The sequence below is a fragment of the Mesorhizobium sp. BR1-1-13 genome (assembly GCF_020165515.1).
Classification (GTDB): Bacteria; Pseudomonadota; Alphaproteobacteria; order Rhizobiales; family Rhizobiaceae; genus Mesorhizobium.
Map to the genome: position 1 here is coordinate 168,885 of NZ_JAIUIH010000005.1, position 115,343 is coordinate 284,227.

Below are 115,343 nucleotides of genomic sequence, written 5' to 3' on the forward strand. Positions count from 1 at the left end.
ACCATCGCCGAACACGGCGACGGGAAGCCTTCCGCTGCCCCTCAAAGCGAGCGCCGCCCCGATTGCCATTCCTGGACCAGAGCCCAGGCCGGCACCACCGTCTATGCCCAGATAGTCGAGTGGATGCTCTATCTCCCACAGATGCCCTGCCCAGGACAGAGGACCGCGGATCAGGCAAACATCGTTGCCGTGCACGGCTTCGGCGAGCGCGGCGGCCAACAAGGGAATATCGACATGGGTCCCAATCTTGATCTGCTTGGGCATCTCCGGTAACGGCACGGCATATGTCCGCGCTGGCCAGGATGCCGCGGGGGCGACATTCAGGCGGGTCACCGCGTCAAGGATGAGGGAAGCCGTCGCATCGGCCTCGGTCAGGATGAGGATGTCGGCGGGCGGGAGGCCTTGATAGTCCATGCTCCAGCCATTGTGCACGTACTGATCGCCGGAAACCTGGATTACGGTGGCCGAGACCGCATCGCGCTGCCATGCGGATTTCAAGGTCCCTGCCAGATCGATCCAGTCGAGACTGAGAATGACGTCCGCCTCACGTAACAATGCGGCATTGGCGGGGCTCAAAAACGTGCCGGCCGGCGCACCATGCAGCCGATGTGTCGTCGGGAACGCAGCCGGCACCTTGATATCCGTCACAACGATGGCGCCTAATGCTTCCGCCAGTTGGACACGTTTGTCCCAAGCCGTCTCATCGCGGCCGACACGACCGGCAAGGATCACCGGGCGCTTGGCTTTGAGGAGGCGTTGCGCGACATCGTTGACCACCTCGACATTCGGCCCGCCAGACATCGCGGGCCCGAACCGTTTGACGTCGGGAATCGTTGGACGCTCGTCAAGCCGCAGCTCTTGCAGACCTGCATCGAGGCAGATGTAGGTTGGCCCCTTTGGATAGGTGCTCGTCATCTGAAAGGCGCGTAAAAAAGATTCGACCGCGGCCTGCGCCGAGGCCGGCTGGTCGTCCCATTTTGTGTAGGGCCGCACCAACGCGGCCTGGTCTTGCGCGGTGTGTATCCAGTCGATCCAGGGCCGCCTCTTTGCCGCGTCAACCGGGCCGGTGGCACCGACGAGCAGAAGTGGCGCCCGATCGCACCAAGCGTTGAAAACGGCCATTGTCGCATGCATCAGCCCCACATTGCTGTGCACGATCGCGGCCATTGGTTTTTCTGTAACCTTGGCCCAACCATGCGCGATTGCGACCGCGTGTTCCTCGTGCAGGCACAGCAGCATCTGTGGGTTTTCATTGCCGAGGTGGTTGACCAGACTGTCGTGCAAGCCACGAAAACTGGCGCCCGGGTTGAGCGCCACAAACGGGATGTCCAGGGCGCGCAGCATATCGGCGGCAACGTCGCTCCCCCACTCTCCGGTCGAAGCCGATGGCAAGGGCCGTTCCACGTCGAAAGGCCCGGCCGGTTCGTTGCGCGGCATCTCGCTTCGGGTGTTCGTTACATGATTGACCAATTTGCACCTCTTGGGCCGGCATGCGGCCATCTTGACGCGTCAATGCGAAGCCGCAGCTTGCAGCCTTCAGGCCGACAGTTTGACGTTGATGTTCTTGACTTGAGTACAGGCAACCATTTCTTCGAACGCCTCTTCCTTGCCGAAGCCCGATTGCTTGTAGCCGCCAAACGGAACGCCGACGTAATGGGTGCTGCTGTCATTGATCCAGAGGTAGCCCGCTTGAATCCGCGCCGCCATCCGATGCCCGCGCGCCAGATCCTGGGTGAAGATTGATGCCGTCAGCCCTTGCTCGACCGCGTTCGTACGGGCAATGACGTCATCCTCATCCGACCAACGCAAAATGCTGAGAACCGGCCCAAAGATTTCTTCCCGGGCGATCGTCATAGTGTCGGTGACGTCGGCAAAAATCGTCGGCTCGACAAAATAGCCGTCGCCAAGACCGGGGCCGACCGCTCGCTTCCCGCCGGTCAGTAGTCTGGCGCCTTCGTCCTTGCCGATCTCGATATACCGCATCGTCTTCTCGAATTGGCCACGGCTCGAAAGGCATCCCATCTCGGTTTCAGGATCGGTAGGAAGACCGAGTTTGATGCGCGACACGATCTGCGTCACCAGAGGCAGCACCGCGTCATGGATCGCATCATGGAGAAAGACGCGGCTTGTCGAACCGCACGACTGTCCCCCGACGGAGAAGAAGTTCATGCCTTTGACGACCGCTTTCGCGACCAGTTCAGGGTTTGCGTCCTCGCAGGCAATAAGCGCATTCTTCCCACCGAGTTCGAGGCTGAGGGCTTTCAAAGTACTGCTTGCGGCCTTCATGACAGCGCGGCCGGCGCCGATGCTTCCAATCAGGCCGATCTTGGCGACCTTCGGATTTTCCGTCAGCGCCACGCCGGCTTCCAGGCCGCCGGTCACCACATTGAAGACGCCTGGCGGAAAGACATCGCTCCAGATTTCGGCAAGGCGCAGCGTCGACAGCGGCGTCGTGTCGGCGGGCTTGACCACCAGCGTGTTCCCAGATGCCAAGGGGGCACCGGTTTTGCTGGCGGTGAAAAACAGCGGATGATTGAATGCACCCAGCCTTGCCACCACGCCGAGAGGCTCGCGCACGGTATAGTTCAGCACATCAGGCTGCAGCGGAATGGTGTGCCCCTTCAATTCCGAGGCCAGACCGGCAAAGTATTCCAGGTAGTCCGCACTCAACTCGACATCCACGATCATGGGCTTGATTGGATTGCCGCTGTCGAGCGCGTCGATATAGGCCAACTCCTCGGCATGGGCTCGCAGGACTGACGCCGCCTTGCGCACGAGCTTGGCGCGTTCACTGATCGGTGTATCCCGCCATGATGGAAACGCCGCGGCGGCAGCCTCGATTGCGTCATCGACGTCTTCGCGGGTTGCGTTTGCAACCACTCCAAGGTTCTCGCCGGTTGAAGGACTGGAAACCGTGATCGTTCCCTTTCCTCGAGCCTCATGCCAAGCACCTCCATAGAAAAGAGCGCGCTTGGCAGGTAATGGAAATTTGTGATTCGAGGGCATTTCTAAGGCTCCAATCGGTTCTTCAACAGTAGAGAATCTCGTCGGTATGCAACGAAATCCACTGTCTTACTTAGAAAATTCGACATGGATTAAACTGGAGTTGTTTCACTTCTTATATATTTTTCTCATCCATCAACTGAGACCCTAAAGGGTGTGACAGCCAACGGTTGTTCCTAGGCTCAGCCAGGAAAGCGGGATAGGATAAAATTGCGAAGAAGCAGCCGACGGGTCGTCCATGCAGGCTAATTGGGGAAGCGCTCCAGCACCTTGCGCGTCGACACGGCTTCGCTAGCGATCCATCTGCGAAAGGCCCGAACCTTGCGCAGCCGGGCGCGTTCGCGAGGGACCAGGAGATAGTATCCGGTCTCATCGACAAGGCGGCCGCCGACCGGCGCAATCAGTCGCCCACGCTCGAGTTCGTCCACCACAAAGGCGGCCTGGCCCAGCGCTATGCCGAAGCCTTTCTCGGCAGCCTCGTAGGTGAGGGATGCATTCTCCAGAACGATCTGTCGGTCAGCCGAGCGATCGACATCTGCGCCAACCATTTTGAACCAGCGCGGCCAGTCAAGCGGCCTCAGGACCGACTTCAGCAACACCTGCCCGACGATATCGGCCGATGCGTTAATGCGCGAGCGGCGGGCGAATTCCTCGGTGCAGACTGGGATCAGAATCTCGCTGAACAGCAACTCGCAATCCACCAGGTCCGAATGCGACAGACCGTATTGAAGGGCGACGTCGAAGACGTCCCGGTCGGGATCGAAAGCTTCATGGGACGTTGTAATCTGCACCGAGAATGCGGGGTAGGTCTCATGGAAGCGCTGCAGGCGGGGCATGAGCCAGCGGATCGCACAGGTCGGTGGCACCTTCACCTTCAGGACGGCGTCATCCACCACCGACATGCAGCTGGCAGTTGCCCTTGCTATGGCAGCCAGCGCGAGATGAATTTCGTGGCTGTATCGCTCCCCGTCCGGCGTTAGCGTGACCCGCTTGTGATGACGTGCGAAGAGCTTGAGGCCGAGTGTGTCCTCCAGATGCATCACATGACGGCTGATGGCGCCCTGCGTCACATACAATTCTTCACCTGCCTTCTTGAATGACAGATGCCGGGCAGCAGCCTCAAACGCTCTCAATGCATTGAGAGGCGGGAGATACATGGCGCTCATCCTCTTGAATGACTTTTCCTCATTCAACGCGCAGCAATTTTGCATTGTCAATAGCGAGGCGGTCGCCCTCAATCGCCACAACAAGGTGCACCGCGCATCCTTTCGGAAGCGCGGAGCGGAGGAGACGATTTTGGATCTGGACTTTCGAGGCGCCGAAGACGCGCTGTCGCATGGCGAGCTCACCCCCGCCTGCTTGCCCTGTTGCGAGCCGAGCCTGTCAAAGGCCGTCCGTGCCGCAATCGGGCACCTGACCCAGCATTACGCGCAACCCGTGACGCTTGAGGACCTTTCGTCCGTGACCAAGCTGAACGCCTACCAACTCATCCGAGCGTTCCGTCGTGAACTAGGCACAACCCCCCACGCCTGGCTGATAGGCCACAGGGTCAAAATCGGCACGGCGCTTCTGCATGCAGGTGAGAGCATTGCGACGGTTGCGTCAGAGGTCGGCTTTGTGGATCAGACGCATTTCACCCGCCACTTCAAACGCGTTCACGGAGAAACCCCGGCACGGTTCCTGGTTGCTCGCGGTTGCCGCAAGTCCGACCCGGCAAGCAATGGTCGGGCTCTTCGTCACGCCACCGAATTCGAGATGGCAAGACCATGACCGGCGCCTGTTCAGAAACGAAAACGCCAATCCTTTCCCCCGGCAGGGGGGACATCGCGACGGGTACGCCCGGCGCGCGACTGCGCAGGGCACATGCAGCCGGCAAGCCGATGGTGAGCCCCCTGGCGCATGATGCATTGTCCGCCAGGCTCATTGAACGGGCGGGCTTCCAGGCATTCAACATCGGCGGATCATCTTTGCTCGCGGCCAACTACGCGCTGCCGGATCTCGGCCTGGCCGGACTGGGGGAAATGGCGGCAGCGATGGGACCCGTCATCGCCGCGGCCGAAATTCCGGCGCTGGTTGACGCCGATGATGGTTATGGCGACGCAAAGGCCGTTGTGCGCACGGTTCGCGCGATCGAGCACATGGGGGCCGGCGGATTTCTGATTGAGGATCAGGATCGCATTGTCAAGCAACCAGAGGCGAACGCCGCACGAAGTGTCGCGACGGTGGAGGCCTTCATCGCGAAGCTTAAGGCAGCGCTCGACACGCGCCTGGATCCGGATTTGGTTGTGATTGCCCGTACGGATGCACTGGGAGCGCACGGCCTAGCCGAGGCAATCCACCGCGGCGAGAAAAGCCTTGAGGCAGGGGCGGATGGCGTCTTCGTCGCCGGCCTTAAGACGCTCGACGAGTACCGGCAAGTCGGCGCGGCATTTCGGGGCGGCTGGAATGCGGTTGCTGTCTTCGAAAGCCCGGATATGCCTGCCCTCACGCCCCAGGCTTTCTTCGACCTCGGATTTTCTCAGGTGGTCTACCCTGCTGCCCTCATCCAAAGGGTGGTGCGGACGATTGAACTGACCCTTCAAAAAATGCTTGGACTGGCAAGAGGCGACAGGCAGGCGCTTGCCGACACGCTTGAAGAGCTGTCGCCGCAGGGGTTTCGAGCGGCGGTTGACCTCGCGGGATGGCAAGCAATCGAAGCCCGTTACGCGGAAGGCGGAGAGCGGCAGACAGGCTGACATTTTGAGACTAAGCCACACAACGAGTCTATTGAATGGGAGGAACTTATGACTTTTCTGACATCGAAGATCACCCGCAGATCGGCAATGGCCTACGGGCTCGCCGGAACTGCCATGTTGGCAGCGCCAGGTCTTGTGCGTCGTGCACAGGCAGCGGAATTCACCTACAAATTTGGCCACGGCTTCCCACTGACGCACCCCTTTCATATTTTCCTGAAATCGGCCGCCGACAAGATCCGCGAGAGTTCGGGCGGCCGTTTCGAACTGCAGATCTTCGGCAACAATCAGCTTGGCGGCGATACGCAAATGCTCTCGCAAGTGCGCGCCAACGCAATCCAGTTTTTCGAGGGCGGCGGGATCATCTTGTCGATCCTGGTGCCCGAGGCTTCGCTCAGCGGGATGGGTTTTGCATTCTCCGATTACGACAAGGTGTGGGCCGCCCTCGACGGCGATGTCGGCGCCTATATCAGGAGCGGGTTCGAGAAGCTTGAACTGCACCCTTTCGAGAAGATGTGGGACAATGGCTTTCGTCAGATCAGCACGAGCACAGGACCGATCAATTCACCCGATGATCTGCAGGGCCTGAAACTGCGTGTTCCGCCGGGGCAACTCTACACCTCCCTGTTCCAGTCACTTGGAGCAGCGCCAACAAGCATCAATCTCGCCGAAACATATTCCGCGCTTCAGACCAAGATCGTGTCCGGGCAGGAGAATCCGCTGGTGGTGTTCAACACGGCGAAATATTTCGAAGTGCAGAAGTTCCTCTCGCTCACCTCGCATGTGTGGGACGGCGTGTGGCTCTTTGCAAATGGCAAGGCCTGGGCTGCGCTGCCGCAGGACCTGCACAAAATCGTTGCCGATGGTTTGAACGAGGCTGGTGTCGAACAGCGCGCCAAGATCGCCGCCACCAACAAATCCCTGGAGACGGACCTTGTCGCCAAGGGCATCACCTTCAACAAGCCCGACCCTGCCCCTTTCCGGGACAAATTACGGGCGGCTGGCTTCTACAAGGACTGGGCAACGCGATATACGCCGGAAGGTTGGGCGGCGCTCGAAAAATACGTCGGCAAGCTGACCTGAGGAATCGAGGGTGACCGTGGCTCATTCGTCCCTGCCAGTCACGACGCAGGGAACTCGTGGCAGGCCCTGGCTGCGTTGCCTTGAAGGCGTCGCCGCCGCCCTCGTCATTCTCGACATCGCCGTGCTGTTTGCCGGCGTTGTCGCGCGCTATGTGTTCGATCGGCCGCTCATCTGGTCGGACGAGCTTGCCGCCGCGCTTTTCCTCTGGCTGGGCATGCTGGGCGCCGTGCTGGCACTCAGCCGTGATGAGCATATGCGGCTTTCGGTCTTTCTGCAGCATTTCAAACCAGGAATGCGGCGCGTCGTCGACGCCATCGCATCATTGATGGTGGTGATCTTCGTTGTGGAGATCGTGGGCCCAGCCTACAACTATGTAGTTGACCAGTGGATGATCATCACGCCTGGTCTGAACATTCCCGACAGCTACCGCGTCGCGTCGATCTTGGCCGGTGCGGTACTGCTGAGCATCGTTGCGCTCCAGTCGCTTTTTAGGAAATCAAAGTGGCGTGATATTGCGATCGCCGTTGCCATCGTGGCCGTCATCAGCGCCCTGCTGGTGGTGATCTCACCGTCTCTTGTCGCGATCGGCAATTGGAACCTGCCCATCTTTTTTGCGGTCATCGTAGGCGCTCTCGTCGTCATTGGCGTTCCGATCGCATTCGCATTCGGGGTGACCACACTTTCCTACATCGTGCTGACAACCGACGTGCCGCTCTTCATCCTCGTCAACCAGATGGACCACGGCATGTCGAGCCTGATCCTGCTGGCGATACCCCTGTTTATCTTTCTTGGCCTTCTCGTCGACGTCACCGGCATGGCTGCCGCACTCGTCAATTTCCTGGCAACGCTGGTCGGACATTTCCGTGGTGGTTTGTCATATGTCCTGCTCGGAGCAATGTATCTGGTCTCCGGGATTTCGGGGGCAAAGGCGGCTGACATGGCGGCCATTGCGCCAGTGCTGCTGCCGGAAATGAAAAAGCGCGGCTACGAGCAAGGCGAGACGGTGGCGTTGCTCGCGTCATCATCGGCAATGTCAGAAACCATCCCGCCCAGCCTGATCCTGATTACGATCGGATCGGTAACGGGTGTCTCGATAGCCGCACTCTTTATTGGCGGCCTGCTGCCAGCTGCCGTCGGCGCAATCGCGCTTGGTATTGCTGCCTATTTTCGCACTCGGGGTAATGACAGGGGACAGACGGAACGCGCCAAAGCCGCCGTGATCCTAAAGGCTTTCCTCGTTGCCTTGCCGGCACTGGTGCTGCCCCTCGTCATACGCTTCTCGGTCGTGGAGGGCGTGGCAACCGCGACGGAGGTTTCCACCGTCGGCGTAGTCTATGTATTGATCGTCGGGCCGATCTTCTACAATCGGCTGAAGTGGTGGCAATTGTATCCTCTCCTGGTGGAGACGGCCGCACTTTCAGGGGCGATCCTGTTGATCATCGGGACCGCTACCGGAATGGGATGGGCCCTAACCCAGTCCGGTTTTGCCAGTGTTCTGGTCGATGTCATGTCCAGCCTTCCCGGCGGGAAGTTCACCTTCATGGCGCTATCAATTGTCCTGTTCGCCGTACTGGGCAGCCTTCTCGAGGGTATCCCGGCGGTCGTGCTCTTCGGGCCGCTGTTGTTTCCCGTCGCCGCGGCGGTCGGCATAGACGAGGTCCACTATGCCATGGTCGTTATCCTGGCCATGGGGCTCGGACTGTTCTCGCCGCCCTTCGGGATTGGATTCTATATCTCGTGCGCCATCGGCAAGATCCAGCCGGAAGAAGCAATGGGGCGGGTTTGGCCCTATCTCGGGACTCTGTTGCTGGCACTCATCCTGATTGCCGCCGTGCCCTGGATATCGACGGTCTTCCTTTAGCTTGGTTCGCCACATCCGCGACGCTCCGAAACTGGATCAGAAAGAAATGCAGGATCAACCCAACCGCACGGACGGTCGTGCGTCGACGGTCTTTGACAAGATCTGGGGCGCCCATCGCATCGCTACCGTTGAAGACGGCCGCGATCTGATTTTTGTCGATCGCCACATTCTGCAGGAGACGACAAGTGCCCAGGCTTTTGAAGGCTTGCGCCGGGCGGGTCGTAGCGTCCGCTATCCAGGCCTGACAATCGCCACGCAGGATCATATCGTTTCGACCAAGCCCGGCCGCACGGATCACAGCTACGCTGAGGGTGTCGAACTCCTTGATCTGATGCGCGTGAACTCCTCTGCAAACGGAATTCGACATTTTGGCGTCGAGGACAAGCGGCAAGGGATTGTCCATGTGATCGGCCCTGAACTCGGCCTGGCCTTACCCGGTTGCGTGCTGGCGTGCGGAGACAGCCACACATCGACTGTCGGCGGTCTGGGGGCGATCGGCATCGGCGTCGGGACAAGTGAAGTCGAGCATGTTCTCGCAACGCAGTCCCTGGTGCTCGAGCGTCCGCGCAACATGCGGATAAACTTCGACGGAACGATCGGTAGAGGTGTCACGGCAAAGGATCTTATCCTTGCCGTGATCGGAAAATTTGGCATCGCCGCTGGGCGGCGCAGTGCCGTTGAATATGCCGGCGACGCAATTCGCAAGCTTTCGGTGGAGGCGCGCCTTACGCTGTGCAACATGTCCATAGAGTTTGGCGCACGATTAGGGCTGGTCGCTCCCGACGACAAGACGTTCGCTTATGTGGAGAACAAGGAGTTCGCCCCAAAAGGGAAGATGTTCGAGCGCGCAGTGACGGCGTGGCAAAAGCTCTCGACTGACGCGGGCGCATTCTTCGACCGGGAGCTCACTGTCGATTGCGCCAGGATTGCACCACAGGTAACGTGGGGCACCACGCCGCAGGACGTCGCAGGGGTTGACGAACGCCTTCCCTATCCTTCGAGTTTTGCAGATGCGCAGCGCCAAGAACTTGTTGCGGCATCTTTGCGCTATATGGGCCTCGTACCAGGCATGCCGCTTGAGGGCATTCCCGTCGACATTGCCTTTATCGGATCTTGCACCAATGCCCGGATTGAGGACCTGGAGGAAGCTGCTTCCTTCGCCAGAGGCAAGCGTGTAGCCGCTAGCGTGCGAGCATTGGTTGTACCCGGATCGACAGCTGTCAAGGCCGAGGCCGAACGACGCGGCCTTGACAAGGTTTTTCTCGATGCAGGGTTTGAGTGGCGTTCAGCGGGCTGTTCCATGTGCGTCAGCATCAACGACGATATCGTCCCGCCAGGCTCGCGTTGCATCGCCACCTCAAACCGGAATTTCGAGAACAGGCAGGGCCCCAGCAGCAGGACGCACCTTGCCAGCCCGGCAATGGTCGCGGCCGCTGCCGTCTCAGGCCACATTGCTGATATCCGGAAGGAATAGGAGCCAATGCGCGAAGCGGTTTCAAGGGTCGATGGTGTAATGGCCATCATGCGGGAGTCAAACATCAACACCGATGCGATCATTCCATCAAAGTGGCTGAGATCGGCCAATCCGGATTTCGGCCAAGGCTTGTTTGGCAACCTTCGCTATGACGAGGATGGACGGGAACGGCCCGAATTCATTCTGAACAGGCCAGGCTATCGGAACGCGTCAATTCTTTTGTGCGGGGAGAATTTCGGATGTGGGTCATCGCGCGAGGCGGCGGTCTGGGCGCTCGTGCAATTTGGAATACGCTGCGTGTTGGCGCCCAGCTTTGCCGACATCTTTTATGAAAATGCGTTTCGCAACGGATTGATACCTGGACTGATCGACCACTCAACCCTGGAGGAACTGGCCGGCGCTGACCCTGTTGCCGCTCAGGCGACGTTTCATGTAGACCTCGGTGAGCTCGAGATTGCCGCATCCGATGGCACCCGTCATCCTTTCCGAATACCACCCTTGCGTGCTCGCGCATTGATGATGGGCTACGACGAAATCGACATGACCATGCGACACGCCCCAGAGATCGAGACGTATCTCAGGAGAAGCAAACACGAAAACAACTGGCTCTTCCCAGACAGTCTCGGTCTGGACGTTGCCATAGCCTCTGTGGATCCGCCCGAAGCCTGAACGATCCGTCGACTCGTTCGAAATTGATGGGGATGGAAATGGACCTTGGTCTGCAAGACAAGATTGCCTTGGTCTCGGGCGGCTCGAAAGGCATCGGGTTCGCTTGCGCAAAGCTGCTTGCGGCAGAGGGCGCCAAGGTCGTCATATGCTCACGGTCACAGGCCAACCTGGACGCAGCACTGCCGAACCTCCCGGGCGCCACAGCCATTGCTGCCGATCTTCGCTCTGGCGGGGAGGCGCGCCGGATAGCCGACAAAGTCTGGGACGAAGTCGGGCCGATCGACATCCTTGTGAACAGCGCTGGCGCCGCCAAGCGAACACCGCCGCAGGACCTCGACGCTCAGGCGTGGCGAACAGCGATGGATGACAAATATTTCCCCTACATGAATCTCATCGATCCCACCCTGAAAAAGATGGCGGCGAGACGGACAGGCGTCATCATCAATATCATCGGTGCCGGCGGCAAGGTCGCGTCTCCAACCCATCTGCCCGGCGGAGCCGCAAATGCGGCTCTCATGCTGGCAACAGTGGGCCTTGCAAATGCCTATGCGGCGCAAGGTGTACGCATAGTCGGCCTGAACCCTGGACTGACGCAAACGGAACGGGTCGACGAAGGCATGAAGGCAGTTGCGGTGAGCCAAGCGATCGATGAGGCTGAAGCGCTGCGACGCGCCACGGACGCCATCCCAATCGGCCGCCTTGCCGCCCCCGTCGAAGTGGCCTCGGTTGTGGGCTTCCTCTGCTCCTCGAAAGCCAGCTACGTCACCGGAGTGGTCATCAACATGGATGGCGCGGCGATACCGATGGTCGTATGAATTTCGTTACCGCAATGTTTGGTTGGACCAAGGTTGATATCTCGGCGCCCGTCTGGAACCGCAGAGAGGCCGTTACGCCCCAATAATGATCTGGACCGGCTTGATGCAAACGCAATGCAATCGGACGGCCGCTATTGGGCGGTAATGAAGACACTCTGATGGTCCGGAATGGGGCGCGAAGCGGTCGTTGACAATGCGGCTTGCCTCGCGAGAACGGGCCAACGACAACGACGCCGCGTAAATCATCCAAGCTCATGGATCGCGACGTTGGGGATGACGGCCCTGGCGATGTCGCATAGGTGTTGGTGATGGGTGAGATAGATCACCTGGCCGACGCTGGCCATCTCGCCGAACAACCGGAAAACTTCCTCCGACCGGAGATGATCGAACGTTTCCATGATGTCGTCGGCGATGAACGGAACAGCCGGCCTGAGCTTGGCAAACTCGTAATATCCGGCGAGGCGTAGAGCCAGGTAGAGTTGGAAGCGCGCGCCTTTCGAAAGAGCGTCTGCGACCTTCGATTGGCCATCCCGCTGTGTCGCGATGAGGACCTCGCCGCCCCTTACCGGCTGGGTCGTCAAGCCTGTGTACTGGCCCCGCGTGATCAGTGCGAAGGCGTCGGAGGCCTCGCTCATCATTCCGGAGCGGTGACGTTCGCGATAGACGCGAAGCGCGCTCGACGCCGACATCACCCCAAGCTTCAATTCGATGTAGCGGACGGCCTTTTCCTCGATTTCGAGAAGGACGGTGCGACGATCGGCATCGATTCGCGCCACTGCGCTGTCGCCGCCGATCGCATCGAGCTTGTCGGTCGCCCGGGTTCGCCGGACGAGTTGCTGTTGCAGTGATTCATCGAGGTCGGCGAGGCGCCGCTCGACCTCGGCCTTTTCAATTGCGAGCCCATCGAGATCGAGGCCCTCCAGCAACGACTGCGCCTGGATGAAGTCGCCGAGGGCGAGCTCGCTCGTCAATCGTTCTTGAAGCTCGGCCACGGCACTCTGCAGGCCGTCTCGCTCGCGAAGCTGTTCATCGCGCTCCACGACCTCCGGCAGAGTTTTCACCCCAAAAGCATCGAGCACTTCCTGTTTTGTGGTCTCGTGTGCCGCGGCCTCAGTATTCAGTGCCTCTCGAACGTCCTGTAATTTTTGAACGTCAAGGAGGAGATTTGCCCTCGCCTCACGGGCACGCTCGCCTTGCTCCAGACGTTCTGTCAGCCTGACGCTCACCTGTTCTGGCGCGTCGTCGCTTGCACGCTCGCCGGCCTGCGCACCAAGGCGGGCCACCTCTTCAACAAATGCAGTCCTATCCGCCTCCATCTTGCGGATGCGGATACGCATGGCCTCACGATCTTGCAGTGCCTTGGACAGCTCCGACAACTGATCGAGCACGCTGCCAAGCCCAGCCCCGGCAATGCCTTCTTCGAGCCAGGTGCCCTTTAGCGTTTCCTTGACCTCGGCCTGCCATGCACCCTCTCGCCGCTCGGCAATTTCAACAGCGAGCCGTCTGGCGGCCAGCTCCTCTTCTTTCGCGACGACGCTCCTCAGCGCTTCCGCGCGTTCCGCGTCGACCTTCGCCTGCCTATCCAGAAAGCGGTCGGCGGCGACCACCATTGCCCCCAGGGCCTCACCGACTTCCGGCTGAATTCCTACGCTTTGAAGCGCCGAGGGCAATCCGAGTTGGACCCGCTCTCCTTCGGCTGTTGCGCGTTCGACCTTTGCGCGTGCGAGCAGGATGTCACCCCAAGCGCCAAGCGCGTCAGCACGCGCTGAAAGGCGCTCCTCCAGGAGTCCGATCAAGAGGTCGAGCGACTTCGCCTGGCAATCCTCAAGCAACGCGCTTGCAATTTGCTTGATTTCAGCTGACGCCATTTCCGCGCGCTTTTCCACCTCGGCGAGTTGGCAGCGTACGCGCTCTATGGCGGCTTCGGTCTCGGCCGCCTTTTGCTTGATTGCGCGCAGATCCGCCAGCTCGCCCGCATGGGCCAACCGAGCCGCGCCGACATCATCGTCCTTGGCCAATGCAGCGGCAAACACGTCTGCGGTTTCAGCCTTGAGGTCCGACCGGTGATTTCGCCACGCCTCATCTCTTTCACGTCGCATGACTGCCGCTTTGTCATCGTCGGCGAGATCGACCGAGGCGCGGACAGCAGCCAGGCGTGACGAAGCAGATACCCGGCTTTGTTCATGTTCAGCCAAGCGCTCGGCGAAGACTGCCTTGTCCCTTTGAAGGTCCGCGGCCAGTGTTTTCCACGCAGCCATCTGCATTGGTCGCGGAACCGATGTCTTCGAAAGTGCGTCCGCATCTCCCGACCACGGCTGGAGGCGCCGCATCGCATCCGCCAGCCTTGCTTGCCGCTCGTCCTCCAAGGCGCGCGCCTCTCTTATCTCCCGTGTGTGACTGCTGGCCCTCGCCTCGGACACGGCTGCCATCAGCCTGGCTCTTGCGGGCTCGGGCACCGCCCTCTCCTCGCCAACGCGACCTCGTGCAGCGTTGAGCCCGTCGAGCGCGGCAGCGGCTTCGTCGCGGGCCATCCGCAAGCTCGTCGTGATGCCAGAGCGTTGCTCAACCATGTTGCGAAGCGTGCCGACCACAAAGGCCGGCAGGATGAGCCGGGACGGGTCCTGTTCGGCCGACCTTCCAAGCGCGGCGAGACAGGTCGCCATCACCTGGTCAAGCATCTGGACTTCCATTTTGCGGGTCGGCAGATCCATGCCCGCGGCCACATAGCGCGCCTTGCGTTCGGCGAGACCTCGCAGCTGTTCGGAGATCGCCAGCACAGCCTCGTCGACATCGATTGCGTCGATCTTTGCCTTCGCCCGATCGATCTCATCGGCATTCGCCTGGAGACGGGTTCTCAGCCGCGCGTCCTGATCGATCAATTCTGTGACGCTGCCACTCCAGGTCCTGGGAGGAGACGGGATGTCAGGCAGCTCAGCTAGTCTGCTCGCCTTGCGTTTGATTTCGACCAGGAGCGGAGCGGCGCGCACATATCGGTCGATTGTAGCCAGACGCGCCGACAACACTGAGCGTTCAGCGAGGCTGCGATCATACTTGTCCTGGGCTTCCCCCCGTTCCGCCTCGAGCGCCTCGAATGTCGAGGCCAGGGTGTCGATCGTCTCCTTGTGTGACTTGAGTTCGGCGAACCGCTTCTTCAGCAGCGCGATTTCGGTGGTCTGGGCCTGTTTCCGGTGAAGCCCATCTGCCTCCGTCTCCAGTGCGGCCAAGACATCGCTCGCATGACCAAGCCCGGCGCTGGCGGTGAAAAGGAGCTTGCCGAGATCACCACGCGATTCAAGGATGGCCTTGCCCCCTGCTTCCAGGGTCTCGTCATCCAGTGAGAACATGCTGCTGTAGGCTTCGCGGGACAAGCCGGCGAGGTGAGCCGAAATGGCAATCTCGCTCAGCGGCTGGCCTTCGGTGTCATGCAATGAGTTGCTGCGGCTTTTGGTTCGGGAAACTTTTAGCCCCCGCCCCTCGAATTCGAGCACCCCGCCGATGCGCATGGAGCTGTATTCGTGCAGGAAATTGTAGCGGCTGCGCTCCTCGATGCCGAATAGCAGATCAAGATATGCGGACAGCGCCGTCGATTTGCCAGCCTCGTTCAAACCGAACACGATATGAAGATCAGGGCCGGATAGCGGCTTCTCTCCAAAGTCGATCGCCTTATCGGTGAACTTCCCGTAGCGCGTGAGATCGAGGCGCCGCAATCTCATCGCGTCGCACCTGCCTTGAGCCTCGCGGCGACCAGGTCGACACTTCCGGCAAGCACATCGTCGAGAAACCGGTCAAGCGCCGCTTCGTCCTTGCCGGCGAAGCCACGCGCATCGGGCGGCAGGTCCGCGATCGTCTTCAACACGAATTCCCGCGCTTCGGACCGAAATGACGCTGACACCGCATTGGCGCGCATCGACTGCGCGAGCTCCAGGGTGGGATCTGCGACGCTTTCCAGATCTCCGACGCCAGGAGCAGAAAGAGCAAGGTCCACTTTCTCCACCCAGCTATTGCCTACCTGCTCCGCTGCCTGCTCGGCCTCTGCGACAGCCAAGTCCCTGTCGCGGATCAGTGACCATGAAAGCGTGGAAGTACCGATCAGGCCAAGACGGGCAACAAGGTAGCGGGATCTGGTACCCTCCCGGGTTTGCTGCAGCCCTTCTCGGATGCGGGCGATGGTCTCGCTCCATTCCGACACCCCAGTTAAATCGACGCTCACCCGCTCGAACTGCGCCACACTGGTGAGCCTCTCCTCGATCTCGACGGAGCGATCGTCGCGAATGGTGACCAGCGTGACCGATTTCTCACCCGCCTCATTGATGTCCCTCCCCTGAGGGATCCCTGGCATCACAAGCGTACTTGCACCGGAATACACTTGGCGAACGTGAATGTGGCCAAGCGCCCAATAGTCAAAGCCGTGGCCGTGCAGATCGACTACACTGCAAGGGGCATAGACGTCATGGCCTGGGGAGCCGGCCAGGCTCGTATGCATGATGCCGATGTTCGCAGCTCCCTCCTGCGGGCCGGCATATTTGGGCAGCAGGCTTTCGGGCGCCTTGGGGCTGGCGAAGCTCAGCCCATGGAACGCGACGTCTATGCCAGAGCCAGGCTGGATTACGGATTGGGCGCGGCCGCCAAAAGTGGTCACCGTGTCCGGCAGTACGAGCTGCTTCGTAATTCGCGACATGGCGTCGTGGTTGCCGCGGATCATGTAGACCCTGACGCCGGCCTGGTGCAGGCGCGTCATCTGCGAGGCCAGAAAGCGCGCCGTCTTCATCGAGGTCTGGTCGCCATCGTAAAGATCGCCGGCAACAACGAGAGCGTCGACACGCTCCTCCAGGCACAGATCCACGATCGCGGTGAATGCCTGGCGGCTGGCATCCCCGACGAGCTCGGCAAGCTCGGGACTGCGCAGCGCAAGTGAGCGCAAAGGGGAATCGAGATGGATGTCGGCCGTATGAACAAATCGAAATGCCATTGCAGGCGCTCTCCCGGCTGGAACCGAAGCTCAGGCCAATTCTGTTGAAGTCCAGTTCGCCCAAACCACAGCGACCAGGTCAAAGCCTCGGTAGCAAAACCCGACAGCGTTGGGCAACGGAGGGGATCCAGATATGATGGCCCATGATCCTCGGCAAGGCGGGAAGGACAAATCGAAGTCCTCGGAGAAACGGCGGATGATGCCAAATAATTCGAGCGCGGCGTTCCCGCCCTGCAGACCGTGCTGCCTTGCGGCGTTTTATTTGACAGTGCCCATTCGCCATGATGCACATCGTCGAGACTGAAAACCGCGGCACATTTAACATTCAGACGCGCAAAATAGCAGACGCTATCCCAAAGACCTCCGAGACCCGATCGGATGCGCCGGATCGAATGCTCTCAAGGCGACGGCGTGCTGAGGTGAGTCTTGATCATGCGAGTTCGCTGAATAGTGGCACGGTCGGAGCATGCGCGTCGATTGCCTTCACGACGGTAGCGGCGAGAGGAAGATGCGTTTTCTCAGTCTCCCAGACTTGCCGAAATCGTTGGACGGTTTCCGTGGCGGTGTCGACGACAAGCTTTTCCGACAGAAGTGCCTTGGCCGCCAGGTGCCGAAGCTCATCGGTATCGAGCTTGGTCATCTTCTTCGTCCGAGAGTAATTAAGCGCAGCGGTGTCCTCGCCCTTCATATAGGGAACGGTCGACACCAGGTCGTAGGCCGGCGAGAGCGCGGCCGAGCGCCGGTCCGGATAGATCAGCGACCAGTTTTTGAGGTGCATGTCGCCATTGCCGATCAACGCGCTGAACACGAGGCGGCGAATGAACTCGGCCGCGCCAACATCGCCCGCCTCGGTTCCGATCACGCGCGCGATGTTGGCGTAACTTGCACGCTTGTACTTGTCGTCCGGGAAGACCCCGAACACCTGCGCGAAATCTTCGGTGTGGACAGGACCGTCACTAGTTCGGTCGAAGCGGCTGACAGCAAGCGCCTGCCCTCTTAATTCTCCCACTCCTTCGGGAATGCCGGCGATTGCAGTGAGATCGACCAGGTTGATGAAGGGCACATCCATGCCGATCATCCCGGCGATCGTCATCATCGAAAACTCGTTTTCCGGGACGCCGGTGAACTGCTGGGACGGGAGCTTCACGATCCACGATCCGCCGACGCCCTCGGCGGGAATGGTCAGGCCGCCGCCCTTCCCCGCGTTCTGAAACGCGGAGAACTTGAGCTGCACACCGGCGAGCGAGAAGCGCAGCGCATTGGGTTTGGCGTTCTTCGGAAGATCCTCGTCGTCACCAGGAGGAAGGCCGTCACCGATCGCAGGATGGATCGAGAGTGCTCCGGGCAGGTCGAGCCCCAGCACCCAGAGCAGGAAGAATTCGCGCTGCTGATTGACCCCGGCCCGCTCGGCGAGATAGCGACGCAAGCCGCCCTCCGGCAACAGGTTCGAGAAGAATGGTGGCACGACCCCTTGTGTCGGGCGGATCCTGGTGATGAGGCCACCCAGGTCGTCCTTGAACGACAGGCTGAGGGTCGGCCGATCCGGGTTGTCGACGTAGTCTTCGTTGAACGCAAATATCGTCCGATCGCCCTGCAGGTGGGTTAGCGTGCCAATAGGCTCGTCGTAGAGCCGTACATCCAGAACCGAGACATCAGGCATCCGCATCTCCATCGTCCAGCGAATAGGCAGGTCGCGGCTCCGAGGGGACGGGATGGGCGATCGAGTTGCGAAGGCGCTGCAGGTTCTGTGCGATGTCGTGCAAGATGGGTCCTGCTTGGGCGCTGGCCTGATAGCGCTGGAGGCGGGCGATCAGCTCGCGCACGAGCTGCATCTCTTGATCGCCGAGATTTACCCTCCGCAGAAACCGAAGCGTATCCTCGATGCGATCGAGGTCGGCTGAGCTGCCGTAAAGGTGCTTCATTTTCTTGACCAGGCGCTCGGCACGGGCAAAACGCTTGTCGTTTGGCTGACCGGCATGGATATGCATGTCCGGCGTCGCTTGGGCCTTGACCAGGCCGAGCACCGCCGACACGAGCTTCTTCGGCACGAGCATGACCTCGAGATCGAGCGCTCGTGTCAGGTCTATGAAGCTGGAAAGCCCCGGCTCCATCTTGCCCCTCTCGATTTGCGAGATATGGCTCTGCGTCAGCCCGGCCCGCTCGCTGAGCGCGCGCTGGCTCACACCGGAAGCCTCGCGGACCTCGCGTGCTTGCGCGATCAGGTTTTCGCTCTGGTAGGCCATGATGTTGAATCCGGATCAAAAAGGCCCAAGTGATCAGGATATTATATCTAGCGCGCTGCGCGTCTCTGTCAACTGAACGATACAACATAATGATCATATCGCCCTTCTGATATATAATAGTGTATAGTCGAAGCGACTTGCACTTGCCTGGCCGGCAACAAATTCCGTGCGCCTTCAACACTTTCGAGACGTCAACGCTGTCTCACGGGCGAAAATCTCCATCCGATCCGGCGTCAGCCGCGCCGCGCAGCGGCCAAAGCAAATGAGGGCGTACAAAGCGCAGACGATGAAATGTCCACCGGACCCACATTGTCATTTCATCGTCGAGCCGGTTCGTGACGCCGAGCCCGGTTCAACAGGGCGGCCTAAGGAGCGTCAGCATAGCGCCGCCGCAGGCGGGACGCGGGGCAGACCGCCCCCGGCGAGGCGTGCCACATGGCCTGATGATATCAACGGGCAGTTGGTCACGTCTGGCTGTCGGGAGTCGAGCATGAAGAGACCCGATGGGGGCCAGCGGCAGGCTTGTACGAACGACATGCGACGCGTTGCGGCCGAGACCATACATTCGACAATGGGAGGGCTTGAACGCCCTACAAACGTGTTAGCGCTGCCCACTTGCTATGCACTGAAATATGAATATGTCGTGCCTAGGAGAACATTGGGAGATTTGTCGTGACCCACGCACGGCTCGCGCAATCGAAAGAGCTCTCAGGTTTCATCTGTAGCTTGCAGGAACCTCGCACGCCCCATATTTCCCCGAAGCGCCTATCGCAGGCGCTGGGGGTAAAATTGACCAACCTGGCGCGATTGACCGGTGTTCACCGCAACACGCTCCGTAATCCGTCATCGGAGCGACTGCAGTGTCGGATGCGCGAGGTGGTGAAGGTGATTTCGGCGGCAACGGAATGCACCGTCACCGTAGATAAGGCGATCTACTGGTACCGCAACGAACTTATCGCCGACTATGGCCATCGCACGGCGGCGGAGCTTGTCGCGGACGGCCAGGTCGAAGCAGTTCTGGCCTTCATTCGGGACCTTGAGAATGGGGCGCGCGGATGAAGTCGCCCAAGCCGGGAAGGACGGGATCGCCCATTGCAAAGACTTTGCGCGTTGCAATGGCCTTCACACAGGGCAACAAATCATCGGTCTTCACACAGGGGCAACAAATCATCACAATACAAGAATGACATTTGCTTTGCTTCGCCTCATCCGACGAGCCATTATGGGGATTCGTAGATATTTCCCGGCTATGCATATGTAGTGGACGGTCGACCTTTGTTTATGAAATCCAGCATCGATCATCTCCCACCGCCAAAGCAGCGTGAGCTCACCAGGATTGTCGAGCTCCTTCTTGAGGAGCTCGAAGACGCGCTAAAAGGCGGAACGGCCGATTTCAAGAAGCGCGGCCGCATCCTAAAGATCATCCTCTTCGGGTCCTATGCCCGCGGTGACTGGGTCGACGAGCCGCATACGAAAAAGGGTTACCGCTCCGATTTCGATCTCCTGATTGTCGTCAACAATCGAAAGCTGACCGATTTCTCCGGCTACTGGCAGGCAGCGGCCGACCGGTTGATGCGTGAGATTGATACCCCGGTGAGTTTCATCGTGCACTCACGCCGCGAGGTGAACACCGCACTGCGCGAAGGGCAGTATTTCTTTGTCGATATCCGTCGTGACGGGATTGTCCTTTACGAGCTCGACGAAGAGCCTCTCGCCAATCCCGTGCCTTCAGGCCCCGCGGAGGCTTTTCGGTTGGCAGGGGACTATGTTGCGGAGCGTCTTCCTCAGGCTAGAACGTTTGCTGAGGGTGCGGAATTCTTCGCTACCAAGGGAAGGCTTAAGGAAAGCGCGTTCCTCCTTCATCAGTCGATCGAGCAAGCCTATTCGGCATTGTTGCTGGTGCTGACGAATTACAGCCCCGCCTCTCACAACATAAAATTCCTGCGCAGCCTCGCCGAGGATCAGGTCCAGGAGCTGGCCGAAGCATGGCCTCGTGAGCAACAGCGCTTCGTTGCGTGGTTCAACATCCTCAATGAGGCTTATGTGAAAGCGCGCTATTCGCGGCACTTCGAGATCACGGATGAAGCACTTCAATGGCTATCAGAACGCGTCTCGAATCTGATCGATAGGATTGAAGCAATCTGCCGATCCCGACTTGAGAAATTGAGAAGCGAAGCGGGTGCCGTGGCCCAGCGCGCCAGTTGAGAGCAAGGTAGCGTTCTTCCATACCGCCTTTTATGTGACTTTTCGGGCACAGACCAGGAACATTTCGCCGTTTTCCATTCGTTGCCTAAGGCCAGTTTCGCGCTGAAAAGCCAAAATGCGGGAGTTCAAAAGTGGCGGCAACGGGGCCGGAAGGGGATTGTCCGTTTTTGGAGTGGCCGGGACTGGAAGCGGACGGATGCCTCCAGCATTCCATCAGCATCTTTAAGCCATCGCGATGAGCAAGCCACGCGGCGGATCGTCAGTGGTAGTAGATACCGCCGTCGACGTTGAGCGACTGGCCGGTGACGAAAGCCGACAGGTCCGAGGCGAAGAACAGCACCGGTCCCACGACGTCCTCCGGCGCACCGAGACGCTTCAGCGCCGCGACATCTTCCCAATGGCGGATCGCCGCTTCGCTGCCGAGATTGTTCTTGCCCATCTCGGTCAGGATGATGCCGGGGCAGATGGCGTTAACGGTGACGCCGTCCATGCCGACCTCCTGCGCCAGCACGCGGGTGAGCGTGATCACGACCGATTTCGTCGCCGCGTAGTGACCTTGCGTCGGCACGCCCTGGCGGCCGGCGATCGAGGCGATGTTGATCACCCTGCCCGATTTCCTGGCGCGCATATGCGGCAGCACGGCTTGGCACATCATCAGCACACCCTTGGCGTTGATGTCGAAATGCGCGTCCCAATTGGCTTCGTCCAAATCCTGGAGCAGGCTTGGCTTCAGGATGCCGGCATTGTTGACCAGCACATCGACGCTGCCGGCCGCTGCAAGCAGCGCCCGCGCCGTCGCCTCGATCTCGCGCTTCTTGCTGACATCCATCGTGTATACATAAGCCTTGCGGCCGGCCGCCTCGATCTCGGCCTTGGTTACGGCAAGCTCCGCGGCCTGCGACGGCAGATCGGTGATGGCGACGTCGAAGCCCGCCTCGGCGAGCCCCTTGGCGAGCGCCCTGCCGATACCGCGGCTGGCGCCGGTGACGAGAGCGGTCTTGCCCTTGGCCTCAGGAAGAATGGTCATGCTGCTTGCACCGTTGATGTCTTGACCGGGAGCGAATTCATCGCCGCGATTGTGTCGTCGAATGAAACGAGTTTGCCGTCGGAGCCAAGGCCCATCGCCACCTTGGCGGCGACCGCCGTCGCGAAGCGCGCCGACTGCTTGAGATCCCAGCCCTTGACGATGCCGACGATGAGGCCGGCGGTGAAGGAATCGCCGCAGCCCGTGGTGTCGAAGACTTCGACGTCGAAGGCCGGCAGATGGAAGTCCTCGTCATGCTCTGGCGAGACATGAACACCATCGGCGCCAAGCGTGAGAATGCAGTTCTTCACGCCCCTGGCCTTGAAGAAGGCGGCGACGCGCGCTGGGTCGCGGTCGTGCGCCATCTCGCCGGCCTCGTCGATGCTCGGCACGAAATAGTCGATATAGGGCAGGCACGGTTCGACCAGCTTCCACGTCTCGGGCGTCGCCTGGATAAGGTCGAAGGTGGTGGTGCGGCCAAGCGTCTTGGCACGCTTCAACAGCTTGACCGTCGGCTCGCCATCAAAACGCTTCAACAGGCCGGTGCCGCCGACATGGACGACAGTTGCATCCAAGGCCGCGTCGAGATCTGCATCGGCGACCTCGAACAAAGTGGCCGTCCCCGGCACATGCAATGCAGGACGCTCACCATTGGGCCGCACCGGCAGCATGGTGGATGAGGTCTGGACGCTGCCGTCGCGGCGCACGAGGCCGCACTCGAGGCCATATTTCTTAAGTTTGGCGAGGAACCAGTCGCCCATGTCGTCGGTGCCGAGCGTGGTGACGGCCCGCGTTTTCAGCCCGAGGATGGCGCAGTCCATGCCGGTCGCGCCGGCCGTGCCGGCGATAGTCATGCGGATCTCCTCGATATAGTCGGCACGGCCGCCTTCGGGGATACGCGAAACCGGCCGTCCCAGGATATCGAGGACATAGAAGCCGATCGAACTGACGTCGAATTGTGGCATGGTTGGCTGACCTTTCGAACTCAATGGGTGGTCGAACTCAATGGGTGGCGCGGCGCAGGCCGAAGCTCGCGGCCAGCACCAGGAAGACCAGCACGCCGATGCCGACCTGCTGCCAGTAGAAATTCCAGCCAACGAGCAGTAGCCCGTTCTTGACGATCGCAAGCAGCAGGACACCGAGCAGCGTGCCGATCACCGAGGGCTTGCGCTCGCGGCTGAGCGTCGTCCCGATGAAGGTGGCGCCGATGGCGTCGAGGAGGAAGGCGTTGCCGGACAGCGGCACGTAAGACTTGACCGTCGCCGACAGCAAGATGCCGGTGACACCGGCAAGCAGCGCGCACAGCACATGCACCATCGACAATTCGCGCGGCACGCGGATACCGGAATACCAGGCGACGCCCGGCTGCGCGCCCATCGCCTGCACATAGCGGCCGAAGACAGAGCGGAGCAGCAGGACGTGGACCGCGATGGCCGAGACGATCAGCACGATCACCGGTGTCGGCACGCCGAACAGGGCGGTGCGGGCGATGGCGTTGAACTGGTCGGCGGCATAGCCGCTGGTGAGGTAGATCGGCTGGCCGCCGTTGGTGGCGAGCTGCTGCGTGCTCTGGCCGATGAACAGCACGCCAAGCGTCGCCAGGAACGGGCTGATGTTGAGCCTGGTGATCAGGATCGCATTCAGCACACCGACGATCAATGCGGCGCCTAGTCCGCCGGCGACGCCGATCACGCCGCTGTAGCCGGCGGCCAGAAGCATCACGAAGACCATACTTGCCATGTCGACGGACACGCCGACCGACAGGTCGATGCCGCCCGACGAGATGACGATGGTCAGCCCAAGCGCCACGATCGCCAGCATGACGACGTTGTTGACCAGCACATTGAAGAGATTGGCTGGCGTCAGGAAGGTCGGGCTCGCCATCGCGAAGAAGATGACGATGGCCGCGAAGGCAATGAGCACGCTGTATTTGGCGAGGAAGGCGCGCAGGCTCATCTTGGGACTGTCGTTGGCTGAGACGCTCATCGTGAACCCTCCGAGCCGCGGGCAAAGGATGTGATGGCCACCACCAGCAGGATCAGCGCGCCCTGCACGCCGTTGACCCAGTAGCTGGAGACGTTGAGCAACTGGAAGCCGTTGGCGAGCAGGCCGATGAACAGCACGCTGAGCAGCGTGCCGCCCATGGTTGGAACGAAGCGGCGGGAAAAGACGGTGCCGAGCAGCGCCGCCGCCAGCACCGACAAAAGCAGTTCGCCGGAACCGGGCGTGCTGGCCGAGAGCCGCGAAACGGTGAGGACGCTTGCCACCGCCGCGCAGAAGCCGCTCAGCACATAGGTGAAGGACACGTAGAAGGGCACGCTGAGACCGGCCGCGCGCGCTGCTTCCGGATGGCCGCCGACCGCGTAGAGCCTGAGCCCAAACGAGGTGTAGTGAAAGATGGCGATGACGAGGGCGGAGAACAGGATCAGCGCCCAGGCTAGCGCCGAGATGCCAAGAAAGGCCCCGGAGACCAGGAAGCCGAGCAGCGGGGAGGATGCGCCGACGACCGTGTTCTGGGTAAGCGTGAGTTCCATGCCGGCGGCGACGTTGAGCACGGCAAGCGTCGCCAGCAGCGGCAGGATGCCGAGACCGACCACGGCAAGGGCGTTCAGCGCGCCGACCGCCATGCCGACAGCAATGGCCGCCAGGACCGGAAGGACGTCGCCATAGCCCATCGACAGCAGCGTGGCGTAGACGGCGGCGCACAGCCCCATATTGGCGGCGATCGACAGGTCGATGCCGCCTTCGGTGACATCAGAGCCGCCGCCGATGATGACGGAAGTCATGCCATAGGCGAGTACACCCAGGATCGCCGACTGCTCGACGACGTTGATCAGGTTGAAGGTCGATGTGAAGCCCGGCGCGAAGACGACGAAATAGGCCATGATCGCGGCGAAGGCGGCAATCGCGCCGAGCCGCACGACGAGGGTGGCGAAGCGCCTGCCAGCACTTTTGCCGGTGGCGCGGGTTTCGTCGGACACGCCGGCCTCGGTGTGGAGAGTTGTCGCGCTCATGCCGCCACCCCGTCGGTGTTCGAGCGGGCCCCTGATGAGGCTGCGAGCAGCGCATCGCTGTTCATCGACGGGCCGGAGAAGGTGCCGGCAAGTCGGCCGCGATAGACGACCAGCACGCGGTCGCAGACGCCGACCAGTTCGAGCAGATCGGACGACAGAAGCAGGATCGCCGCGCCCTCGCTCGCCAGCCGATTCAACAGATTGTAGATCTCGACCTTGGCACCGACATCGACGGCCACCGTCGGCTCGTCCAGCACATAGACGCGCGACTGGCAGCTCAGCCATTTGGCGATCGCCACCTTTTGCTGGTTGCCGCCGGAGAGCTCGCGCACCAGCGCGTCGCGATGCGGCGTCTTGATCGACAGCTCCTTGATCAGGCCATCGACCGCCTGGTTCTCGCTGTTGCGGCTGACCAGACCGCTTCTGGAATAGCGGCGCAGGCTCGCCAGCGAAATGTTTTCGCGCACCGACAGGCCGAGCGCCACGCCGTGCGCGCGACGATCCTCCGGCAGCATGGCGATGCCGTCACGCACTGCCTTGACCGGCGTCGACAGCGACAGCTGCTTGCCCTCGAGCTTGACTTGGCCGCCATCGGCGGTCTTGAGGCCGAACAGACACTGCACGATTTCCTTGGCGCCGGATCCGAGCAGGCCGGTGAGGCCGACGATCTCGCCGGCGCGAACGTTGAAGCCGATGTTTTCGAAGCTGCCGCCGAGCCGCAGATTGGCGAGTTCGAGCACCGGCGCGCCCAACGTGACCGAACGCTTGGGAAACATCTCGCCGACATCGCGGGCGATCATCATCGATATGATCTCGTCGATCGATGTCTCATGCGGGTCGACCGTACCGACATCGGTGCCGTTGCGCATCACGGTGACACGGTCGCAGAGCTTCTCGATCTCCTGCATGTAGTGGGAGATGAAGACCACGGCGATGCCGTCGTCGCGCAGCCGGCGCAGCACGTCGAACAGGCTGTCCACCTCGCGCTTGACAAGCGCCGCCGTCGGCTCGTCCAGCACCAGCACCGATGCTTTCTGCGCCAGCGCCCGGGTGATCTGCACGACCTTCTGCTGCGCCGTGGTCAGGTCTTTCACAAGAGTTCCGGCCGGCAGCTCCATGCCGAAGAAGCGCTTCAACAGCTCCGCGGCCCGGCGCTCCATGGCGCGGCGGCTGACGAACGGGCCGAGGCCGATTTCGTGGCCGAGGAAGACAGCTTCGCCGACGGTCGCGGTCGGCACCAGCAGCCTGTCCTGATGGATGAAATGCACGCCGAGCTTTTCGACCGATGCCGGCGAAAGCGAGTGAACGGCTTCGCCATTGATGACGATGCTGCCGCTGTCAGGCCGGATGATCCCGGCCAGCACCTTGATGATCGTCGATTTGCCGGCGCCGTTCTGGCCGACAAGGCCGAGGATGGAGCCGCGGGCGATCTCGAGGTTCGCGTTCTCCAGTGCACGCACCGGACCGAACCGCTTCGATATATCGCTCATTGATACAGCAATTTCACGCTTTGCTGCCTGCATGGCCGTCAATCCTGGTTGATGGTGGCGGGCAGCCGCAAAGGCGTGGCTGCCCGTCGTTTCGCTCAGCCTATTTAACGCCAGCCTTCTCGGCCGCGTCGAGGAACGGTTTTCCCTTTTCGGCGGCGTTTTCCTTGTTGATCAGCACCGACGGAACGAAGGTAAAGGGCGGCACCCTCTGGCCGGCCAGGTACTTGGCGGCGTTGTCGACCGAAGTCTTGCCGATCTCATAGGGCTGCTGCGCCGCCACAGCACCTGCGGACGACTTCGGATCCATCACCATCTTGATGACTTCCGGGCTGCCGTCGATGCCGTAGGTCTTGACCTCGTTGCGACCAGCAGCCTCGACCGCCTGCGTGGCGCCGATCTGCGGCACGTCCCAGCAGGCCCAGACCGCGCCGATCGAGCCCTTTTCGGGCGACTTGGTCAGCATGTCGGTGACGTTGGAATAGGCGCTCTGCACCGTGTTCGGGATGACGTCGCGCAGTTCCGGCTCGACGATCTTCACATCCGGGAACGAAGTCAGCACATATTTCAGCTGGTCGTAGCGGATCTTGCAGACCGGCACGCTGTAGAAGCCGTTGAAGACCAGCACATTGCCCTTGCCGCCCATGTCGGCGACCATCTGCAGCGCGATTTCGGCGCCGATATTGTAGTTGTTGGAGGTGGTGTTGTTGATGGCATGCGGTGTCGCGGTGTCGACCGTGAACAACGGGATGCCGGCGTCGCGGATCTTCTGCAGCCATGGGTTCAGCACTTCGAGATTGCCGAGCTGCTCGATGATGGCATCGGGCTTCTGGGCGATCAGCGTCTGCAACTGCGCGATCTGCTGCTGGTCCTTGCGGCCAGCGTCGAGCGCGATGACTTCGCCGCCCAGTTCCTTCACACGGTCCTGGATGCCGCGGAACGCCATCAGGTCCCAATAGTGATCGGTGCCGATGGCGGAGACGCCGATGCGTTTGCCCTTCAGCGACAATTCCTCGGCACTCGCGCTCGATATGGCGGCCAGGCTGCAAGCCGCCGCCAATCCCACAGCGAGCGCCTTGACGAGGCCTTTCATGGATCCGGTCATTTCATTCCTCCCTTGTTGATCGCTTCGGGCCTTCCCGAAGGATTCTGCCAGATGACGCCGCTCAGGCAGCAGCCTCCTTGTCGCGCAGGCCATAGCTGGCCATGCGCTTGATGACGTTTTCGATCTCCTCCTCGGACAGGATCGGCGGCTCGCCGATCTGCAGGGCGCCGTGATACTGGCGCGCCAGCGTTTCCACCTCGACCGCCAGCCACATCGCCTGGCTGAGGCTGGAACCGACCGCGATCATGCCGTGCTGTGCGAGCAGGCAGGCCTTGCGGTCGCGCAGCGCCTCCACCGCATGCGCCGAGAGCTCTGCCGTTCCGAAGGTGGCGTAAGGAGCGCAGCGAATGTCGCTGCCGCCGGCGACCGCGACCATGTAGTGGATCGCCGGTATCTTCCTGCCCATGATGGCGATGGTGGTGCAGTAGGTCGGGTGCGCGTGGACGACCGCGTTGACCTCGGGCCGCGCCTTCATGATATCGAGATGGAAACGCCATTCGCTCGACGGCGGCAGGCGCCCGTCAACCTCGCCGTCCCAGGCCATGAAGACGATGTCCTCGGGCACCAGCGTCTCGTAAGGCGTGCTGGTCGGCGAGATCAGCATGCCTTCGCCATGGCGCCGGCTGACATTGCCTGACGTGCCCTGGTTGATGCCCAGCGCGTTCATCTCCAGGCAGGCGCCGATGATTGCCTGGCGTGCCTCTAGGTCCGAAACGGTCATGCGATATTCCAATCCTTGCTCGGCCTCACCAGGCCGTGTAGCCGCCATCGATCGACAGGATCGCGCCGGTGACGTAGCTCGACGCGGGCGAAGCGAGAAACAGGATCGCCGAGGCGATCTCGTGCGGCTCGCCCAACCGGCCCATCGGCGTCATGTCGATCCAGGTGTTGAAGAGTTCCGGGCGCTCGCGCATTTTCAGCGTCATCTCGGTGCCGACATAGCCCGGCGCCAGGGCGTTGACGCGAACGCCCGATTTCGCCCACTCGACCGCAAGCGCCTTGGTCATCATGTGCACGGCGCCCTTGCTCACCATGTAGGACGGCGCGGTCTGCGGACGGTTGATGATCAGGCCGGACATCGAGCCGAGATTGACGATCGAGCCCTTCTTGCGGGCGACCATGGAACGGCCGAAGGCGCGCGAGGCCCAGTAGACGCCATTGACGTTGACATCCATCACCTGGCGCCATTCCTCGTCTGATGTGTCGAGCGCGGTGTTGAGGCGGGCGATGCCGGCGCTGTTGACCAGTATGTCGACGTGGCCGAAATCATCGACAATCCGGGCGGCCATCGCCTCGACTGCGCGCGGATCGGTGACGTCGAGCACGCGGCCATTGACGCTCGCGACACCGGCCGCCCTAAGCACCCCGGTGGCCGCGTCCAGACCTTGCGCATCCATGTCGAGAAGGACGACGCGCGCGCCGCAGCTGCCGAGCGCCTTGGCGGCCTCCAGGCCGATGCCGCTGGCGCCGCCGGTGATGACGGCAACCTCGCTCGTCAGGTCGAATTGCGACCGGTAATCCACGCAAACCCTCCATCGGACCAGGCTTGCACGCGGGCAAAATCTTCCCCTCGCCGCCAAGGCGGCGTCGCAATCCGATCGATCCTGATAATGCCTCCAGGGTCAGGCTCCTCCCGACCCATGACAAGGACGTTACAGAAGCTTCTCGGGTCCGTCAATCTGGTTATAACCAGAAAACGGATTCTTTTTCACGGATGTGATTCAGGTGCGATCGACACCGTTCACCGTCGCCGACGGCTGCTCGACCGCCATGTGGATGCGGGCGACGGAGGAGTTGTAGAAGGCCTCGTAATATTCGAGTGCCGCGCCATCCGCGTCATAGGCGATCGACTCGATCTCGATCAGCGGGGTGTTGGCGGCAACGCCCATCTGCTCGGCCTCTTCCTTGGTGGGCAATGCCGCGCGCAACCAGCGGTCGGCGCGCTTCACCGTCAGGCCGAACACAGCGCGGATGGTGCCGAAAATCGACTGGTTTTCCGACAGGATGTTTTCAAGACCGGGCACCCGGTGCCCCGGCAGGCTGATGCGCGTCATGGTGATCGGCGCGCCGTCGGTCATGTAGACGCGACTGATGCGGACCACGCTGCCATTGGCGGGAATGCCGAAGACGCTGGATTCCTTCTCGTTCGGCGGGCAGCGGTAGATTTCGAGCGTACGCGTCGAGACCTTGTGGCCTTTCGCCGTCAGGTCGTCGAACACGCCGAGATTGGCGGTCATGAAGTCGACATGCTCGCGCGGTGCGGCGACGAACATGCCCTTGCGCGGCATCTTGATGATGCGGCCTTCGCTGGACAGCGAGCCGATCGCGGCGCGCACGACCGGACGCGAGACGCCGAAGAAGTCGCACAGCGCCTGCTCGGAAGGGATGCGCGAATTGGCCGCCAGCAGGCCGGTGTTGATGGCTTCCTCGACCTGGTTGCGCAATTGCACCCACAGCGGTGCCGCCTCGTCGCGGTTGAGCTCGACCTTGGAGCCGATAGAGCGGAACGCCTCGGCGGCTCCGGCATCTTCCTGGTCGTAGCGAGGACGCCCACGTATTCTGGTCGTTTGTTCCATTCGGTCCCGCCGCAAAATCGTTTGCCGCGACTCAAGGAGCGGCAGCGTCCTCCCTAACGGAGGCCGCCAGCCATATTCACGCTCTCCGGCAAGTTTCGCAACCACAGCATGGCCACGGCTCCGAGAAGCGGGCCCGGAACCAGCAGCAGGAAGGCCCAGCGCCAGCCGCCGATGAGGTCGGCGAAGCGCGGTGTCAGCCAGATGGCCAGCACCGTCAGCGCGAAACCGGCGCCGAGTTGCACCGACAGCGCCGTGCCGACGAAACGCCGGTCAGCGAGTTCGGTGACGGCGGCGGAAAACTGCGCGGAATCTCCGATCACCGAAATGCCCCAGACGATGGCCACGAGCATGAACAGCCAGAGCGGCCCGGTGAACACTAAGCCCATCAGAACCGCACAGCCGCCCGACACGATCATCATGCCGGCGGTGGTCAAAGTGCGGCCGATACGGTCCGAGAGGTAGCCGCCGAGCAGGCAGCCGAGAATGCCGGACGTGACGACGACGAAGGTTGCGAGCGAAGCGGTAGCGGCCGTTCCGATCGCCTGCGCTTCAAAAGCGGCGCGCGTGTAAGCAAGCAGCCAGGCCCACATGGCGTAGAGTTCCCACATGTGGCCGAGATAGCCGAGATTGGCGAGCAGCAGCGGCTTTTCGCGAAACACCTGGCCGATGCGCGAGGGCTCGAACACCGCCCTGCCGAAGGGATAGGGGCCTTCCCTGGCAAACAGCAAAAACAGCAGTGCGCCGGTCGCCGTCGCCAGGCTGGCGGCGGCGACCACCAGTCGCCAGTCGAGTGCGCTCAAGGCGGCGCGGAAGAGATGCGGCAGTGCCGAGCCGATGGTCAGCGCGCCAATGACCGCGCCGAGCGCCAGCCCCCTGTCACGCGTGAACCAGGTGGCGACCAGCTTCAGCGCCGGCGGATAGACGCCGGCAAGCGCTGCGCCGGTGACGATGCGCGCGACGATGGCGCCGCCCGCATCGGGATGAACCAGCAGGCTTGCGTTGGCGAGCGCGGCAACAAGTGCGGCCGCCGCCATGAGGCGGCTGAGCCGTACCAGGTCGGGAAGGTTGACCAGGCTCGCCGCCAGCGCACCGAGCACGAAGCCGACCTGCACGCCGTTGGTGAGCCAGGCTTCGGCGTCGGAGCCGAGCGCCAGCTCCTGCTTCAGCTCGGGCAGGATGGCGGTCGCCGAAAACCAGGTGGTCAACGACAGAACGACCGCCAGGCAAAGTAGCGACAGCACGCGCCAGCGTTCGCTGTCGGCGCCTTGCCGGCTGTCGTTCACCGCGCTCATCCGGCTTGCAGCGGGACGGTGAACACCGTGGCGGTGCCGGTGAGGCAAATCTCGCCCTGAGCGTTGCGCACGCTGGTCTCGATCTTGCAGATCGGCTTGTCAGGGCGCACTTCCTTGACCTCGACGCGTCCGGTGATTTCCTCATCAACGCCGACGGCCTTCACAAACTTCCAGGCAACTTCGAGAAAGACGGTTCCAGGCCCGGGAAGATCCTCGGCGACCAAGGCATTGAGGATGCCTGAGGTGACGCCGCCTTGGACGATCAGCTTGCCGAACACCGATTTCTCGGCCAGCGCGCGGTCATAGTGCAGCGGATTGCGATCGCCAGTGATGGCGGTGAAAGCTTCGATGTCGCTCATTTGCGTGCGGCGCGTGCGTTCGGCGAAGGCGCCGACCTGCGGGCGGCCCTTCACCACACCAACCCAACCGTCTTTCGTCTCGGTGCTCATTGCGGCTTCTCCTCTGTTTCGCTTTCGATTTGCTTGAAGGCCGGCAGGACCCGACCGCCGATCGCCGTCGGCGCAAGCAACAGCGCGTCCCCTACCCTGGGCGGTCGTGCGCCAGGCAGGATGAAGCTCAGCAAGGTCGGTCCCTCGGCCAGTTCGACCAGGCCGACCACGTAAGGTGCTGCCGGCAGCCAGCCGGGATGGCCGGGCTTGTGCACCTCGGAGAAGGATTTGAGCCGGCCCGTGCCTGAAGCGTCCTGCCAGACGAGACGCTTGCTCCAGCAATGCGGGCAGATCGGGCGCGGATAGAAGACCGCCTTGCCGCAGTCCTCGCAGCGCTGGATATTCAACCGCCCTTCGGAGGCCGTATCCCAGAATGGCCGGGTTAACGTGGTGATGGTCGGAGCGGGGGGGTTCAATGTGTTGAGATCGACGGACATCAGGCGGCTCCCAGCACGAGCGCGGTCGCCTCGCTCATCGTCGCGCCATTGCCGGTAACCAGTGCAAGCTCGGCCTTGCCGATCTGGCGTTCGCCCGCCTCGCCGCGCAATTGACGGACCGCCTCGACGACATGCGTCATGCCGCCGGCAAGATCCGGTTGACCAAAGCCGAGCTGACCGCCATGGGTGTTGAGCGGCTTGTCGCCATGATGAGAAAGGTCGTGGTCGCGCAGCCACGCGCCGAACTGGCCGGGCGCGCAGAGGCCGGCGTCCTCGATCGTCGTTGCGACCATGATAGTGTAGCAGTCGTAGAGCGACAGGAGGTTCATCTCATCGGCCTTGGTGCCGGACTGCGCGAAGGCCCTCGCCATGGCGCTCTTCAGCGGACCGGAGGTGAGGCTGGGCGCCTGGCTGACCGCGCGATGCGTGACTTTCTCGCCGGCGCCGAGCAGTTGCACCGGCCTTTGTGGCAGCGCGCGCGCGCGTTCGGCCGAGGTGACCACCACCGCTTCACCACCAGCGACCGGCATGACGATCTCATAGAGATGCAGCGGCGAAGCGATCATCGGCGAAGCAAGCACAACTTCAACATCGGCCGGCTTGCCGAAGAAGATCGCGTCGGGGTTGAGCTGTGCATTGGCCCGTGCCGCAGCAGCGATCATGGCGAAATCCCGAGCGGTCGAACCGTATTCCGCCATATGCGCCTGCATCAACAGCGCATAGGAAATGTTGGCGCCCGAGGCGCCGAACGGCACGTCGAACTCGCGGATCGGATTGCGGTTGGGCGAACGCGGTGCCGCCTCCTCGCGATTGTTGGCAAGCACGCACAGCACCGCCTCGCACATGCCGGTCGCGATTGCGGCCGCGGCGCGCCAGACCATGCCTGCCCCCGAAGCGCCGCCGAGGTCGACGACATTGGCCATGGTCGGCGCCAGACCGAGATATTCGGCGATCGTTGCCGGAACATGCTGCGGCGTTTCGCCAACCTGCGGCCCGACCAGCAGCCCGTCGATCGCAGCCGGCTCCAGCGCGGCGTCGAACACCGCCAGGCGCGCGACCTCGGCGATCATTTCCAGCGTCGTCACGCTGCTGGTCAGGCGCTGCGGCTTCAATTCGCCGATGCCGACGATCGCTCCCTTGGCCTGGCTCATGCCGCTCTGCTCCTGTCGAGCGCGCGGTATTCGTCGAGGCATGCGGGATTGGCGAGCGAAGCCATATTTCTAACCGGCTTGCCCTCAAGCGTCGTTCGCGCCGCGCCCTCAACCCGCTTTCCGTTGAGCGTGTAGGGCACGGCCTCCACGGCATGGATGCGATGCGGCACGTGACGGGGCGATGCGCCCTCGCGGATGACACGGCGGATCCGAGCGGCAAGCTCGGACGTGAGACCAAAACCGTCGTTCAGCTTGACGCAGAGCACGATCTCTTCGTCGCCCTCGACCGGTGCGCCGAATACCACGCAATCCTCGATCTCGGCGAAGGTCTCGCAGGCGGCGTAGATCTCGGCCGTGCCGATACGCACACCGCCGGGCTTCAGCGTCGTGTCCGAGCGGCCATGGATGATCCCCGAGCCATGAGCTGTCATCTCGGCGACATCACCATGTGTCCAGATTTCCCAGCGCGCCGCAAAGTAAGTATCGTGGTAGCGCGCGTCGCCCCCCTTACCCCAAAAGGTCAGTGGCATGGAGGGGAACGGTTCGGTGCAGACCAGATCGCCTTGCCGGCCGATGATCGGCGCGTTGCGCTCGTCCATGACAGCCACCGCGAGGCCCAGCCCCTTGACGGTCAGCTCGCCACGGCGAACAGCGTGGATCGGCGACCCGAGCAGGAAACAGCCGATGATCTCGGTACCGCCCGAGATCGAGGCAAAGATCATGTCCGACTTCACCTGCGCGTAGACCCAGTCGAACTGGCCGGGAGACACCGGCGCGCCGGCCGAGAGCAGGGAGCGCAGCGAGGACAGGTCGTGCAGCCGTCCCGGTGCGTAGCCTTCGGCGGCCAGCGTCGCCAGATATTTCGGGCTTGTGCCGAAATGGGTGACGCGTGCGCGCTCCGCCATTTTCCACAGCAGGCTGGGGTCGAGACCATCAGCGGTCTTCAGGATCGGCGCGCCGTCAAAGAGCACAACAGCCGCACGGCAGGCGAGGCCCGAGATCAGCCAGTGGTACATCATCCAGGCGGTGTTGGTGTACCAGCTCATCACGTCGCCGGGGCGAACGTCGCCATGCAGCAGATGCTCCTTCAAATGCTGGAGCAGCACGCCGCCGGTGCGATGGACGATCGCCTTCGGCGCACCCGTGGTGCCTGAAGTGTAGAGCACATAGGCCGGATGATCGAAGGGCACGCGTTCGAAGGCCAGCGGAGCGTCTGCGCCGAAATCCTCGAAAGCGACAGCCGCTGGCATGGCGGGTTTATCGTCGCCGGTCAGCACCAGCTTGGTTATCGTCGGCATCGCCGCGACGATCTCAGTCAACCGATCGGAGATGTCGTGCTTCTTGCCCGCATAACGGTAGCGCGGAGTTGCGAACAACACCTTGACGCCGATCTGGCCGAGGCGGTCGACGATCGCCGCGGCGCCGAAATCGGGCGAGCAGGACGACCAGACGGCGCCGATCGAGAGCGTCGCCAGAAGCGCCACGAGACCTTCCACCCGGTTGGGCACGATACCGCCGACGCTGTCGCCCCTGACCACGCCGGCCGCGCGCAGGCCTTGTGCGGTGCTGGCGACGAGGAGGCGCAATTCGCCAAGGCTGAAGGTGCGCAAATGGCCGCTCTCGTCGGCCTCGATGACGGCGACCCGATCTTCGTCGCCGCGCAGCAGGTTTTCCGCGAGATTGAGCAATGCGTTGGGGAAGAACCGGCTCTGCGTCATCGGCGCCTGATCGTCGCGCAGGAAAGATCGCGCGCCGGGATCGCCGATCACGCCGGCAAAATCCCACACCGCACGCCAGAACGCGCCGGGATCACTGACCGACCAGCGATGCAGCGTCTCGTAGTCGCGCGGATCGAAGCCGTTGGCCAGGCAAAAGCGCGCAAGGTTAGACGATTCGAACGCGGCTGGCGCCGGCGCCCAAAGCACGGATGACATGAATTTCCTCCCGGAATGCAGGCCGGCGCGGAGCCGTCATCTTGTCTGCAAGTCACATTCAGATTATTGGTTATAACCAGAATGTCAAGCGGCGAACACGCCCTCTGTGCCGCACCAATGGAGGACAGGAAATTGCAGGATGCAGTGTACATCGTCGCCGCCAAACGCACGCCGATCGGCAAGCTCAACGGCGCCCTCGCCGGCCTTTCCGCGGCGGAACTGGGTGGGCGGCTCATTCAGGCGATGCTGGCCGAAACCGGGCTTGCACCTGAAGCCGTCAGCGAGGTGATCATGGGCCAGGTGCTGACCGGCGGCGCCGGGCAGAACCCGGCAAGACAGGCATCGCTCAGGGCCGGCCTGCCGGTCAGCGTACCCGCCATGACGATCAACAAGGTATGCGGCGCCGGCCAGAAATCGATCCATCTTGCCGCGCAGGCCATTCGCTGCGGCGACGCCGATTGCATCATCGCCGGCGGCCAGGACTCGATGACGTCTGCGCCGCATTTCATTCCAGGCATTCGCGGCGGCGTGCGGATGGGCGACCAGATAGTCAAGGATTCGATGATCACCGACGGGCTGTGGGACGCCTTCCATCAGATCCATATGGGCGTCACGGTCGAGTCTCTGGCGCAACGCTACCAGATCACGCGCGATGAGCAGGACCGTTTCGCGCTACGCTCGCAGGAGAATGCCGATGCCGCTATCCGCTCAGCAAGGTTCGACGACGAGGTTCTATCCGTCTCGATCAAGACCAGGCAAGGCGATGTCGTCATCGAGCGTGACGAGCATCCAAACCCCGCGACCACCCTCGAAGGACTAGCCCGGCTGAAGCCGGTGTTCGATCCGGCGGGGACAATCACAGCCGGCAACTCTTCCGGTCTCAATGACGGCGCGGCGGCGGTACTTGTGATATCGGAAGCGCGGATGAACGAGCTCGGGCTAAAGCCCCTCGCCCGCATCGCGTCCTATGCTTCGGCGGGGGTCGAGCCGATGGACATGGGGCTGGGGCCTGTCGCTGCCTCACGCCTTGCGCTTGAAAAGGCCGGCTGGCAGCCGTTCGACCTCGAGGTCATGGAGATCAACGAAGCCTTTGCCGCGCAGGCCATCGCGGTCAACCGCGAGATGGGCTGGAACGAGGAGATCATCAACATCAGCGGCGGCGCCATCGCGCTCGGCCATCCGCTGGCCGGATCCGGCTGCCGCATCGTGGTGACGCTGCTCCACGAGATGACGAGGCGCAACGCCCGCAAAGGCCTGGCCTCACTCTGCATCGGCGGCGGCCAGGGCGTGGCGATCTGTCTGGAGCGGTGAGCGGAGGCTCTGATCTGTTGGCGTCCGAGGGCTTTGCACAACGGGCTTGGCCACGCCAGCTCTAGTCTAAAGTTTCAAGATTCGACGAACGGCAGCTTTGAATCAACGGCAAAGCTCAACTCTACGCCCGACTTCGAGCGCAAAGCTGCCGTCGCGTCGTGGAAAACCTAGCGTTTCCAAATGTAGGGAACACGGTAACGCTTTAGCGATTCGACCCCTCCGACAACCTAATATCGCCTCAGGCGGCTCTGAGATCGCGAGGAAAATCGCTGGGGGGAAGTTTTGGTCGGAGAGGGGGTTCGAGTCCACGTTGTGGGCCCTCTCAAAAGAATGCAGCAGAATCAATTACTTAGATCGGTCTTTTGGTGGGCTCGGAGGGTGTCCTCAAACTGTTGATTTGATTTGCGTTTTCGTGGGCACAAGGCAGACATACTTCCCGTATCGTTCCGTATGGTTCCGCAGCCGTCGTCGGACGAAATCGCTATCTATGCCACCTTCACGCTAGATGCCGCACATCGGCACTGGGTAGGTCTCCACTGGGCCGATTGCCGACAGGCCGCTTTGGGCTGGGACACACGAGGGCGGACATTCAGGCCGTCGCGAACATCGTCGTGACCTGACCCATCTTGGACGTTAAGTCTGAGGCGCCTCGCTTGCGCGCTTATATCGATGCTGGGAATTCGATGCAGACACGAGGTTTCAAACTAGCATGTAAGCGCGCCCATCGATCATCGCTCGCTGACGGCACGGCGAACACAACCGAGGTGTTTCCATGGCCCGCGTCAAAGGTAAACGCTGGTTTATGTTTGACGGCAGAAATCCGACGGACAAGGACAACGGAAATTCGACGGGCTCGAACCTCGGCCCTTCGGAGGCAGAGGTCACAAGTCCGAATCTTGTCGGGTGCGCCAATAATTCAACAGATCATAAATTAAGAACGACAATCCGATCAGATTGATCTATTTTCGTTGCAGGCATGTTTCTGGCGTAACGGAGCGACGCTCGTGGCATCAATTCGCAAGCACGGAAGCAAGTACCATTCCGTGATCTATTTTTTACTTCTCGGTCGTTTTCGCGCCTGTGCCGGTGCGACCAGTCCCATACCGACCACCGGATTCTCTTTAGCGTAATCTTCAAGCTTCTTGGCAGTACTCAAAGACGCAGGCTGGTATTTGAACTCGCTCCGGGATGAATCTTTCGACCAGTAAGTTCGAAGCTTTGTGATCGCTTCGGAAAGGTTAGGCGACTTTCGTATGGCGTCATTCAGACCAGCTATCGCCGATTCTGAATCATATGCCCAAAAGGTCCTGTAATGATATCGGTGTCCAATTGACCAATACGTTCCCAAGTACCTCGCACCCTCAACCTTCTCCACGTTTTGCCGAATAAAAGCCTCGTTGTCTTCAAGGAATTGATGGAATGTCGGTACATCCTGGTAGGGGATGCCAAATGTCCACTCAATTAGAATACAACCCAGGGCATACGAGATTTCCGGCTCGCACGGTGTCAACGGCAGAACCCCATGCGTGCGAACTTCGGCGACGAGTGGCTGAACCGCCGGTGGCGGTGCAATGCCTTGCCGACGTACCAAACGCTTGACCTGTTCGATAGTCGGATTGCGTGCCACTAGCCAGTCCTCCTGATCGCTGAATGGTTTCTTCTGCGGCACATTCAAGCCGGTTCGACAAGCTCTATGAGGCCCTGCTGAATGAGATCCTCAATGCCCCGCCGCAGTTCAAGCCGTGCCACTTCGCGCGAGCGCGAAGGTTCAATTGTAGCAAAATAGCGACGTTCCAGCGACCTCCAATTTCGCCCGTCGCACAATTCCATTATAAGCCACGCAGACGCATTGAGGGTGTATAGCCTCGGGTTATCTGGCGTGAACACGATGCATACGCCCATCTCATCGACGGGGCGAATCCGCAGGTTTGCGACCTTTCGAAAGGAGACGCGACGGTAAGACACGTAAGTCGACTCCGTCATTCATTGTCGAGCAGAACGGATCAGGTGCCGCCCAACGACCATGAAAGGCATAGGCGGCCGAGCGGCAACCTCCGCGCGTTCCTTCAGTGGTGTCGCAGTCCGGGCACGACTTTTCGACCACACCGGAGCGCAGCTCTCGGTATAGGGAATGCTGCCAAGTGTCGAGGAACGGCACTTCCCGAATGTTGCCGTAATCGACGTACTCGCGCAGATAAGCGCAACCAATTGATCGGCCGAATGGATCTACCGCAGCAGCCTGCCAGCAGCAATTCCGGTCATTGGGATGCCACGACTTCATCACGGTAAGCTCAGGTGGTGGTGCAAGCGAGTTGAGCACAGCCATCTGCTCTTGCAGGGACATCGCCAACTCATCCCAGCGGGACTTAGCTCGTCCCAGAGGATAGAGGCGCAGAATTCCTGCGCGGGGAACGCCGAGCTCGTGTGCAAGCTCCAAATACTCTTGCAGTTCGTGCATATTTCTCCGGTTCAGGATCGTGAGCACATCAGTATCGATGCCAGCCTTGAGCAGGTAGCGAACCGCTTCGCAGGCTTTCTGGAAGCTCCCGCTAACTCCGGTGAAATAATCGTGCGTCTCGGCTCTCGCTCCCATCAGGTCAATGAGCACACGTCCTATGCCAATCTGCTTTAGGCGATGCGCCATCTCGCGATTGATGAGGGTTCCGTTGCTCCGCAACATGGTCATCATGCGGCGAGCGCAGTGTGCCAAAATTTGAAGAAAATCTTCCCGGAAAAGCGGTTCCCCACCTTCGAAATAAACGGAAATAAAATTATTGTTGACCAAGTAATCGAGAAATCCCAACCATTGATCAGTAGCGACTTCAGCAGACGCTTCGCAGGCCTGGCAATCCGCATAACAGTGCTTACACTCGAGATTGCACGTCTGAGTTATCGACAGTGTTATGCTTAGCGGTGATTTCAGGAAAGGTTGCAAGCTCAAGTCCTCCTCAGCAAGAGTAGCACCTCTCATTGGGAAATCCAATGCGCTGCCGGCAAGCGCTCAGCGCCTCGTTTTGCGTCAATCGGTACACCGAGCCTGGTTTCGGCTCGGAGTATGGTCCGAAATTCTTGAGGGTCGAGCCAGCCTTCGTAAGGAGCATGACGGAGGCAACGCAGCGGAAAACCCAGGGTGGCCTCGGGGTCGTTCCAAGGCCAGCAGACCTGCGTCGTGCCGTAGGGCTGAACCAGGATAGACGGTGCTGACGGCAGGTCGCGCGGGAGAAGTCGCCACGCAATTCCACGACGTAGAAGATCGCGTTGATGATTTCACGCGGCGACCAGGCGCGTGGTCGCGCGCGTTCACACGGTTCGGCATAAACGGCTCGGTCAGAGTCCATTCGGAGTTTCTAACGTAAGCCACCGCGGCTATGATGTCGCCGGATCCACATCGTGGTTCCAAGAAAGCTTTGACAACCTTTGGAGTCGCACGAACCCCGGCCAGAAACCCATTTCTCGGGACGAGCACTCACAGGTTTACAAGCTGGAGACGCTCCATATGCGATGTCCTCGGTGTCGGTTCGAGAACGGAGTTGGTATGCGGTTCTGCGGCAACTGCGGAGCACCGCTGACGAACGCACCTTCGCCTCTGTCCGACGACGCCGCACTCGCCTCCGCAGAGCGCAGGCAGATCACTGTCGTGTTTTGCGACATCGTCGGGTCAACTGCCTTATCGGAGCAACTCGACCCCGAGGATCTCCGCGACCTTTTTGCTACCTATCGATCCACTTGCGATGAGGTGGTCCGCCATTGCGGAGGGTGGATAGCTTCATACTTCGGGGACGGTCTTCTCATTTACTTCGGCTATCCCGGTGCAGGCGACGACGATCCGGTAATGGCTGTGCGCGCTGCGATTGAAATCATCTCGCGTTTCCAGCAACGTAGCGCTGAAATGGTCGATTGCGCTGGTGCCAGCTTGCAGGTTCGCATCGGCATCCATACCGGATTGGTGGTTGCTGGCGACCTCCCCAGCGGTTCTGACCGGGAGATCTACTCTATCGTCGGCGAGACTCCCAATGTGGCAGCTCGTCTGCAAGCGCTCGCTGCGCCCCAGACGGTACTCATCAGCGATGCCACATACGCCCTGATCAAGCATCGATTTGAATGTCGCGCCTTAGGAGAGCGCCATCTCAAAGGTATTTCGCGTCCGATACGGGTCTATGTACCGTTGGCTGAATCAGCCTTCACGTGGCAGGACGCATTTGCACTTCGGAACCTTACTCCGCTCGTTGGACGCACACGCGAGCTGGCACACCTCAGGGAGGGTTGGGAGCGCGTACTGCAGGGCAAGGGTCAAGTGGCGTTGATTTGCGGCGACCCGGGAATTGGCAAATCACGCCTCGTACACGCTTTTCACGCCAGCATAGCCGACGACCATTCCATGCTTGCGTGTAACTGCGTGCCGCATTCGTCCGACAGCGCGTTCCTCCCGATTATTGATTTGCTGCATCGGCATCTTGCAATTACCTCGTCGGATGGCGCGGCCGAAAGACTGGCGAAACTTGAAACGTCGCTAAAGCAGTCGCCATTTCGGGAAGAGGCGCTGCCCCTGATTGCTTCTCTGCTATCGCTCCCGGCTCCTGCAGGACTGGACACGACCAATCTGCCGCCTCAAAGGCGGCGGGAGAGGACGATTGAAATTCTGCTGACCTGGTTGCTTCGAGAGACGGAGCGTCGCCCGCTTATTTTTGTCGTAGAGGATCTCCATTGGGCCGATCCCTCAACGCTCGACGTCATCAAGCAACTTCTTCAGCTTGTTCCAACCGCGAAGTTATTTCTCCTCCTGACGTTTCGCCAGGAGTTCGTACAGCCTTGGATTGATCCTTCGTACGCGATGCGATTTACGCTTTCGCGCCTCTCCTCTGGTGACACCAACGAGATTATTGCCAACCTGACCAAGGGCACCGAGTTATCACCGGCGTTGCGCAGCCAGCTGATTGAACGGGCCGACGGTGTGCCGCTATTCGTGGAGGAATTAACGAAGACCGTTATCGAATCTGCGCAGGTCGGCGGTAGCGCGAAGGCTCCGGCCCTCCTCGACGAGGCTGCTATCCCTGTAACATTGCGCGACTCCCTGATGGCCCGACTAGATCGGCTGAATTCCATCAAAGCGACCGCGCAGATCGCAGCAACTCTTGGCCGCGAGTTTCCGTTCGAGTTGTTGAAGGCAGTCACGTTGGCGTCTGAGACAGAGCTGCTGAGCGCTCTATCCCAGCTGGTCGACCGTCAGATTCTGTTACAGCGTGGTATTGCTCCGCACGCTTCATATTCTTTCAAACATGCACTCATTCAGGAGGCAGCCTATCAATCCCTGCTTCGAAGCTCTCGGCGCCACTACCATCTGCGGGCCGCCGAGGCGCTGGTTGTCCGGTTCCCGGATTTGGCCGAGCGGCAACCAGAGCTGATAGCTGAGCATCTCAACCTTGCGGGGGATACAGAGCGAGCTATCAACTACTGGCAAACAGCCGGCGAACGAGCGCTGAGCCGCTATACAAACCCCGAGGCCGAAGCTCACTTCCGAAAAGCATTGGCTGCGATCATGAGCCTTCCTTCATCGCATCAGCGCCAGCAACAGGAGGCTTCGCTCTTGATCGGGCTTGGCACTGCGCTGACCTCGATCAGGGGTTGGGCCGCTTCGGAGGCTGAGCACATCTACGCCAGGGCGCGCTTTCTGTGCCAGACGATCGGAGACACCCCACAGCTCGCGGCTGCCCTCCGAGGTTTGCAGTCGTACTATCAGGTGCGAGGACCTGTTCAGGTGGCTCGAGAAATCGGTGAGCAACTCCTCGAAGTGGCGGACCGGGGTGATGATCGGTCAATCCGAGTCGAAGCGCGACGTGCTCTCGGCTGGTGTCTCTTCTGCCTCGGGGAATTCCCCGCAAGCAGAAGGCAGCTCGAGGCCGCGCTCGGCGGATACGATCGAGCATCGTCGCGCCGAAATATCCTGACATACGGATCCGATGCAGGTGTTGCTGGCCTTGCCAATCTTGCTTGGCTCGAATGGTGCGCGGGTAGCTCCGAGTACGCAGTTGAGCGAAGTCGCGAAGCAATCCGTCTGGCAGAAACGCTCGCGCATCCGCTCAGCCTCACCTACGCCCTCTGCATGTCGGCGGCCGTCCATCAAGGCCTCCGTCAGCCAGGAATAGCTGAGGAGCTTGCTGCGAGCACCGTTGCGATAGCTACCGAGAATAGCCTTTTGTACTGGATGTCCTGGGGCACCATTATTCGGGGCTGGGCGGTTGCCGAACAAGGCTCAACTGATGCGGGGATCAATATGTTGAACGAGGGAATCGAGGCGTACGCCGCGACAGGTGCGAAGCTGTTTCGCGGCTATGCGCTTGGCCTTCTCGCCGACGCCTGCGGTAAAGCAGGGAAGCCGCGTGAGGGGCTCCGCCATGTCAACGAAGCGGTCGTCAGCAGCACGGCCGTGAACGTGCACTTCTTCGACGCGGAACTCAACCGGATCAAAGCGGCTCTTCTTCTACAGTCGGGAAGCACTCGCAGGGCAGCCACTGAGGCGCTTGAACTCTCGGTAGAGACTGCTCGAAACCAGGGTGCGAAGATGCTCGAGCTTCGCGCCCTGAACGATCTGGAACAATTGCGCGGCCGAGCCGGTCCGTCCGCCTGACGATCGGACCGCGATCGCGACATTGCTGCCAGACCGCCCCGGTGTCAGCAACGCAGCCGGAAGCGCTGTATGTCCTCGGTCGTCGCGGGGTCGGGAGTCTGGCCAAGGAACGCGGCAAAGCGACGAACATGCCGAACTAGTAGTGCTGCGTATGCGGTCCCAGGCCCCGCATCAGCATGTCTTGCTGCATTCGCTGGGCGAAGCGGCGTGATCGGAGCATCGGTCGACAAGGTAGCCATGACAAGTTCCTCTCGTTGAAGGGAATTCCATGGTCAGATCGCAGGCTTTAACTGCTCAAGGCCTATGAATACGCGTCATCTCAGAACCACGCGACTCTCCCGCGAAGCGGGTTCGTACATGAGGCGCAAAGTTGCCGTTCGAGAGGCCAGGAGCGAGGCTGAATTTAGTATACCAACATATGCCCTACGCTTCGGTGGACTTCCTCCCTAGCCTTCCGATTCTGTGGCGCTTCCGCATTGCGGTGCGCGAGGTCTGGAGGATCAAATTGATCGCGAAGCCTATCAGAGATTTTTGCGACCGGATTCATAAAATCCGAGGGGTTCGAGTCCGCGTTTTGGGCCTGCTCGGAAAAACTTAATAATTTCAATAGTTTAATTGAGTATTCTGGTGGGCCCGGAGGATGTGTTCAAACTGTTGATTTCATCGCGTTTTTCGCGGACCCGTTTCAGATTTCTTCCCGTATCGTTCCGTATCGTTCCGGGCCCAATATGATCTCGAACTTCTGGGCTTCCCGTGCCTGCCTGCCTTCCGCTCCGCGGCGGTCGGTCGAGAACCGCGTCTGGCTTGCGGTTTTCAGGTGGCGTTCGATGCATTTCGTCGCTGACAGGCGCAGCCCGCTAGCGACAAATCTGATGATGGTGCCTGCATCCCCGCGCCTTCTCTTCTACGCGGCTGTCGGCAGTGGCTTTGCACGCTCGATCCGTGCACGATCGCGTGCCGAGTGCATCGCTTCCCACAAATCGTTTCGACGTTGGATGTTCAGCCAGAAGTCGGGACTGTTGCCAAAGACACGCGCAAGGATGAGTGCCGTTGCGGCCGTCACGTTGCGGCGGTCGTTGCAAAGCTCGTTCACATGCTTGCGCTGGACACCCATCGCCTCCGCCAGCGCGGCCTGCGTCAGCCCGAGCGGGCGCATGAACTCTTCCGTCAGGATCTCGCCGACCGTCGCCGGCTTGCGCTTCGTTATCAGCATGTTTCGCCTCACCTGTAACTGTGATCGTCGAGATAGAGATCGGACGCCTCGCCCCGTTCGCTATCCCAACGGAAAATCAGCCGCCATTGCTTGTTGACGCGGATCGAGTGGAAGCTCTGCAGATTCCCGCGCAACTTCTCGAAATGGTTGCTCGGGGGCACGCGCAAGTCCTGATCCGTCACCGCGTCGTCGATCATCTGGAGCTTGCGGAACAACCGGCTTTCGAGATCGGAGGGGATGTTACGTGATCTGACATCTTCCACGAAGAAGGCACGCAGCCAATCATCTCGAAATCCGACGATCATTCCCAATTCCAGTTTGTGTCAATGTACCGTGCTATGGTGCATTTTGCAATCTGTGTGTCCAATTGACGTCCCCGAGTCCTGACAGCCGACAAAGCCGTGACGCCTAGCAGGCGGCATAATTGGCTGAAAGTGAGGGAGGTAGATTCTCTCGAACGAGCAGAGAACCTCGCCAGCCTTGTGGGAGTATCCACAGGAGGCACACAGGGCTCCAAACACGCAGCGACCAAAGCGCATGCATTAGGCACATTGGTGCCGCGTTTGTCGAAGGCGATGCTCCAGGCTAGGCAGCCAAAATTGCATCGCGACAGCGATCAGTCCTTGGTGGGACTTCGGAGTTTTCACATGGGTGGGAGGGTGTCGAATGAATTCGAGCCAGCCAAAGCGATCGCGATGTTTAGCTTGACGTTCCCTTAGTCGATCATGCCAGCGACATCGCCGACACGGCCGTTGAGCATGGCGGCGGCAGCTGTGTTACGGATCGGCGACACGGTAGCGGTCCACTCGCTCGTCGCGATCGCTACAACTACTTCCGGCAGGCCTCAGCAGCCCCGTTAAGGCCATAAATCAAAACGATGCACGGAGGTTCGCCACCTCGGATTTAGCTAATCGAGGGAGAAATTGGTGCTAAATCATTGATAAAAAAAGACGATAATGGTGGGCCCGGAGGATGTTTGGAAACCGAGGTTAATCAACCAGTTACAACGCGGTGGGACCGTGCGGCATTCAAATCCGTTCCAATGCTTTTCAATGTTTTTGTCCCACTCAAAACGATTGCTTCGCCCTAATGCGCCTCGCTCAAAGGCGGTCCTGGATGGCGGGCGAGAAGCGCGTTTTCAGTGTTGCGTGAAGGTGATGATAGCGCCAGTGACGGCCCTTTAAGCCGAGCGTGGTGATGTCGTGAGTGGAGCCGACTGCAGCCCGTCCGGCTCTAGGGACATGGGCAGCGAGAGGGCGGTGGCCTCAATCCGCCTGGGACTCTGCCGAGGCGGAGATTTGAACCGCTCCGGCCCCCACCAAGTTGTTTGAAGAACCATGTGAACGGCGGCTGCCGCTGGCCACCGAGGCGTTCATCCTGATGCTTGTACCGGAAGGAGCGCGGGTAGAGCGACAGGGCTACTGCCCGCCGGGGCGGGGCTTTAGTGAAACATCTCGCCGTGAAGACGGTCGCCTGAAGGAGGAATAGCCTTGTGAAGGCTGCCCCATCAGCACATAGGTGAACACGCCCTTTGCGCTTGGCGGCAGACGACTCCTAGAAATAGCCGAGGATGGATTTGACCTCGAGATACTCCGACACGCCCTCGAGCCCGTACTCGCGCCCGTTTCCGGATTGCTTGAAGCCGCCAAAGGGCGCATGGGGGTCCCACGCCGGGTAGTTGAGATGCACTTGACCGGCGCGGATTCGGGACGCGACGTCCTTGACGACGACCATATCTTTGCCCTGCACATGCGCTCCGAGGCCATAGACGGTGTCGTTGGCGATGGTGACGGCCTCGTCTACTGTCTCGTAAGGGATGATGCAGAGAACCGGACCAAAGATCTCCTCCTGAGCAATCCGCATGTCCGTGCGCACCTCGGAAAAAATCGTCGGTTTGGCGAAGAACCCGGCCTTCAGACCGCCCGGACGACCCGGTCCGCCGGTGACGAGCTTCGCGCCTTCTGAAATGCCGACGCCGATCATGGTCTGGATGCGATCGAACTGGGCACGGTTGGCGATCGCACCATGGGTGGTGGTCTCCGCGAGCGGGTCGCCGACGACGATTTCATCCGTCACCCGCTTGGCAATCGACTCGATCTCGGCAAGCTGAGCGCGCGGCACGATCATGCGCGTCGGCGCACTGCACGACTGGCCGAGATTGCGGAAGGCAGCGGCTATGCCCAGAGAAACGGCGCCATCGAGATCGACGTCGGGCAGGATCACGTTCGGCGACTTGCCGCCGAGCTCCTGCGCGACACGCTTGACGGTGGGCGCTGCTGCCTGTGCCACCGCGATGCCGGCACGGGTAGAGCCAGTAATGGAGATCATGTCGACATCTGCATGGGACGCGAGCCCCGCACCCACCCCCGGACCGTCACCATTAACTAGGTTGAAGACACCGGCCGGGAAGCCGGCTTCCTCTATCGCCTCCGCGAAGAGCAGGGCATTCAGGGGCGACAATTCGCTCGGCTTCAGCACGACAGTGCAGCCTGCGGCAAGTGCTGGCGCGACCTTGGCGGTAATCTGGTAGAGTGGCCAGTTCCATGGAGTGATCAGCGCGCAGACACCCATCGGCTCGCGGGTGACCGCAGTGTGGCCCCGCTGCTCCACGAAGGGAAACGTTGTCAGGGCGTCGCGCGCGGTTTTCACATGGGCGATCGCCAGCGGCACCTGCGCGGTACGCGCATATCCGATCGCCGCGCCCATTTCGAGGCTCAGGCATTGTGCAATGAGTTCGCTGTGAGCTTCGAGCCGCGCTTGCAGGCGATCGAGCAGATCCGCGCGGTATTCCGGCCTGGTACGGCTCCAATTGAGGAACGCCCGGCGCGCCGCCGAAACGGCCACGCCCACGTCCTCGCCGTTTCCGAGCGGAAAATGGCACACTGCCTCCTCTGTCGCCGGATTGATCACAACGCCCCTGGCGGAGCCGCTTGGTTCTCGCCATTCGCCGCCAATGAAGAACCTGTCCAGGTGACCGTTCCGGGACAGGTGCTCAATGGGCACGGTCATGTCACGAGATCCTTTATTCGGTTGCACATGCCGCCATTGCGCCCGGATGCGGCGTTGCCGGCGGTATTGGGGCGGCCCGGGCGCCCTTCTTGGCGGGGGCCAGCGCCGGGGAGGACCCGGTCATGCCGCCACCCACTACGGCCACGTCTTAGCCGCCTTCTATGACTTCGGATGACCCGCGATCGAACGGCTGAGACGTGTCCAGCCAGTAGGAGGTAAGTTTCATTTTTCACCCCAAGGCGTCGGTTTGCATGGGCGCCATGCAAGCATGGAGATCGGAACGTCTACCAGCCGCGGATCCGCTCCCACCGCGCTTCAATCTTAGGGCACTCACCGTTGACGACGCTGTAGAAGTCATGCTGGGCGGCCATGGCGCAAGCGTGGTTGGGCAGGATCCGGATTCGCGTACCTACCGGCAGTTCAGGCATGCTCTTGCCGGAACCGCTGCGGATCGCGAGGATACCGTGCTCCTGGCTGGCCTGGACCACGATCACGTCTTCGAGCACCCGTCCCTTCTCGTCACAGACCATGCCGTAGCCCTGATCAACCTTTTGGTTGGCGGTGCCCCGGTCGCGGGAAAGCGCCATCCACCCCGCATCGACAAGCACCCAACCTTTTTCCGGCTTGGCGCCGATTACAGTAGCCAAAACTGAGATCGCGATATCGTCGATGACACAGACCCCGACGCCGTGCTGGACGAGGTCGAAGAACATGTAGACCCCGGCGCGCAACTCCGTGATGCCTTCCAGATTCTCGGCGAAATGTGCAGTCGGCGTCGAGCCGAGGCTGACGATCGGGCAGGCATGACCGTGCGCACGCAGGATTTCGGCGGCGTGCACGGTGGCCAAACGCTCGTTCGCTGCTGCCACCAGCAGCGCATCGGGCGTGCTCAAGCCATAGGACTCGCCCGCATGGGCGAGGACGCCTACGAGTTTAGCGCCCGCGGCGACGATCCTGTCGGCCACCTCGATCAGCTTGGGATCGTCCGGCTTCAATCCGCCGCGATGGTCATCGCAGTCGAGTTCGATGAAGACGGATGGCGTCACGCCGGTGGCCCCGCGCACGCCTGCCAAAGCCTCAGCCTGCTCCACGGTATCGAGCAGCAGCTTCAGGTCGATGCCCGTGCGGCGGCAAAGCTCCATGGCACGAATGGCCGAACCCGGCGAAAGGCCGACTGCATAAGTCATGTTCCGAAAGCCGTGACCCGCGAAGTATTCCGCCTCTGCTATGGTCGAGACGGTGATCGGGCCTGGTCCGTGGGGGAACGCGTGCCGGGCCACGTCGATACTCTTGGCCGTCTTCATATGCGGTCGTAGCACAACGCCAAGCTTTCTGGCGTGCTCGGCGAGACGCTGGACATTACACTCGAGCCGCCCTCGGTCCAGAAGCAGCGACGGGGTGACGAGCGCGTCGATCGTTCTGGCCGCCTCAGCGATTTTCACGTTAGTCCCCATTGCTCCCGTATCCCCCTCAACCGAACGACTGGTTTGCCAAGGCATAGATGCGGGCCGCCCCGTCGGAGACGGGTCGCTGCCCCTTGACCATGGCGGTCGCATCGCCGACCCGCGCGAGACCGAGATCCTCCAGCCAGTCGCCCAATCCGCGTTCGGCGTAGATATCGATGCGCACAAACTGCCCGTGGAGCCTCGCAAGTTGGGCCAGGATCAGGTCTCGCGCCCCCTCAGCATTTTCGGCCGCAACAGGGCCGATGACGTAGCCGCGCCCGAACCTCCTGGCGATGGCGTAGCCAGCAACCCCTCCTGCATGATCGATGACCACCACATTGCCGACATCGGCAAGCGCGGCCACCATCGACGACCGAGGCATGCCCGCAGCGCGTTCATCACAGGCCTGGATCGCCGAGAGGTCGAAGGCAGTCGCCGGACGGATGCCGTCGCGCCCGTTCGGCGGCATGGCGACTGTCAGCCGGCCCTGGTGCTGGAGCACGGTGCGCCAGGCGGTAAAGCCGCGCCGCTTGTAAAGTGCGAGCCCCTCTTCGGTTGAATTGAGAAGCACGCTGCGCCCGTCCGTTGCATGAAGTAACCCATCGAAGAGGCGCGAGCCGTACCCGCCGCCTTGTGCGGAGGCCGTGACGATGATCATGCCGGCGCTGGCGTAGGCCTCTCCATAGTTCCACCACATGGCGGTGCCGATGACCTCCCCTGCCCGCTCCAGCGCCAGGCCCTGGCCCACCATCGCGGCGAACTCCCAGTCCTCGCGGCGATAAGGCCATGCCATCTCCTGCGACAGTTTCAGCGCGCCCGGCACATGGCGGGATGCAAAGTTCATCATCTCGAGCGTGGGACTGAAAGTTTTTCCCGCGTATTCAATGGTCATAGGGAAACGCCGTCTCTTGGTCTGGGATCCAATTGAAGTGGGGTTTAGAGTCGCCTCCCGCGGGCGAATTTCCCTGCCGTTTTGCCCTCTCAAATCAGCGGTATTGTTTGTTTTAAGCGGCTTCTCGGCATGTCAAATCGTACGAAACGCGAGAGGTATATCCGTCAATGAATCGCCCCTTGTGGGCCTGCGGCCGGCGTACGCTTGATGCTCAGGAGGAAACCTGGATGATCTATATCAGCGAAGAGGAGTCCGCCGCCCTCGTCACGGATGAACTTGCTTTCGAGGCTGCGCGGGAGGCTCTCATTGCAGCAGCGTCGCCACAGAGCAGGATCTTTCCCGCTGTTCTCGGGCGCACGCGGGAGCCAACCAATACCTTCTCAATCAAATCCGGTTCGGCGGACCACCTGACCGGAGTGAAAATCGGCTCTTTCTGGAAGGACAACCCGGCACGTGGCCTTCCCCGCCACAACTCCACCATTGTCCTTCTCGATCCGCATACCGGCCGGCTCGGCGCCGTGATCGAGGCCGGGAAGGTCAATGCCTACAGGACGGCCGCCGCCGATGCGGTTGCGGCGGATAGTCTTGCGCGGAAGGGAGCCAAGGTTCTGGCGATGTTCGGCGCCGGCAACCAGGCGGGCTTCGAAGTGACGGCGCTGGCACGGATTCGCCCGATCGCAACCGTGCTGATCGTGGCCCAGCCTTCAGTACTACGCGATGCTTTTGTCGAGCATATCCGCGAAAGAGGCCTGGAGGCGCGCGCCGTATCGGCCGAGGAAGCCGTGCGTGCGGCCGACATTGTGGTGACAGCGACCCCGTCACGTGAACCGCTGTTCCAGGCCGATTGGGTCGGCCCTGGAACGCATGTCGCCAGCATGGGCTCGGATGCTCCGGGCAAGCACGAGTTGCCAGACGAATTGTTTCAAAAGGCGCGTTTGTTTTGTGATCTGCTTTCCCAGTCCGTCCAGATCGGCGAGTTCCAGCACGTGCGCGACGAGATTGACGCCGGCGTACTTGCTGTAACACCAATCGGCGACGTCATTGACAAACGTGCGCCCGGTCGCCGCTTCGACGATGAAATCACTGTCTTCGACAGTTCCGGTATCTCCCTGCAGGACCTCTACATGGCAGACGCGCTGATAAGCGCAAAGGCGGCCAACCGCTGATTCAACGTGCCAAGGCTGCGACGGATGTACTGAATACCTGCTTAGCCACATGAAATCCGGCATTGTGCTTCCAGCCATCGAGCAAGATCGCGGGCTTTCCCAGACAGTTCAGTTTTTCCTATCCAAATAAGTCCATAGTGGCTTCCGTCGGAATCGAAACCGGCCGGCGCGACGAGCCGCTCTCTATCTATGTCGTCGGCTGCAAGGACCATGGGACTGAGCGAAACGCCCAGCCCCGCCAATGCGGCTTCAACGATCAGGAAGTGGTGGTCGTAGAAGCGGATTTCCGTGGGCGGTCGCACCGCGGGGTGGGTGGAAAGCCAGTGCGACCAGGCGTCCGGCCGCGTCTTTGAGCCCAAGGCAATGTATTCCCCCGCAGCAAACGCCGGTGCGAGCTGAGGGCTCATGACTGGTCCCATCTTTTCAGCAAAAAGACGCTGGACACGCCAGGCGTCGGGCAGCGCGAAGTCAAGCCGGCGAATGGCGAGATCTATCCGGTCGCGGCGGAACTCGACGGGGCCGCCACCTACCGACAGATGCAAGGCGATATGGCTATGCGCGCTTTGGAAGTTGGCCAGTCGCGGAATGAGCCAACGCATCGCGACCGAGGGCTCGCAGGAGAGAACGAGGGCGTTTTGCTGGGAGTGGGCCGACCGCAGGCTGTCGACGGTTGTCGTCAATTCCGTGAAGAACCGGCCTAGCGTGAGGTTGAGCGTCTCTCCAGCCGCCGTAAGGCGCAAGCCCCGGCCACTTTTCTCAAAGAGCTTAAATCCAAGATCGTCAGACAGCTTGGTAATCCGACGGCTGACGGCGCCGTGGGTCAAGGCAAGACTGTCCGCCGCCAGCCGGACGGAGCCGAGCCGAGCCGTCGTCTCGAACGCTCGAAGATCATCCAGTGAGGGTATCTCGGACCGCTTCATTGGTGAGTTTTTATCACCGAATCTGTTTAGAAACTATCGCTTTTAAACAGCGTTTGACTCAGCATAATTGATCCATGGGAACCAATGGCCAATATACGATCGGTATCCTCGCCGACGACCTGACCAGCGCGGCGGATGGCGCTAGCCCGTTTGTCGAGCGGGGGCTGCGAGCATTTGTCGGCCGGGGCTCGCTCCCGACGGAGCAGGTAACGATCGCCGCCGTAGACAGCGGATCGCGATCTGTTACCGCCTCGCAGGCTGCGGAACTCGCGGCGAAGCTTGCCGCGCAGCTCGCTTCGCGCAATGTCCTCTACAAAACCGTGGACTCTACGCTGCGGGGCCATGTCACTGCAGAACTGGAGGCGGCGTTCAAGGCATGCGGTCGCAAGACGCTGGTATTTGCTCCGGCGTTCCCTGCTGCAGGGCGCACGACCACTAGCGGTGTTCAGTTTGTGAATGGCGTGCCGGTAGCGGAGAGCGCATACAGTCGCGACCCCGTTCATCCGGCGCGGCAGTCACGACTGGTCGACTATGTTCCGGCCTGCGTCAGCAACGTCGTCATGCTCGATGCCGTGACACAGGACGATCTCGACACACAGATTGCCGCTCTGCCCGAACCGGAATCGATCCTCTGGGTGGGCTCTCCCGGTATGGCGCTGGCCCTGGCCAAACGCCTTGCGCCGGTTGCGGCTGCGCCGGATGCTGCCGTCGCGGCCCGCGGTGATATTCTCATCGCGATCGGCAGCGCCAACCCGCTCAGCCATCGTCAGGCCGATCGGGTCGCCGCGGAGGCCGGAGTAACCTTGCTACGGGCTCCGGCCCAACGCGCGGACGATCCTGTCTTCGTGCTGCGCGAAATCGCTCAGGATGCGGCTGGACGACTGCGCGACAAGCGCTTCGATGTCGTCATCGCCACCGGCGGAGACACGATGGAAGCGATCCTAGACCGCCTGAACATCCGGGCGTTCGAGATCCTGCGGGAGTTCGAGCCAGGCTTTCCGCTGGGCCGCGCCTTCCGCGGGGATGGGGGCGAGCTACTTATAGCCATGAAGGCAGGCGGCTTCGGTGACGACGACACGCTGCGTTGTGCGATCGCCCAACTCCGCCAGGCGTTCTCAGTGCCAGGACAGGTATTGTCATGACCCAAGCCGCCCCCCTTGCCATCACGATGGGCGATGCCTCCGGCATCGGCCCTGAGATCGTGTCGAAGATATTGGCCCACGCCCATGAGCGCGCGGTCGTGTTCGGCAGCTACCTCGTAATGGAGGACATTGTCCATCGTCTGGGTCTCGACCTAACGGTCAGGCATATCGCCGGACCTGAAGAGGCACGATTCGAGCCGCGGTCCATCGAGATCGTCGAAGCGACCCAAATCATGGCGCTGCCGCCGCCCGGGGTCGTCAACGCCATTTCCGGCCAGGCCTCCTTCGACGCCGTCGTAGCCACCATCATGGCGGCCAAGGCCGGCAGCGTCAGCGGCATCGTTACCGCACCGATCAACAAAGGAGCGATGGGATGCGCAGGCATTCGCTATCCCGGACATACCGAGATTCTGGCCGATTATAGCGGCGCACAACGAGTCGCCATGATGCTGGCCAATGACGATATCCGCACGGTTCTCGTTACCACCCACACGTCGCTGCGCAAGGCCATCGACCAGGCGGATTTCGACGCGCAGATGTCAGCGATCCGGTTGGCCCATGACGGCGCCAAGGCCCTCGGAATTGCGGCACCGCGAGTTGCAGTCGCGGGGCTCAATCCCCATGCCGGCGAAGGTGGTCTCTTCGGCGACGAAGAAATCCGGATCATCCGGCCAGCTATCGAGGCGGCGTGCGCCGAGGGCATCGATGCTAGTGGCCCCTGGCCCGGCGACACTGTTTACATGCAGGCCCGCAAGGGTCGCTTCGATGTGGTCGTGGCTCAATATCACGATCAGGGCCTGATCCCGGTGAAATATCTCGGCCTCGAAAAGGGCGTGAACATCACGCTGGGCCTGCCGTTCGTTCGCACAAGTCCTGACCACGGCACGGCGTTTGATATCGCAGGTCAAGGCATCGCCGATCCCACCAGTCTGGGGACCGCGCTCGCTTACGCCCGGCGGCTCGTTGCTGCAACCAAGACCAAACAACTTAAAGGGTAGTCTAATGGGCCTTCGCTTTATTTTCATGCTCACGCGGAACGACCGGACGGTCGAAGACGCGTCGAAACAGCTTCAAACCGCCTTGAGCCTCGGCGTGCGCCATATCGGCTTCAAGGATATCGGCCTGCCGACCGATGAGCTGATGGCCCTGAACGCCGCCATCAAGGCGGGTGGGGCGACCTCCTATCTCGAGGTTGTGTCGCTCGACCGCGACAGCGAGATCGTTTCGGCGCGCGTCGCGACCGAGATTGGCGTGGATGTGTTGCTGGGCGGTACGCGCGTCGATGACGTCCTACCGTTGATCGCCGGCACAGACGTCCAGTACTGCCCCTTTCCGGGCCGTATCACGGGCCACCCGAGCGTGCTGGAAGGCAGCATTGCCGAGATCCTCGACAGCGCTCGGACGCTCGCGGCACGTGATGGAGTGCATGGCCTGGACCTATTGGCCTACCGGTCCAAGGAAGACGTGCGGGCGCTGATCAAGGCGGTCTGTGCCGCAGTATCCAAGCCCGTCTATGTCGCCGGCTCCATCGATACGCCAGAGCGGATCGGTGTGGTCAAGGACGCTGGAGCCGCCGGCTTTACCATCGGCACCGCCGCGCTAGATGGCAAATACCCGGCGCCGGGAAAGGATGTGTCGAGCCAGCTCGCTGCGATTCTGCGCGACGTCGCCAGGCTCAACAGGCATATCTCGCCCTTCCACAAGAAGAACCTGGCACGCTCCTTCGAGCACTTCTCGGATGCCTGGTCACCCGAGATCGCAGGCCAGGTCAACAACATGCAGGTCAAGCTCGCCAAGTTCGCCGGAGAGTTCGTCTGGCACTTTCATAAGACGGAGGACGAACTCTTCTTCGTCCACAAGGGCCGCCTGTTGATGAAGTTCCGCGATCGGGACGAGATCATCGAGGAGGGCGAGTTCATCGTCGTGCCGCATGGCGTCGAGCATTGCCCAGTCGCCCTGGATGACAACTGCGAAGTCATGCTGCTTGAGCCGGGCAGCACGGTGAACGCCGGCTCGGCAAAGGATGTGCGCAGCATTACTGAGCTCGGCCGGGTCTAAGGCGCGTGCGCGTACAAAACTGGCACCGCAATTCGGTGGCACCATAATTCACCTCGTTAGCGTCTCGATCATGCGATCCAATGCTATCCGCCTCGCCTTGCGACGGTTCCTACTGCGCCAAAGAGGAGCGCGACGAGCATCGGGCGCCCGGCCCGCCGCACTTCGCGACGCGCGCCTCGAGCAGGACCAGGAAGATCGCCGCGGCCGTGAGCACCGAAAGATCGTGTCGTACACTGCGCCGCCTTCAGCCGCAGGCGGGATGATCCGAAGGTTAATGCATGTCGTTGTCCCGGAAGTGTCCTCGGTTCCGGGACCACGACATGCATAAAGTCAGAAGCTTACAGCAGGTCGGGCTAACCCTATCCGCCGCGACATGCTGTAGACACACAGCGCCGGACCGCAGCCCGCCTAGGCTGGGCATGCTGCCGACCGGGAAGGTCGACCGAACGCGGCGCTCTTGCGAGCGGATTCTGGTGCAACTCCTACCACTTTGCGCTCATGCGTCGGCAGACGTGACGGCACGGGAACGTGGCGATTCCGCTCACCCGTCCGCTGACACCCTGACTTCGCTTGGTGCGCGTCAGGTCTGACTTCCGGCTGATCTTCAGATCGCGGCGATGTCCAGCTTCGAGCCATCGACCAGACGCGACAGGCGGAACGGTTTAGGATCGACGCAAGGCGTGTCGTTTACGACAAGCTCTGCGGCCAGGTAGCCAAGCCCCGGGCCCAAACCGAAGCCGTGGCCTGAGCAGCCCGCCGCGAGGACGAGGCCCTTCACCCCGTCCACCTGCGACACCACAGGCACTGCGTCCGGCGTGCAATCGACGAAGCCTCCCCAGGCGCTATCGATCTTTACATCGCTGAGTTGGGGGAAGGTTTTCCGGACACTCTCCACCACCTGGCTCACCAGCCATTTCAAGGGCGGAGGATCCAGCATGCGATTCTGTTCGAAAATCCGATCGTCGTTGGTCAGCAGCGCCGGCACCGAATCCGGTCCCGAAACGAACGATTGGCCAATGCCGAGCCTAACGTTCTTCAGACGACGCAAGAACTGCGGCATGAATTCCCGGCCATACCGGATAGCTTGGGGCGTGATTTCGAGGTTCGCCTTGCCGCTGATCGCAAGCGTATAACTGCCATCCAGTCGGCGCGTGATCGTGCAGTAGGGTGTGGAGATCGCCTCACCTATGTTGATCGTCGGAGTGGAACGCAGCGCGGTCTGCCGGATGCTCGCTTGCGGGAAACTGATCCCGAGCGGCCGAAGGAAGCGCGAGGACCAGGCGCCGGCGGCGCACAGCACCGCGCTGGTTCTAATATACCCCTTCTCCGTGTGCACGCCCGCAATCTTGCCATTTGCCAAGTCGAGCGCCCGCGCGGCGCATCCCTGGTGGATCGTAGCGCCTAGAGCTCTCGCCCCATCGGCGATAGCCGGCGCGGCGAGCGCAGGTTCGGCCTTGCCGTCCCGCTCCGAATAGGTCCCGCCGACCCATTTGTCGCGCGCTTCGGGGACGCGCTCGGCCACCTCCGCCCGGCTCAGCATGCAGGTGTCGACCTCGTACTCCCTGGCGACCTCGCGCCACCTGTCCCAGCCGGCGAGCACAGCCTCGTCGTGGGTCGCATAGACAAGACCGCAGCGTCGAAATCCGAGGTCTCGATTAATATCGCGCGTGAGCTCGTCCCACAGTCGCATGGAGATCACCGAGAGCGGCAGTTCGCGCTGGTCGCGGTTCTGCTGGCGGCACCAACCCCAGTTTCGGCTCGATTGTTCACAGGCGACGTGGCCCTTCTCGAGAAGGGCCGCAGAGAGGCCACGCTTCGCCAAGTAGTAGGCGGCCGTAGAGCCGAGGATGCCGCCGCCGACGATGACGACGTCGGCCTCGGCCGGAAGGCGCTCGTCGCTGTGAATGCGTTCGACACGGGGCGACATGTTCCAACCAACCTCGGCTGCCAAGAATTCGGAAGCAAAGTTCCGACCGGCCCTTTATCGCATCGTGCGCTCGATAGAATGTGCCGAAATCATCTAGGGCTTCGCAAGATGTTCGGGTTTTGGCCGCTTGCTCGATACGAACTGCTCAAGCCCAACCGAGTCCCGGTTCGGCGGAGGGCGGCGCAACATGCTCCCGAGTCCGTTGGATCGCGCTTGTGGCCCTCGTTTGCTTTCGACTACCTCTGCACAGAGGATATGACGAATTGAATCGGCGCAGCTTTCGTAGGCAAAACCCGATGACATGGATGCCGCGCCCAACACCATGTCGGCCATTTGAGAAGGATCTCGCCGCTGGCGTTAACAACCGGATCCGGCACCGGTATTGGCCGCTTCGCAAGGTGCTTCATCAATAGAGGTAGAAGGGCAAGTGTCGAACGTGAGCCGCTCGAACAAGGTGAGGAGATGCTCTCCGGCTTCCGCATCAACGAAATAGTCGGTGTTTTTCTCAATGCCGGTCGCGGTCCCGCGAATGAACGTGGTCGGCGCAGGATGGGCGCTCGAAGGAATGCAGCCACTTCGTCGACTGACGCTCCGTATAAACAGCCATAGCGAAAAACGGTCCCCGGTCGCTGAAACAGCTCTTCAGCAGGCTGCACCCTGTACGATTTCGGCGATGTAGGTCTTTATGGCCTGCGCATCGGCGGGAAGCATTTTGAACCGTCTGGGCAATTGCTCTATGCCCTCGAACCGTTTCGGACGACCCGGCTCCCGGCCCAAAGCCTCCCTGATGGTCGCGGCAAACTTGATCGGCAGGGCCGTCTCGAGCACAATCATCGGAACATCCGGCACGAAATGTTCGCGAGCGACCTTCACGCCATCTGCCGTATGTGGATCGGTAAGCATGTTTGAACGCTGCCAGATGTCACGGATCGTCGCCAACCGCTCCGTATGGGTGCTTTTGCCGCTGCGAAAACCGAAGCGATCTGCCGCCCGCGCGAAGGCCGGATCCCGACTGAGGTCGAAGGCCCCGCTTTTCCGGAGGTGATCGTCGAACAGCGATTTCGTCCGGTCCCCATCACGGCCGAGCAAGTCGAACACGAAACGCTCGAGATTCGATGCCTTGGAGATGTCCATCGAAGGACTTGAGGTTTCAAAGGTGTCTGCCTGGCCCCGCAAGCGATAGACGCCGGTCCGAAAGAAGTCGTCCAGCACGTCGTTTTCGTTCGTCGCAACGACGAGGCGGGATATGGGAAGACCCATCATCCGCGCGACATGACCAGCGCAGATGTTGCCGAAATTGCCGCAAGGAACCGTGAAATCGACCTCTGATGCGTTCTCTGCGGTCACCTGGAAATACGCAGAGAAGTAATACACCACCTGAGCCAACAGCCGGGCCCAGTTGATCGAATTGACGGCGCCGATTCTGTGGCGCCTCTTGAAGTCGGCATCGCCGGACACGGCTTTCACGATGTCCTGGCAATCGTCGAATACCCCCTCAATGGCGATGTTCTGGATGTTTTCGTCCTGCAGGCTGAACATCTGGGCTTGCTGGAAGGCGCTCATGCGCCCACGGGGCGACATCATGAAGACGCGGATGCCCCTCTTGCCTCGCATTGCATATTCCGCCGCACTGCCAGTATCGCCGCTGGTCGCGCCGAGGATGTTCAATTCCTCATGCCGACGCGCCAGTTCGTACTGAAGCAGATTGCCGAGCAACTGCATGGCGATGTCCTTGAACGCCAGCGTCGGACCGTTCGACAGTTCCGCCACGTGGAGGCCCGCCGCAAGCGTTCGCACGGGCACGATCCTAGCGGTCCCGAAAATTTCAGCTGTGTAGGTTTTCGCACAAATTGCCTTCAGATCGGCGGGCGAAATATCGTCGATGTAAAGCGACAGGATTTCAAAAGCGAGCTGAGGGTAAGACAAGCCTCGCCACCGAGCCAGCGTGGCATCATCCACCCGCGGGTAGACCTCCGGCACATATAGTCCGCCATCTGGCGCGAGACCTTCAAGCAGAACCTCGCAGAACGTCTTGCGTTCGGGATAGCCGCGAGTGGAGATGTAGTGCATTATGATGCTCTTCCTGTAGCCGGGTCGCAGCTAAGACGCTCGCTTGGAACTCGCCACCCTTCAGCTGTCAGCGGCTGGCGCGCCAGAAGGCAATACGGTCCTGCAACCGATAGCCCCGGATAATCGCCGGCATGAACCACGGATTGCCCCGATATAGCGGGATGGAGGCGGGAGGCCGAAAGTCAAAGGCCGTGCGCGACTGCTCGCCATGCCCCATCAGCTTGTGGGCCGCACGCATACCGACCCATGGTGCCCAGACCACGCCCGAACCGCAGAAGCCGGTGGCGTAGACCACACCGTCCTTCTCGAACATGCGGGGCAGCATGTCGCGGTTCATCGCCACGTTGCCGAACCAGCAATGCGAAAGACGCACGTTCTCCAACTCCGGGAAGAGGTTCACCAGGCCATCGCGCAGGAGCAGTTTCGGCGCCGCCGGATCGCCGACGCGAGAACTGTCACGGCCTCCTAGCAGAATGCGCTTTCCGTCGGGCGAGGGACGATAATAGAAGCCGAGTTGCCGGCCCTCGGTGATCGTCATCAGCTTCGGCATCAATTGGGCCATGACGTCGGGCTCAAGTTCCTCGGTCACGATGATCCGGCTGCGGACCGGAACCAGGCGGCGGCGCAGGAAGGGCGCGGCGCCGTCGGTATATCCATTGGTACAGACCAGAACTTGCCGTGCATCCACCGTCCCTGCCGAAGTCACCACGCGGAATCCCGAACCATTCCTCTCGATCGACTTGACCCGTGTATGCGAATGGACCGTCAATCCGGATGCAAGCGCCACCCGTAGGAGTTCAGCATGGAACTTTGCCGGGTGCAGCCCGCCAATGTCCATCCGAACGGTTCCGCCGCGGTAGAAATCGGTGCCGATATAGTTTCGCTGTTCGGGATGCGGAACCGCGTAGGACTCGATCCCCAGTTTCTTCGCCAGCCTTTCGGCGCCGCGCGCCATCTTTTCATACTGTTCATATCCGAAAGCGCCTTTGAACTGGCCAACCAGTCGGAAGTCGCAGTCGAGCCCTTCGGTCTTGATGAAGTCGTAGAGGAATTCACGCGCAACCTTGCCCTCGGCCTCGATCGCCAAGGCCTTCGCTTCACCGAAGCGCCGGGTGATCGTGGCATGGTCCGGCCGGATGCTCCCGCTCGTAATCCCGCCGTTGCGCGTGGAAGCACCCTCGCCCGGATTCATCGCATCAAAAGCGGCGACCGAGCGTCCCTCGCGAGCCAGCACAAGCCCGGCGGAAAGTCCGGCATAACCGGCACCGACAATCGCCACGTCAAGTGTCTTTGCCACCGGCTGCGGCGGCAGCGGCATGACGGGCGCCGCTTCCCACCAATATGGCGTGTTCTTTTCGATTTTGGGCTCGTGCACGTTACTGACTTCTCTTGGGGTTCCAGGGATTATGAGAGCGGTCGCTCGCGGCACTTCAAATATGATCGTCCCGGACGTCCAGAGCGTCACGCAGTCCGTCACCAATGAAATTGAAACTGGTCACCGCGATGGTGATGGCCGCTCCGGGAATGATCGCCAGCCAAGGTGCGCTGCCCAGATATTGTTGGGCGCCGTTGAGCATGTTGCCCCAGCTTGGCAGTGGCGGCTGGATGCCGTAGCCGAGGAAGCTGATGTAGGCTTCCATGAGAATGGCGCGCGCCACCGTCAAGGTGGAGGCCACGATGATCGGTCCCATGGCGTTAGGCAGTATCTCGCGGAACATGATATGGGTGCCGCTCAATCCCAGCATGCGCCCGGCCAGGACGAACTCGCGTTCGCGCAACGAGCGGACTTCCGCTTCGACGATACGGGCAACCTCCATCCAACTCGTCAGGGCGATGATGACGGTGATCATCACGGGGCTGGGCTTGAGTGCCGCTGCCAGCGCGAGCAGCAGAAAGATCGATGGGAACGACAGGAAGCCATCGACCGTGCGCATCAGCGTTGCCCCGATCCAGCCGCCGCGATAGCCCGCAATTACGCCGACCATCGTGCCGACGAGCGTCGACAACACCATCGCGAAGAAACCTACCAGCAGCGAGATTCGCCCCGCCATCAGGAGTCTGGCCGCAAGGTCACGACCAAGTGGATCGGTGCCTAGAAAGTGGTAACCGGTCAACGGGGGGGCAAATCGGGCCCGCAGATCGATGTAGAGTGAGTCATAAGGCAAGAGATGGGGACCGACGACACAAGCCAGGGTCAGGAAAACGATCATCGTCAACCCGAGCAGGGCCAGGCGATGCCGCATGAAACGACGTGCCGCGCGGTTGTTTCTCCATCGGCTTGGAGCTGCATTTACGGTGAGAGCGGTCATATCGGCTGTCTCCTGTCGGAAGTTGCGCGCTCAGGCCAGACGAATGCGCGGATCGACAATAGCGACGACTATGTCGGCGATCAGGTTTCCAAGCAGAACGAGGATAGCCGAGAACATCAAAAGCCCCATCACAACCGGGTAGTCGCTGTAGCCCAGGCTATCGAGAAACAACCGTCCCATACCTGGCCAGGTAAAGACAGTTTCGGTCACCAGCGCGCCGGTCAGAATGCTGGGAAGCTGCATCCCGGCCAGGGTGATCATCGGCAAGAGCGCGTTGCCGACGACATGCTTCATCAGAATCCGGCGTTCACTCAACCCCTTGGCCCGAGCCGTCTTGACGAAGTCCTGGCTGATGGCGTCGAGCGTCGCCGTTCGCATGTAGCGGCTCCAGATCGCGACATGGACCAGCGACAGCACTACACTTGGGAGGATCAGATGATGGAGGTAACCCAGGATCGAGCTATCGCCGATCTCGGACATGTTGCCCGCCGGCAGCCAGCCCAACTTCAGGGTAAAGATGTAGATGCCGACGAGGCCGAACCAGAAGGTTGGGACCGACAACGCGACCATGGCGCCAACCGTTGCAAGATAATCGAAGAGCGAGTAGCGGCGCGTGGCGCCACGGATTCCGATCCAGGCGCCGATGGAAATCGCAATTGCGGTCGAGGACCCCATCAGCAGCAGCGTGGCGAACACGTGGCTGCCGATGATCTGCAATACCGGCGCTCCGTCGCGGAAGGAGTGACCCCAGTCGCCCCGCACCAGTCGCCATGCCCAGTCCAGATATTGGATCCATATGGGTCGATCGAGGCCCAGCAGCCCCTTGAGGCGCTCGATATCCTGCTGGGTCATTCCGGGATCAAGCCCGAATTGCGCCAGCGGGCCGCCAGGAAGGAGATTCAAAATGCCGAAGCCGATGATCGAAACGATCACAAGCAGCACCAGGCTCTGCGAGAGGCGATTGAGCAGGAAGCCGCGCATTCGAGTCCTCCTTGGTCGATTTTTCGATTTCGGTCTGTTGCCGCCCCCCGCGTGAAATCGGCCGGCGGCAACTGCGTGGATTAGGCCTTCCAATGCCAGGCCGCGGCATCCCAGGAGGCCGTGCGGGTGTTGGCATTAGGCTTGAAGCCGTCCAAGCTGGCCTTGCGTCCGAGCACGTTTGTAAGCGCTGACAGCGGCAGGAAGGGCAGATCATGGCGCACTATTTCCTGCACGCGATTATAGATCCCGCGCCGCTCCTCAGGATCGAAGATGCGAGCACCCTTTTCGAGAAGAGCATCGACCTCAGGATTGGAATATTGCCCGGTATTCGAGCCGTGTCCGCCTTGAGCGGCGATTGCCTTCGTATGAAGGCGATTTGTGGCATCGGGGTCCGCGGCAATCAGATAGGTAACGCCGACCATAGCTGTGTCGAATTGTGACTTCAGCCAGAATTCGCCCCACATGACTGCGGCCGGCAAATTTGAGATCGTCATCTCGACGCCGATCTCCGCAAACGTCTGCTGCAGGAACTGCTGCGTCTGCTCGCGGAGGTTGTTGCCAGACGTCGTTGAGTTGGAGAAGGACAGCCGCACTCCATCCTTGGCGCGGATTCCATCCGGCCCTGGCTTCCAGCCGGCCTCGTCAAGCATCTGACGCGCACGGTCCAGATTGAACTCCTGCAGGGGCAGGTTCGGATTGTAGTAGTAGGACTCCTTCGGCATGAAGGTCTCGGTGAGCGTGCCGACGCCATAGTAGATCGTGTCGACGATAGCTTTCCTGTCCATCGCGGCGTAGAGCGCCTGGCGAACTGCCAAGTCCTTGAACTGCGGGCGGCCCAAATTGAGATAGATCGACTCCAGGGATGACCCGGTCTCCAGCGTCACTACACGGTCCGGCAATTCGCGGGCTTCAGCGTAATGGTCGGCAGTGATATACGCCTGATCGACCAGGTCTACGTCGCCACTCTTGAACTGCGTGTAGAGCACGGTAAGATCGGGAATGTATTTGAAAATGAGTTTCTCGACATAAGGACCTTCGCCGGCGTACTCAGGATTGGCGACGAGCTCGATATGATCACCCGCGACGCGCTGGCTCCATTTGAATGCGCCGGTGCCGACCGGCGCCTGGTTGAACGCCGCTGTATTGGGATCGGCCTCTTTCTCCAGAATGTGCTTGGGCACGATGAATGTTTCAGCCAGGAAGGAAAGATAGGGAGCAAAAGCCTCCTTCATGCGCCATGTGATCTCGGTTGGTGACACCACTTTGATCTCCTGCACGAGCGAATGGCCGCTTGTACGCCAGGCGCGAAACTTCGGGTTCGTGATGAGCTCAAGAGTGTACTTCACGTCCTCGGCCGTGAAGGGCTGACCGTCGTGCCACCGGGCATTGTCACGCAACCGGATGCGCCAGTTAAGACCGTCCTGCGAAATGCCGCCGTTCTTCTGGCTTGGCACCTCGGCTGCCAGATTCGGCTGAAGGACGCCGTCAGCGTCCATCCGGACCAACGCGTCAAAGACGGAGAAATGGACCGCGTCATCGACTTCGATATGCGCCATCAACGGATTGAACACCGTTGGCTCTTGTGAAAGACCGACGACGACGCGACCGGCCGGACCCGTGGCAGGGGTCTTGGCGAAAGCGGACTTGCCCAGAAGATTGGGCGCGATCAAGCCTGCAGCTCCGCCTAGCGCCATCAGCCGCAGCGCCTGGCGTCTCGAGTAGTTGGATGTGGTCGTTGAATTTTTGGTCATGGTAGTTCCTCTCTTGTTATTTCTTATGCGTTTGCTGCGATGGGACGGGTATTGCCCGGCCTCTCCCCTGGAATTGCCGCCACGAGTTGGCGCGTGTACGCCGCTTGCGGGTTCAGGAATATCTGCGAGGGCGGTCCGCGCTCGACGATCCGGCCCTTCTGCATCACAGCGATTTCGTCGCAGATCTGGCTGGCCACGCGCAGGTCGTGGGTAATGAAGACCATCGACACGCCGGTCTCGCGCTGGATCTGGTCCAGAAGCTGAAGGATCTGTGCCTGGATCGACACGTCGAGCGCGGAGACCGCCTCGTCGGCAATCAACAGCTTCGGTTTGAACATGAGCGCACGAGCGATGCCGATGCGCTGGCGTTGCCCACCCGAGAACTCGTGCGGATAGCGGCCAAAGGCGCCGGCATCGAGACCGACATGGGCCAGAAGCGCACGCGCTTCCTCACCGGCCTGGACATAGGAGATACCGTGAGCCACCGGGCCTACGGTCATGATGTGGCCGACGGTTGAGCGTGGGTTCAGAGACGCGAAGGGATCCTGGAAGATCATCTGGATTCGCGGTCTAAGCGGGCGGAACTTCGCTTCGGAAAGCTTGGCTATGTCGGATCCCTCGAACAAAATCCCACCGCCGTCGCTGTCCAGCAGCCTAATCAGGAGCCGGCCCAATGACGATTTTCCCGAACCGCTCTCGCCTACGACGCCCAGCGTGCGGCCGGGCGCCAGTTCGAACGAAACCTCGTTGACCGCAGTAACAGTCCGCTGGGCGCCGAACAGCGCGCTGCCGCCACGATAGGTCTTCACCAGACCCTCGACTTTCAGGATTGGCTCCTCACTGGCGGGCTCGGCACGAGGGCGATCCTCGCCGGTCAGATGTGGTACGGCTGCAATCAGGCGCTGGGTGTAAGGGTGCTTCGGCGCCTTCAACACCTGCTCGGCGCTGCCCTGTTCGACAATGTGGCCCTTTTCCATCACGACCACGCTGTCGGCGATCTCGGCCACCACGCCGAAATCGTGGGTGATGAACATCACGCTCATGCCCTTGCGGCGTTGAATGTCGCGGATCAGTTCCAGGATCTGTGCCTGGGTGGTGACGTCGAGCGCGGTGGTTGGCTCATCGGCGATCAGCACCGTCGGCTCGAGCGCCAGGGCCATGGCGATCATCACGCGCTGCCGCTGCCCGCCAGAAAGCCGGAAAGGATACTGGTGGTACATGAGTTCGGGTTCGGCCAGGCCCACTTCAGCGAGCAGCTCAATGGCGCGGTCGCGGCAGGTCTTTGGCGTGCCGTATCCATGCGCTGCCATGACCTCGTCAATCTGCGCGCCCACCGTCATCAGGGGGTTGAGCGCCGAAAGCGGATCCTGAAAGATCATCGACACGACACGGCCACGCAGGTTGCGCAGCTTGTCGGGCGACATGCCGATGATGTTCATTCCCTCCAGTTGGATGACACCCGAAGTGGTGCGGATCACCTTCGGCAGAAGTCCCATGATCGCGTTCGCAGTGACCGACTTGCCCGATCCGGACTCACCGATGATACAGAGGATCTGGCCGCGCTTCAGATCAAACGAGATATTCTCGACGGCATGGACCCGCTCCATGCCGGCCGGCAGGCTTACGGTCAGATCGCGCACCGAAAGCGCCACTTCATGAGGAGCTACAGCTTGGATGCTGGCGATCATCGAGACCTCTCCCTTTTCAGCCGCGCTCTTCAGCCCGCTGCGGATTGCGTTTTCGATCTCCGCCTCGGGGCGGTCAATCGGTCAAACTGTTCCCTGTCGTGAACTCTCCGGCTCACTTCAGCTCCCCTGCCATCGTGGCCTGCGGAGCCTGCCTGCCTCCTGGCGGATATGCGGGGTAACGGACCTTAGTCGACAATGAGTGTGACCCTTTATAGCCGGCAGAGTCGCCGAAACTTGGCCCGCAAGCAGCAGGAACTTCTGCAAAGGACAGCTAAATTGGCATTTCACTCTGCGCCTATTCCGATGCCCGGGTCGCGCGAGCATGTCGTCCAGCCGGTAGTATATGCCTACCATGCGAAGGCACCATCGCTTGCCGCCACGGCCACCTTGAATCCCCGGGGCCGGATCGAGCATGGCTCCGCCAAACGGAGCCAAAGGATCGCGACAGCCGCGTCGCCCTCATGCTCATCCGGGGCCTATCCGATGCAGGTGAGTGTATTCCCGGTTCCGCCGGGGTGCCACGCGACCGGTCCTTCGTCGCGATAATCGCCCGTCTCCATGCGGCAAACGGCAGGATATTTCGCTCCCGTACAAAGTTCGCGCCTTATGGCTGAGGACCATACGCTAGGCTGCGCTAAACTAGGTGTCCCTGCCCATGCCTGCACCACTCATGCACATCGAATCCAGTCCATCTCTGCCCGGCGAGGCAGACGTCGTGGTGATCGGCGGCGGCGTGGTGGGCGTATTCACAGCCTATTATCTCGCGCGCCGCGGCCTCAAGGTCGCCCTGGTCGAGAAGGGACGCGTCGCGGCGGAGCAGTCCAGCCGCAACTGGGGCTGGTGCCGCCAGCAGAACCGTGATGCGCGCGAGCTGCCTATGGCAACCAAGAGCCTTGGTCTTTGGGAGAAGGTGTCACAGCAGACCGGCCAAGACACGGGCTTTCGCCGCTGCGGCCTTCTCTATCTCTCGCAGGACGAGAGTGAACTCGCAGGCTGGGCGAAGTGGGGCGACTTTGCGCGCACGGTCGGCGTCACTACGCAAATGTTAAATGCTGAAGAAGCGACCGAACGGGGCAAGGCGACCGGGCGCCAGTGGAAAGGCGGGGTGCTCTCGCCCACCGACGGAACCGCCGACACCTCGCGGGCAGTGCCCGTGGCAACGCGCGGCATCATAGCGGCCGGCGGCAGCGTGCACCAGCAATGCGCCGCGCGTACCGTTGAGCTTAGCGCGGGCCGAGTAAGCGGTGTAGTGACGGAAAGCGGCACAATCCGCACCAAGACCGTCGTCATGGCTGGCGGCGCATGGGCTTCGTCCTTTTGCCATCAGCTCGGCATTCGCTTCCCGCAGGCTTCCGTTCGCTCTTCGATACTGGCCGTCGCGCCCGGAGCGGTTGGTTTGCCTGGCGCCCTTTATACCTCCGGGATTGCGTTTACGCGCCGAGGTAACGGCGGTTACACGCTGGCAATCAGTGGGCGAGCACGCGTCGATCCGACACCGCAGCAGTTGCGGTTTTCACGGGGATTCATGCCTATGTTTGCCCGCCGCTGGCGCAATTTGTCGCCCGGTGGCCTTGAGGGCTGGCGGCAGGGTCATGAAACGCTCGTCAAATGGGCACCTGACGAGGCGACCCCCATGGAGCGGAATCGGATACTCGATCCCCGGCCCGATCTAGGTCAGATCGATCTCACCTATCGGCGCGCCTGCGAGTTGATTCCCGAGTTCCGAAGCGTCACCATTACCGATGCGTGGGCCGGCTATATCGACAGCACGCCCGATGGCATCCCGGTTATCGGTGAGGTCGAGGGGATTCCAGGCTTCATCCTGGCAGCGGGCTTCAGCGGCCACGGCTTCGGCATCGGTCCCGGCGCCGGACACCTCGTTGCCGACATCATCACGGGCAGCGAACCAATTGTCGATCCGCGTCCGTACCGGCCAGAGCGACTGAAAACGGCTGCATGGGGCAAGGTCGCCGAGTTCTGATTTGATCCAGCGAAGAGTCCACCCGGACCAGCTCTCCTGTATTGGCGCCGTTGAGGGGGTAGTCCCAATTCTTGAAGACAAGATGCAGGTCGATGGTAAGGTGGCACGTATGATTTTAGGATTTCAGAGTTCGAAACGGCCGGCGCTGCTCCGGTCCGCGATACGAAGCGCGGACCAAGATCTGGATGGGGTTTCACAGTGAAGCTGGACAAGATCGACATAAGGATTCTGTCCGAACTTCAAAAGAACGGGCGTATATCCAACGTCGAGCTCGCTGAGGTGGTACACCTTTCGCCCAGCCCCTGCCTGATGCGTGTCAAGAAGCTGCAGACAGAGGGCTACATCACCGGCTATTCCGCGCAGGTCGACGTTTCGAAGCTTGGGCAACCCCTAACGGTCTTCACCGAAATCACACTGAAGAACCATCGACAGGGTGATTTCGCCCGCTTTCTGACGACCGTCGAAAAAGTAGACTCCGTTATCGAATGTCATCTCGTTTCCGGGGGCTATGACTATCTCGTCAAGTTTATAACCGCGGGGATAACTGAGTACCAGACGATCATGGAGCGTCTGCTCGAAATGGATATCGGTATCGACAAGTACTTCAGCTTTGTCGTGCTGAAGTCGCCTATCGTTAAATCTCACCTGCCGCTTGCCACCATATTCGACCGATGAGACAGAGGTCGCCTTTGCCCAGGCATCGGCTGAATGATCATCTTCTCATCGCCACCCGCACATCTTTATCCTCGAGCGTCTGGTCGAGGGTCAACCGGGTGCGTTCGATGATCCCGTCGATCTCCTCGTCCGTGCAACAGAGGGGCGGCGCATAGCCCAGAACGCCATTTGCGAAGGCCCGGACAATGAGACCGTTCTGCCAGGCGCGGTCGAAAACTCGGCGCGCGGGATCGGCTTCCGGCGGCAACGGCGTCTTGCGCTCCTTATCGATCACCAGTTCGACCGCGGCCAGCATGCCGCGCCCGCGTACGTCGCCGACCAGCGGGTGATCGCTGAGCGAGCGAAGACCCGCCATCAGGCGCTTTCCGGCCGTGCGTCCGTTGTCCAGCAGGCCCTCCTCGTAAAGGCGCAGGCATTCGAGCGCTACCGCCGCACTCACGGGATGGGCCGAGTAAGTATAACCATGGCCGACGAGCGCCTTGCCGGCTCCGTCCGCGATCGTGTTGTAAACGTGGCTGGACAAGAAGACGGCGCCCATCGGCACGTAACCCGAGGTCAGGCCCTTCGCCGTTGTCATGAGGTCGGGAACGACGTCATCCTCTTCGCACGCGAAGAGCGGACCGGTGCGGCCGAAGCCGGTGATGACCTCGTCGACAACGAACAGGACATCGTGTTCCTTGCAGACGGCGCGCATGGCCTTCAGCCAACCCGCCGGCGGAACGAGCACGCCGCCCGATCCTTGGATCGGCTCCACGTAAAACGCCGCGACGCGATCGGCGCCGAGCTCCATGATCTTGGCCCGCAGGGCGGCGACGGAGGCTTCGATGATGGCCCGTGGATCGGGACCGACGGGATTGCGATAAGGATAGTGGGACGGAATCTTGTGCTGCCAGTCGTAGGGGACGCCGAAACCAGCGTGAAAAACCGGCAGCGCGGTCAGGCCGGAACCCGCCGTCGAAGATCCATGGTAGCCGTATTCGAGCGAAATGAACTGGTCTTTCCGCGGCGTACCCTTGGCGTGGTAATAGTAGCGGATGAACCGGATCGTGCTGTCGACCGCGTCGGAGCCGCCGAGCGTGAAGTAGACATGGTTGAGATCGCCCGGCGCCAATTCGGCCAGCCTTGCGGCGAGGCGAATGGCCGGCTCGGAGCCCAACCCAAAATAACCCGTTGCGTAGGGAAGCTCGCGCAGCTGCTTGGCAGCAGCCTCGACGATGCTGTCCTGCCCGTACCCGGCATTGACGCACCACAGACCGGCGAACCCATCGAGGAGGGTGTGCCCCGTGGCGTCGGTCAGCGTCGCGCCGGTGGCCGACTCCAGCACCCGGACGCCCATCGCCTCATGGCTGCGATAGGACGCCACCGGGTGAACCAGATGGGCGCGATCAAGTTCGATCAGTGAATTCGCAAGCATTTCTTCCTCCAAATCAACCGAGTGCTTGACTGACGAGCGCATGTGTCCGCCGAGGCGCGCTCTGTTCCTTTGGGGCGGCTCGGAGCTGCATCCTCATGGCCGTTCCCGACTGTATCTTCAGGTGCCTAGGCTAAACCGGCGAAGACAGCAGTTCCTCGCGACCGGCAGTCATGCGCCGCGCGTTTTCACTATCCTCTGCCAGTTGTGCCGCATCTTATGCCGACCCAGGTCGCGCCGGCAGGTTGCCCCGCGAACCCGAACAGCCGCCTGGCGCAACTCTCTGCCAAACGGGTGGTGCAATACGAAATGATCTGCTTCAGGTCGCGACCAATGCGGCCATTAGTCCCCATGATCGCCGTCTATGGTGATTGCGGTACAGGCACGCTGTGCCGAGTGGATCAGGAGGATGGTCGCAATGTCGACTTTCAGACCGAAATACATCACGTTCGACTGCTATGGCACGCTTATCAACTTCGACATGGCCGGCGCCGCAAGGCGCGTCTATAGCTCCAGGCTTTCGCCAGTCGCGATGACGCAGTTCATCGAAAACTACTCCGCCTATCGCCTGGACGAGGTCCTGGGCGCCTGGAAGCCATACCTTGAGGTGGTGCAGAATTCGCTGGAGCGCACCTGCAAGCGCAATGGGGTTGCCTTCAACCCGGAAGATGCCCAACGCATCTACGACGAGGTGCCGACTTGGGGACCGCACCCGGATGTGCCAGTTGGCCTGGCCAAGGTGGCAAAGGAGATACCTCTGGTAATCTTGTCGAATGCCATGAACGACGTGATCATGTCGAACGTGGAAAAGCTCGGCGCGCCCTTCCACATGGTCGTCACTGCCGAGGAGACCGGCGCCTACAAGCCGCAGATGAAGGGCTTCGAATACATGCTCGACAAACTCGGCTGCGGACCGGAGGACGTCACCCACGTCTCCTCATCCTTCCGCTACGACCTGATGACCGCCTACGACCTAGGTATCAAGAGCAAGGTCTGGGTGAACCGCGGCCACGAGCCCGCTAATCCCTTCTACCAATACACCGAGATCAAGGATATCGGCGGGCTCGCCGCCGCCGTCGGCCTGGAGCCCATGCGGAAGATCGCTTGAGGCTGGCGTGCCTCCCGCTCCATCGCGGCACCTGAAACATCGAATGAGAAAGGGGCGGTTCAACCGCCCCTTTCTCATTACTGGTTGCGCTGCTCGCGCCGGGCGAAGCGTCTAGTTCAACCCGCCGACATGAAGTGCCTTGACCTCGAGATACTCTTCGATACCAAGTTGCGAACCCTCCCGTCCCAGTCCCGACTGCTTCACCCCGCCGAACGGCGCGACCTCCGTCGAGATCAGCCCGGTGTTGAGTCCGATCATGCCGAACTCCAGCGCTTCCGCGACGCGCCATGAGCGTTTGAGATTTTCCGTGTAGAAATAGGCGGCAAGGCCGAAAGGCGTGCTGTTGGCGATCGCGATGGCTTCCTCCTCGGTCTCGAAGCGGAAGAGTGGGGCCACCGGACCGAAGGTCTCTTCCGACGCCAGCAGCATTTCGGTCGTCGCCTCGCCGATCACGAGGGGGCGTGCGTATTGCTTGCCATCAGGCATTGCCTCGCTCTGAGCAATGATCCTCGCGCCTTTCTTCAGGGCATCCGCTACGTGCCTCTGGATCTTCTCGATGGCCGCGCCATTGATCATCGGCCCGATGGAAACGCCTTCATCTGTTCCCGGGCCGACCTTCATCTTGGTGACCCAGCCAGCAAGCTTCGTGGCAAACGCTTCATAGACGCCGGCCTGGACAAGAATGCGGTTGGCACAAACGCAGGTCTGGCCGCCATTGCGGAATTTCGAGTTGACCGCACCTTCGACGGCGAGTTCGAGGTCCGCGTCGTCGAAGACGATGAAAGGCGCATTGCCGCCGAGCTCAAGGCTCAGCCTTTTGATGCTGTCGGCGGCGCCCTTCATCAGAAGCGCGCCGACTCGCGTGGAACCGGTGAAGGAGATCTTCCGCACCGTTTCATTGGCCATCAATTCCTTGCCGATCTCTGCCGGCATGCCCGTGACGATGTTAATGACGCCTGCCGGAATGCCCGCCCGTTCCGCCAGAACGCCGAGCGCCAGCGCCGAGAACGGCGTGAATTCCGACGGCTTGATAACCACAGTGCACCCGGCGGCCAGCGCCGGAGCCACCTTGCGCGTGATCATCGCGTTAGGGAAATTCCATGGGGTGATGATGGCGCAGACGCCGACCGCCTCCTTCAGCACCAGAATGCGGCGATCGGCCGTGGGCGAGGGAATGGTCGATCCGCCGATGCGGCGCGCCTCTTCGGCGAACCATTTCACAAAAGATGCGCCATAGCGGATTTCGCCGCGCGCCTCGTCGAGCGGCTTGCCCTGCTCCAGCGTCAGCAGGAGCGCCAGATCCTCTTCATGCTGCCGGATGAGATCGTGCCAGCGCTCCAGAAATCCTGCACGCTCGGCATGGGTCTTCCTCTTCCAGCCCTGGAACGCCGCCGCCGCCGCGTCGATGGCGGCACGGGTCTCGTCTCTGCCCATGTCCGGGATCATTCCAAGAAGTTCGAGACTGGCTGGATCGATTACATCGACCGTCGCCTTGCTGTGGGCATGCTGCCACACGTCGCCTATCAATGCGCGCTGGCGGAACAGGTCCGCATCTTTCAGGATGCCAATCGTGGTCATCGCATTCATGGTGTTTCCTCCGCTCTTTCAGCTCAATTGCGCAAGCACGGCTTGCGTGATTGTCTCGGTCCTGTCCTTGCCCGCATTCGTGCCTATGCCGCGCGCGGTTACGGACTCGATCGCCGACATCACTTCGGCCGCGGCATGCACCTCGCCCAGATGCTCCAGCATCATCGCGCCGGACCAGATCGAGGCGATTGGATTGGCGAGACCGAGATGCGCAATGTCGGGGGCCGAGCCATGGACCGGCTCGAACATGGACGGCGCGCTGCGATCGGGATTGATATTGGCCGACGCAGCGTAACCCAGCCCGCCCTGGATCGCCGCTCCAATATCCGAGAGGATGTCGCCGAACAGATTCGAGGCGACGACGACATCTAGGCTTTCCGGCTCCAGCACCATCCGCGCGGCCATGGCGTCGATGTGGTAAGGTGAGACCTCCACATCGGGATAGTCCTTCGCCACCTCGCGCGTGACCTCATCCCAGAAGACCATGGAATGTTTCTGCGCATTGGATTTGGTGACCGATGCGAGCTTCTTGCGGCGCGTCCGCGCCTGTTCGAAGCCGAATCGGAGGATCCGTTCGACCCCTGCACGCGTGAAGATCGCCGTCTCGATCGCCACCTCGTTGGCAGTGCCGGAATGAACGCGTCCGCCGGCGCCGGAATATTCGCCTTCCGTGTTCTCGCGGATGCAAAGAATGTCGAAGCGCCCCGAGCGCAGGGGCCCCTCGACGCCCGGCAACAGTCTGTGCGGCCTTATGTTGGCATATTGTGTGAAGGTTTTCCGGATCGGCAGCAGCAGGCCATGGAGCGATACTGAATCGGGCACTTCCGCAGGCCAGCCCACGGCGCCGAGAAGTATCGCATCGAATTTACGCAGTGTCTCGATGCCGTCCGGCGGCATCATCACGCCGATGTCCAGGTAGTAGGCGCAGGACCATGGGAAGCTTGTGCCATCCAGGACGAAACCGCCCCGCTTTGCCGCCGCCTCCAGCACGCGCCATGCTGCTGCCGTGACGCTCTTGCCGATGCCGTCGCCGGGAATTAGGGCTATGGAGTAGGCCTTCATGAAGTGTGTCCTAAAGGATCGGTGGCCATGCTTCGGATTTTTGACTAGCGAGACAATAGTCGACGGCGCGACGCATGTTTCATCGAGGATGGGCCGCCTGACGGCGTCAAATCGCGTCAGGCCGCCTTTGGAAGGTCGATCATTTCGCGGTCACGGCCTGCTTTGCGGCCGGGCCGTGACCTTGAAGTCAGTCGTTGACGACGACATAGACCTTGCGAACCGTCTCGATCGTGCGCCACACACCGACAAAGCCGGGCTTCATGACGAAACTGTCGCCCGCGCGATAAGTCCTGGTCTCACCGCCCTTTTCCTCGATCTCGATCAGGCCCGAAAGGATGTGACAGAACTCGTAGGTGGTGCCCTTGATCGAATGCGTCACCCCGGGCGTCGCCTCCCAGACGCCGCTCAGGACCTTCTCGTCTTTCGAGGCATCCTGCGGCCAACTCTTGAAGGATGGAGCACCGGAGATGAGGCGCTCCGGCAAGGGCAGGGACTCTTTCGGGGTAAAGGCGGGATTCGTGTCTATCGGGATCAGAAGTGACATGTGAGGTTTCCTGTCAGTAGCCAAGTGTCCGATCGACGACGCCGATCAGTTCTTCCCCGGCACGGTGGCGCCGGATGTTTTCAACGACCGATTGCGCCGCCGTATGCGGCTGTGTCACGGACGCGATGTGGGGGGTGATCATCACCTTGGGATGCAACCACAGGGGATGATCCTGGGGCAGCGGCTCCGGATGGGTGACGTCGAGCATCGCCGCCGCAAGGTGGTCGCCGTCGAGCGCCTCGATCAACGCAATCTGGTCGAGTTGCGGGCCGCGGCCGACATGCAGCAGACGTGCCCCGGCCGGCAGCCGGGCGAAGAATTGCGCATCGAGCATGCCACGCGTTCGATCCGTCAGCGGCAGCAGGCATACGAGAATGTCCGTCTGCCCCAGAAAGCCGGCAAGCTGGTCCTCACCGTGAAAGCACGTGACGCCCTCGATCTGCTTTTCGCTGCGGCTCCAGCCGGCCAGGGGAAACTGAAATGGCGTGAGACGCGCGATAGCCGCCTGTGCCAGCATGCCAAGGCCCAAGAAGCCGACCCGGCGTTCGGCCGCCTGCCGAGCAGGAATGGGTTGCCAGGAGCACCTCTTCTGCTTCTCCAGATAGGCCGGCAAGTCACGGTGGAGTGTCAGCACACCGAGCGTCACATACTCCTGCATCATGCTAATGATGCCGTCCTCGACCATGCGCACCACTTTCACATGGTGTGGCACCACGTCCTGATTGAACTGGTCGACGCCCGCCCCGATGGAAAACAGTACTTCCAGATTGCTGTACCGCGAGATGTCGTCCGGCACCGTCCAGGTGATGAGATAACGAATCCTCTCGCGCTCGACTCCGTGGCCGGACTGGAAGAATTCCAGGTCCGGGAGCTCGCGCGCGAAGACTTCGCGGAAGACCGCCCCACGCGCCGCATCGGAATGAAAAAGAAACGCCATGGACAGCCCTCCCGTCACGCCGCTAGGCGTGCACCGAGATCCTCGATCATCCGCCGGCACGCGGCGAGCTCACCGATCTCGATATATTCGTTCGGGAGATGGGCGCGGCCGATGTCTCCGGGCCCACAGATCACCGCATCGATTCCGGCCTGCTGATAGAGTCCAGCCTCGGTGCCGTAGCTAACGGCTGTGAGCGGCTCTCGCCCTGTCAGCTCGGTCAGTAATGCCGTAAGCTCGCTCCCGTTCGCGGGCGCAAGGGCGGGATAGGAGCTCAGCTCGTGCCAGGCCACCTTGAAGCCGCGGTCGCGCAGGGCGAACAGCCGGGCCTTCACCGGTTCGAGCAGCGAAGACGGAGAAACGCCCGGCACGGCACGCACCTCGATATCGGCAGTGCAGCGGTCAGGGATGATGTTGACGGCCTGACCCCCGGCAATCACGCCGACCTGCAAGGACGAGTATGGCAGCTCGAAGTTGTGGTCGAGATGCTGCTCAGCCAGGGATTGACCGTAGGCCACGGCATGCGCGATCACGCCGGCCATCGCATGTATGGCATTGAGGCCCAGATCGGGGCGCGACGAATGGCCAGATCGCCCGGTCACCTCGAGCCGTGCGGCGACCTTGCCTTTGTGCGCTCGGACGGCCTGCATCCGGCTTGGCTCTCCGATGATCGCGCCAAGCGGCTTCTCGCAGAGACCAGGCAACGCGGCGATGAGATGCGGCACGCCGCGGCAACCCGCCTCTTCATCATAGGAGAACGCCAGATGGATGGGCTGTCGCAGTTTCATTGGCCCGAGTTCCGGGAGCGCGGCCAATGCACAGGCGAGAAAGCCCTTCATATCGCTGGTGCCACGAGCGTAAAGCTTCTCGCCGTCGCGGCGCAGAAGGAATGGGTCCGAGTTCCATTCCGGCTCGCGCGCTGGCACGACATCCATATGTCCAGAGATGACATAGCCCCGACGCTCGCGCGGGCCGATCGTGGCAAACAGGTTGGATCTATCGCCCTCGGGACCGGGAATAACCGTTACCTCGGCTCCGGCTGCCTGACAGTAGTGGCGGATCCAATCGAGGATCGCACCGTTTGGCGTGCCCACAACAGAGGGAAACGCAATCAGTCTGGCGAGAATCTCTTCCACGTTCATGGTGGCCACTCTGCTTGCGCAAATTCGGGGTGTGGCCAGCGTAGCCGCAGGCAGGAGTATTCGCTGCCGAACCACCCCGGGGCATTGGTTGAAAATTGCGAAAAGCCATGCCCAGGCGGTGAAACCTGCTGGCGTTCCTATGCAAAGCTGCGACAAAGACGTTTGCTACGGAATTGCATTGGGTGGCGGGATGAGAAAGCCGGATGCTCTAAGGCCTGGTGCACGATGACGGAGCGAAGAGCTGAGATGCAGAAATCGGTGCGCCTGAAATCCTTTGAACTGGTCGCGGGCGACATCAGGGATGTGGACGTTGAGCTGTTGCACGCACTGTCGATCTCGGTTCGCTGGCCGCATCGACCCAAGGACTGGGAACTGTTTCGTCGTGCCGGCCACGGCATCGTTGCTGTTGATGGTATTGGGCGGGTTTTCGGTAGCGCGATGTGGTTCCCGCAGGGAGACAACTTTGCCACCGTCGGTCTCGTGATAACGACCCCACGAGCCCAGGCGCAGGGAGGCGGCCGATGGCTCATGGACCAAATCCTTGAGCAGTGCGGCAATCGCAACCTCGCCCTGAATGCAACCCATGCCGCCTATCCCCTGTATGTTTCGCTGGGCTTCACCAGCGAAGCGATCGTCTATATGCGCCAGGGAGAAGTCCAGCAGACACTCCCGGCATTGCCGACCCTGGGCGGAGAATTGAATGAGCTGCCCAGCGACAGGCTCACCGAGATCACCGCGCTGGACGAGCGCGCAGTCGGGACAAATCGTGCGAGGCTGCTGGCGTTGCTCGCAAAGGATGCCTCGATAGCGACCCTGAGCCGCGGCGGCGAGGTGGTTGGCTATTCCATGCGTCGCGAGTTCGGGCGCGGCTTTGTGATTGGCCCCATAGTTGCCCAGAACGCCTGGGACGCGGTGCATCTCACAGCCGTCCATCTGAAAAATCTGGAGGGTCGGTTCACGCGCGTCGATACGCGCGAGAGAGACGGCGTGTTTGCCGAGTTCCTTCAGCGGAGCGGCCTTGGCGTAGCCGAGACTGTGACGACAATGTCCAAAGGCCGCCGCTTTCTGAACCGGGAAGACAAGAACCCGTGGGTTTATGGATTGGCCGGCCACGCGTTGAATTAGATCCAAACCACTTTCCAGCCTCAAGCGAGCAACTCCTCGGATGTCCGGACCATTCCTGCCGCCGATCATCCTGTCGCAGACCGAGATCGAGACGGTCGGGCTCCAGCCCGGTGGTCGCCTCCGGTTGCTGGACGGGTTTCTTCTTGGCGATCAACGCGTGATCGCGGCAGCGGAATCAGATGCGATCGCCACGGTTCGCTCGATGACCGCGGAAGCGGATGCGATACGGAAGGACATCGAACAGCTCAACGCCCAGCTTGCCCAGCTGCCCAGCATCGAGGAGCAGTTGGCGCAGCTCGCGCCGCATGAGCAGCAGCTTGCGGCCTTGTCTGCCGACGCCCAGGCCAAGACCGGGCAGCTCAACATCCTTTCCGGCACGATTTCGTTAAAGGGCGTTGCCTCGGCGGCGGTGCAGCGCTTCGAAGCCGCGGTGGCGAATTGGCGGGCTACGCTCACCCGTGTCCAGACGATGGCCGGAGCCGAGGGGTGGCCGGTCAATGCCGGAGCCGATCCATTGGGCGATGCGCGGACCCGCGTCGCGAAGGCCCATCAATATATCGCAGCCGCGCTGCAGGAGCTTGCTGCCGTCGAGGCCGCCACGGGACAGATCGCCTCGGCGCTAGATTCCGAGAAGATCGGTTATGAGGATCAGGCGCGTGCGTTGCGCCGGGATATCGAAGGCCTCCAGACTGGCGCGGACAACATCGCGCGGCAAGGCCAGGCGCTTCGCGAGCGAAAGGCGCAATTAGAGTCGCTGCGTGGCGTTCTCGCGACCCGGGTCGCGGCGATGCAGTCCGCCGCTGCGCGGCGCTCGGCCGCCCTCGACGCGGGCTTTTTGGCGGCGATGCGCAAATCCGGCGTGCGAGCTGTTGAAGACATGAGCCATATGCATGGCAACCCGATGGATTCTGTACCAGATGACGTCCTCCTTGCATGGTGCGAAGCCGACGCAGCAATTCGCTATCCCGTTGCCGCCGCGACAATCACGCTGTTCCGCCGGCCGGAGGAAAAAACGCCGCGGCAATGGACCCCTGCGGCGCGGCTGGTGCTGGAAAAGGCACCTGACCGTGTACAGGTCTTGGCCGAATTTCTACGGCGGTTTCGGCCACGAACGTGGACGGGCTCGCGCGCTGCGATCATCGAGACGAACGCGCGTATGCTGGATGAGTTGGATTTTGGCGGTGATACCGCCGTGATCGACTTTGTTCAACAAGCGAAGAAGGGCCTTATGGAAGCGGTTGCCGAGGAACAGCGGTGGGAGACACAGCGCGACCGCCGCCGAGACGAGCGTTTCGAATGAACCGCTTCTTGCCCGAAATATGCTACAAATTTCGGACAACGACGGCGCCAAGAACTCCTGGCCCTTTTGTGCTTAAGCAGTCAGCCTATTGAGGCAGCTGCGAACACCCGCAATGGACAGGGCTACTCGATCTCGACGTCGGCGTTTCTATGATGAGATGAAAACTCAGTCATGATGTCGCCGGCCAGAAGCTTCTCCTTCGACAGCAGCCCTGCGTCTTCGAGCGCCTCGAAATCCGGCAGCTGGCGCAGCGTGTCGAGCCCGAACTGCGACAGGAAGTTCTTCGTCGTGACATAGGTGTAGGGCGCGCCCGGCTGCGGGCTACGCGGCCCCGAGGCGATCAGATCCTGCGCGCGCAGCACGCCGATCAGATCACGCGACACCTCCTTGCCGAAGAAGGAAGACAGCTCGCCCCGCGTGATCGGCTGGAAGTAGGCAATGCACATCAAGACGAGTGCCTCCGACTGCGTCAGCTCTTTTGCCCCCTCACCCGCCGGCGTGCCGAATGCGGCGTGGATGACGTCGCCAAAAACCTTTTTGGTGCGGTGCTGCCAGCCGCCGGCGACCGCGACCAGCTCATAGGGGCGGCCGGCGAGCTCGGCGCGGATGTCGTCGATGACCAGGTCGAGATTGCAGTTTTTGCCCACAACCCGCGCCAGCACCTCGCGCGGCACAGGCTCATTTGCCGCAAAGATCACCGCTTCGACGCGGCTCATCCACTCGCGCCAGCGCAGTTCCGGCGGCAGGTGCTCGAGCTCGGTGTCGAGCAGCGCCGGCTGTTCGTTCGGCTTGCGGCGGACGGAGGCTTGGCTCATCGCTACAGCCCAAACAGCCGGAAGGTCGGGCGGCCCGTCAGCTCCCGCACGGCCTCGAGCTGCTGCAGCCGCTCGAACAGCCGCCGCGCCGCGAAGCGCGACAGGTTTTTGGTCGTCACCGATCCGGGGACGGCATCTTCATTGAGCAGCAAAAAAATCACGTCGCATGCGCCCTTGGCGCGCAGGTTTGGCGTCACCGCCAGGAGTTTTTCGGAACGGCGCGACAGCTCGGCCGCCAGCCGGCAGGCCTCCGCCGCCGCTTGCACCAGCGCCAGGCAAACCGCGCGCTCAAAACCTTTTTCGCCCGGTCGGATGCGTTTGCCGCCGCCACCCTCGGTGCCGAAGGCCGGGCCAAAAGCCTGGACGATCAACAGGGGTAGCGATCGTGGCCAGCGCAGGCTTTGCGCCATCACCAAATCGGCCAACCACCAGGCCAAAAGCTCGGCATCGGGGCGTATGGCGACGACGTGCGCAGCGATTGCCGCGGCGGCGAACGGCGCCGGCCGCTGCGAGCCCGCCACTTCCTCGATCTCGTTGCAGAGGTCGGCGAGCGCCTCGTCGTCCCAGGCGAGCCCGAGCATCTCGACCACTTTTGCCAGCCGATCGGCGCTGACCGCCGGTGGCTGCAGCGCCAGCTGGCGCCAGGCGCCAAAAATGGCGCCGGCGGGACCGGGATCGGCGCCGGCCGGGCAAAGCTGCCAGGCATCGCGCAGGGCGGCCGCGTCCTCGGCGCGGCCGGCGAGCCGCATGCTGGCGGCGGCGCAGTTGAGCGCCAGCCGCTGGCGCCAGGCGCCGGCCCAGGCAGGCTGTGCCCGGGCAAGCGTGTCCAGCGAACCCAGGGCGGCGCCGGCCCGGAAGGCAGCGTCGGCGTCATGCAGCGCACCGCCGCCGGCGAGCGCCCACGCCGGGACGGCCGGCGGCGAGGCAGCAGCTGCGGTCTCGGGGTCAAGGCGAATCATGCTTTGGAGGGTAAAATGCCGGTGCGCTTTATGCCACGGTTTTCGCTTCAAAACGCACAGCCTGTCGGCTACACAAAACGAATGATAATCTTGCATTATCGCTCGTTTCGCAAAGCCGCTCAGAAATGGCCTCTCTGACCCCTTTTTTCACGGCAGACGGGCTCGTTTAGGCGTCAGATCGACGAGAAACCGCGTTCATTGAGAACGCGCATTTGTTCATCGCCAAACATTTTCTGGTGCGGCTGCTATCGCATCATGTCGCCAAGGGCAGCCTGCAGCGATGGCGATCGTTTCAAGGTGGCCGCAATCCTGTCCCGCCAGCGCTTGCCGCGCGCCAGAGCGTCCTCGAGAGCCTCACGCAGGTCGTCCGGCCTATCGGTTGCGAGCACATCGACCAGGAATTCCGCCTGCAGGCGGTCCTTAATGGATTTTAGGCTGTCCGGCCCATCGCGGCGGCGATCGGCAACGATGACCTTATGGATTGCGAAGCGTTCCGGTCGCGGAATTTGCACGAGCACGCCGTCGCGATAGGTAACGGCTGCCAGCATTGGCTCTGCCAGGAGATAGTTGAGATGATGCAAGGATTGGGCATGGACGCCAAGCGCCGGCAGTGGACGCAGTCCCTCCTCCTCGGCAAAAGACGGCGTCAGGAATTCGACGAGCGTCTCGTTGCGCGTTTGCTTCCAGCGCCAGGTCTTGCCGGGGTCCAGCGTCGGCGCCGGTTCGAATGAGAAATCCTTGAGAACCCGTTCAAGCGGCGCCGACACACTGTCCTCCAGGGCGATCGAGAGTCGCTCGAAGCTAGCGATATCGACGTCATTCGTTTGAGCAGTCTGGTCAAGGGTGAAGCGAACGCCGAGCTCGCCCTCGTAGAGGCGGAAGGCCTGAGTTCCCACGACCGTCCCGCCGAGGCGGAAAACTCCGGCGGAAGCAAATGCATGCAGAAGGCTGCCGGTTGCTGCATCGACGCCAAGGAACCCTTCCGCACGTAGCAGGCGGACCCGCCGCGCGCGATTGCGTCGGCGATCGTCGCGGTCGTCGCGCAGCGCTTGGATGCGTTGCATCCGAAGGCGAAGTTCCTCGCTATCTTCCCCGATATAGGTCTTCTTGACGTCCGAACCGACGCGGTAGGTGTCGTACCAGTAGACGCGGCCGTTGCGGTCGATCCGCGTCGGCGTTCCGCGGATCTCGGCCACGACCTCGTCGCGCAGGGACGATAGCAGATCGTGGTAGGCCGAATGAGCGAGCGGTGAATGGCGTGTTATCATGATGCTCAACGAAATGGGTTATTGTTGAGCATACCGCATGTTCAACAAAAATGAAAGCTGTTGAACATCATCACCCCCAGCGATCTGATTTTTCTGATTTTAGGGCATATTTTGACGGTCGAGGATGACGTTCCAGCTAACCGTCACTGACATGATATGTTGCGAATCGTAGTTGAGGATCCGCAATTGCCCGAACAAGATGACCTGCCTGATATCGTGGAGATCGTCCACGCGATGGCACAAGATACCGCTGACGGGGCAAATGCGCGGTTGACGGCCGTCAGGAATGATCCCTCCCCTGCCCTACCGGAGTCAAATCTTGTGGACCGGCAGCGCTTACCCGGCCACCTCGAGCACCTCGCCGTTCGCGCGCGCGATTATGTCGAAGCCGCGAGTTCGGCCAACACGCGGCGCGCCTATGCGTCCGACTGGAAGCATTTTTCCAGCTGGTGCCGCCGGCAAGGCGTCGAAATGTTTCCACCTGATCCGCAGGTGGTCGGCCTCTACATCACGGCTCAAGCCTCCGGCACGGCGACCGGGGACAAGAAGCCTAGCTCGGTGGCGACTATCGAGCGCCGGCTATCCTCGCTGACGTGGAATTTTGCCCAGCGCGGCCAGCCATTAGACAGAAAAGACCGGCATATCGCGACGGTGCTGGCCGGCATTCGCAACAGCCACGCAAAACCGCCTCTACAGAAGGAAGCCATTCTCCCGGAGGATCTTATTGCCATGCTGGAGACGCTCGACCGCGGCACGTTGCGTGGCCTGCGCGATCGCGCAATGCTGCTTGTCGGCTTCGCTGGCGGGCTCCGCCGTTCCGAGATCGTGGGCCTGGATGTCGGCCGCGACCAGACCGGGGACGGCCGCGGCTGGGTGGACGTCCTCGACAAAGGCATGCTGGTGATCTTGCGGGGAAAAACAGGCTGGCGCGAGGTGGAAGTCGGGCGCGGCTCGTCCGATGCCACCTGCCCGGTGGTGGCGTTGGAGACCTGGCTCAAGCTGGCGCGCATCGCACACGGTCCTATCTTTCGGCGCGTCACCTGCCAGGGCAAGGCAGTCGGCGCCGATCGGCTCAACGACCAGGAGGTAGCCCGGGTCGTTAAGCGGACGGCATTGGCGGCCGGTGTGCGGGGTGATCTGCCGGAGGGCGAACGACCAAGGCTGTTTGCCGGCCATTCGCTACGCGCCGGTCTCGCCTCCTCGGCAGAGGTCGACGAGCGCCATGTGCAAAAGCAGCTCGGCCATGCTTCGGCAGAAATGACCCGCAAGTACCAGCGCCGCCGCGATCGGTTCCGAGTCAACCTAACCAAAGCATCAGGCCTCTAGGCAACCTCGAAAGAGGCGCTTCCCTCCCCTAGGGAACCAGCTCGGGATTAAGCGACGCAAGATGCTCCCCTCCCCTGCCGACTTAGGATCCGAACAGGTGCCGATCCCAATAGACTGGCTGGTGCACGCTTCGACGAACCCGGTATTGACCGCCTCCCACACCGGCAGCGAAGTCCAACCGATTATCGATCCCAGCCCTTCTTTTTCATACTGAGCCGCAAAGCTTCACTGATTTCGGCGCTATTGGAACCCCCATCGACCGACTCACTGCCTTCTCCGACGTCGCTCCAGGACGATTTCGCGGGACCGGTACCGGCCTGTGCATCAAGCCTCGCCCGCAGCAGCGCCATGATCATCGGCCACACCGAAAACTGGCCACCACGAGCACGCTCCGTCAGGTTTCTGAGATAGCCGCCCAAACTGTTGATCTGGTCGGTCCGCTGCAGGATTGCGGCAACGGTGATGGCGGCCTTCTCCGGCCCCATCACCCCGACCGCTTCCTGCCACGCACTTGGGCTGATCCCCATATGGGGCCGGGCGAGCTCGGCCGCCGCCACAAAGTCGCGCCAGGTCCGAATTTGGCCGCCGCGGGCCATGGTCAGAAGTTCCGGGCAGGCATCCAGCACCATCGCCAAGGGCATGTCCCGCTTGGGCAGGCTGCGCACATTGTGGTGTGGCGCGCCGCTGCCGCTCGCTTCGTTCTTGTTTCTAAAGCTGGTTTCAGTTTCATCGTTAGAAATAAAATCTGGATTTGAATTCTGTATGTGGCGCTCAGAATGGGACTCATTGGCGTTCGAATCTTGTGATTTTACGAATGTTTCCAACAGCTGATGCACCTGAGCCCACAGGTCTTCCAGCTCATCGGCGACCGACTCCAGCACCTGGCGCGACGCCGTCCGCGGCAATCGCCCGACAATCGTTTCAAATTGCCTTTGGAACCGCCGCCAATCGGCCGGGACGTCCTCGTTGAGCCCGGCTTCGATCATCTTGACGATGTCTCGCCGGCAGATGGTAAGACGCTCCTTGACCAGCCTGTAGGCTTTCCGCTCGGCCTGGACGGCGCCAGCCAATTGCTTGAACTCCTGCGCGCGCGCCACGATCGGCGACAGGTCGAAGCCGTAGGCCTGTTCGATCTGGCCGCCCTCTCCCTTGCGGGCGAAGCGTTTTCCGTTCGGACTGTCGCGCCTGATCACCAGGCCGCAAGTCACCAGGACCGACAAGTGTCGCCTGAGCGTCGCCGGCGACATGCCGTTGGCGCGATGGATAAGTTGCTCGTTGGAGGGGAATACGACCAGTCCGCCCTCCCCTGAAAGGTCGTCGTCACGGTGAAATGACAACAGCGCATTGAGGATCGCCAAGGCGCGATCGGTCGCGCCTATGGCGGACCTGGCCTCTCTGATGTCTCGAAACACCTGCCATTTGGGCACCGTGGTATTTCGATCTATTGCTTTTGCAGCCGCTTGGCTGGCGATCAGGCCAAGTGTCATCGGCCGCCGCCCAAACGGCGTCGTCGAAATATGCGTTACCATTTTCCCTCTGCCTCTAATCAGGCAAAAGAAATCTGCTCGCCAAAACGACGCCCATGACACTTGACAGTGATTCGCGGATTTGCGATTCTCAGCTTGCGACAGACTTGAGAAGGGCTTCCGTGACGGTGACGTTCGGGGGCCTTTTTCTTTTGCGGTTTAGTCTCCTGTTGTCTTCCCAGATTGTGCCTCTCGGAACGCCTCGAAGAGCGCCTCGAGCCTGCCGGCGATGAAGGTTCCGAAGGCCGAAGCCTCCCTGGACTTCAGGGCGAGCGTGAATACCTTGCCGTCATCGGTGATCTTTGCCTTTACGGAATTGTCTTTTGGCGCCCAGGCGCTCGCCTGTGCTCGCGGCGGCGTCGATCTTGCGGCCTTGCCGTTTGCGGCCAGCACCTCGAAAAGCTGATTGAAACGGGCATCGCTGCTGGCCTGGAGAAACTCGCCCGATTGGATATGGTCACGGGCTTTGGCGGCATTGGCTGGATGCTCCATAAGCTTGGCCAGCTGCCACCACCGATCACGGCCAATCCCCTTGGCCGCGCCGACCGCCAGGATGATGGGTTCGGCGATGTTGCTGGACACAGAACGCATCTTGGAGAACGTCGTATCGTCGAGCGCCAATGCCGACTTGACGATATCGGGGGAATATCCCTTCTCGAGCATGCGCTCACCGAAAAGCGTCCGTTCGATGAACGACAGGTTAGCTCTGGCGGCGTTTTCCTGTCCTTGGGCGACAACGTGCTCCTCGTCGCCCATTTGCTTGACAACGGCGCGCACAGGCCTGCCCAGCTCACGGGCGACCCTGACCCTTCGATGCCCGAAAACCGTTTGGTAGCGCCCAGGGAACGAGGGATGCGGCCTGACCAGGATTGGAGAATCTTGCCCGCGTTCGCGGATGGCACGCACCAGGTCGGCGAATTCTTGCTCATCGTCCCCGATGCGGTCCGCCACGAACGAATTGTCGACCAGCTCAGGATCCAGATCCACGACCGAGCTTTTCGACAGCTCCTCGAACGATTGCATGATGGAACGCGATGCGCCGCGAACCGCGTAGCCCGACACGTCCCTGGCTTGCTCGACGGTGGCGGAGGAGCCCATCACACTGCCGAATATGTCTTTACGTGCCATTCAACCGTTCCCGAAATCGGCTAGGAGCCTGATTTTGTGGACAAAACCGCCCGTTTTTACTGCAGTAAAAATCATCGACATCAGCTTCTGCCCCACGCATGATGGATCAGGGACGCGATCTCGGAGTTGACGCCATCGAGCGACTCCATCGCCCGATCGTAGGTGGTGCGGGTGAAGGCCGATTTCTCCACCTCGTAGAGCGTCTGTTTGGTCAGTCCAGCATCCGATATGGCTGTCGACTTGAGCATCGGATGCTCAAGGATCTGGCCGGCCAGCATCGACTGCATGAAGCCGACCATCTGCGCTTGGGGAATGTCGGTGGGTTCATAACGCGTGATCAAGTAGCGGAACCAGTCGAGCTGTATCTGCGCTCCCGCCCCTTTGATGGTTTTCAAGATCCCGCCGAGCATGAGCAAGAACTGGCTCATGGACATGAGATCGAGCATCTGGGGGTGCACGGTGATCAGCACGGATGTCGCAGCCGACATGGCGGTCAAGGTGAGGTAGCCAAGCTGCGGCGGACAGTCGACGACGACGACGTCGTAACGGTCGTCCACCTCGCTCAGAGCCTTGGCGATGCGCAGGAAGAACTGGCGTCCGGCATTGGATGTTTTGTCCTGCATGGCCAAGGGCGTGTCGTACTCATATTCCTGAAGCTCAAGATTGGCCGGGACAATGTCCAGGCCAGGAAAATTCGTGGGCACGATGACGTCGGCTATCGACCTGCGCTCCTCATCATAGCGGATTGCTTCATAGAGCGAGAGATTCCGATCGAGCTCCGGCTGGAAGCCATGCAGCGCCGACAAAGAGGCTTGCGGATCAAGATCGATGGCAAGGACGCGGTGGCCGGTAAGTGCAAGATGCTGGGCGAGGTGGGCCGCGGTCGTGGTCTTGCCGCTACCACCTTTGAAATTGACGACTGCGATGACCTGCAGCTTGTCTCCCGGCTTGCGATGGGGGACATATTTCTTGACTTCGGTTCTGCCGTGCTGGTCGAGAAAATGACGAAGCTCCAGCATCTGCCCGGCCGTATAGCTGCGTCGGCCCGAAACCGCCTGGTCAGGCATCGGGCCCTTGCCTTCGAGATGAAGCCGTTTCAGATTGTTCTGCGAGACCCCGAGATAGTGGGCGACCTCAGCCATGGAGAACGTGCGCAGGGTTTTCGCCGCGTTGGGAGGGAACTTCTCCATGCGAAGCTGATTGAGCCGGCGCGATATCTCCGCCCCATGTTCGAGGATCTTGTCGTCAAACTCGAAGCTGGGCAGCCGCATTGCGATGTTCATACTTCTGGAAACCTGAATTGGCGCTTTTTGCCGGGAAACGACCCACCAACCGCCATTAAGCTCCGATTCGGCAGCCCCGGCAAGAAGTTTTGGGTTAACAACAGGTTAACGCCGCCGCGAACGCCATCCAGCAAAAATGCAAGCCCGAAAGCCTAGCTAATTGTTTCCGTTGCGGTTTGTGCAAGAATTTACTGCGGTAAATTCCGCCGGCAACAAAGGACGATCTCATCCGGATCGGAACGGCTGACCCGCCGTCGACGACGTTGCAAGCCGCCGCCCGGATTTCCGGAACCAATCGCGCTCCTCCATTCTTGGCGATCTCTTCGTTGATTTACGGGATGTACGTGAAGGCATCGGCCAACGCGTCTTGACGAGACGTCAAACGTCAAGGGGCGGGGAGGACCAGACACTGCGGTTGCACCGGCTGGCGCAAGCTGCCTGCGTCCGTCGATTGGATTCACCTGCTCCGGTCGCTACCGGACTCCGCACAGACGGCCAGGCACCGAGGAGCGCACATTCGCGGGGCGTCAGTGTTGAGGGAACCAAAAGCACCGTCGAGCGTTGCAGGCAGCCTTGTTGTGCCTCGCAACGCGGCGGGGGGACCGGAAGGTTGGGGATGAAGCGCTTCCACAAGCCAGTGGTAATTCAGCTCGGGCGCATTGATCGGGATCGGGTGGTGATCACCGTCGCCGATGCGGCCGGTCTGCTCCTGAGGGAATGGCCTGCGCCACAATCGTCCAAACGCCTCAGGGCGATGGAGGTTTGCCTCGAGGTGATCAACGGTCGCAAGCCGCCGAGAATGGCACGAGATGCGTTCATCGCGGCTGCCAAGGACGCCCAAGTCTTTCTCGGCGAAGCCGATCAGGCCATGGCTTGAGACTCACTGTGGAAAGCTAGATCAAGGCCACCGATAAAGTCGCGCGCTGGCCAAAACTTGGCGAGCCGCAGAAAGAGGGGAGGGGAGGTTCACCTCTGTCCCATTCGGGCGGCGCGCTAACGACCGGACCTTGAAATCGTCGCGTTGGACGCCGCAAAGCTGGCTACCGGCTCAACGCAATCGTGCGGGATGCCGACCATAATAACCTAATCGGGCAGAAGCCTGCGCGGATCGCCGTTCGGATCAGCGGCGCGCCATTGACGACGCAACGAGGCGGTTTGGATTGCCCCTGATGACACGTTGATGGAAGTCGCTCGGAGCGCAGATGGATGACAAGTTCCCAGAGCGCGCACTCCGGATAGAAACCTGTCGTTGGCCGCCTCACCATCCCATAAGGTGGCGCAGGCCGACGATTGGCAGGTAGACGGTCCAGACCAGGCAGACCGCAATTGCGATGGAGACGCCCAAAGCTGGCGCCCATTCGTCCCAGTATTTCTGAAAACTCGCCAACAACGCGGTCAATGTGCCTTCCATTGTGGGATGCTCCCAGCTTGAATGGAGTGGATTCTTCAGTTCCCGCAATTTCGTGACAATCCATTCGCAAGGCAAGAGCCAAATGAAGATCAAAATTGCGCTCGCAATCGCACTTTGCGGCTGTATCGCCGGCATGGCCTATGCCAGCGGCCACAGGGCCGGAAGGATTTCGCAATCGAAAGATATCGTGGCCGCGTACAACAGACGCATGGCGATCGACGACGATAACAACCGCCTTGGGCGCATCGACCTGTGCCAGGAAATCGGCGGACAAAGTGAAGAATGCGAACGGCTCGGCCGCAATTAGCTCCGACCCAGCTTGTGCAAAGTGGCACACCGGATTGGGGTGAGGGCTGTGCTCGACAGTCAGCAAATTATTTGCTCAATATTGCCACGCGGGGATGTGGCCGATGCGAGAATTGCCCAACAATGTCGATGCCGATGTGGTTATTGAGATTGGCCGATATTTGGATGACCACGGACGGGGAACTGCGGTATCGATGTCCCTGGCGTCATCGGCTATCCGACGGCGGGTCAAAACCAGTATGAACCGTCTCGAACTTGAACAGTTGATCATGGAGAGCGCCGCCGCGCGACAGATGGCGATGCTGCTCGATACCGCCGAACAGTGACGATCTGCTGGTCCATGCCTAAAAGAGCCGACTGATGGCAATCGCCGCGATCCGAAAACGGCACGACGTCGTGGACGTCACTGCGACCTTCGTGGCCGGAGGTTCGAACGGCGTTTACCAGCTCGGCTGATATAGCCATTGTGAACAACCTAAGAACACATTCTCCTGCCGGCCGTGCGGTTTGACGCGTCCACCGTTCAGCCGCAGCCAAGTCGTTGAGTGCTCGATTTCGCATACCGGCGACAAACCCTCGCCAATCGCGGTGCCGACTTCATCCTCGGCGCACGCTGACGACCGGCCCCGAGCCTCACGCCGCCGGCGACTTGCGGTCGGGCGCAGGTCCTAAACGTCGAGCACAACATCATGCCACGCACCTCGGCCTTTTCGAGCAGCAGATCCTGGAGACTGTCGTCCGTCATCGCCGCGCCGATTTGCGCATGTAGCTCTTCGATGCTTTCCTTCATCGAGATGCCTGGAGAGGTGTACACTTCTCCGGTATCTTGGCTTTTTTTGCCCAACTTGCGAGCTTTAGCTTACGGTGGAAGTGGCTTTGCGCCGTCGGCCTATCAATTGCGCTTGGCCTCGCAGTGATTGCTGACCTTTCCACGGGCCCCGATCCTAGCCACAGCAAACCGTGATGCAGAAATGATGAGCCCAGCGATAAAGGTGACGAGGGCAGAACGATGCCTTCATGCGACCTTGTTGAACCCGTGAGCAACCGGGTGGTCCTCCTCGGCAGGAAATGGCCCGACCGAATCGATCAACAAACGCCAGCGATTTTTTTTGTTCTCCTGTCGGCTAGGTTGAAACGTCTGGCTTCTCTTGGCGTTTGGCTTCAAAGGAGGCGCGCATATGGCCGAGGACGATGGGGAGAAGAGGCCGGCAGCCAGGCCCGAGCTCGAGATTTTGGTCCGGCGATTGGCGCAGGAAACGGCTATTTCCGAAGCTGACGCTCGCCGGTTGATCGACCTGATCGGCAGCGACTGGAACTCATTGGTACGTGAGGCTCGCTTCCTCAAATCCGGGCAGTGACTTCAAACCCGTCGCCACGAGGGTCCCATGCGGCCAAGGCTGACGGACCGGGATCGCCGCCACCGTGGCGAGGGGCGGGCGGGCTTTTTCTTGTGCGGTTCCCTTAGATCTGATTAGCTGGCTTAGCAATGCTGAGGGAATGACAGCATGCCGATCTATCAGAAAGCTGAAGGTGCCGGTGTGTTCGACCCGTCCGAAGTCGCGTTGCTGGGACGCGTCTTCGACAGGCTGAAGGTGGCGCGGCAGTCCCCACAGCAACGTGAAGCACTGGCGAGCCGGATTCTGGCGAACTACATGGCCGGATTGAGAGACGAGGAAGAACTGGTGGAGGCGTCCAGACTGCCGCTGGGACGTTAAGTCAGACGAGTCCGGCTATGGTGCTCATCGGAGCAAGCGCCTGACGAGGTTGGGCTCGGCGCCATTGTACCGTTCGCGGCCGGCACCGAGATCACGATCGGGCAGGGGACCTGTCGACGTGGGCTCGAAGCACTCCGTTCGCCAAGGCAATCTCGCAGCACCGTGTGCGTCCTGTTCATGAAGCTCGCAGCCCCTTGACATCGAGTCTCGTTGAAAGGGGAGGGCGGGCATTCTCGAAATGGCGCAGGCCAAATCCGACACCGCGATCGTGGGGCGCAGCCGCACGTGGCCTTGAACTTTCCCAGCCATGACTCGATGACGGTAAGCTCACCCAGGCCGCAGCGGCTCGGCGTCACGATCTGGCCCTCGACGGCCGAAAGGAGAAAGCAATCGACCAGCTCCCTGAAGCAGATTTGGATATCGGAAAAGAGCCATCCTTCCATACTGGCTGCCACAGGATGACGGCCTGGAAAACGCGCTTGCTGGCCCGGCACGCCGTCAGATGCGGTTGACTACAGGGCAGGCGGCCTAACCCGCCATCCGAAACGGCAAAGTGTGGCGCGAAAGGATGCGTTCGAGTTCGGCTTCGTCCTCGATGCCGGCCTGAAACAGTGCCATCAACTCACATGCTGCGTCATGGGCCATGGCGGAGTCCAGGCTGCACTGTCTCCCCGAGCAATACCGGATAAGAACCAGCTGCAGCATTGCGAGATCGTTTGGGTAAATGGCGATGTCTGATGGATGATGCATCTGCATCCTGTAGTCCTCTGCAGGCCAATGCCTTCATTCAGCAGCTCGAGGGAGCCGCCGACGACCTTCCATCGCACCCTGCGCCGGCTTCGTCATTTAACAATGATATACCCGCCCTGGATCTGCCGTCGCCAGCGCTGCGCGGAATCGCGTCCACTTCAAGAGCCGGGCACACATTCGAAAGGTGAAGGAAAACAACTTGAATAGCTGACGCCTGGCCTCAAGTTCCTGAAGGGCGAAGCAGATCTGCGCCAGCACAGGTCTCGATTTAAAGACAGGGCGTGTTCCGCGGGCCGCCGGCCGACGCAGCGCTTGGATGCGTCAGCATCCGCGTCGGCCGTGACGAACCTCAGGTCCGCCGCAAAGCCACAGGATCAGCATTCATCGCAGTCGGCAACCACGTGAATGCGCAAGTTCACGAGACAGAACCCAACAGTGGTCTTTCAGCAACGCCCACTTGCATTCCACCGACCCGAACGTCGCAGTCATGCCGACCGGCGAGAGCCTCCCGCTCGCTCAGGAGAAGCGCTTCGCTTCACCCGAGTGGCTGGCTGAATGCCAGCGACTTTCTGACCGCTCCGCCCGCGTTCGCCTGGACTCATGGTGCCGGTGCGCCGGCAGCGTGTAAGTGGGCTTTGAACAAAGTCACACCAAGTGCTTCACGTGCTCCGCAGCCCCAGCTCACCAGCGCTCCGGACGTAATGTTGGTCGTGAGGAGGCGCTCCGACCGGAAGATTGTCGCCCGCATCTCTCCCGCGCCACCGCTGAGCCGGAGCTCCGCGCATACGCCGGTCATGCGCTATGCGGGAGGAACTATCAAGTACGCTGCTGGTTTGGTTCCCGTGCCGAGGTAATCGGCCTAGCCACCTCCAAAGGAGAACCCAATGACACGACTTGGCAGAACCACAGCATTCGCCGCGGCTTTAGCCCTGCTGACCTCATCTGCTTTCGCTCAATCGACGAATGCTCCGGCGCGCCCGGCACCAGCGCAGGATCACCCCCCCGGGGCGAGCGGACAGAATCAAGACGCCATGCGTGAAATGATGCGCCAGATGATGGGGGAAATGCTCCAAGAGAAAATGGTGAAGGATCTAGATCATGAGAATTTACGACGCGACGAGGACCGCGACTATCGAAACGACGAGATGGGTCCACATGACGAGATGGGTCCACATGAAAAGCGGCGGATGAAGGAAGGCCGCAGAGCCGGTATGATGCACGGCGCAAGGATGCGCATCATGTTTGCGATTGTTGACACCGATGGCGACGGTGCGCTTTCGCGCACGGAAGTCCAGGATTTTATCGCGCGAATTTTCAACGCCATTGACGAGAATGGCGACGATGAGGTCGACATGCAGGAACTCCGGTCCTTTTTCCAGGGAGCGCGAGATCAGGACCAAAACTAAAGCCTCTGTCGGTTGTGAGGGGGTCCCTAAGTGCCCAGTTTGCGAGCGGTGCCCCTTCGAGGCCGTCCCGACGTGTCTTCCTCGACTGAACGTCGTAAGCTGATGGTGAAGTACACCTAGGCAAGTCTTCGAACAGGCTTGCTGCGCGCAGGACTTGATCAGACACGCGCGCATGAGGTGGAGGCGTTAATGCATGTGTTCCACATCGGGCCCCCGCCGCCCTGGGAAATCGTCATGCCTCACGCATTTGAGTAATTTCCCTCCCGGTTGCGCTGCGCGTCACTCGATAAAACTGCGAGCGATTACCATCAATCGCAGTTAGGTGCGAAGTTTTCCAATAGCCGCTGCATATGGCTTCATAGCGGAGGAGAATAGCGCTGCGACAGTCGCCGCCCTCAACCCGCTGTACGCGTGCCCAAAGCCGAACGCGTCGCGGCTGGCTCCTGAGGCGCATTGAAGACTGAGGTCGTTAGCAGGACAGCAGCAGCGAGGACCCAGTAGTACCAAGCGTCGAGCCCAACGAATTTGAAGGCAATCGGTGCGATGATAAACACGACCCCGACGACGCGATCGACCCATAGGTGCAGCCAGTAGGGGATGATGCGGATGAGACCGGTGGGATGGTCGGTGAGGGCGGCCAACAGCAGCGCTGCGACACCGACAACAACCGAAAGCCATATTGCGACCGCTCCGCTCTGGCCGAGCTTCAGCACGAACGGTGCTGCAATCAGTAGGATCGCGACGGGATAGTCGATAAGGTAGGCGTGGATAGACTTGGTGATGAAGCGGAACGACATCGGTAACTCCTACGTGCTTGGTTGCTTGAGCGGGTCCTTGCGAAGCGGAGAGTGCATTTACCCAAGAGGACGATCACGTCGCCTATGCTGATAAGCACTCTGCACAACCGTCACGGGTCAGCCCGGTTAGATGCACAGACAGGTTATCCCGGCACGCCAACCATTAGAAATGCCTGGTCGTTATGGTTTCCATTCCACTCGCCCGGCGCGATGGGAAGCGGGTCAGCGTTGTGTCGATGCGGAGCTGCTCAGGCTTTGAAGTACCGCAACCAGGTCTCCTGCGCGCTTGTACGCTGGTTGTAATCGAAGACGACATCGCTCCGCGCCTCTGCGATGGCGCGGCAAAGGTACGTAAGCGTCAACCGCCAGTCCAAGGGCGAAATGAACTTCAACCGCACGACACGACTGTGCTTCAGTGTGTGGCTGTCGACGTCAGGGAAAGATTGGGAAGATCGCCCGGGCCGTGCCATTCGCCATCCGCTTCCGAGACACCGCAGATTCGGGAGGGTGACCGCGCGTTATATCGGGGCGCTGCTTTTCGACCTTCGGTGTCGCAGCTGTTAGGCGACCTCCTCGATTACAAGCTCCCTTCCGTTGAACGAGATCGCGTCACCGGCACGCTTGCCCCGCAACTCAGCGTAGATTGGGGCTTGGCTGGATATGCCCATGATCTCGTTGCCATCGCAGACAAACTTGCCTGTCGACACGGCAATAACGAAAAACCGTCCGCCGAGCTTCACCACTGCGCCTTCCTCGATCTTGCTCTTCGGCCCGAAGTCCATCGCCGAGAGCTTCTCGATCTTATCGGCGTGAGAGTGAACGGTGTCGTCAAAAGCTTCGGACAGGTCGCTCGCGAGCTCTGCCTGCGCTTGCTCATCGTCCTCGATCGGCTCGCTTCTATCGAGCCGGGCACTTCCGACATATTCCAGGTATTTCTCTCTCGCGTCCTCGAGGTCGCGCGCCTCGAGCGACAGCATTGTTTGCTTCATGATCTGCTTGTTCATCTCACGTCCTTTGTAAGAAGCGCCGCGGGGCCTCGCATGGTGGTGCATCACAAGCGACCCGGGTGCACCGGGCGCTCATTCGTTGTCAGGCACGTCGGCCCCCTGGTACGGCACTCTCTCCAGCCTCGCGTCTCGCAAGATACTGGTGACCAGCCAAACATAGGCTTGTTCCGCAGTGTCGAACCCGAGCATCGAGAACGACTGTCCGTACGGGCAGGGGGGAAAATCGGGAAACGCGATACGCAGCACGAAGCGTTCCGGATCCGCTTCGAATTCCTCCTTGAAGACCTTCCGCAGCCCGTATCGGCTCCCTATTTCGCCGCCAGTGTCGTGCAGTGCGCGACGGTTCGTATTCAGCCGTTCGTAAAGTTCGCGCGAGCAGTCTCTGTCCAAGGCGTCGAAGGCGTCGATCAACAGGCCCTTGCTGCGGGCCTTTCTTTCGGCAATCGCATAGACGTTCGAACCGTCGCCCGCATCGGGCGCGCTCTCGAACCTCAACGCGGCATCCACGTGCACGTCGCCGGCGGCCACAGGCCGATCGGCAGTCAGGTCGTAAAGGGCGCCATCCCTTATTCGGTACTCGTGGTCGTAGCCATGTTTCAGGAAATCTGAAACCGCCTCGACCATATCGCCAGCGTCGAGGTTCATGTGCACTCTCCCGGATTTCGCTGCGCTCGCGCCGCGATAGTTGCATTGGTAAACACGACGGTAAACCTGGGGACGCGACGCCGTGCGACCGACGATCCCACTGGATACGCCAGGCGAAACGCCATGTTTCGTCTAACGTATTGGGAAATGCCGCGCGGTTATCGTTTCCATTCCCGCAACCGCGAACGCGACGAGACCCAGGCGTACCCTGGAAGGCGTCGCATCGAAATGGGGCTCATGCGACGCGCTCAAGGTCCTTGTTTTACGCATGTCCTCCAAAACCGAAGGCACTTTTGGGCGACATGCGTTAGCCGCCGGTGACGGGATAGTTAGACGGGAAGAGCGCACGCTTCGTTTCCTCGTCGCTCACCGTCTTGAATTCGTGGTCATTTCCGACTGCGCGCGCCCTCGCAACCGCAGGGCGTGCTTCGATCCCGGCGAACCAACGCTTGATGTTGGGGAAGGCGGCGAGGGGGTCGGCCGCGCCCTTCATCACGCGGGAAGTGCGATCGATCCAACCCCAACCGGACATATCGACGATCGTGTAGACGGAGCCGACGATGTAGTCGCGGCCAGCCAGGTGGTCGTCGAGGACGCGATAGTGGCGCTCCGCTTCGCGGCGATATCTGTTGACGGCATAGTCGAGACCCTCGGGCGCGGCAAACTGGAAATGCACGGCCTGTCCCGAGAAAGGCCCGAGGCCCGTTCCGAGGAAGAAAAGCCACGACAAGAGTTCGCCCCGATCGGCCGGTTCTCCGAGGAATCGGCCTATTTTCTCGGCGAGGTACAGCAGAATGGCGCTGGAGTCGAAAACCCGCGCCTCCTTACCGCCGGGGCCTTCGGTGTCGACGATAGCAGGCACCTTGCCGTTGGGATTGACTGCGCGAAACGAGGGCTGGTGTTGCTCGCCCTTGCTCGTGTCGACCGGCACCAGTTCAAAAGGTAGGCCAGACTCCTCCAAGAACAGGGCGACCTTGGCGGGATTGGGCGTCGGGTGGAAATAGAAGCGGATCATCGCTCACCTTCAGGATTTCAGATCGGCTGCACGCAAGGGCAACGCGCCGCGTAGGAGCCGCTGAATCATGCGACCTGCGTGACACTGCCAGCGGTTTCGCCGCCGCGGAAGTGGCGCGGCGTTATCGATTTCATTCCCGGCCGTTTGAGGCCCGCAGCATAAAGCGAACGGCGCGACGACCCGCAACGTTCCAGGCGGGCCTATTCCGGCGCGAGCCGGTGGTGTCAAACGGCGGCGCTGGGGATGAGCAAGGTCGAAGCCTCGCCTCGGTCGTAACGCACCGTCGGCGCCTGCATTGCGACGATCTCCTCGCCCACCGTCGGGTGCACGGCCATGACAGACATGAAGTCTTTCATGGTGGCTCCGCTGCCCACGGCAATCGCCAGCACCTGGATCATCTCGCCGGCCTCCTCTGCAAAAAGATGGATTCCGAGTATCCGGTCCGTCTCGCAATCCACAATGACCTTCACAAGCGAGGCCTCGCAGTCGCCCGTCACGACGGCCTTCAGCGGCCGGAAGCGGACCTTGTAGACGTCGACAGCAGGGTACTGCGCCCTCGCTTCAAGTTCGGTCAGGCCGACGGTGCCGATCTCCGGGCTGGAGAAGACGGCGGTTGGCACGTTGGAGTAGTCGACCTGCCAAGCTTTCCCGCCGAACACGCTGTCGGCGAACGCCTGGCCTTCGCGGATCGCGACGGGCGTCAGGTTGAACCGGTTCGACACGTCACCCACGGCGTAGATGCTCGGAATATTCGTGCGGGAGCTCGCGTCGACAACGATTGAGCCGTTTGCCCCAGTTTTGACCCCAGCGCGGTCGAGTCCGAGCGAAGCCGTGTTCGGCGTGCGACCGAAGGCTAGCATCACCTGGTCAGCCACCAGCCTCCCGCCCTGTTCGGTCGTAACGTCGATTCTTCCTGCACGGTCGCCACCGCCGGCGTGCTCGTTCCGCCGCTCAAGGCGGCGGATACTGTCGCACAGCATGAGCTTGATGCCACGATTCGTGTAGGACGCGGCGACGGCCTGGCGCACGTCCTCATCAAAGCCGCGAAGGACATTGCTTCCGCGGCAGACGACGGTGACATCGCTTCCCAACGCCGCAAACAGGCCGGCGAACTCCATCGCGATGTATCCCGCGCCGCCGATCACAAGCTTCCTCGGAAATGTCTTCAAGTCGAAGACGGCATCCGAGGTGATGCCGAGCTCGATGCCGTCGAAGTGAGGTAGTTCGGGCCGTGCGCCTGTCGCAATCAGGATCGTGCGCGCGCGTACGCGGCGGCCGTCTTCGACAAGGCGCACCGTGTGTGCGTCCTCGAGCACGGCGCGCGACCTCACGACCTCGACGCCCGCACTCTCTTGACCGGTGCCGTACAGCCGTTCCAGCCGTGCGATCTCGCGGTCCTTCGCGGCGACCAACGAGGGCCAGTCGAAATGCGGGAGTGACAGGCGCCAGCCGAATTCCGCGGCCTCATCGAAGGTGTCGCTGAAACGGCTCGCGTAGACGAACAGCTTTTTCGGCACGCAGCCGCGGATAACGCATGTTCCTCCGAGCCGATACTCCTCGGCGAGCATCACTTTGGCGCCGTATCGCGAAGCGACGCGCGCAGCGCGGATGCCTCCTGACCCGCCACCGATCACGAACAGGTCGACATCGAACGCCGCTTCACGGGAATGCCCCGAACGCCTGGCCGCCGATGTCGACACGCGTGGGAGTCCCTGCAATAAATCCGTGTCCCTCAAATCAGCATCCAATCCATTCTGTGCGGGAGGTCGAAATGTGTGGCAGATCGCATTCTCCGCGCACACACAGGACAGGCGTGCGCCTAGAACGGTTCAGCGTTTCAGTCGCCGATCCCCTCCAACTCTTTGTTTTTACGCAATTCCGGGAGAAAACCGCTATGCACTTTTCCTGGAATTGCTCTAAAGCGCGTCGCGTTTGAACGGATTCAAGCGACCCGCTTTAGGTCTTTGTTTTTATGGGTGTCGTCCTCCCAAAACCGAGGTCACTTTCGGGCGACATGCACTAGATCTGCTCTCACTCTGGATTCGAACGGTCAGGGTTCCTAGCGCACGCGCCGCCACTTCGGACTTGCGGCGTCCGGTTTTGGACTTTCGGCAACGGTCAGCGCGGCCGTGCGGCCTCGCGCAGGAACCACGCTCTCTTCTCGGCCGCGTCTATGTAGCCTTCCAGGAGGCTTGCGGTGGCAACGTCCTCCAGGTCGTCGCAGAGCTTGTGTGCCTCCCGCATCGAGGCGGCCAGCGCCTTGTTGTCCTCCATGAGCTCGGCGAGCATCGCGCCCGGCGCGACGTCCTCGGCCTCGTTATCCGCGATGGTCCGCAGCCGCGCCGCCTGGCCAAGCGAGCGGATCGTCGTTCTGCCGGCCGCGCGCACACGCTCGGCGAGCGGGTCGATCACATCGAGAATGCCGCTCGCCTGCTCGTCCAGCATGAGATGGTAGTCCCGGAAGTGGGGGCCGCTCACGTGCCAATGAAAGTTCTTGGTCTTCAGGTAGAGCGACAGAGCGTCGGCCAAGACCTGGTTTATCTTCCCGGAGAGCGTTGCAAGCGAGTTTCGCTCGATTGGTAGGTCTTGCTCCCCGTTCGGCAACTCTTCAACGTTCGTCGTCATGTCAGCAGTCCTTTCACTTAGCGCGTTGCGTACTGATTGGTCGCCGGCCTACAGGCCGAGTTCGGTGAGCGACGGATTGCCCGCAGCCGTCAACCGCCGGTGAAAGCGGCGATCGCTTCCTTGATTTTCGCTACGGCGTAGCCGCCGACCTGCTCGAGCTCGACATGGGGGAGGTTCGGCATCTCGTCAGTCGCGACGCCGCACGCGACGATCGCAGGACCTGGGCACGCAAACGCCTCGATCAAGGTCGCCTCGAGCAGCGCCGGATCGCGCACCGTGAAACCCTGCGCGCCGCAGGCACGCCCTAGCGCTGCGTAATCGGGGTTGGTGAATTCGATTGCCTTGCGGAACGGGAGTATCGCCACGCTCTGTGCCTCGAGCGTTATGAGCCCGAAGGCCGCATTGTCGAAGACCACGATTTTGACGGGCAGGTGGTGGTGTACCGCCGTGAGGAATTCGCTCATCAGCATGTTGAAGCCGCCATCTCCGGTGAGGACGATCACCTGTCGGGACCTGTCGAGCGCCTGAATGCCGTTGGCTTGCCCTAAGGCCGTGCCGACGGCGGCGTTGTTGAACGAGCCGACAATGCGCTGCTTGCCGCTCTGTCTAATCCAGTTGCCCGACCACAGCGTGTTGAGGCCGGTATCGAAGACGAACACGGCGTCGTCCTTCGCAAGGTCGCTGACCATGCGGGCAACCGCTTGCGGATGGATCCTGTCGCGGCTGCGCATCAAGTCGCTCTGCTTGTCGAGGAGCTCGTCCCAAGCGCGGCGACCGCGCGCGACCTTGTCGAAGAAGGCGCTTCCGGTCTTCTGTCGCACTCTGCGCAGGAGGGTGGAGAGTGTCGGCCGTACCGAGCCCACTACGCCGAGTGCGGTCGGCGCGCGCCGACCGATCGCCGCAGCCCGCTCGTCGATCTGGATGACGTTCCCGTGCGCGGGCAGGAAGTTTGAATAGGGGTAGTCCGTGCCGACCATGAGCAGGAGCTCGCAGTCCTGGACCGCAGCGTAGGCCGGCTTGCTGCCGATCATGCCAAGGCCGCCCATCCAGCGCGGATCATCGTAGGCGATGATCTCTTTGCCGCGGACCGTGTGGACGAGCGGCGCCTTCAGGCGGTCCGAGAGGTCTCGGAGCAGGTCGGCCGAGCCCCGGCACCCCGCCCCGCAGAGGATGGCGACCGAGCCTGCCGCGTCGATGCGGCGCGCGACCGCGTCAATTCCGGGCTCGGCCGGCGCGATCTCGGCGCGCGGGCCGAGCGTCGCCACACTCGAGACAGCGTGCTCGACCTTGCTGGACAGGACGTCTTGGGGGAGGGTCAGGTGCGCGACCCCGGGCCCTGCGTATGCAGACGAAATCGCCTGATGGATCACGCTGGGCGCCTGCGCCGGCGCGGTGATCGTTTGAGTGTAGAGCGATACGTCTCGGAAGAGCAGGTCCGGCTCCGTCGACTGGTGGTAGTCGATGCCCTTCAGGCGTCGCGGCATCTCCCCCGACAATGCCAGGACGGGAGCGTGGTCGCGCGCAGCCTCGTAGAGGCCCGCGACGAGATGCGTGCTGCCTGGCCCCGTCGTTCCGGCGCACACGGCGAGCCGGCCGGTCAGCTTCGCTTGGCCGGCCGCGGCAAGCGCGGCGCCCTCTTCGTGCCGTACGCCGATCCATTCTATCTTGCTCTGGCGCACGGCATCGCCCAAAGGGTTCAGCGAGTCTCCGATCAGGCCAAAGACCTGCTTTATGCCGACCTCGTCGAGGACGTCGACAAGGGCCTCTGCGACAGTACGCGACATGGATTACTTCCGTGGTTGGCCTGCTTTCGTCGAAATGACCGCCGGGTCCGGGCCAATGCCGCGGCGTCACTGCCAAAGCCTTGCGCTTTTGCACTAAGCGGCTCGTTGTACAGCAGGACTTAGCCGCGCGGTGATAACCCTGCGTTATGAATAACATGCCCCGGTGTGTTCCGGACCTGAGTGGCCAACCCGAAGGCAGCATCGCTTTTCGATGGAGTCCGGAACCAAGTTGTGGACGACGGGCGCGAGGCCCGTCGCTAATCAAGAGCGTCGGCCCTAGTGGTTTGCGCCACCCAGCGGCTTTAGGTTCGCGCAAAATTCCGCATAAGGTTTGCTCATCGCTTCATCCTGGCACTCTTTCATCATCGAGTCCTGGTCGCTCTTCGACATGCTTTTCCAAGCGGCCTCGAATTCGATCTTCGGTTTCATCGTTTTCATCGATGCATCAGTGAAGAACGGCTCCATCATCGCTGGCGAGTCGAGAGCGCCTGCGAAAGCCCCGCCACCGAGTGTCGAGAGAGCCAATGCTCCAAACAGGATGGGTCTCAGGTTCATGAATAGGATTCCTTCTAGCTTGCGAGAATTCTCAGCTGCGATTGTGTATTTGCCCCAGGAATCGAAAATTGCGTTGTTTCTGGCGCGCTCAGAGTTCGCCCGAAGTTGCCAATCCAAGCCAATGAAAACGTCGTATGGATTTCATGCCAGTCTGGAATTGTAGGCGACGAATTTCTCCACTTCGGCCAAGAAAATGATGTCCGAAATCAAAGATCACGACAGTCGGATACCGGCTGCCAGCCTTCAGGCCGCCTGGGTGCGTGAAGGACGCGAGCGGTTATCGATTGGATGCCCTCTTTCTATGATCCGGCTTCGCCGGCGAGCGCTACTCTCGTGCCGCGGCCCCGGTCGGTTGGAGGACAGCGAAGATGGCTATGGAGCGGGCGGTGCTGGCGGGCGGATGCTTCTGGGGCATGCAGGACATGTTCGATCGCCTAAGAGGCGTCGTGTCGACGCGGGTCGGCTATACCGGCGGCGACGTTCCCAATCCGAGCTACGGCAACCACCAGGGCCACGCCGAGGCAATCGCGATCGTCTTCGATCCCGGGGTCGTAAGCTACCGGACTGTCCTGGAATACTTTTTCCAGATCCACGACCCGACGACTTACGAGCAGCAGGGGAGCGACTTCGGACCGAGCTACCGCTCCGCGATCTTCTACACGGACCAAGATCAGAAAGAGACGGCGCTTGAAACGGTCGCCGAAATCGAAGCTTCTGGCTTGTGGCCCGGTCCCGTGGTCACCGAAATCAACCCCGAGGAGCGGTTCTGGCTGGCCGAGCCCGAGCACCAGGACTACCTGCAACGGCACCCGGGCGACCACAGCTGTCATTTCATCCGGTCGAGCTGGCGACTGCCGTCGGCTCATGCATCCCCGAAGTTGCCAACCACCAAGGGGCCGGAGAACTGACCCGCCCGCTCGAGCAATTGCAGGAAAAAGTGCGTAGCGGTTTTCCGTCCTGAATTGCATGAAAACAAAGAGTTAGAGCGGCGTCTTCATCAAACGCAGAACCCGTCTAGCGCCGATGCTGAGTCAGGGCGAGGCTCGTTGCTAGGCTGATGGCGGCGGGAAAACGTCGGCCCCGCAGTGCCGGCGCATAATAGCGGTGGCAGCCTCGAACTGCTCTGCATCGACGGGGTGGACGATCAACACAATGCCGCCGTTGAGGATCTGGCTCTCGGCCCACTCATGCACGTGGGCTTCGTGTCGCTGGCCCAATAAGGCTGCCAGCCCGCCCACACCACCTCCGGAAGCCAACCCCGCCAGCAGAGCCGGAGCGGCTGCTCCGCTCGTCGCTGCCAAGACGGCACCGGCGCCGGCGAGCGACGCGACAGTGGCCGCGAGCGAGGTCGCAAGCGTGCGAACCTGCTGCCGATCGTCGCTCAAGCCGATCTCGATGCGAGGCAGCTGCCTGATGTCGCAGCCGACGGCGCCCGCACAGGACGCCGCTATCTCCTCCTGCGCCAGAAAGCTTATACGAGCGCGGTCGATCCCCGCGGCTCCCAACTCGCTTACAGCAGCCTCGAATTCAACTTCGCTTTGCAGCGCGCCAATGACCTCTCGCAACTCGCTCACTATCGGTATCCTCTAAACTTGCTTTCCTGTCTTGAAGGCCTCGGCCCGTGGCGCACACGGCGCCCGCCTCTCACGAGTAGTCACCGCCGCTCTGCTGAGTGAGGTTGCCGAGGTAGTCGCGCTTCCCGATCTTCGCTCCGAGGTGCCGGAGGATCGCGTGCGCAATCGAGATGTGGAAGAAGAAGTCGGGCAGCACCAGGTGCCGGATGTAGTCGTCTCCGCCATACCATCCGCGCACGATTGGCGGCGTCAGCTCGTATGTATGGGACTGCGCGCCGGCAATCTCGTCCGGCTGCACGTTTTGCAGGAAACCGCGAGTCTCAAGGAGCCGTCCCTTCAACGCTGGATACATCATCGGGGTGTTGCGGGGTGCTGGCGGGTCGCGCTGCATCAACTTCGCCATGTGCGCGTCGACCTTGTTGCAGCTTACGGAGAATTGTTCTCCAAAAGTGAGCATGTCGGGCGCGAGCCGCTCGCCAAGGATCCTCCCAGGCTCAAACCCCTTGGCCCGCTCGAGCGCCTGGGCACGGTCGAGGTAGTCGTCCATCACGTTCAGTCCATGTACCATGACAGGAACTGTGATGTCATAGACCGATAAGGACACGCTGACCTCCATGCGATCGTTGTATTCTGAACCGCGGTCGAACCCGAAGGTCGTTAACCGAAACGAATGTCACAATAAGCCCTTCGATCTTCCAGCCCGCCGGACAATGGCCTCGGCGAAACCGCGGCGAGAAGGGGAGCTCCTAAGCGTGAGGCCGCCTAGTGACGCAGGACGGGATATCCGTTCACGTAAATCCAGTCGGTGACCTTGGCCGGCACGTGACAGCCCTGGCAATCGGTATGGTCGTTCGGTCGAGCTGGTCTTGAGCGGCTTGTCCGCGTCGAACCACGACCATCCCCGCCCGTCGCCCCACAACGGGTTGCCGGAAAGGTTTCCTTGCTGTCTTTCACCATGACGAACCAGGCCTTCAGCCTGTCGGTATAGCTTACTGTGCCGGTGGTCATCTCGTTCGTCGAGGTCGCGAGGACCTCTTTCACCAGAACGGTGCCTTCCGGGAAGTGCCCCGTCTTCCGGTAGGCATCGATCGCCCCCCGGGGCCGCGTAGACGGCGTGCATTTCCTTCGAGCTTTGGCCGCTGTCGGCGGCAATCGCCCCGCTCCCGAGCGCTTGGTAGAGGGTTCGGTAATCTGCCGGCACCCGCAGGTGCCCGGCCGCGTCCACCACTTTCGCGGTCGGGTCGGCCGGAGCCGCTCCGCTGATCTCAGCGAGCGCCGCCACGGTGCCGGCGATCAGCGAGGCGGCGGCAGCCAGTCCGACAGTCTTCGATAAATTCATGGGGAACTCCTTTGCTGCCCGCGCGCCGCACGGCGGGCCGGCGCAATGGCTTCAATCAATGTCGATGCGGCCGCGGTGCTCGGCCGGTCGAGCAGACCCGAAGATCGGACACAGCCGACGAAATTAGAAATTCCCTTTGGACATGCATTCGATAGTCATGGGTATCGTCGTCCAAAAGCGCTGTGCGCGCCGACGTTCGGTCCATCTGCGATCAGCCATCGAGGAGCGCGCCGTACTCTGGGTGCCGGCGGCGTAGGTGAGTATAACGGGCACTTCGCGATCACTCTTTTGCCATCGCGTCGCAACGCTTCGAAAACGCCATGCGCCAATCGCGATCCGTACCCCTGGCCGGACCGCTCTTGCGGCACGTCCGTGTAGAGCAGAGCGACGCGGCCGTCTTCGACCTTGTGGTACGCGACCGCGAGCGCACCGTCGCCCAGCGGCATTTCAAACCGGCTCCTGGCTGGATTGTCCCGGATGTCGCTTTCCACCTTCTGTCTGCCTCGCTCATCAAGAAGTTAGCAGGCCCATCAGCGACGGTCTGCCGCAGCGAGCCTGATACATAGATGCCGTTCCTCGTATTCGGGGGTGTTCCATGTTTTCGGGCCGTCTTTTCGTCCGCTCAGTGATCCCGCTGTACAGCCGCGCTGCGACGCGCACGGGATGACGGGCAAGGACTAGGACGACGACTTCAGTGAATCCGTATCGAACGGCAGGCTGCGCAGGCGCTTGCCCGTGGCGGCGAAGATCGCATTGGCCACCGCGGCACTGACAATGGCTGTCGCAGCTTCACCAATGCCACCTGGAGCCTCTGCGTTCTTAATCAAGTGCGTCTCCACCACCGGCACCTCGTCGATTCGCATCGGCAGATAGCTGTCGAAATTGCTCTGCTCGACGCGTCCATCCTTGAAGGTGATCGAGCCATGGAGCGCCGCGGTCAGCCCGAAAAGCGTTCCACCGTGAATCTGTGCTTCGATCGTGTCGGGATTGACGTAGATGCCGCAATCAATCGCACAGACGATCCGCTTGACTTTAACAGAGCCATCGGGCGCCACTTCGACCTCGGCGACCTGCGACGCGTAGCTTCCATATGCGAATTGTACCGAAATGCCGCGGCCATGCCGCGCGGGAAGTGCTGATCCCCACCCTGCTTTTTCCGCGGCGAGCGACAGAACGGCAAGCGCTCGGGGATTGTGACCAAGCAATCCCTTGCGATAGGCGACCGGATCCTGCTTCGCGGCATGCGCGAGCTCATCCATGAAACTTTCGACCACAAAGACATTGTGTGTCGGTCCGACGCCGCGCCACCAAGACGTCCGGACACCAGGAGGCTCGACCCGCACATAGTCGACGTGAATATTGGGCAGCGCATAGGGCGGCGCTGCAGCCGCTTCCACGGCATCGGGGTCCAATCCGTCCTTGACGTAAGGGGGATAATAGCGCGCCATGACTGAGGAGCCGGCTATCCGATGCGTCCAGGCAACCGCTTTGCCGGCCACATCAAGCCCGGCCGATAGCCGGTCGAGATAGTACGGCCGATACATATCGTGCTGGATGTCTTCCTCGCGGCTCCAGATCACCTTCACCGGGCCATCGACGTGCCTGGCGATCTTGACGCCCAGAATCGTCCCATCGGGTTCCAGCCTTCGGCCGAAGCCACCGCCAATGAGATGATTATGAATTTTGATTGCATCCTTCGGCAGGCCGGTGAGTTCGGCCACCTGAGACTGCGTGATCGTAGGCGCTTGTGTCCCGACCCAGATGTCGCAGCGATCCTTCTGCAGATGAACGGTGCAGTTCATCGGCTCCATCGCCGCGTGGGCCAGGAAAGGCACCTGATAGATGGCGTCAACCCGTTGCGCCGCCTCCGCAAGAGCCTTCGCTGCATCGCCATCGTTACGGGCAACCGCGCCCGGTTTTTTGGATTCCTCCTCCAATTGTTTGACGATATCGGCGTTGCTGACCTTGCCGTTCGGCCCGTCGTCCCAGGTGATGGCGGCGGCCTCGAGCCCCTTCTTCGTCGCACCCGTGTGGTCCGCCAACACGGCAACAGCTTCACCGATATTGACCACCTGCCGGACGCCCTTCACCGTCAGCACGGCCTTCTCGTTCACCGTTTTCGCCTCGCCTCCGAGCACGGGCGAAATAGCAACCGCTGCGATTTTCAAACCTGGCAGCCGCGTATCGATGCCGTAGAGCGCGCGTCCATCGACCTTTATCGACGAATCCACGCGCTTGGCACGCGTGCCGATCAGGGTGAAATCCTTCGGATCCTTCAATTCGACGTCTGCCGCAGGCGGCACAGGCAATTTCGCCGCGGCCTTCGCAAGTTCGCCGTAGCTCAGATGCTTCGAGCCCGACGCATCGAACACGGTGCCGTCCTTGGCGCGGCAAGTCGCTGGATCGACATTCCAGCGCTTTGCGGCTGCCGCAATCAGCAGATTACGACCCACTGCCCCTGCCTGACGCAGCGGTGTCCAGAAGGCGCGCACAGAGGCGGAGCCACCTGTATTTTGAATGCCTATGATCGAATTGACGTAAAGCGCATGATTTGGCGGCGCATGCTGAACCTCAATCTGGTCAAGCTTCACTTCCAGTTCTTCAGCGAGAAGCATCGAGAGCGACGTGTAAACCCCCTGTCCCATCTCGATCATCGGAATGACCAGGGTCACGGCGCCAGTTGGATTGATCCGTATAAATCCGTTCGGCGCGAAAGTACCCGTAACCTCGTTTTCGACCACCTGCGACGCAGACGCCGCGAAGACGGACGTCGTGCTTGCGCCGGTCAGCGCAAAGCCAAGCACCAAACCTGTGCCCTGAAGGAAGGCGCGCCGCGACATCGCTGTTTCTTCGGCAATCTGCTCTCTCGGGATAAGCCTGTTCACGATCTCAAACTCCCGCAGCGTGCTTGATCGCAGCGCGGATGCGCTGATAGGTGCCGCATCGGCAGACATTGCCCGACATGGCGGCGTCGATGTCGTCATCCGTCGGCTTCGGCGTGTCCTTCAACAGCGCCGCTGCCGACATGATCTGGCCGGACTGGCAGTAGCCGCACTGTACCACCTCCAGTTCCAGCCATGCCTTCTGCAAGGCCGCGCCCTGTGGCGCCTGGCCGATCGCCTCGATCGTGGTGACCGCGCTATCGCCGACGCTGTCAACCGGCGTCTGGCAGGAGCGGACCGGCTGACCGTCGAGATGCACGGTGCAGGCGCCGCACAGTGCCTGGCCGCAGCCGAACTTGGTGCCGGTCATGCCGAGTACGTCGCGCAGCACCCACAAAAGCGGGATGTCGCCGTCGACATCGACCTCACGGGGTGTTCCGTTGATCCTTAACGTGAAAGCCATGCATGCCTCTCGGGGCTGGCGCTGATGGATGCGGCCGGCCGACATGACAACGGTCGGCCGGTTGCGTGGATCGATGGGGAGCGTGCCGCTCAGGGACGAACACGGATGACCGTTTTCCCCGCGCGTCGCTCGGTCGAGTTGAAGGCGGCGATCGCCTCGTCGAGGGTCGCGACTTTGCCGATGTTCGTCCGCAGCCGTCCGTCCCGCACCCGCTGGACGATCTCGCTCAGCTGGCCCCGATCGGCCTCGACGACGAAGTCAACCGTCAGGCCGTCGGCAGGCCGCGCCTCGGTCGGGCCGACGACGGACACCAGCGCTCCTCCGGCTCGAATCAGGCCTGCGGACCGCTTCTGGATCTCGCCGCCGATGACATCGAACACCAGATCGACGCCGCGCACGTCTTCCAGGATGTCCTTGTCGAGGTCAACGAACTCCTGCGCGCCGAAGTCGAGCGCCTTCTGACGGTCAGCGGCGCGTCCGGTGCCTATGACGTAGGCGCCGGCCTCTCGTGCGAGCTGCGTCACCATCGACCCGACGGCGCCGGCCGCACCATGCGCGAGGACGCTCTGTCCCGCCTGAAGACGGCCGTGCTGAAACAGTCCCTGCCACGCGGTCAGGCCCGAGATCGGCAGGCTAGCGCCCACCGTGAAGTCGACATCGCCCGGCAATGGCGCGAGGTTGCGAGCCTCGACGGCTATATACTCCGCCAGGGTGCCGTCGCGATGCCAGTCGGCGAGGCCGAACACCCGCTGTCCTATCGACAGCCCCGTCGTGCCGTAGCCGAGAGCGATGACCACTCCGGCCAGCTCGTGGCCCGGAATCGACGGTGTTCGGTCACGGTTGCTGCGATCGGTCCAGGTCGAGGGCCACGCCAACTCAGTCCCGACGAATCCCGAAGCATGAATCTGAACGACGACGTCGTTTATCGCTGCCGGCGGCTCGGGTCGCTCGGCCAGCTTCATCCCGGCCGTTCCCGCGGCCTGGTCCGTCACAACGATTGCCTTCATGTGAATTGTCTCCTCGATTATTTGTGTCTTTGGTGGAAATGCTGCGGGATGGCGCATGTCGCTCACGGACGAATGCGGATGATCGTCTTGCCCGTGCGTCGCTCGGTTGGGTTGAAGGCGGCGACGGCATCGCCGAGGGTCGCGATGTTGCCGATGTTCGTGCGCAGTCGTCCGACCCGCACCCGCTGGACGATCTCACCCAGTTGGACACGATCGGGCACGAGAACAAAGTCGATCGTCAGGCCGTCGGCGGGCCGCGCCTCGGTCGGCCCGGCGATGGTCACCAGTGTTCCTCCGGCTCGAATCAGGCCTGCGGACCGCTTCGCGATGTCGCCGCCGATGACATCGAACACCAGATCGACGCGGCGCACGTCTTCCAGGATGTCGTTCTCTAGGTCGACAAATTCATTGGCACCGAAATCGAGCGCCTTCTGACGGTCGGCGACGCGTCCGGTGCCGATGACGTAGGCGCCGGCCTCCCCTGCGAGTTGCGTCACCATCGAACCGACTGCCCCGGCCGCGCCGTGCACGAGGACGCTTTGTCCCGCCTGAAGGCGTCCGTGCTGGAACAGTCCCTGCCATGCGGTCAGGCCCGGCATCGCCACGCTCGCGCCCACCGTGAAGTCGATGTCACCCGGCAGCGGCGCGAGGTTGCGTGCCTCGACGGCCACATACTCTGCCAGAGTGCCGCCGCGATACGAGTCCGAGAGGCCGAATACCCGCTGTCCCACCGACAGCCCTGTCGTGCCGTAGCCGAGAGCGGTGACCATTCCGGCCAGCTCCTGCCCGGGAATCGACGGCGTCCGCTCGCGGCCGAGGCGATCGGTCCAGGTCGAGGGCCAGGTCAGCTCACCCGAGGTGAAGCCCGACGCATGAACCTGAACGACGACGTCGTTTATCGCTGCCTGCGGCTCGGGCCGCTCGACCAGCTTCATCCCGGCCGTTCCCGCGGCCTGGTCAGTCACCACGATCGCTTTCATGGGAATTGTCTCCTCGGGTATTTGTCTGTTTGTGGATATGATCCAGCAATAGAAAGCTCGTTCGACATCTCATGCCCGGGGCCATGGTTAGTGTCCGAAGCAAGCCCTCGCTTCTCGAACAGTTCGGTGCGGGGCAGGGCTTGAGCAGTGACCCATCAGCATACACCACGTTCGCCGTCGGGTCCGCTGAGCCGCCTCGCTGATCTACGCGAGCGTCGCCACGGCGGCTGCGACCAGCGAGACGGCGACAGCCAGGCCGACAGTCCTCGATAATTTCATGGGGGCTCCTTTGCTGCCCGCGGGCCGCACGGCGGCTCAGTGCAATGGCTTCAAATCAATGTCGACACAGGCGCTTGTTCGGCCAGCCCCAGTGACCATAGGATCGGACGCAGCCGGCGAAATTAGAAATTCCCTTTGGACATGCATTCGATAGGCGTGGGGTATCATCGTCCAAAAGCGCTGTGCGCGCCGGCGGCCCGTCGGGCCGTGATCAGCGACCAGCCCTCAAGGAGTGCGCCGTATTCGGGCGACGTAGGGGCCATAATGGCGAGCGGACCCCCAAGGGCTGCCTCGGACACAGCGCCGCTTTGGCCTGTTCCACACTCACCGAACCAGTCAGCTAGGAACTCGCACGCAACCGCAAACGCTTCAGGCAGCAGCTACGCGACCGGTTTGACGAGACGCTGGTAACGGCTCCCCCGCCAGCGGGCATGACCAGCGACGATGCTGCCTCGCTCATGATCTCACCTAAGCCAGGGCTTGGCCGTCCAGGCGAAAGTCGGCTTCTCGCGGGAGACCTCCCGTCCAACTTAGGATTCCGCCCTCCCGCAAACGGCCACCCTGCCGTTTCGTATGCAACCGCTGCCGGGCGCCTCCTGGCCGTTGCAGCTCGGCCGCCTTGTCCCGGATACGGTTGGTAAGCGGGCGAGTCATGTGTCTGGACGAACGGCGACGGATTGTGGATTCGCGGCGCGATCCGCGGACTTACTCTTCTAGCGCGGCGGCATGCGGCCCGCCCGCGGCACTCCCGTGTAGGCCATCGGAGGAAACGCGCGTCGATGCACGATCTGACTGCTACGCCGTCCCACCTCGTCTGCCAGGGCGTGCAGCGCATGCGGGTGCACGATTTCATTCCCGGCACGGACAACACCGCTTACCGCTTCTTCCATCGAAGCGGACGGTCGAAGTCACGGAGTAGATTTGTTTGATGCCGCTTCAACAAGCGCAATTGCTGCCGTTAGGTTTCCCCCTTACTTCCTGGGCTTTCGCGATCCGGATCTGGCTGGCGGCAATCCTGGCATTGTACATAAGCTTCTGGCTTTCGATCGAAATGCCGTCGATGGCGTTAATCACGGTCGCAATCGTCGCAGAACCGACTCGCGGCCAAGCCCTTGATAAGGCGGTCTTTCGTGTGCTCGCGACGGTTATCGGCGTTGCGGTTTCCATTGCCATAACAGGGCTTTTTTCCCAGACGCGGGATCTTTTGCTGATAGCTTATGCCGGGTGGATAGGCCTTTGCGTGTACGTCGCACTCCTTCTCGACGGCAATCGCGCTTACGCGGCGGTCCTGTCGGGCTTCACGGTGGCTTTGGTTGCGATCCAGGAGATCGACAATCCGGGACACGTGTTCGAGGCGGGCATGATGCGCGGCGCAGCAATCCTCATCGGAATCGCATCCCTAACGATTGTCAACGACCTGTTATTGGCACCCAACCGTCATACGAGGCTCGCGACGCAACTGGCGGACATCCATCGCCGGGTTGGGAACTATGCCAAATCGGCGATCCTCGGTGAGGTCACGCAGCCAATGGAATCCGCTGCTCTGCTCGCTGAAATTTCCTCGCTTCGGGCGGACACTTCGAGCCTGGTGTTTGAGTCGAGTAACGGCCCAGCTAGAAGCGTCGCGGGCCATAACGCGGCAGTTGCGCTCGTGGCAGAGCTGCATGCCGCGCGGAGCCTGAATGTCCTGCCGGTGGTCGCTGATGGGGCAACATCGGAGAGGATAGCGCGCGCGCTTGAGCGCGACGAAAGCATACTCCCATCGTCGACGGTCATGTGGAGGGCCAATGCGAAAAGCAACACAGATACAACCGCATCGCTGGCCTGGACAGTTGAGGAGTTGTTCAGGAGAGATGAGCAGGCTCGACAGAATCTTGCTGCCCTGCACACTGACGAACGTCCTTCGTGGCATTGGCGTCCGCTGATCTATCGATCCCACCGAGCAGCGGTTGAGGGTGGTATTCGAGCAGCGATCTGGGTTGCGTTGGCGGGGATGTTGCTTGTGTATGCGGGCTGGCCCGCTGCGAACACTTCCCTTGCCCTCGTCGGAACCTTCGTCGGCCTTGGGGCAACTACGCCCAATCCACGCGCGACGACCGCCCTGGCGCTGGTGGCGGCGCCCATCGGCGGTTTTCTGGCGGGGCTTCTCAAGTTCGCCGTCCTCGATGGCGTTGACGCCTTCCCGTTGCTTGCGATCGCACTTGCTCCTCTCATGATCGGAGCGGGTCTCCTAATAACGTTGCCCAATCGCATAATGGCTGCTCTCGGTCGATTTGTCCTCATATTCACCTTGGTAATAGTCTCGTTGACCAATCCGCAGACCTATAACGGACAGTCGTACATCTTCTTCTTTCTTTTTGCTTGCGTTGCACCCGGCGTGTTGTTGGCGATGCAAGTTCTTGTGCCTCCAATCTCACAAGAGCGGCGGAAACGCTTGATGTTGTCATCTGTTCGCCAAGAGTTCGCTCAAGCGCCATCCCGCGATCGGCGACATGAGCCAGAGGAGGAGATGTTTCGTGACGCGGGAAGGATCGGTCAGATCCTGTCCGCGGGAGGGAACGCTCCGAATAGCGCGGAGACGATCGAGGAGGTGCTTTCCCATTTCGACCAATCTTCGATTATCCGGTTGTGCGACGACAAGCTGAAGAAGCTCGCCGGCGGGCCGTCAAGCGTCTTGGTTGAAGAGGTGCGTGCTTCGTTCAAGAAGCGCGCGCCGCAGGCACTTCGCGCCGCGGCCCAGCTCTTATGTCAGGCGTCGCCGTCAGATCATGCTGTGGCTCAACTCTGCGCCGCGCTCATGGTCGCGAGCTACCACATCGAGGCGGGGCTCGGACGACGCGTTCATCTCGGGGAGGCTCCCTGATGGCCCATACCTTCGGCGAATTGGTTATCGGCGGCGTTTTGGTCGCGCCGTTCATCACCTATGCGGTGCTGGCTCTCTTTGTCGTGCTTCTGATCAGGCCGCTTCTGCGCCTTGTCGGATTTTCTCGGATCTTCAGCAATGCGGCGGTTGCCGAGCTCAGCCTCTACGTGACCGTTCTGGGTCTGCTCGTCTTGTTTTTTTGAAGGAAATTTTTCATGCAGGCCGCCCGGCAAGATCAGACGATCGATCGAGGAGAACAACGGTCCGATTCTTTGTCGGGGTCGATGCCTGCGCTCAGTGCGGTTGCGCGTGCCAAATCCGAGGAGCCTCCACCATACGAGCAGAAGCCTGTCGTACCGCCCCCCAAGCCACAAGTCGCCGGGCAAAGAGCCATGACGCGGTTTGTGCCGGCGCTATCGCGCAGAGCTGCGACGTTGGCGATCTTCCTTGTGGCGGTGCTCGTCTCACTGACGGTATGGGACCAGTATGTAATCGCGCCATGGACCCGCGACGGACGCGTGCGTGTTCAGGTCGCAAGCGTCGCACCTCAAGTGTCGGGTCAGATTACACGGCTGGTGGCTGTCGACAATCAATTCGTTCACAAGGGCGACATCCTCTACCAGATCGAACCCTTTGATTTCGAAGTTGCATTGCGCTCGAGCAAAGCGCTGCTGGAGCAAAGGGAAGCCGACGGTTACGTGAAGGATCGGCAGTCCGAACGGCGGAAGCGGCTATCGGATCTTGCCACCACGCGCGAGCAGCAACAGGTATTCGAAGGTAGCTCCCAACAGGCGAAAGCCGCGATCGATGCGGCGCGTGAACAGGTCGCCCAGGCAGATATCAATCTGAAGCGAACGGAGGTTCGTAGCCCGGTGAACGGCTATGTCACGAATCTTTTGTTACGAGTAGGCGACTATGCGCACGAGGGCGTCAGCAACATTTCCATCGTCGATACCGATAGCTTCTGGGTGGATGGCTATTTCGAGGAGACAAAGTTGGCGCAGCTGTGCATTGGCGATCGCGCCGAGGTCAAGTTGATGGGTTATTCTACCCCGATCGTCGGCCATGTGACGACGATCACTCGAGGCGTTAGCGTGTCCAACGCGGCGGTCGGCGCTCAGGGTCTCCCCAATGTTGACCCGGTCTACACCTGGGTACGGCTTGCACAACGAGTCCCGGTCAGAATTGCCATCGACAAGGTACCGCCTGGTATGCCGCTGGTCTCCGGCATGACCGGAACCGTAACGTTGCGCGACGGTTCTCGCGCTGAGGAGCAAGCATGGTTCTATCGAGCGAAGGCTGCGCTCGGGACGAGCCTCACGCACATCATAAATGGAGTATCGCCGCGACCTCACTGCATCGCGTCCGAGACTTGAGTGAGAGCGCGGCGGGGAAGATGTCGGACGCACGATCATGCATTTTGGGCGCCTGGGTATTACCAGGTGAGCTCGTCGATCACCACATTCGCGAGCGGCCCAACCACTCCTCGAGATTCAGGCGGCCGAGACGCGCTTCGCCCAAGGGTACGAGCGACTTTTCCTTGAGCCGCCCTCCGAAATACCTGGCTTCGGGATCTTTCACGACCTTCCGCGGGTCGCCGGCAGCCTTCAAATAACCAGCGACGATTTCGTTGAACTCCGCTCGTTCCGGGCCTGCGATCTCGACGATCCCGTTTCGCGGCTTGTCGAAGGCCACTTCGGCGGCAGCAACGTCGTCAGCCGGCTGAAGCAGGCCCGCCGGAATCCTCACGAGGCCTCCATCCATACTCGCATCGGCGATGCCGCCGAGGAATTCCAGGAACTGGTCGAGCGGATGATCGTGTAGGGAATACCGGAAGCCGCGATCAGTTTCTCTTGGGCGACTTTGGCGCGGTAACAGCCTTGGTCGGGTACCCTGTCGGTCCGCTGCGGCCTCTGCCGCGACAAGGTTGCGGCCGGAGGTCTCGAAGAATTCCAACGCCGCCTGGCGGTCAGATGGCGGCACATTGGAGAGGTCGATCACCACCTGTGCGCCGGACATGGCTTCTTTGAGCCCTTCTCCCGTGACAGTGTTGACGCCAGTTTTGCGCGATGCCGCGACGACCTCGTGGCCGCCCTGGCGCAGAATGGCAACGGTCTTCGAGCCAATCAGGCCAGTGCCGCCGATCACGACTATCTTCATGGCCTACTTTCCTTCGTCGGTCGCCGGACGCCAATCATCGTCTCAATGTGACGCCCAAGACACCGACGATCCTCATGACACTGTTCAACGTATTGGTGAACCGTTGGCGTTCGAATTGTGGTCGGTGCTGTTCCCGGTGGCGTCGGGGTGCGGATTGCGTGCACCGAGGACAGTGAACAGGGTGGCGACGACGGCGAGTCCGCCGTATCCGAGGGCGATCTGCGGTAGCGAGAAGGTGTTGGACAGTCGGCCTGAGATGAGGCTGGGGAAGGCGGCGCCGCTGTAGCTGAGCAGGTAGATCGCGCTGAAGATCGGTGCGCGGTCGGCCAGGGCACTGCCGTGCAGCAGACCACGGGTGGCGGCGCTGATGGCGATGCCTTGGCCGGCGCCCGCTACGATGGTTGCGATGATGAACAATCCCAGTGTGCCGGCGGAGATCGCCGCGATGATGCCAATCATTCCGGCCAGGAAGGTGACCATGCCGACGCGTTGGGCTACCGCCGATGTGAATCGGCCGCCGATCGGAGCGCCGAGAACGCTGGGGGTCATATAGGCGGCGAACACCAATCCGAGGAT

Annotated in this window: 99 protein-coding genes and 1 pseudogene (1 of these 100 only partly in view); 31 read left to right on the forward strand and 69 right to left on the reverse strand. The window is 61.3% G+C overall.

Annotated features, from left to right (window positions below; genetic code table 11):
* The 3 genes from LB533_RS14405 to gcvA all read right to left on the reverse strand — a co-directional run.
* Positions 1-1,470, reverse strand: partial view of a thiamine pyrophosphate-binding protein gene (locus LB533_RS14405; RefSeq protein WP_224677450.1) — the 5' portion only. Its footprint begins 375 nt before the window's first position; the window shows 1,470 of its 1,845 coding nt (coding positions 1-1,470); its start codon is at positions 1,468-1,470; its stop codon lies beyond the left edge, outside the window.
* Positions 1,471-1,536: 66 nt separating this feature from the next.
* The gene (locus tag LB533_RS14410) at positions 1,537-3,006 is read right to left on the reverse strand and encodes an aldehyde dehydrogenase family protein (protein WP_224677451.1); all 1,470 of its coding nucleotides are present in this window, start codon (positions 3,004-3,006) and stop codon (positions 1,537-1,539) included.
* Positions 3,007-3,248: 242 nt separating this feature from the next.
* Positions 3,249-4,169 (reverse strand): transcriptional regulator GcvA, encoded by a 921-nt coding sequence (gene gcvA / locus LB533_RS14415; protein WP_224677452.1) that lies wholly within the window; start codon positions 4,167-4,169, stop codon positions 3,249-3,251.
* Here gcvA and LB533_RS14420 point away from each other — a divergent pair.
* The 7 genes from LB533_RS14420 to LB533_RS14450 all read left to right on the forward strand — a co-directional run bounded on the left by LB533_RS14420 (position 4,159) and on the right by LB533_RS14450 (position 11,637).
* Positions 4,159-4,773, forward strand: coding sequence for a helix-turn-helix domain-containing protein (locus LB533_RS14420; RefSeq protein WP_224677453.1), 615 nt, complete (start codon positions 4,159-4,161; stop codon positions 4,771-4,773). The two genes, gcvA and LB533_RS14420, sit on opposite strands and share 11 nt — an antisense overlap.
* Entirely contained in the window at positions 4,770-5,738 is a 969-nt protein-coding gene (locus tag LB533_RS14425; protein ID WP_224677454.1) for an oxaloacetate decarboxylase, read from the forward strand. Before LB533_RS14420 ends, LB533_RS14425 begins: the two co-directional genes overlap by 4 nt.
* A 48-nt stretch (positions 5,739-5,786) precedes the next feature.
* Positions 5,787-6,818, forward strand: a complete 1,032-nt coding sequence (locus LB533_RS14430) for a TRAP transporter substrate-binding protein (RefSeq protein WP_411970887.1) — start codon at positions 5,787-5,789, stop codon at positions 6,816-6,818.
* A gap of 16 nt (positions 6,819-6,834) precedes the next feature.
* Complete coding sequence (locus LB533_RS14435; protein WP_411970891.1) at positions 6,835-8,679, forward strand: TRAP transporter large permease subunit; 1,845 nt, start codon at positions 6,835-6,837, stop codon at positions 8,677-8,679.
* Position 8,680: 1 nt separating this feature from the next.
* Positions 8,681-10,153: a 3-isopropylmalate dehydratase large subunit gene (gene leuC / locus LB533_RS14440; RefSeq protein ID WP_318012499.1), complete on the forward strand. Its 1,473-nt coding sequence runs from the start codon at positions 8,681-8,683 to the stop codon at positions 10,151-10,153.
* 6 nt (positions 10,154-10,159) lie between these two features.
* Positions 10,160-10,822, forward strand: a complete 663-nt coding sequence (gene leuD, locus LB533_RS14445) for a 3-isopropylmalate dehydratase small subunit (RefSeq protein WP_224677456.1) — start codon at positions 10,160-10,162, stop codon at positions 10,820-10,822.
* 68 nt (positions 10,823-10,890) lie between these two features.
* Positions 10,891-11,637, forward strand: coding sequence for an SDR family oxidoreductase (locus tag LB533_RS14450; RefSeq protein ID WP_263487514.1), 747 nt, complete (start codon positions 10,891-10,893; stop codon positions 11,635-11,637).
* 242 nt (positions 11,638-11,879) lie between these two features.
* Here LB533_RS14450 and LB533_RS14455 read toward each other — a convergent pair whose 3' ends face one another.
* The 4 genes from LB533_RS14455 to LB533_RS14470 all read right to left on the reverse strand — a co-directional run bounded on the left by LB533_RS14455 (position 11,880) and on the right by LB533_RS14470 (position 18,849).
* Entirely contained in the window at positions 11,880-15,350 is a 3,471-nt protein-coding gene (locus tag LB533_RS14455) for an ATP-binding protein (RefSeq protein ID WP_224677458.1), read from the reverse strand.
* Complete coding sequence (locus tag LB533_RS14460) at positions 15,347-16,606, reverse strand: exonuclease SbcCD subunit D (protein ID WP_224677459.1); 1,260 nt, start codon at positions 16,604-16,606, stop codon at positions 15,347-15,349. Before LB533_RS14460 ends, LB533_RS14455 begins: the two co-directional genes overlap by 4 nt.
* Before the next feature lie 430 nt (positions 16,607-17,036).
* Positions 17,037-18,266 (reverse strand): type II toxin-antitoxin system HipA family toxin, encoded by a 1,230-nt coding sequence (locus tag LB533_RS14465; RefSeq protein WP_224677460.1) that lies wholly within the window; start codon positions 18,264-18,266, stop codon positions 17,037-17,039.
* Positions 18,259-18,849, reverse strand: coding sequence for a helix-turn-helix domain-containing protein (locus tag LB533_RS14470; protein WP_224677461.1), 591 nt, complete (start codon positions 18,847-18,849; stop codon positions 18,259-18,261). The genes LB533_RS14465 and LB533_RS14470 overlap by 8 nt, the downstream gene beginning before the upstream one ends.
* Before the next feature lie 672 nt (positions 18,850-19,521).
* Here LB533_RS14470 and LB533_RS14475 point away from each other — a divergent pair.
* A complete protein-coding gene (locus LB533_RS14475; protein WP_224677462.1) occupies positions 19,522-19,908 on the forward strand; it encodes a hypothetical protein in 387 nt (128 codons plus the stop codon).
* Positions 19,909-20,130: 222 nt separating this feature from the next.
* Positions 20,131-21,054, forward strand: coding sequence for a nucleotidyltransferase and HEPN domain-containing protein (locus LB533_RS14480; RefSeq protein ID WP_224677463.1), 924 nt, complete (start codon positions 20,131-20,133; stop codon positions 21,052-21,054).
* A 259-nt stretch (positions 21,055-21,313) separates the two neighbouring features.
* Here LB533_RS14480 and LB533_RS14485 read toward each other — a convergent pair whose 3' ends face one another.
* From LB533_RS14485 to LB533_RS14550, 14 genes are all read right to left on the reverse strand, one after another.
* Positions 21,314-22,081: an SDR family NAD(P)-dependent oxidoreductase gene (locus LB533_RS14485; protein WP_224677464.1), complete on the reverse strand. Its 768-nt coding sequence runs from the start codon at positions 22,079-22,081 to the stop codon at positions 21,314-21,316.
* On the reverse strand, positions 22,078-23,043 hold the full coding sequence (locus tag LB533_RS14490; RefSeq protein ID WP_224677465.1) for a carbohydrate kinase family protein: 966 nt from the start codon (positions 23,041-23,043) through the stop codon (positions 22,078-22,080). The genes LB533_RS14485 and LB533_RS14490 overlap by 4 nt, the downstream gene beginning before the upstream one ends.
* A 37-nt stretch (positions 23,044-23,080) precedes the next feature.
* Positions 23,081-24,064, reverse strand: a complete 984-nt coding sequence (locus LB533_RS14495) for an ABC transporter permease (protein WP_224677466.1) — start codon at positions 24,062-24,064, stop codon at positions 23,081-23,083.
* Entirely contained in the window at positions 24,061-25,092 is a 1,032-nt protein-coding gene (locus LB533_RS14500; RefSeq protein WP_224677467.1) for an ABC transporter permease, read from the reverse strand. The genes LB533_RS14495 and LB533_RS14500 overlap by 4 nt, the downstream gene beginning before the upstream one ends.
* Positions 25,089-26,582 (reverse strand): sugar ABC transporter ATP-binding protein, encoded by a 1,494-nt coding sequence (locus tag LB533_RS14505; RefSeq protein WP_224677468.1) that lies wholly within the window; start codon positions 26,580-26,582, stop codon positions 25,089-25,091. The genes LB533_RS14500 and LB533_RS14505 overlap by 4 nt, the downstream gene beginning before the upstream one ends.
* Positions 26,583-26,682: 100 nt before the next feature.
* Positions 26,683-27,684, reverse strand: a complete 1,002-nt coding sequence (locus LB533_RS14510) for a sugar ABC transporter substrate-binding protein (protein WP_224677469.1) — start codon at positions 27,682-27,684, stop codon at positions 26,683-26,685.
* Between the two features lie 61 nt (positions 27,685-27,745).
* The gene (locus LB533_RS14515) at positions 27,746-28,405 is read right to left on the reverse strand and encodes an L-fuculose-phosphate aldolase (RefSeq protein ID WP_224677470.1); all 660 of its coding nucleotides are present in this window, start codon (positions 28,403-28,405) and stop codon (positions 27,746-27,748) included.
* 25 nt (positions 28,406-28,430) lie between these two features.
* Positions 28,431-29,207, reverse strand: coding sequence for an SDR family NAD(P)-dependent oxidoreductase (locus LB533_RS14520; protein ID WP_224677471.1), 777 nt, complete (start codon positions 29,205-29,207; stop codon positions 28,431-28,433).
* Between the two features lie 198 nt (positions 29,208-29,405).
* Positions 29,406-30,260, reverse strand: coding sequence for a GntR family transcriptional regulator (locus LB533_RS14525; protein WP_224677472.1), 855 nt, complete (start codon positions 30,258-30,260; stop codon positions 29,406-29,408).
* Positions 30,261-30,313: 53 nt separating this feature from the next.
* A complete protein-coding gene (locus tag LB533_RS14530; protein ID WP_224677473.1) occupies positions 30,314-31,552 on the reverse strand; it encodes an MFS transporter in 1,239 nt (412 codons plus the stop codon).
* The gene (locus LB533_RS14535; protein ID WP_224677474.1) at positions 31,549-32,001 is read right to left on the reverse strand and encodes a MaoC family dehydratase; all 453 of its coding nucleotides are present in this window, start codon (positions 31,999-32,001) and stop codon (positions 31,549-31,551) included. The genes LB533_RS14530 and LB533_RS14535 overlap by 4 nt, the downstream gene beginning before the upstream one ends.
* Positions 31,998-32,438: a Zn-ribbon domain-containing OB-fold protein gene (locus LB533_RS14540; RefSeq protein WP_224677475.1), complete on the reverse strand. Its 441-nt coding sequence runs from the start codon at positions 32,436-32,438 to the stop codon at positions 31,998-32,000. The genes LB533_RS14535 and LB533_RS14540 overlap by 4 nt, the downstream gene beginning before the upstream one ends.
* A complete protein-coding gene (locus LB533_RS14545; protein ID WP_224677476.1) occupies positions 32,438-33,589 on the reverse strand; it encodes a thiolase family protein in 1,152 nt (383 codons plus the stop codon). Before LB533_RS14545 ends, LB533_RS14540 begins: the two co-directional genes overlap by 1 nt.
* Complete coding sequence (locus LB533_RS14550) at positions 33,586-35,523, reverse strand: acetoacetate--CoA ligase (protein WP_224677477.1); 1,938 nt, start codon at positions 35,521-35,523, stop codon at positions 33,586-33,588. The genes LB533_RS14545 and LB533_RS14550 overlap by 4 nt, the downstream gene beginning before the upstream one ends.
* 132 nt (positions 35,524-35,655) lie before the next feature.
* Between LB533_RS14550 and LB533_RS14555 the strand changes: the two genes are divergently transcribed.
* Positions 35,656-36,834 (forward strand): acetyl-CoA C-acetyltransferase, encoded by a 1,179-nt coding sequence (locus LB533_RS14555; protein WP_224677478.1) that lies wholly within the window; start codon positions 35,656-35,658, stop codon positions 36,832-36,834.
* Positions 36,835-37,882: 1,048 nt separating this feature from the next.
* On the opposite strand, the gene LB533_RS14560 is transcribed toward LB533_RS14555, so the two are convergent.
* Genes LB533_RS14560 through LB533_RS14565 form a run of 3 tightly spaced genes read right to left on the reverse strand, consistent with a single transcriptional unit; the run spans position 37,883 to position 39,805 of the window.
* Positions 37,883-38,461: a hypothetical protein gene (locus LB533_RS14560; RefSeq protein WP_140500865.1), complete on the reverse strand. Its 579-nt coding sequence runs from the start codon at positions 38,459-38,461 to the stop codon at positions 37,883-37,885.
* A gap of 44 nt (positions 38,462-38,505) precedes the next feature.
* The gene (locus LB533_RS30150) at positions 38,506-38,817 is read right to left on the reverse strand and encodes a PqqD family protein (RefSeq protein WP_411970888.1); all 312 of its coding nucleotides are present in this window, start codon (positions 38,815-38,817) and stop codon (positions 38,506-38,508) included.
* The gene (locus tag LB533_RS14565) at positions 38,738-39,805 is read right to left on the reverse strand and encodes a radical SAM protein (RefSeq protein ID WP_224677479.1); all 1,068 of its coding nucleotides are present in this window, start codon (positions 39,803-39,805) and stop codon (positions 38,738-38,740) included. Before LB533_RS14565 ends, LB533_RS30150 begins: the two co-directional genes overlap by 80 nt.
* A gap of 564 nt (positions 39,806-40,369) precedes the next feature.
* Here LB533_RS14565 and LB533_RS14570 point away from each other — a divergent pair.
* Entirely contained in the window at positions 40,370-43,459 is a 3,090-nt protein-coding gene (locus LB533_RS14570) for an ATP-binding protein (protein WP_224677480.1), read from the forward strand.
* Positions 43,460-44,363: 904 nt separating this feature from the next.
* Here the strand turns inward: LB533_RS14570 and LB533_RS14575 are convergent.
* From LB533_RS14575 to LB533_RS14595, 5 genes are all read right to left on the reverse strand, one after another.
* Positions 44,364-44,672, reverse strand: coding sequence for a HigA family addiction module antitoxin (locus tag LB533_RS14575; RefSeq protein ID WP_224677481.1), 309 nt, complete (start codon positions 44,670-44,672; stop codon positions 44,364-44,366).
* 8 nt (positions 44,673-44,680) lie between these two features.
* Complete coding sequence (locus LB533_RS14580; RefSeq protein ID WP_224677482.1) at positions 44,681-44,977, reverse strand: type II toxin-antitoxin system RelE/ParE family toxin; 297 nt, start codon at positions 44,975-44,977, stop codon at positions 44,681-44,683.
* A gap of 1,249 nt (positions 44,978-46,226) precedes the next feature.
* Entirely contained in the window at positions 46,227-47,681 is a 1,455-nt protein-coding gene (locus LB533_RS14585) for an aldehyde dehydrogenase family protein (protein ID WP_224677483.1), read from the reverse strand.
* Positions 47,682-47,965: 284 nt separating this feature from the next.
* Positions 47,966-49,135: an alanine racemase gene (locus tag LB533_RS14590; protein ID WP_224677484.1), complete on the reverse strand. Its 1,170-nt coding sequence runs from the start codon at positions 49,133-49,135 to the stop codon at positions 47,966-47,968.
* Positions 49,136-49,151: 16 nt separating this feature from the next.
* Complete coding sequence (locus tag LB533_RS14595; RefSeq protein WP_224677485.1) at positions 49,152-50,018, reverse strand: GNAT family N-acetyltransferase; 867 nt, start codon at positions 50,016-50,018, stop codon at positions 49,152-49,154.
* A gap of 227 nt (positions 50,019-50,245) precedes the next feature.
* Between LB533_RS14595 and LB533_RS14600 the strand changes: the two genes are divergently transcribed.
* Positions 50,246-51,184 carry an ornithine cyclodeaminase family protein gene (locus LB533_RS14600; RefSeq protein ID WP_224677486.1) on the forward strand — a complete coding sequence of 313 codons (939 nt, stop codon included), beginning with the start codon at positions 50,246-50,248 and terminating at the stop codon, positions 51,182-51,184.
* A 41-nt stretch (positions 51,185-51,225) separates the two neighbouring features.
* On the opposite strand, the gene LB533_RS14605 is transcribed toward LB533_RS14600, so the two are convergent.
* On the reverse strand, positions 51,226-52,104 hold the full coding sequence (locus LB533_RS14605; RefSeq protein ID WP_224677487.1) for a LysR family transcriptional regulator: 879 nt from the start codon (positions 52,102-52,104) through the stop codon (positions 51,226-51,228).
* Between the two features lie 74 nt (positions 52,105-52,178).
* Here LB533_RS14605 and LB533_RS14610 point away from each other — a divergent pair, with 74 nt between their 5' ends.
* Genes LB533_RS14610 through LB533_RS30005 form a run of 3 tightly spaced genes read left to right on the forward strand, consistent with a single transcriptional unit; the run spans position 52,179 to position 55,304 of the window.
* Positions 52,179-53,246 carry a four-carbon acid sugar kinase family protein gene (locus tag LB533_RS14610; protein WP_224677488.1) on the forward strand — a complete coding sequence of 356 codons (1,068 nt, stop codon included), beginning with the start codon at positions 52,179-52,181 and terminating at the stop codon, positions 53,244-53,246.
* Positions 53,243-54,244, forward strand: a complete 1,002-nt coding sequence (gene pdxA / locus LB533_RS14615; RefSeq protein WP_224677489.1) for a 4-hydroxythreonine-4-phosphate dehydrogenase PdxA — start codon at positions 53,243-53,245, stop codon at positions 54,242-54,244. The genes LB533_RS14610 and pdxA overlap by 4 nt, the downstream gene beginning before the upstream one ends.
* The gene (locus tag LB533_RS30005; RefSeq protein WP_318012438.1) at positions 54,210-55,304 is read left to right on the forward strand and encodes a cupin domain-containing protein; all 1,095 of its coding nucleotides are present in this window, start codon (positions 54,210-54,212) and stop codon (positions 55,302-55,304) included. The genes pdxA and LB533_RS30005 overlap by 35 nt, the downstream gene beginning before the upstream one ends.
* Before the next feature lie 604 nt (positions 55,305-55,908).
* Here LB533_RS30005 and LB533_RS14630 read toward each other — a convergent pair.
* From LB533_RS14630 to LB533_RS14660, 7 genes are all read right to left on the reverse strand, one after another.
* Complete coding sequence (locus LB533_RS14630; RefSeq protein WP_224677490.1) at positions 55,909-57,231, reverse strand: NAD(P)/FAD-dependent oxidoreductase; 1,323 nt, start codon at positions 57,229-57,231, stop codon at positions 55,909-55,911.
* Positions 57,232-57,873: 642 nt separating this feature from the next.
* Positions 57,874-59,301: a threonine synthase gene (gene thrC / locus LB533_RS14635; RefSeq protein WP_224677491.1), complete on the reverse strand. Its 1,428-nt coding sequence runs from the start codon at positions 59,299-59,301 to the stop codon at positions 57,874-57,876.
* Between the two features lie 67 nt (positions 59,302-59,368).
* Positions 59,369-60,619, reverse strand: a complete 1,251-nt coding sequence (locus LB533_RS14640; RefSeq protein WP_263487551.1) for an NAD(P)/FAD-dependent oxidoreductase — start codon at positions 60,617-60,619, stop codon at positions 59,369-59,371.
* 112 nt (positions 60,620-60,731) lie between these two features.
* A complete protein-coding gene (locus LB533_RS14645; protein WP_224677493.1) occupies positions 60,732-61,610 on the reverse strand; it encodes an ABC transporter permease in 879 nt (292 codons plus the stop codon).
* A gap of 30 nt (positions 61,611-61,640) precedes the next feature.
* Entirely contained in the window at positions 61,641-62,591 is a 951-nt protein-coding gene (locus tag LB533_RS14650) for an ABC transporter permease (RefSeq protein WP_224677494.1), read from the reverse strand.
* A gap of 80 nt (positions 62,592-62,671) precedes the next feature.
* Positions 62,672-64,342 carry a peptide ABC transporter substrate-binding protein gene (locus tag LB533_RS14655; RefSeq protein ID WP_224677495.1) on the reverse strand — a complete coding sequence of 557 codons (1,671 nt, stop codon included), beginning with the start codon at positions 64,340-64,342 and terminating at the stop codon, positions 62,672-62,674.
* A 23-nt stretch (positions 64,343-64,365) separates the two neighbouring features.
* Positions 64,366-66,030, reverse strand: coding sequence for an ABC transporter ATP-binding protein (locus tag LB533_RS14660; RefSeq protein WP_224677496.1), 1,665 nt, complete (start codon positions 66,028-66,030; stop codon positions 64,366-64,368).
* 655 nt (positions 66,031-66,685) lie between these two features.
* On the opposite strand from LB533_RS14660, the gene LB533_RS14665 reads away from it, so the two are divergent.
* Together LB533_RS14665 and LB533_RS14670 are read left to right on the forward strand one after the other, a co-directional pair.
* Positions 66,686-68,011, forward strand: coding sequence for an NAD(P)/FAD-dependent oxidoreductase (locus LB533_RS14665; RefSeq protein WP_224677497.1), 1,326 nt, complete (start codon positions 66,686-66,688; stop codon positions 68,009-68,011).
* Between the two features lie 198 nt (positions 68,012-68,209).
* On the forward strand, positions 68,210-68,686 hold the full coding sequence (locus LB533_RS14670) for an Lrp/AsnC family transcriptional regulator (RefSeq protein ID WP_224677498.1): 477 nt from the start codon (positions 68,210-68,212) through the stop codon (positions 68,684-68,686).
* Positions 68,687-68,723: 37 nt separating this feature from the next.
* Here the strand turns inward: LB533_RS14670 and LB533_RS14675 are convergent, their stop codons facing one another.
* A complete protein-coding gene (locus LB533_RS14675; protein ID WP_224677499.1) occupies positions 68,724-70,100 on the reverse strand; it encodes an aspartate aminotransferase family protein in 1,377 nt (458 codons plus the stop codon).
* 415 nt (positions 70,101-70,515) lie between these two features.
* On the opposite strand from LB533_RS14675, the gene LB533_RS14680 reads away from it, so the two are divergent.
* On the forward strand, positions 70,516-71,205 hold the full coding sequence (locus LB533_RS14680) for a haloacid dehalogenase type II (protein WP_224677500.1): 690 nt from the start codon (positions 70,516-70,518) through the stop codon (positions 71,203-71,205).
* Between the two features lie 111 nt (positions 71,206-71,316).
* On the opposite strand, the gene LB533_RS14685 is transcribed toward LB533_RS14680, so the two are convergent.
* The 5 genes from LB533_RS14685 to argE form a co-directional block, all read right to left on the reverse strand.
* Positions 71,317-72,792 (reverse strand): NAD-dependent succinate-semialdehyde dehydrogenase, encoded by a 1,476-nt coding sequence (locus LB533_RS14685; protein ID WP_224677501.1) that lies wholly within the window; start codon positions 72,790-72,792, stop codon positions 71,317-71,319.
* An 18-nt stretch (positions 72,793-72,810) separates the two neighbouring features.
* Complete coding sequence (locus tag LB533_RS14690; RefSeq protein ID WP_224677502.1) at positions 72,811-73,854, reverse strand: tartrate dehydrogenase; 1,044 nt, start codon at positions 73,852-73,854, stop codon at positions 72,811-72,813.
* A gap of 187 nt (positions 73,855-74,041) precedes the next feature.
* A complete protein-coding gene (locus LB533_RS14695) occupies positions 74,042-74,398 on the reverse strand; it encodes a cupin domain-containing protein (RefSeq protein ID WP_224677503.1) in 357 nt (118 codons plus the stop codon).
* Between the two features lie 13 nt (positions 74,399-74,411).
* On the reverse strand, positions 74,412-75,335 hold the full coding sequence (locus tag LB533_RS14700; protein WP_224677504.1) for a 2-hydroxyacid dehydrogenase: 924 nt from the start codon (positions 75,333-75,335) through the stop codon (positions 74,412-74,414).
* 14 nt (positions 75,336-75,349) lie between these two features.
* Positions 75,350-76,474, reverse strand: coding sequence for an acetylornithine deacetylase (argE, locus tag LB533_RS14705; protein WP_224677505.1), 1,125 nt, complete (start codon positions 76,472-76,474; stop codon positions 75,350-75,352).
* A 246-nt stretch (positions 76,475-76,720) separates the two neighbouring features.
* On the opposite strand from argE, the gene LB533_RS14710 reads away from it, so the two are divergent.
* Positions 76,721-77,599: a GNAT family N-acetyltransferase gene (locus LB533_RS14710; RefSeq protein WP_224677506.1), complete on the forward strand. Its 879-nt coding sequence runs from the start codon at positions 76,721-76,723 to the stop codon at positions 77,597-77,599.
* A 40-nt stretch (positions 77,600-77,639) separates the two neighbouring features.
* On the forward strand, positions 77,640-78,899 hold the full coding sequence (locus LB533_RS14715; protein ID WP_224677507.1) for a hypothetical protein: 1,260 nt from the start codon (positions 77,640-77,642) through the stop codon (positions 78,897-78,899).
* A gap of 122 nt (positions 78,900-79,021) precedes the next feature.
* On the opposite strand, the gene scpB is transcribed toward LB533_RS14715, so the two are convergent.
* The 3 genes from scpB to LB533_RS14730 all read right to left on the reverse strand — a co-directional run bounded on the left by scpB (position 79,022) and on the right by LB533_RS14730 (position 81,869).
* Positions 79,022-79,714, reverse strand: a complete 693-nt coding sequence (scpB, locus tag LB533_RS14720) for an SMC-Scp complex subunit ScpB (RefSeq protein ID WP_224677508.1) — start codon at positions 79,712-79,714, stop codon at positions 79,022-79,024.
* 2 nt (positions 79,715-79,716) lie between these two features.
* On the reverse strand, positions 79,717-80,673 hold the full coding sequence (locus tag LB533_RS14725; RefSeq protein WP_224677651.1) for a DUF1403 family protein: 957 nt from the start codon (positions 80,671-80,673) through the stop codon (positions 79,717-79,719).
* Between the two features lie 245 nt (positions 80,674-80,918).
* Positions 80,919-81,869, reverse strand: a complete 951-nt coding sequence (locus LB533_RS14730) for a GSU2403 family nucleotidyltransferase fold protein (protein ID WP_224677509.1) — start codon at positions 81,867-81,869, stop codon at positions 80,919-80,921.
* A gap of 306 nt (positions 81,870-82,175) precedes the next feature.
* Here LB533_RS14730 and LB533_RS14735 point away from each other — a divergent pair, with 306 nt between their 5' ends.
* Positions 82,176-83,267: a site-specific integrase gene (locus LB533_RS14735; RefSeq protein ID WP_181172543.1), complete on the forward strand. Its 1,092-nt coding sequence runs from the start codon at positions 82,176-82,178 to the stop codon at positions 83,265-83,267.
* Positions 83,268-83,449: 182 nt separating this feature from the next.
* On the opposite strand, the gene repC is transcribed toward LB533_RS14735, so the two are convergent.
* From repC to repA, 3 genes are all read right to left on the reverse strand, one after another.
* On the reverse strand, positions 83,450-84,796 hold the full coding sequence (repC, locus tag LB533_RS14740; RefSeq protein ID WP_224677510.1) for a plasmid replication protein RepC: 1,347 nt from the start codon (positions 84,794-84,796) through the stop codon (positions 83,450-83,452).
* A gap of 156 nt (positions 84,797-84,952) precedes the next feature.
* Positions 84,953-85,921 (reverse strand): plasmid partitioning protein RepB, encoded by a 969-nt coding sequence (gene repB / locus LB533_RS14745; protein WP_224677511.1) that lies wholly within the window; start codon positions 85,919-85,921, stop codon positions 84,953-84,955.
* Positions 85,922-86,001: 80 nt separating this feature from the next.
* On the reverse strand, positions 86,002-87,204 hold the full coding sequence (gene repA / locus LB533_RS14750; protein WP_224677512.1) for a plasmid partitioning protein RepA: 1,203 nt from the start codon (positions 87,202-87,204) through the stop codon (positions 86,002-86,004).
* A gap of 616 nt (positions 87,205-87,820) precedes the next feature.
* On the opposite strand from repA, the gene LB533_RS14755 reads away from it, so the two are divergent.
* Positions 87,821-88,081, forward strand: coding sequence for a DUF982 domain-containing protein (locus LB533_RS14755; protein ID WP_224677513.1), 261 nt, complete (start codon positions 87,821-87,823; stop codon positions 88,079-88,081).
* 381 nt (positions 88,082-88,462) lie between these two features.
* On the opposite strand, the gene LB533_RS14760 is transcribed toward LB533_RS14755, so the two are convergent.
* Positions 88,463-88,615 carry a hypothetical protein gene (locus LB533_RS14760; RefSeq protein WP_224677514.1) on the reverse strand — a complete coding sequence of 51 codons (153 nt, stop codon included), beginning with the start codon at positions 88,613-88,615 and terminating at the stop codon, positions 88,463-88,465.
* Between the two features lie 52 nt (positions 88,616-88,667).
* On the opposite strand from LB533_RS14760, the gene LB533_RS14765 reads away from it, so the two are divergent.
* The 4 genes from LB533_RS14765 to LB533_RS14780 all read left to right on the forward strand — a co-directional run bounded on the left by LB533_RS14765 (position 88,668) and on the right by LB533_RS14780 (position 90,636).
* A complete protein-coding gene (locus tag LB533_RS14765; RefSeq protein WP_224677515.1) occupies positions 88,668-88,922 on the forward strand; it encodes a hypothetical protein in 255 nt (84 codons plus the stop codon).
* A 103-nt stretch (positions 88,923-89,025) separates the two neighbouring features.
* Positions 89,026-89,247, forward strand: a complete 222-nt coding sequence (locus LB533_RS14770) for a hypothetical protein (protein WP_140551847.1) — start codon at positions 89,026-89,028, stop codon at positions 89,245-89,247.
* An 852-nt stretch (positions 89,248-90,099) separates the two neighbouring features.
* Positions 90,100-90,279, forward strand: coding sequence for a hypothetical protein (locus LB533_RS14775; RefSeq protein WP_224677516.1), 180 nt, complete (start codon positions 90,100-90,102; stop codon positions 90,277-90,279).
* A 147-nt stretch (positions 90,280-90,426) separates the two neighbouring features.
* A complete protein-coding gene (locus LB533_RS14780) occupies positions 90,427-90,636 on the forward strand; it encodes a hypothetical protein (RefSeq protein ID WP_140640747.1) in 210 nt (69 codons plus the stop codon).
* Between the two features lie 528 nt (positions 90,637-91,164).
* Here LB533_RS14780 and LB533_RS14785 read toward each other — a convergent pair.
* On the reverse strand, positions 91,165-91,392 hold the full coding sequence (locus LB533_RS14785) for a hypothetical protein (RefSeq protein WP_224677517.1): 228 nt from the start codon (positions 91,390-91,392) through the stop codon (positions 91,165-91,167).
* Between the two features lie 878 nt (positions 91,393-92,270).
* Between LB533_RS14785 and LB533_RS14790 the strand changes: the two genes are divergently transcribed.
* Complete coding sequence (locus LB533_RS14790) at positions 92,271-92,792, forward strand: EF-hand domain-containing protein (RefSeq protein ID WP_224677518.1); 522 nt, start codon at positions 92,271-92,273, stop codon at positions 92,790-92,792.
* Positions 92,793-93,187: 395 nt separating this feature from the next.
* On the opposite strand, the gene LB533_RS14795 is transcribed toward LB533_RS14790, so the two are convergent.
* From LB533_RS14795 to LB533_RS14830, 8 genes are all read right to left on the reverse strand, one after another.
* Positions 93,188-93,589: a hypothetical protein gene (locus tag LB533_RS14795; protein ID WP_224677519.1), complete on the reverse strand. Its 402-nt coding sequence runs from the start codon at positions 93,587-93,589 to the stop codon at positions 93,188-93,190.
* A 560-nt stretch (positions 93,590-94,149) separates the two neighbouring features.
* Complete coding sequence (locus tag LB533_RS14800) at positions 94,150-94,593, reverse strand: hypothetical protein (RefSeq protein ID WP_224677520.1); 444 nt, start codon at positions 94,591-94,593, stop codon at positions 94,150-94,152.
* 75 nt (positions 94,594-94,668) lie between these two features.
* On the reverse strand, positions 94,669-95,241 hold the full coding sequence (locus LB533_RS14805) for a hypothetical protein (RefSeq protein WP_224677521.1): 573 nt from the start codon (positions 95,239-95,241) through the stop codon (positions 94,669-94,671).
* Positions 95,242-95,548: 307 nt separating this feature from the next.
* A complete protein-coding gene (locus tag LB533_RS14810) occupies positions 95,549-96,256 on the reverse strand; it encodes a glutathione S-transferase family protein (protein WP_224677522.1) in 708 nt (235 codons plus the stop codon).
* A gap of 224 nt (positions 96,257-96,480) precedes the next feature.
* Positions 96,481-97,956: a glutathione-disulfide reductase gene (gorA, locus tag LB533_RS14815; RefSeq protein WP_224677523.1), complete on the reverse strand. Its 1,476-nt coding sequence runs from the start codon at positions 97,954-97,956 to the stop codon at positions 96,481-96,483.
* 418 nt (positions 97,957-98,374) lie between these two features.
* Positions 98,375-98,881 (reverse strand): Dps family protein, encoded by a 507-nt coding sequence (locus LB533_RS14820; protein ID WP_224671865.1) that lies wholly within the window; start codon positions 98,879-98,881, stop codon positions 98,375-98,377.
* A gap of 89 nt (positions 98,882-98,970) precedes the next feature.
* Positions 98,971-100,665: a thiamine pyrophosphate-binding protein gene (locus tag LB533_RS14825; protein WP_224677524.1), complete on the reverse strand. Its 1,695-nt coding sequence runs from the start codon at positions 100,663-100,665 to the stop codon at positions 98,971-98,973.
* A gap of 276 nt (positions 100,666-100,941) precedes the next feature.
* A complete protein-coding gene (locus LB533_RS14830; protein WP_224677525.1) occupies positions 100,942-101,220 on the reverse strand; it encodes a hypothetical protein in 279 nt (92 codons plus the stop codon).
* A 368-nt stretch (positions 101,221-101,588) separates the two neighbouring features.
* Between LB533_RS14830 and msrA the strand changes: the two genes are divergently transcribed.
* Positions 101,589-102,128, forward strand: coding sequence for a peptide-methionine (S)-S-oxide reductase MsrA (gene msrA, locus LB533_RS14835; RefSeq protein WP_224677526.1), 540 nt, complete (start codon positions 101,589-101,591; stop codon positions 102,126-102,128).
* Between the two features lie 141 nt (positions 102,129-102,269).
* Here the strand turns inward: msrA and LB533_RS14840 are convergent, their stop codons facing one another.
* From LB533_RS14840 to LB533_RS14875, 8 genes are all read right to left on the reverse strand, one after another.
* Positions 102,270-102,794, reverse strand: a complete 525-nt coding sequence (locus LB533_RS14840; RefSeq protein WP_224677527.1) for a hypothetical protein — start codon at positions 102,792-102,794, stop codon at positions 102,270-102,272.
* A gap of 70 nt (positions 102,795-102,864) precedes the next feature.
* The gene (locus LB533_RS14845; protein ID WP_140551834.1) at positions 102,865-103,410 is read right to left on the reverse strand and encodes a DUF1993 family protein; all 546 of its coding nucleotides are present in this window, start codon (positions 103,408-103,410) and stop codon (positions 102,865-102,867) included.
* Between the two features lie 146 nt (positions 103,411-103,556).
* Positions 103,557-103,835, reverse strand: coding sequence for a cytochrome P460 family protein (locus tag LB533_RS14850; RefSeq protein WP_318012439.1), 279 nt, complete (start codon positions 103,833-103,835; stop codon positions 103,557-103,559).
* 453 nt (positions 103,836-104,288) lie between these two features.
* The gene (locus LB533_RS14855; protein ID WP_224677652.1) at positions 104,289-104,579 is read right to left on the reverse strand and encodes an N-acetyltransferase; all 291 of its coding nucleotides are present in this window, start codon (positions 104,577-104,579) and stop codon (positions 104,289-104,291) included.
* Positions 104,580-104,810: 231 nt separating this feature from the next.
* Positions 104,811-106,973, reverse strand: a complete 2,163-nt coding sequence (locus LB533_RS14860; RefSeq protein ID WP_224677653.1) for a xanthine dehydrogenase family protein molybdopterin-binding subunit — start codon at positions 106,971-106,973, stop codon at positions 104,811-104,813.
* A 49-nt stretch (positions 106,974-107,022) separates the two neighbouring features.
* Complete coding sequence (locus tag LB533_RS14865; protein WP_224677529.1) at positions 107,023-107,478, reverse strand: (2Fe-2S)-binding protein; 456 nt, start codon at positions 107,476-107,478, stop codon at positions 107,023-107,025.
* An 89-nt stretch (positions 107,479-107,567) separates the two neighbouring features.
* A complete protein-coding gene (locus LB533_RS14870) occupies positions 107,568-108,485 on the reverse strand; it encodes an NADP-dependent oxidoreductase (protein WP_224677530.1) in 918 nt (305 codons plus the stop codon).
* A 62-nt stretch (positions 108,486-108,547) separates the two neighbouring features.
* Positions 108,548-109,465, reverse strand: a complete 918-nt coding sequence (locus LB533_RS14875; RefSeq protein ID WP_224677531.1) for an NADP-dependent oxidoreductase — start codon at positions 109,463-109,465, stop codon at positions 108,548-108,550.
* Positions 109,466-110,672: 1,207 nt separating this feature from the next.
* Between LB533_RS14875 and LB533_RS14880 the strand changes: the two genes are divergently transcribed.
* Genes LB533_RS14880 through LB533_RS14890 form a run of 3 tightly spaced genes read left to right on the forward strand, consistent with a single transcriptional unit; the run spans position 110,673 to position 113,983 of the window.
* Positions 110,673-112,607, forward strand: coding sequence for an FUSC family protein (locus LB533_RS14880; RefSeq protein WP_224677532.1), 1,935 nt, complete (start codon positions 110,673-110,675; stop codon positions 112,605-112,607).
* Positions 112,607-112,810: a DUF1656 domain-containing protein gene (locus tag LB533_RS14885; protein WP_224677533.1), complete on the forward strand. Its 204-nt coding sequence runs from the start codon at positions 112,607-112,609 to the stop codon at positions 112,808-112,810. The genes LB533_RS14880 and LB533_RS14885 overlap by 1 nt, the downstream gene beginning before the upstream one ends.
* A gap of 12 nt (positions 112,811-112,822) precedes the next feature.
* Positions 112,823-113,983: an efflux RND transporter periplasmic adaptor subunit gene (locus LB533_RS14890; protein WP_411970889.1), complete on the forward strand. Its 1,161-nt coding sequence runs from the start codon at positions 112,823-112,825 to the stop codon at positions 113,981-113,983.
* A gap of 79 nt (positions 113,984-114,062) precedes the next feature.
* Here the strand turns inward: LB533_RS14890 and LB533_RS14895 are convergent.
* Together LB533_RS14895 and LB533_RS14900 are read right to left on the reverse strand one after the other, a co-directional pair.
* Positions 114,063-114,767: pseudogene (locus LB533_RS14895) on the reverse strand (SDR family oxidoreductase).
* An 84-nt stretch (positions 114,768-114,851) separates the two neighbouring features.
* A complete protein-coding gene (locus LB533_RS14900; RefSeq protein ID WP_263487554.1) occupies positions 114,852-115,316 on the reverse strand; it encodes a hypothetical protein in 465 nt (154 codons plus the stop codon).
* Positions 115,317-115,343 lie beyond the last annotated feature (27 nt).

What these genes read in the sequence shown, in the direction of transcription:
- LB533_RS14410 (WP_224677451.1), bottom strand. Translation starts at nt 3,006, where the DNA reads ATGCCCTCGAATCACAAATTTCCATTACCTGCCAAGCGCGCTCTTTTC.
- LB533_RS14420 (WP_224677453.1), top strand. Translation starts at nt 4,159, where the DNA reads ATGGCGCTCATCCTCTTGAATGACTTTTCCTCATTCAACGCGCAGCAA.
- gcvA (WP_224677452.1), bottom strand. Translation starts at nt 4,169, where the DNA reads ATGAGCGCCATGTATCTCCCGCCTCTCAATGCATTGAGAGCGTTTGAG.
- LB533_RS14425 (WP_224677454.1), top strand. Translation starts at nt 4,770, where the DNA reads ATGACCGGCGCCTGTTCAGAAACGAAAACGCCAATCCTTTCCCCCGGC.
- LB533_RS14430 (WP_411970887.1), top strand. Translation starts at nt 5,787, where the DNA reads ATGACTTTTCTGACATCGAAGATCACCCGCAGATCGGCAATGGCCTAC.
- leuD (WP_224677456.1), top strand. Translation starts at nt 10,160, where the DNA reads ATGCGCGAAGCGGTTTCAAGGGTCGATGGTGTAATGGCCATCATGCGG.
- LB533_RS14455 (WP_224677458.1), bottom strand. Translation starts at nt 15,350, where the DNA reads ATGAGATTGCGGCGCCTCGATCTCACGCGCTACGGGAAGTTCACCGAT.
- LB533_RS14460 (WP_224677459.1), bottom strand. Translation starts at nt 16,606, where the DNA reads ATGGCATTTCGATTTGTTCATACGGCCGACATCCATCTCGATTCCCCT.
- LB533_RS14465 (WP_224677460.1), bottom strand. Translation starts at nt 18,266, where the DNA reads ATGCCTGATGTCTCGGTTCTGGATGTACGGCTCTACGACGAGCCTATT.
- LB533_RS14470 (WP_224677461.1), bottom strand. Translation starts at nt 18,849, where the DNA reads ATGGCCTACCAGAGCGAAAACCTGATCGCGCAAGCACGCGAGGTCCGC.
- LB533_RS14480 (WP_224677463.1), top strand. Translation starts at nt 20,131, where the DNA reads ATGAAATCCAGCATCGATCATCTCCCACCGCCAAAGCAGCGTGAGCTC.
- LB533_RS14485 (WP_224677464.1), bottom strand. Translation starts at nt 22,081, where the DNA reads ATGACCATTCTTCCTGAGGCCAAGGGCAAGACCGCTCTCGTCACCGGC.
- LB533_RS14490 (WP_224677465.1), bottom strand. Translation starts at nt 23,043, where the DNA reads ATGCCACAATTCGACGTCAGTTCGATCGGCTTCTATGTCCTCGATATC.
- LB533_RS14495 (WP_224677466.1), bottom strand. Translation starts at nt 24,064, where the DNA reads ATGAGCGTCTCAGCCAACGACAGTCCCAAGATGAGCCTGCGCGCCTTC.
- LB533_RS14500 (WP_224677467.1), bottom strand. Translation starts at nt 25,092, where the DNA reads ATGAGCGCGACAACTCTCCACACCGAGGCCGGCGTGTCCGACGAAACC.
- LB533_RS14505 (WP_224677468.1), bottom strand. Translation starts at nt 26,582, where the DNA reads ATGAGCGATATATCGAAGCGGTTCGGTCCGGTGCGTGCACTGGAGAAC.
- LB533_RS14510 (WP_224677469.1), bottom strand. Translation starts at nt 27,684, where the DNA reads ATGACCGGATCCATGAAAGGCCTCGTCAAGGCGCTCGCTGTGGGATTG.
- LB533_RS14515 (WP_224677470.1), bottom strand. Translation starts at nt 28,405, where the DNA reads ATGACCGTTTCGGACCTAGAGGCACGCCAGGCAATCATCGGCGCCTGC.
- LB533_RS14525 (WP_224677472.1), bottom strand. Translation starts at nt 30,260, where the DNA reads ATGGAACAAACGACCAGAATACGTGGGCGTCCTCGCTACGACCAGGAA.
- LB533_RS14530 (WP_224677473.1), bottom strand. Translation starts at nt 31,552, where the DNA reads ATGAGCGCGGTGAACGACAGCCGGCAAGGCGCCGACAGCGAACGCTGG.
- LB533_RS14535 (WP_224677474.1), bottom strand. Translation starts at nt 32,001, where the DNA reads ATGAGCACCGAGACGAAAGACGGTTGGGTTGGTGTGGTGAAGGGCCGC.
- LB533_RS14540 (WP_224677475.1), bottom strand. Translation starts at nt 32,438, where the DNA reads ATGTCCGTCGATCTCAACACATTGAACCCCCCCGCTCCGACCATCACC.
- LB533_RS14545 (WP_224677476.1), bottom strand. Translation starts at nt 33,589, where the DNA reads ATGAGCCAGGCCAAGGGAGCGATCGTCGGCATCGGCGAATTGAAGCCG.
- LB533_RS14550 (WP_224677477.1), bottom strand. Translation starts at nt 35,523, where the DNA reads ATGTCATCCGTGCTTTGGGCGCCGGCGCCAGCCGCGTTCGAATCGTCT.
- LB533_RS30150 (WP_411970888.1), bottom strand. Translation starts at nt 38,817, where the DNA reads ATGACGGAGTCGACTTACGTGTCTTACCGTCGCGTCTCCTTTCGAAAG.
- LB533_RS14565 (WP_224677479.1), bottom strand. Translation starts at nt 39,805, where the DNA reads ATGAGAGGTGCTACTCTTGCTGAGGAGGACTTGAGCTTGCAACCTTTC.
- LB533_RS14570 (WP_224677480.1), top strand. Translation starts at nt 40,370, where the DNA reads ATGCGGTTCTGCGGCAACTGCGGAGCACCGCTGACGAACGCACCTTCG.
- LB533_RS14575 (WP_224677481.1), bottom strand. Translation starts at nt 44,672, where the DNA reads ATGCTGATAACGAAGCGCAAGCCGGCGACGGTCGGCGAGATCCTGACG.
- LB533_RS14580 (WP_224677482.1), bottom strand. Translation starts at nt 44,977, where the DNA reads ATGATCGTCGGATTTCGAGATGATTGGCTGCGTGCCTTCTTCGTGGAA.
- LB533_RS14585 (WP_224677483.1), bottom strand. Translation starts at nt 47,681, where the DNA reads ATGACCGTGCCCATTGAGCACCTGTCCCGGAACGGTCACCTGGACAGG.
- LB533_RS14590 (WP_224677484.1), bottom strand. Translation starts at nt 49,135, where the DNA reads ATGGGGACTAACGTGAAAATCGCTGAGGCGGCCAGAACGATCGACGCG.
- LB533_RS14595 (WP_224677485.1), bottom strand. Translation starts at nt 50,018, where the DNA reads ATGACCATTGAATACGCGGGAAAAACTTTCAGTCCCACGCTCGAGATG.
- LB533_RS14600 (WP_224677486.1), top strand. Translation starts at nt 50,246, where the DNA reads ATGATCTATATCAGCGAAGAGGAGTCCGCCGCCCTCGTCACGGATGAA.
- LB533_RS14605 (WP_224677487.1), bottom strand. Translation starts at nt 52,104, where the DNA reads ATGAAGCGGTCCGAGATACCCTCACTGGATGATCTTCGAGCGTTCGAG.
- LB533_RS14610 (WP_224677488.1), top strand. Translation starts at nt 52,179, where the DNA reads ATGGGAACCAATGGCCAATATACGATCGGTATCCTCGCCGACGACCTG.
- pdxA (WP_224677489.1), top strand. Translation starts at nt 53,243, where the DNA reads ATGACCCAAGCCGCCCCCCTTGCCATCACGATGGGCGATGCCTCCGGC.
- LB533_RS14630 (WP_224677490.1), bottom strand. Translation starts at nt 57,231, where the DNA reads ATGTCGCCCCGTGTCGAACGCATTCACAGCGACGAGCGCCTTCCGGCC.
- thrC (WP_224677491.1), bottom strand. Translation starts at nt 59,301, where the DNA reads ATGCACTACATCTCCACTCGCGGCTATCCCGAACGCAAGACGTTCTGC.
- LB533_RS14640 (WP_263487551.1), bottom strand. Translation starts at nt 60,619, where the DNA reads ATGCCGCTGCCGCCGCAGCCGGTGGCAAAGACACTTGACGTGGCGATT.
- LB533_RS14645 (WP_224677493.1), bottom strand. Translation starts at nt 61,610, where the DNA reads ATGACCGCTCTCACCGTAAATGCAGCTCCAAGCCGATGGAGAAACAAC.
- LB533_RS14650 (WP_224677494.1), bottom strand. Translation starts at nt 62,591, where the DNA reads ATGCGCGGCTTCCTGCTCAATCGCCTCTCGCAGAGCCTGGTGCTGCTT.
- LB533_RS14655 (WP_224677495.1), bottom strand. Translation starts at nt 64,342, where the DNA reads ATGACCAAAAATTCAACGACCACATCCAACTACTCGAGACGCCAGGCG.
- LB533_RS14660 (WP_224677496.1), bottom strand. Translation starts at nt 66,030, where the DNA reads ATGATCGCCAGCATCCAAGCTGTAGCTCCTCATGAAGTGGCGCTTTCG.
- LB533_RS14665 (WP_224677497.1), top strand. Translation starts at nt 66,686, where the DNA reads ATGCCTGCACCACTCATGCACATCGAATCCAGTCCATCTCTGCCCGGC.
- LB533_RS14675 (WP_224677499.1), bottom strand. Translation starts at nt 70,100, where the DNA reads ATGCTTGCGAATTCACTGATCGAACTTGATCGCGCCCATCTGGTTCAC.
- LB533_RS14680 (WP_224677500.1), top strand. Translation starts at nt 70,516, where the DNA reads ATGTCGACTTTCAGACCGAAATACATCACGTTCGACTGCTATGGCACG.
- LB533_RS14685 (WP_224677501.1), bottom strand. Translation starts at nt 72,792, where the DNA reads ATGAATGCGATGACCACGATTGGCATCCTGAAAGATGCGGACCTGTTC.
- LB533_RS14690 (WP_224677502.1), bottom strand. Translation starts at nt 73,854, where the DNA reads ATGAAGGCCTACTCCATAGCCCTAATTCCCGGCGACGGCATCGGCAAG.
- LB533_RS14695 (WP_224677503.1), bottom strand. Translation starts at nt 74,398, where the DNA reads ATGTCACTTCTGATCCCGATAGACACGAATCCCGCCTTTACCCCGAAA.
- LB533_RS14700 (WP_224677504.1), bottom strand. Translation starts at nt 75,335, where the DNA reads ATGGCGTTTCTTTTTCATTCCGATGCGGCGCGTGGGGCGGTCTTCCGC.
- argE (WP_224677505.1), bottom strand. Translation starts at nt 76,474, where the DNA reads ATGAACGTGGAAGAGATTCTCGCCAGACTGATTGCGTTTCCCTCTGTT.
- LB533_RS14710 (WP_224677506.1), top strand. Translation starts at nt 76,721, where the DNA reads ATGCAGAAATCGGTGCGCCTGAAATCCTTTGAACTGGTCGCGGGCGAC.
- LB533_RS14715 (WP_224677507.1), top strand. Translation starts at nt 77,640, where the DNA reads ATGTCCGGACCATTCCTGCCGCCGATCATCCTGTCGCAGACCGAGATC.
- scpB (WP_224677508.1), bottom strand. Translation starts at nt 79,714, where the DNA reads ATGAGCCAAGCCTCCGTCCGCCGCAAGCCGAACGAACAGCCGGCGCTG.
- LB533_RS14725 (WP_224677651.1), bottom strand. Translation starts at nt 80,673, where the DNA reads ATGATTCGCCTTGACCCCGAGACCGCAGCTGCTGCCTCGCCGCCGGCC.
- LB533_RS14735 (WP_181172543.1), top strand. Translation starts at nt 82,176, where the DNA reads ATGGCACAAGATACCGCTGACGGGGCAAATGCGCGGTTGACGGCCGTC.
- repC (WP_224677510.1), bottom strand. Translation starts at nt 84,796, where the DNA reads ATGGTAACGCATATTTCGACGACGCCGTTTGGGCGGCGGCCGATGACA.
- repB (WP_224677511.1), bottom strand. Translation starts at nt 85,921, where the DNA reads ATGGCACGTAAAGACATATTCGGCAGTGTGATGGGCTCCTCCGCCACC.
- repA (WP_224677512.1), bottom strand. Translation starts at nt 87,204, where the DNA reads ATGAACATCGCAATGCGGCTGCCCAGCTTCGAGTTTGACGACAAGATC.
- LB533_RS14755 (WP_224677513.1), top strand. Translation starts at nt 87,821, where the DNA reads ATGAAGCGCTTCCACAAGCCAGTGGTAATTCAGCTCGGGCGCATTGAT.
- LB533_RS14760 (WP_224677514.1), bottom strand. Translation starts at nt 88,615, where the DNA reads ATGGAAGGCACATTGACCGCGTTGTTGGCGAGTTTTCAGAAATACTGG.
- LB533_RS14770 (WP_140551847.1), top strand. Translation starts at nt 89,026, where the DNA reads ATGCGAGAATTGCCCAACAATGTCGATGCCGATGTGGTTATTGAGATT.
- LB533_RS14775 (WP_224677516.1), top strand. Translation starts at nt 90,100, where the DNA reads ATGGCCGAGGACGATGGGGAGAAGAGGCCGGCAGCCAGGCCCGAGCTC.
- LB533_RS14780 (WP_140640747.1), top strand. Translation starts at nt 90,427, where the DNA reads ATGCCGATCTATCAGAAAGCTGAAGGTGCCGGTGTGTTCGACCCGTCC.
- LB533_RS14785 (WP_224677517.1), bottom strand. Translation starts at nt 91,392, where the DNA reads ATGCAGATGCATCATCCATCAGACATCGCCATTTACCCAAACGATCTC.
- LB533_RS14790 (WP_224677518.1), top strand. Translation starts at nt 92,271, where the DNA reads ATGACACGACTTGGCAGAACCACAGCATTCGCCGCGGCTTTAGCCCTG.
- LB533_RS14795 (WP_224677519.1), bottom strand. Translation starts at nt 93,589, where the DNA reads ATGTCGTTCCGCTTCATCACCAAGTCTATCCACGCCTACCTTATCGAC.
- LB533_RS14800 (WP_224677520.1), bottom strand. Translation starts at nt 94,593, where the DNA reads ATGAACAAGCAGATCATGAAGCAAACAATGCTGTCGCTCGAGGCGCGC.
- LB533_RS14805 (WP_224677521.1), bottom strand. Translation starts at nt 95,241, where the DNA reads ATGAACCTCGACGCTGGCGATATGGTCGAGGCGGTTTCAGATTTCCTG.
- LB533_RS14810 (WP_224677522.1), bottom strand. Translation starts at nt 96,256, where the DNA reads ATGATCCGCTTCTATTTCCACCCGACGCCCAATCCCGCCAAGGTCGCC.
- LB533_RS14820 (WP_224671865.1), bottom strand. Translation starts at nt 98,881, where the DNA reads ATGACGACGAACGTTGAAGAGTTGCCGAACGGGGAGCAAGACCTACCA.
- LB533_RS14825 (WP_224677524.1), bottom strand. Translation starts at nt 100,665, where the DNA reads ATGTCGCGTACTGTCGCAGAGGCCCTTGTCGACGTCCTCGACGAGGTC.
- LB533_RS14830 (WP_224677525.1), bottom strand. Translation starts at nt 101,220, where the DNA reads ATGAACCTGAGACCCATCCTGTTTGGAGCATTGGCTCTCTCGACACTC.
- msrA (WP_224677526.1), top strand. Translation starts at nt 101,589, where the DNA reads ATGGCTATGGAGCGGGCGGTGCTGGCGGGCGGATGCTTCTGGGGCATG.
- LB533_RS14845 (WP_140551834.1), bottom strand. Translation starts at nt 103,410, where the DNA reads ATGGAGGTCAGCGTGTCCTTATCGGTCTATGACATCACAGTTCCTGTC.
- LB533_RS14855 (WP_224677652.1), bottom strand. Translation starts at nt 104,579, where the DNA reads ATGCCGCTGGGCGACGGTGCGCTCGCGGTCGCGTACCACAAGGTCGAA.
- LB533_RS14860 (WP_224677653.1), bottom strand. Translation starts at nt 106,973, where the DNA reads ATGTCGCGGCGCGCCTTCCTTCAGGGCACAGGTTTGGTGCTTGGCTTT.
- LB533_RS14865 (WP_224677529.1), bottom strand. Translation starts at nt 107,478, where the DNA reads ATGGCTTTCACGTTAAGGATCAACGGAACACCCCGTGAGGTCGATGTC.
- LB533_RS14870 (WP_224677530.1), bottom strand. Translation starts at nt 108,485, where the DNA reads ATGAAGGCAATCGTTGTGACGGACCAGGCCGCGGGAACGGCCGGGATG.
- LB533_RS14875 (WP_224677531.1), bottom strand. Translation starts at nt 109,465, where the DNA reads ATGAAAGCGATCGTGGTGACTGACCAGGCCGCGGGAACGGCCGGGATG.
- LB533_RS14880 (WP_224677532.1), top strand. Translation starts at nt 110,673, where the DNA reads ATGCCGCTTCAACAAGCGCAATTGCTGCCGTTAGGTTTCCCCCTTACT.
- LB533_RS14885 (WP_224677533.1), top strand. Translation starts at nt 112,607, where the DNA reads ATGGCCCATACCTTCGGCGAATTGGTTATCGGCGGCGTTTTGGTCGCG.
- LB533_RS14890 (WP_411970889.1), top strand. Translation starts at nt 112,823, where the DNA reads ATGCAGGCCGCCCGGCAAGATCAGACGATCGATCGAGGAGAACAACGG.
- LB533_RS14900 (WP_263487554.1), bottom strand. Translation starts at nt 115,316, where the DNA reads ATGACCCCCAGCGTTCTCGGCGCTCCGATCGGCGGCCGATTCACATCG.